This is a genomic window from Cupriavidus sp. 22TCCZM04-2 (assembly GCF_057798895.1).
On the sequence record NZ_JBYOJS010000003.1, the window covers coordinates 1 to 112,131 of the forward strand.

General features: G+C 65.8%; 103 protein-coding genes, 4 tRNA genes, 1 pseudogene and 1 riboswitch. Of the genes and pseudogenes, 51 read left to right on the forward strand and 57 right to left on the reverse strand.

What is annotated here, in order from left to right; all coding sequences use genetic code 11:
• From AC3FKG_RS05830 to AC3FKG_RS05845, 4 genes and pseudogenes are all read left to right on the forward strand, one after another.
• A partial coding sequence (locus tag AC3FKG_RS05830; protein WP_488742659.1) for a maleate cis-trans isomerase family protein occupies positions 1–735 on the forward strand: 735 nt, incomplete at its 5' end.
• Positions 736–745: 10 nt separating this feature from the next.
• Positions 746–1,581: pseudogene (locus AC3FKG_RS05835) on the forward strand (alpha/beta fold hydrolase).
• A 24-nt stretch (positions 1,582–1,605) separates the two neighbouring features.
• Entirely contained in the window at positions 1,606–2,685 is a 1,080-nt protein-coding gene (locus AC3FKG_RS05840; RefSeq protein ID WP_488742660.1) for a 2,5-dihydroxypyridine 5,6-dioxygenase NicX family protein, read from the forward strand.
• Complete coding sequence (locus AC3FKG_RS05845) at positions 2,678–3,316, forward strand: N-carbamoylsarcosine amidohydrolase (RefSeq protein WP_483710786.1); 639 nt, start codon at positions 2,678–2,680, stop codon at positions 3,314–3,316. The genes AC3FKG_RS05840 and AC3FKG_RS05845 overlap by 8 nt, the downstream gene beginning before the upstream one ends.
• Positions 3,317–3,343: 27 nt before the next feature.
• On the opposite strand, the gene AC3FKG_RS05850 is transcribed toward AC3FKG_RS05845, so the two are convergent.
• Complete coding sequence (locus AC3FKG_RS05850; protein ID WP_483710787.1) at positions 3,344–4,087, reverse strand: TetR/AcrR family transcriptional regulator; 744 nt, start codon at positions 4,085–4,087, stop codon at positions 3,344–3,346.
• 94 nt (positions 4,088–4,181) lie between these two features.
• Between AC3FKG_RS05850 and AC3FKG_RS05855 the strand changes: the two genes are divergently transcribed.
• The gene (locus AC3FKG_RS05855; protein ID WP_488742661.1) at positions 4,182–6,461 is read left to right on the forward strand and encodes a xanthine dehydrogenase family protein molybdopterin-binding subunit; all 2,280 of its coding nucleotides are present in this window, start codon (positions 4,182–4,184) and stop codon (positions 6,459–6,461) included.
• 73 nt (positions 6,462–6,534) lie between these two features.
• Here the strand turns inward: AC3FKG_RS05855 and AC3FKG_RS05860 are convergent, their stop codons facing one another.
• Both AC3FKG_RS05860 and AC3FKG_RS05865 read right to left on the reverse strand, forming a co-directional pair.
• The gene (locus AC3FKG_RS05860; protein WP_488675893.1) at positions 6,535–7,014 is read right to left on the reverse strand and encodes a MarR family winged helix-turn-helix transcriptional regulator; all 480 of its coding nucleotides are present in this window, start codon (positions 7,012–7,014) and stop codon (positions 6,535–6,537) included.
• Between the two features lie 74 nt (positions 7,015–7,088).
• Entirely contained in the window at positions 7,089–8,087 is a 999-nt protein-coding gene (locus AC3FKG_RS05865) for a Bug family tripartite tricarboxylate transporter substrate binding protein (RefSeq protein ID WP_488742662.1), read from the reverse strand.
• A 239-nt stretch (positions 8,088–8,326) separates the two neighbouring features.
• Here AC3FKG_RS05865 and AC3FKG_RS05870 point away from each other — a divergent pair, with 239 nt between their 5' ends.
• The 4 genes from AC3FKG_RS05870 (at position 8,327) to AC3FKG_RS05885 (ending at position 11,556) form a co-directional block, all read left to right on the forward strand.
• Entirely contained in the window at positions 8,327–9,226 is a 900-nt protein-coding gene (locus AC3FKG_RS05870) for a DMT family transporter (protein ID WP_488742663.1), read from the forward strand.
• 66 nt (positions 9,227–9,292) lie between these two features.
• Positions 9,293–10,081, forward strand: coding sequence for an SDR family oxidoreductase (locus AC3FKG_RS05875; RefSeq protein WP_483710792.1), 789 nt, complete (start codon positions 9,293–9,295; stop codon positions 10,079–10,081).
• A 67-nt stretch (positions 10,082–10,148) separates the two neighbouring features.
• A complete protein-coding gene (locus AC3FKG_RS05880) occupies positions 10,149–10,538 on the forward strand; it encodes a methylglyoxal synthase (protein WP_483710793.1) in 390 nt (129 codons plus the stop codon).
• A 40-nt stretch (positions 10,539–10,578) separates the two neighbouring features.
• Positions 10,579–11,556 (forward strand): quinone oxidoreductase family protein, encoded by a 978-nt coding sequence (locus AC3FKG_RS05885; protein WP_483710794.1) that lies wholly within the window; start codon positions 10,579–10,581, stop codon positions 11,554–11,556.
• A gap of 72 nt (positions 11,557–11,628) precedes the next feature.
• Here AC3FKG_RS05885 and AC3FKG_RS05890 read toward each other — a convergent pair whose 3' ends face one another.
• From AC3FKG_RS05890 to AC3FKG_RS05915, 6 genes are all read right to left on the reverse strand, one after another.
• The gene (locus AC3FKG_RS05890) at positions 11,629–11,922 is read right to left on the reverse strand and encodes a YkvA family protein (protein ID WP_483710795.1); all 294 of its coding nucleotides are present in this window, start codon (positions 11,920–11,922) and stop codon (positions 11,629–11,631) included.
• A 172-nt stretch (positions 11,923–12,094) separates the two neighbouring features.
• Positions 12,095–13,240: a BMP family ABC transporter substrate-binding protein gene (locus tag AC3FKG_RS05895; RefSeq protein WP_483710796.1), complete on the reverse strand. Its 1,146-nt coding sequence runs from the start codon at positions 13,238–13,240 to the stop codon at positions 12,095–12,097.
• A 67-nt stretch (positions 13,241–13,307) separates the two neighbouring features.
• Positions 13,308–14,228 carry an ABC transporter permease gene (locus tag AC3FKG_RS05900; RefSeq protein WP_483710797.1) on the reverse strand — a complete coding sequence of 307 codons (921 nt, stop codon included), beginning with the start codon at positions 14,226–14,228 and terminating at the stop codon, positions 13,308–13,310.
• Between the two features lie 17 nt (positions 14,229–14,245).
• Positions 14,246–15,355, reverse strand: a complete 1,110-nt coding sequence (locus AC3FKG_RS05905; protein ID WP_483710798.1) for an ABC transporter permease — start codon at positions 15,353–15,355, stop codon at positions 14,246–14,248.
• Positions 15,348–16,925, reverse strand: a complete 1,578-nt coding sequence (locus AC3FKG_RS05910) for an ABC transporter ATP-binding protein (RefSeq protein WP_488742664.1) — start codon at positions 16,923–16,925, stop codon at positions 15,348–15,350. The genes AC3FKG_RS05905 and AC3FKG_RS05910 overlap by 8 nt, the downstream gene beginning before the upstream one ends.
• A 356-nt stretch (positions 16,926–17,281) precedes the next feature.
• On the reverse strand, positions 17,282–18,211 hold the full coding sequence (locus AC3FKG_RS05915; RefSeq protein WP_483710800.1) for a pirin family protein: 930 nt from the start codon (positions 18,209–18,211) through the stop codon (positions 17,282–17,284).
• Between the two features lie 704 nt (positions 18,212–18,915).
• On the opposite strand from AC3FKG_RS05915, the gene AC3FKG_RS05920 reads away from it, so the two are divergent.
• From AC3FKG_RS05920 to AC3FKG_RS05940, 5 genes are read left to right on the forward strand one after another with little or no spacing between them, the layout of a single operon-like run.
• The gene (locus AC3FKG_RS05920) at positions 18,916–19,632 is read left to right on the forward strand and encodes an ABC transporter permease (protein WP_483710801.1); all 717 of its coding nucleotides are present in this window, start codon (positions 18,916–18,918) and stop codon (positions 19,630–19,632) included.
• Between the two features lie 29 nt (positions 19,633–19,661).
• Complete coding sequence (locus AC3FKG_RS05925; protein WP_488742665.1) at positions 19,662–20,621, forward strand: glycine betaine ABC transporter substrate-binding protein; 960 nt, start codon at positions 19,662–19,664, stop codon at positions 20,619–20,621.
• A gap of 10 nt (positions 20,622–20,631) precedes the next feature.
• Positions 20,632–21,282 carry an ABC transporter permease gene (locus tag AC3FKG_RS05930; RefSeq protein ID WP_488742666.1) on the forward strand — a complete coding sequence of 217 codons (651 nt, stop codon included), beginning with the start codon at positions 20,632–20,634 and terminating at the stop codon, positions 21,280–21,282.
• Positions 21,279–22,445, forward strand: a complete 1,167-nt coding sequence (locus AC3FKG_RS05935; protein WP_483729918.1) for an osmoprotectant ABC transporter ATP-binding protein OsmV — start codon at positions 21,279–21,281, stop codon at positions 22,443–22,445. The genes AC3FKG_RS05930 and AC3FKG_RS05935 overlap by 4 nt, the downstream gene beginning before the upstream one ends.
• A gap of 31 nt (positions 22,446–22,476) precedes the next feature.
• Positions 22,477–22,836, forward strand: a complete 360-nt coding sequence (locus tag AC3FKG_RS05940; protein ID WP_488742667.1) for a hypothetical protein — start codon at positions 22,477–22,479, stop codon at positions 22,834–22,836.
• A 3-nt stretch (positions 22,837–22,839) separates the two neighbouring features.
• Here the strand turns inward: AC3FKG_RS05940 and AC3FKG_RS05945 are convergent, their stop codons facing one another.
• Entirely contained in the window at positions 22,840–24,240 is a 1,401-nt protein-coding gene (locus AC3FKG_RS05945) for a heavy metal sensor histidine kinase (protein WP_488742668.1), read from the reverse strand.
• Positions 24,237–24,923 (reverse strand): heavy metal response regulator transcription factor, encoded by a 687-nt coding sequence (locus AC3FKG_RS05950; protein ID WP_483710807.1) that lies wholly within the window; start codon positions 24,921–24,923, stop codon positions 24,237–24,239. Before AC3FKG_RS05950 ends, AC3FKG_RS05945 begins: the two co-directional genes overlap by 4 nt.
• A 196-nt stretch (positions 24,924–25,119) precedes the next feature.
• On the opposite strand from AC3FKG_RS05950, the gene AC3FKG_RS05955 reads away from it, so the two are divergent.
• Genes AC3FKG_RS05955 through AC3FKG_RS05975 form a run of 5 tightly spaced genes read left to right on the forward strand, consistent with a single transcriptional unit; the run spans position 25,120 to position 29,800 of the window.
• Positions 25,120–26,904: a copper resistance system multicopper oxidase gene (locus AC3FKG_RS05955; RefSeq protein WP_483710808.1), complete on the forward strand. Its 1,785-nt coding sequence runs from the start codon at positions 25,120–25,122 to the stop codon at positions 26,902–26,904.
• Positions 26,904–27,920 (forward strand): copper resistance protein B, encoded by a 1,017-nt coding sequence (locus AC3FKG_RS05960; RefSeq protein ID WP_488742669.1) that lies wholly within the window; start codon positions 26,904–26,906, stop codon positions 27,918–27,920. The genes AC3FKG_RS05955 and AC3FKG_RS05960 overlap by 1 nt, the downstream gene beginning before the upstream one ends.
• 49 nt (positions 27,921–27,969) lie before the next feature.
• A complete protein-coding gene (gene copC / locus AC3FKG_RS05965) occupies positions 27,970–28,356 on the forward strand; it encodes a copper homeostasis periplasmic binding protein CopC (RefSeq protein ID WP_483710810.1) in 387 nt (128 codons plus the stop codon).
• 3 nt (positions 28,357–28,359) lie between these two features.
• On the forward strand, positions 28,360–29,274 hold the full coding sequence (copD, locus tag AC3FKG_RS05970) for a copper homeostasis membrane protein CopD (RefSeq protein WP_488742670.1): 915 nt from the start codon (positions 28,360–28,362) through the stop codon (positions 29,272–29,274).
• 43 nt (positions 29,275–29,317) lie between these two features.
• Entirely contained in the window at positions 29,318–29,800 is a 483-nt protein-coding gene (locus AC3FKG_RS05975; protein ID WP_488742671.1) for a DUF411 domain-containing protein, read from the forward strand.
• 30 nt (positions 29,801–29,830) lie between these two features.
• Here AC3FKG_RS05975 and AC3FKG_RS05980 read toward each other — a convergent pair whose 3' ends face one another.
• Both AC3FKG_RS05980 and AC3FKG_RS05985 read right to left on the reverse strand, forming a co-directional pair.
• Positions 29,831–30,850 (reverse strand): ATP-grasp domain-containing protein, encoded by a 1,020-nt coding sequence (locus tag AC3FKG_RS05980; RefSeq protein ID WP_488742798.1) that lies wholly within the window; start codon positions 30,848–30,850, stop codon positions 29,831–29,833.
• A gap of 319 nt (positions 30,851–31,169) precedes the next feature.
• Positions 31,170–31,829, reverse strand: a complete 660-nt coding sequence (locus AC3FKG_RS05985) for a sugar transferase (protein ID WP_488742672.1) — start codon at positions 31,827–31,829, stop codon at positions 31,170–31,172.
• 274 nt (positions 31,830–32,103) lie between these two features.
• Here AC3FKG_RS05985 and AC3FKG_RS05990 point away from each other — a divergent pair, with 274 nt between their 5' ends.
• On the forward strand, positions 32,104–33,549 hold the full coding sequence (locus AC3FKG_RS05990) for an NAD(P)-binding domain-containing protein (protein WP_488742673.1): 1,446 nt from the start codon (positions 32,104–32,106) through the stop codon (positions 33,547–33,549).
• A 117-nt stretch (positions 33,550–33,666) separates the two neighbouring features.
• Here AC3FKG_RS05990 and AC3FKG_RS05995 read toward each other — a convergent pair.
• Positions 33,667–33,756, reverse strand: a tRNA-Ser gene (locus AC3FKG_RS05995).
• A 235-nt stretch (positions 33,757–33,991) separates the two neighbouring features.
• On the opposite strand from AC3FKG_RS05995, the gene AC3FKG_RS06000 reads away from it, so the two are divergent.
• A complete protein-coding gene (locus AC3FKG_RS06000; RefSeq protein ID WP_483710843.1) occupies positions 33,992–34,501 on the forward strand; it encodes an outer membrane lipoprotein in 510 nt (169 codons plus the stop codon).
• Positions 34,502–34,579: 78 nt separating this feature from the next.
• Here AC3FKG_RS06000 and hemW read toward each other — a convergent pair whose 3' ends face one another.
• The 5 genes from hemW to AC3FKG_RS06025 all read right to left on the reverse strand — a co-directional run bounded on the left by hemW (position 34,580) and on the right by AC3FKG_RS06025 (position 39,290).
• A complete protein-coding gene (gene hemW / locus AC3FKG_RS06005; protein ID WP_483710844.1) occupies positions 34,580–35,821 on the reverse strand; it encodes a radical SAM family heme chaperone HemW in 1,242 nt (413 codons plus the stop codon).
• On the reverse strand, positions 35,818–36,435 hold the full coding sequence (rdgB, locus tag AC3FKG_RS06010; RefSeq protein WP_483710845.1) for an RdgB/HAM1 family non-canonical purine NTP pyrophosphatase: 618 nt from the start codon (positions 36,433–36,435) through the stop codon (positions 35,818–35,820). Before rdgB ends, hemW begins: the two co-directional genes overlap by 4 nt.
• A 15-nt stretch (positions 36,436–36,450) precedes the next feature.
• On the reverse strand, positions 36,451–37,170 hold the full coding sequence (gene rph / locus AC3FKG_RS06015) for a ribonuclease PH (protein WP_483710846.1): 720 nt from the start codon (positions 37,168–37,170) through the stop codon (positions 36,451–36,453).
• Positions 37,171–37,260: 90 nt separating this feature from the next.
• The gene (locus AC3FKG_RS06020; protein WP_483710847.1) at positions 37,261–38,175 is read right to left on the reverse strand and encodes a PP2C family protein-serine/threonine phosphatase; all 915 of its coding nucleotides are present in this window, start codon (positions 38,173–38,175) and stop codon (positions 37,261–37,263) included.
• 50 nt (positions 38,176–38,225) lie between these two features.
• The gene (locus tag AC3FKG_RS06025; RefSeq protein ID WP_483710848.1) at positions 38,226–39,290 is read right to left on the reverse strand and encodes a serine/threonine protein kinase; all 1,065 of its coding nucleotides are present in this window, start codon (positions 39,288–39,290) and stop codon (positions 38,226–38,228) included.
• Between the two features lie 158 nt (positions 39,291–39,448).
• On the opposite strand from AC3FKG_RS06025, the gene AC3FKG_RS06030 reads away from it, so the two are divergent.
• From AC3FKG_RS06030 to AC3FKG_RS06045, 4 genes are all read left to right on the forward strand, one after another.
• Entirely contained in the window at positions 39,449–40,384 is a 936-nt protein-coding gene (locus AC3FKG_RS06030) for a YicC/YloC family endoribonuclease (RefSeq protein WP_483729901.1), read from the forward strand.
• Between the two features lie 64 nt (positions 40,385–40,448).
• The gene (gene gmk, locus AC3FKG_RS06035) at positions 40,449–41,099 is read left to right on the forward strand and encodes a guanylate kinase (RefSeq protein ID WP_483710850.1); all 651 of its coding nucleotides are present in this window, start codon (positions 40,449–40,451) and stop codon (positions 41,097–41,099) included.
• 88 nt (positions 41,100–41,187) lie between these two features.
• Positions 41,188–41,391 carry a DNA-directed RNA polymerase subunit omega gene (rpoZ, locus tag AC3FKG_RS06040; protein WP_006578656.1) on the forward strand — a complete coding sequence of 68 codons (204 nt, stop codon included), beginning with the start codon at positions 41,188–41,190 and terminating at the stop codon, positions 41,389–41,391.
• A 211-nt stretch (positions 41,392–41,602) separates the two neighbouring features.
• On the forward strand, positions 41,603–44,029 hold the full coding sequence (locus tag AC3FKG_RS06045) for a RelA/SpoT family protein (RefSeq protein ID WP_488742799.1): 2,427 nt from the start codon (positions 41,603–41,605) through the stop codon (positions 44,027–44,029).
• A gap of 17 nt (positions 44,030–44,046) precedes the next feature.
• Here the strand turns inward: AC3FKG_RS06045 and greB are convergent, their stop codons facing one another.
• Entirely contained in the window at positions 44,047–44,613 is a 567-nt protein-coding gene (gene greB, locus AC3FKG_RS06050) for a transcription elongation factor GreB (protein WP_483710851.1), read from the reverse strand.
• A 132-nt stretch (positions 44,614–44,745) separates the two neighbouring features.
• Here greB and AC3FKG_RS06055 point away from each other — a divergent pair.
• The 4 genes from AC3FKG_RS06055 to AC3FKG_RS06070 all read left to right on the forward strand — a co-directional run bounded on the left by AC3FKG_RS06055 (position 44,746) and on the right by AC3FKG_RS06070 (position 46,008).
• Positions 44,746–44,822 (forward strand) — tRNA-Arg (locus tag AC3FKG_RS06055).
• Between the two features lie 281 nt (positions 44,823–45,103).
• Positions 45,104–45,388 (forward strand): hypothetical protein, encoded by a 285-nt coding sequence (locus AC3FKG_RS06060; RefSeq protein WP_483710852.1) that lies wholly within the window; start codon positions 45,104–45,106, stop codon positions 45,386–45,388.
• A gap of 213 nt (positions 45,389–45,601) precedes the next feature.
• Positions 45,602–45,841: a hypothetical protein gene (locus AC3FKG_RS06065; protein WP_488742674.1), complete on the forward strand. Its 240-nt coding sequence runs from the start codon at positions 45,602–45,604 to the stop codon at positions 45,839–45,841.
• 91 nt (positions 45,842–45,932) lie between these two features.
• Positions 45,933–46,008: transfer RNA gene (locus AC3FKG_RS06070), tRNA-Met, on the forward strand.
• Between the two features lie 147 nt (positions 46,009–46,155).
• Here AC3FKG_RS06070 and AC3FKG_RS06075 read toward each other — a convergent pair.
• Positions 46,156–46,425, reverse strand: a complete 270-nt coding sequence (locus tag AC3FKG_RS06075) for a hypothetical protein (RefSeq protein WP_488742675.1) — start codon at positions 46,423–46,425, stop codon at positions 46,156–46,158.
• Positions 46,426–46,490: 65 nt separating this feature from the next.
• Positions 46,491–46,793, reverse strand: a complete 303-nt coding sequence (locus AC3FKG_RS06080; RefSeq protein WP_488742676.1) for a hypothetical protein — start codon at positions 46,791–46,793, stop codon at positions 46,491–46,493.
• A gap of 359 nt (positions 46,794–47,152) precedes the next feature.
• Here AC3FKG_RS06080 and AC3FKG_RS06085 point away from each other — a divergent pair, with 359 nt between their 5' ends.
• From AC3FKG_RS06085 to lpxO, 3 genes are all read left to right on the forward strand, one after another.
• Positions 47,153–48,565 carry a DUF2252 domain-containing protein gene (locus AC3FKG_RS06085; RefSeq protein WP_488742677.1) on the forward strand — a complete coding sequence of 471 codons (1,413 nt, stop codon included), beginning with the start codon at positions 47,153–47,155 and terminating at the stop codon, positions 48,563–48,565.
• A 36-nt stretch (positions 48,566–48,601) separates the two neighbouring features.
• Complete coding sequence (locus AC3FKG_RS06090) at positions 48,602–48,907, forward strand: hypothetical protein (protein WP_488675818.1); 306 nt, start codon at positions 48,602–48,604, stop codon at positions 48,905–48,907.
• Between the two features lie 147 nt (positions 48,908–49,054).
• Positions 49,055–49,957 (forward strand): lipid A hydroxylase LpxO, encoded by a 903-nt coding sequence (gene lpxO, locus AC3FKG_RS06095; RefSeq protein WP_483710858.1) that lies wholly within the window; start codon positions 49,055–49,057, stop codon positions 49,955–49,957.
• 46 nt (positions 49,958–50,003) lie between these two features.
• Here lpxO and AC3FKG_RS06100 read toward each other — a convergent pair whose 3' ends face one another.
• The gene (locus AC3FKG_RS06100) at positions 50,004–51,473 is read right to left on the reverse strand and encodes a sensor domain-containing diguanylate cyclase (RefSeq protein ID WP_488742678.1); all 1,470 of its coding nucleotides are present in this window, start codon (positions 51,471–51,473) and stop codon (positions 50,004–50,006) included.
• A 180-nt stretch (positions 51,474–51,653) separates the two neighbouring features.
• Positions 51,654–53,090, reverse strand: coding sequence for an aminotransferase-like domain-containing protein (locus AC3FKG_RS06105; RefSeq protein ID WP_488742679.1), 1,437 nt, complete (start codon positions 53,088–53,090; stop codon positions 51,654–51,656).
• A gap of 177 nt (positions 53,091–53,267) precedes the next feature.
• Between AC3FKG_RS06105 and AC3FKG_RS06110 the strand changes: the two genes are divergently transcribed.
• Together AC3FKG_RS06110 and AC3FKG_RS06115 are read left to right on the forward strand one after the other, a co-directional pair.
• On the forward strand, positions 53,268–53,633 hold the full coding sequence (locus tag AC3FKG_RS06110; RefSeq protein ID WP_483710861.1) for a hypothetical protein: 366 nt from the start codon (positions 53,268–53,270) through the stop codon (positions 53,631–53,633).
• Positions 53,634–53,755: 122 nt separating this feature from the next.
• Positions 53,756–55,381, forward strand: coding sequence for an NAD(P)/FAD-dependent oxidoreductase (locus AC3FKG_RS06115; protein ID WP_488742680.1), 1,626 nt, complete (start codon positions 53,756–53,758; stop codon positions 55,379–55,381).
• On the opposite strand, the gene AC3FKG_RS06120 is transcribed toward AC3FKG_RS06115, so the two are convergent.
• Positions 55,382–56,653, reverse strand: coding sequence for a TIGR03862 family flavoprotein (locus AC3FKG_RS06120; RefSeq protein WP_488742681.1), 1,272 nt, complete (start codon positions 56,651–56,653; stop codon positions 55,382–55,384).
• A gap of 94 nt (positions 56,654–56,747) precedes the next feature.
• Between AC3FKG_RS06120 and AC3FKG_RS06125 the strand changes: the two genes are divergently transcribed.
• A complete protein-coding gene (locus AC3FKG_RS06125) occupies positions 56,748–57,347 on the forward strand; it encodes a DUF1415 domain-containing protein (RefSeq protein WP_488742682.1) in 600 nt (199 codons plus the stop codon).
• Here AC3FKG_RS06125 and AC3FKG_RS06130 read toward each other — a convergent pair.
• The gene (locus AC3FKG_RS06130; RefSeq protein ID WP_483710865.1) at positions 57,344–58,189 is read right to left on the reverse strand and encodes a class I SAM-dependent methyltransferase; all 846 of its coding nucleotides are present in this window, start codon (positions 58,187–58,189) and stop codon (positions 57,344–57,346) included. The two genes, AC3FKG_RS06125 and AC3FKG_RS06130, sit on opposite strands and share 4 nt — an antisense overlap.
• A 254-nt stretch (positions 58,190–58,443) precedes the next feature.
• Between AC3FKG_RS06130 and AC3FKG_RS06135 the strand changes: the two genes are divergently transcribed.
• The 3 genes from AC3FKG_RS06135 to AC3FKG_RS06145 all read left to right on the forward strand — a co-directional run bounded on the left by AC3FKG_RS06135 (position 58,444) and on the right by AC3FKG_RS06145 (position 62,654).
• Positions 58,444–60,066: a DUF342 domain-containing protein gene (locus AC3FKG_RS06135; RefSeq protein WP_483710866.1), complete on the forward strand. Its 1,623-nt coding sequence runs from the start codon at positions 58,444–58,446 to the stop codon at positions 60,064–60,066.
• Positions 60,067–60,304: 238 nt separating this feature from the next.
• Positions 60,305–60,778 (forward strand): SRPBCC family protein, encoded by a 474-nt coding sequence (locus AC3FKG_RS06140; RefSeq protein WP_488742683.1) that lies wholly within the window; start codon positions 60,305–60,307, stop codon positions 60,776–60,778.
• Positions 60,779–61,097: 319 nt separating this feature from the next.
• Positions 61,098–62,654, forward strand: coding sequence for a methyl-accepting chemotaxis protein (locus AC3FKG_RS06145; RefSeq protein ID WP_488742684.1), 1,557 nt, complete (start codon positions 61,098–61,100; stop codon positions 62,652–62,654).
• A gap of 55 nt (positions 62,655–62,709) precedes the next feature.
• Here the strand turns inward: AC3FKG_RS06145 and AC3FKG_RS06150 are convergent, their stop codons facing one another.
• From AC3FKG_RS06150 to pepN, 4 genes are all read right to left on the reverse strand, one after another.
• Positions 62,710–64,917 (reverse strand): OsmC domain/YcaO domain-containing protein, encoded by a 2,208-nt coding sequence (locus AC3FKG_RS06150; protein WP_488742685.1) that lies wholly within the window; start codon positions 64,915–64,917, stop codon positions 62,710–62,712.
• Positions 64,918–65,148: 231 nt separating this feature from the next.
• A tRNA-Thr gene (locus AC3FKG_RS06155) sits at positions 65,149–65,224 on the reverse strand.
• 168 nt (positions 65,225–65,392) lie between these two features.
• Entirely contained in the window at positions 65,393–66,418 is a 1,026-nt protein-coding gene (locus tag AC3FKG_RS06160) for a class 1 fructose-bisphosphatase (RefSeq protein ID WP_483710870.1), read from the reverse strand.
• A gap of 77 nt (positions 66,419–66,495) precedes the next feature.
• Positions 66,496–69,195 carry an aminopeptidase N gene (gene pepN, locus AC3FKG_RS06165; protein WP_483710871.1) on the reverse strand — a complete coding sequence of 900 codons (2,700 nt, stop codon included), beginning with the start codon at positions 69,193–69,195 and terminating at the stop codon, positions 66,496–66,498.
• 226 nt (positions 69,196–69,421) lie between these two features.
• Here pepN and AC3FKG_RS06170 point away from each other — a divergent pair, with 226 nt between their 5' ends.
• On the forward strand, positions 69,422–70,096 hold the full coding sequence (locus AC3FKG_RS06170; RefSeq protein WP_483710872.1) for a DUF4136 domain-containing protein: 675 nt from the start codon (positions 69,422–69,424) through the stop codon (positions 70,094–70,096).
• 267 nt (positions 70,097–70,363) lie between these two features.
• Positions 70,364–72,691 carry an NADP-dependent malic enzyme gene (locus AC3FKG_RS06175; RefSeq protein ID WP_483710873.1) on the forward strand — a complete coding sequence of 776 codons (2,328 nt, stop codon included), beginning with the start codon at positions 70,364–70,366 and terminating at the stop codon, positions 72,689–72,691.
• A 99-nt stretch (positions 72,692–72,790) separates the two neighbouring features.
• Here AC3FKG_RS06175 and AC3FKG_RS06180 read toward each other — a convergent pair whose 3' ends face one another.
• From AC3FKG_RS06180 to AC3FKG_RS06205, 6 genes are all read right to left on the reverse strand, one after another.
• Positions 72,791–73,036 carry a hypothetical protein gene (locus AC3FKG_RS06180; RefSeq protein ID WP_483710874.1) on the reverse strand — a complete coding sequence of 82 codons (246 nt, stop codon included), beginning with the start codon at positions 73,034–73,036 and terminating at the stop codon, positions 72,791–72,793.
• Between the two features lie 235 nt (positions 73,037–73,271).
• Positions 73,272–74,339 (reverse strand): porin, encoded by a 1,068-nt coding sequence (locus AC3FKG_RS06185; RefSeq protein WP_483710875.1) that lies wholly within the window; start codon positions 74,337–74,339, stop codon positions 73,272–73,274.
• Between the two features lie 200 nt (positions 74,340–74,539).
• Positions 74,540–75,058, reverse strand: coding sequence for a 2-oxo-4-hydroxy-4-carboxy-5-ureidoimidazoline decarboxylase (gene uraD, locus AC3FKG_RS06190; RefSeq protein ID WP_488742686.1), 519 nt, complete (start codon positions 75,056–75,058; stop codon positions 74,540–74,542).
• On the reverse strand, positions 75,055–76,005 hold the full coding sequence (gene puuE, locus AC3FKG_RS06195) for an allantoinase PuuE (RefSeq protein ID WP_488675782.1): 951 nt from the start codon (positions 76,003–76,005) through the stop codon (positions 75,055–75,057). Before puuE ends, uraD begins: the two co-directional genes overlap by 4 nt.
• Positions 76,006–76,083: 78 nt before the next feature.
• Positions 76,084–77,490, reverse strand: coding sequence for a nucleobase:cation symporter-2 family protein (locus AC3FKG_RS06200; RefSeq protein ID WP_488742687.1), 1,407 nt, complete (start codon positions 77,488–77,490; stop codon positions 76,084–76,086).
• A gap of 146 nt (positions 77,491–77,636) precedes the next feature.
• On the reverse strand, positions 77,637–78,386 hold the full coding sequence (locus tag AC3FKG_RS06205) for a GntR family transcriptional regulator (protein WP_483710879.1): 750 nt from the start codon (positions 78,384–78,386) through the stop codon (positions 77,637–77,639).
• Positions 78,387–78,726: 340 nt separating this feature from the next.
• On the opposite strand from AC3FKG_RS06205, the gene uraH reads away from it, so the two are divergent.
• The gene (gene uraH / locus AC3FKG_RS06210) at positions 78,727–79,080 is read left to right on the forward strand and encodes a hydroxyisourate hydrolase (RefSeq protein ID WP_483710880.1); all 354 of its coding nucleotides are present in this window, start codon (positions 78,727–78,729) and stop codon (positions 79,078–79,080) included.
• A gap of 30 nt (positions 79,081–79,110) precedes the next feature.
• Positions 79,111–80,322: a urate hydroxylase PuuD gene (locus AC3FKG_RS06215; RefSeq protein ID WP_483710881.1), complete on the forward strand. Its 1,212-nt coding sequence runs from the start codon at positions 79,111–79,113 to the stop codon at positions 80,320–80,322.
• A 165-nt stretch (positions 80,323–80,487) separates the two neighbouring features.
• Here AC3FKG_RS06215 and AC3FKG_RS06220 read toward each other — a convergent pair whose 3' ends face one another.
• From AC3FKG_RS06220 to xdhA, 10 genes are all read right to left on the reverse strand, one after another.
• The gene (locus AC3FKG_RS06220; RefSeq protein WP_483710882.1) at positions 80,488–80,619 is read right to left on the reverse strand and encodes a hypothetical protein; all 132 of its coding nucleotides are present in this window, start codon (positions 80,617–80,619) and stop codon (positions 80,488–80,490) included.
• 179 nt (positions 80,620–80,798) lie between these two features.
• Positions 80,799–81,101, reverse strand: a complete 303-nt coding sequence (locus AC3FKG_RS06225) for a Bug family tripartite tricarboxylate transporter substrate binding protein (RefSeq protein WP_488742688.1) — start codon at positions 81,099–81,101, stop codon at positions 80,799–80,801.
• Between the two features lie 185 nt (positions 81,102–81,286).
• Positions 81,287–83,146, reverse strand: coding sequence for a dihydroxy-acid dehydratase (gene ilvD / locus AC3FKG_RS06230; protein WP_483710884.1), 1,860 nt, complete (start codon positions 83,144–83,146; stop codon positions 81,287–81,289).
• Between the two features lie 223 nt (positions 83,147–83,369).
• Positions 83,370–83,945, reverse strand: a complete 576-nt coding sequence (locus AC3FKG_RS06235) for a TMEM165/GDT1 family protein (RefSeq protein WP_483710885.1) — start codon at positions 83,943–83,945, stop codon at positions 83,370–83,372.
• 30 nt (positions 83,946–83,975) lie between these two features.
• Positions 83,976–84,198, reverse strand: a riboswitch (yybP-ykoY riboswitch).
• A gap of 51 nt (positions 84,199–84,249) precedes the next feature.
• The gene (locus AC3FKG_RS06240; protein WP_483710886.1) at positions 84,250–85,392 is read right to left on the reverse strand and encodes a fatty acid desaturase; all 1,143 of its coding nucleotides are present in this window, start codon (positions 85,390–85,392) and stop codon (positions 84,250–84,252) included.
• Positions 85,393–85,563: 171 nt separating this feature from the next.
• Entirely contained in the window at positions 85,564–86,886 is a 1,323-nt protein-coding gene (gene guaD, locus AC3FKG_RS06245) for a guanine deaminase (RefSeq protein WP_483710887.1), read from the reverse strand.
• 63 nt (positions 86,887–86,949) lie between these two features.
• Positions 86,950–88,005 carry an adenosine deaminase gene (locus AC3FKG_RS06250; protein WP_483710888.1) on the reverse strand — a complete coding sequence of 352 codons (1,056 nt, stop codon included), beginning with the start codon at positions 88,003–88,005 and terminating at the stop codon, positions 86,950–86,952.
• Positions 88,006–88,025: 20 nt separating this feature from the next.
• Complete coding sequence (xdhC, locus tag AC3FKG_RS06255; protein ID WP_483710889.1) at positions 88,026–89,018, reverse strand: xanthine dehydrogenase accessory protein XdhC; 993 nt, start codon at positions 89,016–89,018, stop codon at positions 88,026–88,028.
• 167 nt (positions 89,019–89,185) lie between these two features.
• On the reverse strand, positions 89,186–91,549 hold the full coding sequence (gene xdhB / locus AC3FKG_RS06260; RefSeq protein ID WP_488742689.1) for a xanthine dehydrogenase molybdopterin binding subunit: 2,364 nt from the start codon (positions 91,547–91,549) through the stop codon (positions 89,186–89,188).
• 12 nt (positions 91,550–91,561) lie between these two features.
• The gene (gene xdhA, locus AC3FKG_RS06265; protein ID WP_488742690.1) at positions 91,562–93,064 is read right to left on the reverse strand and encodes a xanthine dehydrogenase small subunit; all 1,503 of its coding nucleotides are present in this window, start codon (positions 93,062–93,064) and stop codon (positions 91,562–91,564) included.
• A gap of 210 nt (positions 93,065–93,274) precedes the next feature.
• Between xdhA and AC3FKG_RS06270 the strand changes: the two genes are divergently transcribed.
• Positions 93,275–94,222, forward strand: a complete 948-nt coding sequence (locus AC3FKG_RS06270; protein ID WP_483710892.1) for a LysR substrate-binding domain-containing protein — start codon at positions 93,275–93,277, stop codon at positions 94,220–94,222.
• Between the two features lie 58 nt (positions 94,223–94,280).
• On the opposite strand, the gene AC3FKG_RS06275 is transcribed toward AC3FKG_RS06270, so the two are convergent.
• A complete protein-coding gene (locus AC3FKG_RS06275) occupies positions 94,281–95,114 on the reverse strand; it encodes an ABC transporter substrate-binding protein (protein WP_488742691.1) in 834 nt (277 codons plus the stop codon).
• Positions 95,115–95,256: 142 nt separating this feature from the next.
• Here AC3FKG_RS06275 and AC3FKG_RS06280 point away from each other — a divergent pair, with 142 nt between their 5' ends.
• The 5 genes from AC3FKG_RS06280 to AC3FKG_RS06300 all read left to right on the forward strand — a co-directional run bounded on the left by AC3FKG_RS06280 (position 95,257) and on the right by AC3FKG_RS06300 (position 100,850).
• On the forward strand, positions 95,257–96,354 hold the full coding sequence (locus AC3FKG_RS06280; RefSeq protein WP_483710894.1) for a substrate-binding domain-containing protein: 1,098 nt from the start codon (positions 95,257–95,259) through the stop codon (positions 96,352–96,354).
• 93 nt (positions 96,355–96,447) lie between these two features.
• On the forward strand, positions 96,448–97,059 hold the full coding sequence (locus AC3FKG_RS06285; RefSeq protein WP_488742692.1) for a DUF4126 domain-containing protein: 612 nt from the start codon (positions 96,448–96,450) through the stop codon (positions 97,057–97,059).
• 176 nt (positions 97,060–97,235) lie between these two features.
• Entirely contained in the window at positions 97,236–99,740 is a 2,505-nt protein-coding gene (locus AC3FKG_RS06290; RefSeq protein ID WP_488742800.1) for an ABC transporter permease, read from the forward strand.
• Between the two features lie 37 nt (positions 99,741–99,777).
• Positions 99,778–100,197 carry a group II truncated hemoglobin gene (locus AC3FKG_RS06295; protein ID WP_483710896.1) on the forward strand — a complete coding sequence of 140 codons (420 nt, stop codon included), beginning with the start codon at positions 99,778–99,780 and terminating at the stop codon, positions 100,195–100,197.
• Between the two features lie 47 nt (positions 100,198–100,244).
• The gene (locus tag AC3FKG_RS06300; RefSeq protein WP_488742693.1) at positions 100,245–100,850 is read left to right on the forward strand and encodes a DUF924 family protein; all 606 of its coding nucleotides are present in this window, start codon (positions 100,245–100,247) and stop codon (positions 100,848–100,850) included.
• A 31-nt stretch (positions 100,851–100,881) separates the two neighbouring features.
• On the opposite strand, the gene AC3FKG_RS06305 is transcribed toward AC3FKG_RS06300, so the two are convergent.
• From AC3FKG_RS06305 to AC3FKG_RS06350, 10 genes are all read right to left on the reverse strand, one after another.
• Entirely contained in the window at positions 100,882–101,466 is a 585-nt protein-coding gene (locus tag AC3FKG_RS06305; RefSeq protein ID WP_488742694.1) for an LOG family protein, read from the reverse strand.
• Entirely contained in the window at positions 101,463–102,170 is a 708-nt protein-coding gene (locus AC3FKG_RS06310; RefSeq protein WP_483710899.1) for a TetR/AcrR family transcriptional regulator, read from the reverse strand. Before AC3FKG_RS06310 ends, AC3FKG_RS06305 begins: the two co-directional genes overlap by 4 nt.
• Positions 102,171–102,263: 93 nt before the next feature.
• Positions 102,264–102,749 carry a diacylglycerol kinase gene (locus tag AC3FKG_RS06315; RefSeq protein WP_483710900.1) on the reverse strand — a complete coding sequence of 162 codons (486 nt, stop codon included), beginning with the start codon at positions 102,747–102,749 and terminating at the stop codon, positions 102,264–102,266.
• Positions 102,676–103,803, reverse strand: coding sequence for a glycosyltransferase family 4 protein (locus AC3FKG_RS06320; protein WP_488742695.1), 1,128 nt, complete (start codon positions 103,801–103,803; stop codon positions 102,676–102,678). The genes AC3FKG_RS06315 and AC3FKG_RS06320 overlap by 74 nt, the downstream gene beginning before the upstream one ends.
• 58 nt (positions 103,804–103,861) lie before the next feature.
• Positions 103,862–104,860 carry a UDP-2,3-diacylglucosamine diphosphatase gene (locus tag AC3FKG_RS06325; protein WP_483710902.1) on the reverse strand — a complete coding sequence of 333 codons (999 nt, stop codon included), beginning with the start codon at positions 104,858–104,860 and terminating at the stop codon, positions 103,862–103,864.
• Between the two features lie 116 nt (positions 104,861–104,976).
• Positions 104,977–105,960: an esterase/lipase family protein gene (locus AC3FKG_RS06330; RefSeq protein WP_483710903.1), complete on the reverse strand. Its 984-nt coding sequence runs from the start codon at positions 105,958–105,960 to the stop codon at positions 104,977–104,979.
• Positions 105,957–106,493, reverse strand: a complete 537-nt coding sequence (locus AC3FKG_RS06335; protein WP_488742696.1) for an RDD family protein — start codon at positions 106,491–106,493, stop codon at positions 105,957–105,959. The genes AC3FKG_RS06330 and AC3FKG_RS06335 overlap by 4 nt, the downstream gene beginning before the upstream one ends.
• 105 nt (positions 106,494–106,598) lie before the next feature.
• Positions 106,599–107,351, reverse strand: coding sequence for a DUF3106 domain-containing protein (locus tag AC3FKG_RS06340; protein WP_483710905.1), 753 nt, complete (start codon positions 107,349–107,351; stop codon positions 106,599–106,601).
• A 2-nt stretch (positions 107,352–107,353) separates the two neighbouring features.
• A complete protein-coding gene (locus AC3FKG_RS06345; RefSeq protein WP_488742697.1) occupies positions 107,354–107,791 on the reverse strand; it encodes a DUF3619 family protein in 438 nt (145 codons plus the stop codon).
• Positions 107,788–108,354, reverse strand: coding sequence for an RNA polymerase sigma factor (locus tag AC3FKG_RS06350; protein WP_483710907.1), 567 nt, complete (start codon positions 108,352–108,354; stop codon positions 107,788–107,790). Before AC3FKG_RS06350 ends, AC3FKG_RS06345 begins: the two co-directional genes overlap by 4 nt.
• A 345-nt stretch (positions 108,355–108,699) precedes the next feature.
• Here AC3FKG_RS06350 and AC3FKG_RS06355 point away from each other — a divergent pair, with 345 nt between their 5' ends.
• The 3 genes from AC3FKG_RS06355 (at position 108,700) to ilvC (ending at position 112,095) form a co-directional block, all read left to right on the forward strand.
• Positions 108,700–110,463 carry an acetolactate synthase 3 catalytic subunit gene (locus AC3FKG_RS06355; protein WP_483710908.1) on the forward strand — a complete coding sequence of 588 codons (1,764 nt, stop codon included), beginning with the start codon at positions 108,700–108,702 and terminating at the stop codon, positions 110,461–110,463.
• Entirely contained in the window at positions 110,463–110,954 is a 492-nt protein-coding gene (ilvN, locus tag AC3FKG_RS06360) for an acetolactate synthase small subunit (RefSeq protein WP_483710909.1), read from the forward strand. The genes AC3FKG_RS06355 and ilvN overlap by 1 nt, the downstream gene beginning before the upstream one ends.
• 124 nt (positions 110,955–111,078) lie before the next feature.
• The gene (gene ilvC / locus AC3FKG_RS06365; RefSeq protein ID WP_483710910.1) at positions 111,079–112,095 is read left to right on the forward strand and encodes a ketol-acid reductoisomerase; all 1,017 of its coding nucleotides are present in this window, start codon (positions 111,079–111,081) and stop codon (positions 112,093–112,095) included.
• The last annotated feature ends 36 nt before the right edge of the window (positions 112,096–112,131 follow it).

Here is a 112,131-nt window from a genome sequence, read left to right on the forward strand (position 1 = left end):
ATCGGCCAGATCGTGCCGAGCTCCAACACCACGATGGAAACCGAGATCCCCGCCATGCTGAGCGCACGGCAGCAGATCCGCCCCGAACGTTTCACCTTCCATTCGAGCCGCATGCGCATGAAGAAGGTGGTCAAGGAAGAACTGGCGGCGATGGATGCCGAGTCTGACCGCTGCGCCGTCGAGCTATCCGACGCGCGCGTGGATGTGCTCGGCTACGCCTGCCTGGTCGCGATCATGGCGATGGGCCATGGTTATCACCGCAAGTCGGAACAGCGCCTGAAAGCCCACACCGTTGAGAACGGTGGCGATGCGCCGGTAATCACGAGTGCCGGCGCGCTGGTCGATGCACTCAAGGTGATCGGCGCGAAGCGCATCGCCGTGGTTGCCCCGTACATGAAGCCGCTGACGGAATTGGTGGTGGATTACATCCGCAACGAAGGCTACGAAGTCGTCGACTACCGCGCGCTGGAGATTCCCGACAACCTCGAAGTGGGCCGCCACGATCCGGCGAAGCTTCCGGCCATCGTCGCGCAGATGAACATTGCCGACGTCGATGCCATCGTGCTGTCCGCCTGCGTGCAGATGCCGTCGCTGCCGGCGGTAGCGAAGGTCGAGGCGATGACCGGCAAGCCGGTGATCACGGCGGCTATCGCCACCACCTATGCGATGCTGCGCGCGCTGGACCTGGAGCCGGTCGTGCCGGGCGCGGGCGCGCTGCTGTCCGGCGCCTACTGAGGGCCGCGCCATGAGCACCTTCCTCTACGGCGGCAACGTCCAGGCCAACGGCATCCGCCAGCACTACCTGCGCTACGGCGGCAACGATGGCGAACGCGCGTCGCGCGACGCCGTGATCATCGTGCCGGGCATCACGAGCCCGGCCATCACGTGGGGCTTCGTCGGCGAGCAGTTCGGCCAGCGCTTCGATACCTATGTGCTGGATGTGCGCGGCCGTGGCTTGTCGGAAGCGAGCGACACGCTGGACTACAGCCTCGATGCGCAAGCTGCCGACGTGATCGCGTTCGCGCAGGCGCTCGGCCTGCAGCGCTATGCCATCGTCGGCCATTCGATGGGCGGGCGCATTGGCGTTCGTGCCGCGCGCCAGCGCCCCGCAGGCATGACGCGGCTGGTGATGGTGGATCCGCCGGTCTCCGGCCCCGGCCGCCGCGCTTATCCCGCGCAGCTGCCGTGGTACATCGATTCCATCCGCCTCGCGCGCGCTGGTGTCGACGCGGAAGGCATGCGCCGCTTCTGTCCGACATGGACGGACGAGCAACTGCGCTTGCGCGCCGAGTGGCTGCACACCTGCGACGAGCGCGCAATCCTAGCGAGCTTCAACGGCTTCCATGAAGACGACATCCACGCCGACCTGCCGCACGTGTCCGTGCCGACGCTGCTGATGCGCGCGCCGGCCGTGGCGACGTGGTGCGCGACGAAGACGAGCAGGAAATCCGCACGCTGCTGGCGGGCGTGCTGGTGAGCCACGTCGCCGATGCCGGCCACATGATCCCGTGGGACGACGAGGCCGGCTTCTATCGTGCCTTCGGCGATTTCCTTGGTGCCGCGCTGCCCGCGCTGGCCTGATATCCGCGAATCGGAGGAGCGAACATGCCCGTAAGCGATTACGACCTGACCCAGGCGTGGAAGCAGGTGCTCACGCTGTCGAAACTGGAAGCCGGCCAGACCGTCACCGTGCTGACCGGCGCCGCCACGCATCCGCAGACGCTGCGTACGGCCATGGTGGCAGCGGCGTCGATGGGCGCCATCGTCAACCGGCTCGACCTGCCGCCAGTCAATGGCGAGAAGGCGTTGAGCCGCGATGCGCTGGCGTATCTCGGCACTACGCCGCTGACCGGCAATCCGGCCGCCATCGCCGCGCTGAAGGCGAGCGATCTCGTGCTCGACCTGATGACGCTGCTGTTCTCGCCCGAGCAGCATGACATCCTGAGCGGTGGCACGAAGATCCTGCTCGCTGTGGAGCCACCCGAAGTGCTCGCGCGCATGGTCCCCACCGAAGCAGACCGCAAGCGCGTGAAGGCCGCCACGGCCCGGCTGTCGCGCGCGCGGGAAATGCACATCGTCTCCGATGCCGGCATGGACCTGCGCTGCAAACTCGGCGAGTTCCCCGCGATCAGCGAATACGGCTTCGTCGACGAGCCCGGCCGCTGGGACCACTGGCCGAGCGGCTTCGTGCTGACCTGGCCGGATGAAGGCGGCACCCACGGCACCATCGTGCTGGACCGCGGCGACATCCTGCTGCCGATGAAGTCGTATATCCAGGAGCCGATCCGGATCACGGTGGAGTCCGGCTATGTGAAGGCGATCGAAGGCGGCCTCGATGCGGAATTGCTGGCCGACTACATGGCATCGTTCAACGATCCCGAAGCGTATGCGATGTCGCATATCGGCTGGGGCCTGCAGCCGCGCGCGAGCTGGTCGGCGCTGGCCATGTACGACCGCGAAGCGACCATCGGCATGGATGCGCGCGCGTACGAAGGCAACTTCCTGTGCTCGTTCGGCCCCAACAACGAAGCGGGCGGCAGCCGGACCACCGCCTGCCATATCGATATCCCGGTGCGCCACTGCACGGTCAACCTCGATGGCGAACCCGTAGTGGTGCGTGGCAAGGTGACGGACGGCCACCACGCGCCCGTCAACACACTGTTCAAGGAAGCCCGCCATGCATGAAGAAGTCCAGACCTACCAGCGGCAAGGCTTCGGCACCGCCATGGAGATCCGGCCGCCATACGGGCTGCTGATCATCGATTTCGTCAACGGCTTCGCCGATCCGGCGGTCTTTGGCGGCGGCAATATCCCGGAGGCCATCCGCAATACGCAGCCGCTGCTGCGCGCGGCGCGCGAGCAGGGCTGGCCGGTGGCGCACAGCCGCATCGTGTTTGCCGATGACGACGCCGACCACAACATCTTCACGCTGAAGGTGCCCGGCATGCTCACGCTTAAGGAAGACAGCCACAACAGCGCCATCGTGCCGGAGCTTGCGCCCGCCGCGGGCGAGTATGTGGTGCGCAAGACGGTGCCGTCGGCGTTCTTCGGCACGTCTCTGGCGGCATGGCTGACGCAGCGCGGCGTGCAGACGCTGCTGGTGGCGGGCTGCGTCACCAGCGGCTGCGTGCGCGCTAGCGTGGTCGATGCGATGTCGCTCGGCTTCCGTCCGCTGGTGCTGTCGGACTGCGTCGGTGACCGCGCGCTCGGCCCGCACGCGGCCAACCTGTTCGACATGGAGCAGAAGTACGCCACCGTGCTGACCCGCGACGAAGCGCTCGCGCAAATTGCGCCGGGCGTGCGAGCAGCGGCCTGAGCCGCGCCGGTGCGACCGATGCGTCGCTCAGACGGCCGCCACGCGGCGCTTGCGGGCCGGCTTGCCGGAAGGCTGCGCCGGCGCGGGCGGAGCATCGGGGATGACGCCCGGCATTGCCACGGCGCGCAGCACGGTCTGCTGCATCACATCGCGCCAGTGCGATACCGCGGCCGGGCTCATCATGGGTTCGCCAAGGAAGGCGCTGAGCGTATGATGGTTCGAGTTGTAGAAGTAGCCGAGCGAGGCGATGACCATGTAGACGTCGCGCGCGCCGGCGTCTGGCCGGAACAGGCCCACCGCCTTGCCGCGCGACAGGATGCCGTCGAGCACGGACAGCGCGTAGCTGGAAATATCGCGCAGCCGCACCGACTTGCGCGCGTGCTTGCCCTGGCTCATGTTCTCGCTGGTCAGGATCGCGACGAACTCCGGGTGCTCCAGGTAGTAGTGCCAGACGAAGTCAGTCAGTTGCGAGAGCGCGCGCACCGGATCGGCGGCGTCGAGTTCGCCTTCGAGTTTCTGCTCGGCTTCATTGAGCTGCAGGTAGATGGTCTCCAGCACTTCGACGAACAGCTTTTCCTTGCTGCCGAAGTAGTAGTAGATCATCCGGTCGTAGGTCTTCGCGAGCGTCGAAATCCGTTCGATGCGTCCGCCGTCGTAGCCGCGCTGCGCGAAGACCTTGATGGCCGCTTTCAGGATCCGGTCGCGGCTGTCCTGGGCCTGCCGGGCGCGCGTCCCGACTGCCGCGCGCTGGGTTGCGGTCTTGATGGTCATGTTGGATGGCTCGGCATGAGGTCTGTGTCTGGCAGGCAGTATAACGGTGGCATCGACGGTGTCGCCTGATGCAAGGCGGCAAAATTCAAGAGCTATGACAGCGACAATCCTCGATACCGTTCCCGAGGCTGAGGCCTCCACCCCGCGCGCGCAGCGCCTGGCGCTGCTGCAGGCCAGCGGCGTGCTGCTGGTGACGCGCGCCCCGCAGGCGGCGGCGCGTCCCGCGCCCGGCCAGCCGGGGGCCGCCTCGGACTATGTGCCGGCGCTGCCGGACATCTTCGTCGCCGTGCGCGATACCGGTGAGGTGCTGGCCTTCAACGGCCACGTCGACCTGGGCACCGGCATCCGCACGGCGCTGGCGCAGATCGTGGCGGAAGAACTCGATGTGCCGCTCGCGCGCGTGCGCATGGTGCTCGGCCATACGGAGGCCACGCCCAACCAGGGGCCGACCATTGCGAGCGCGTCGATCCAGATCTCCGCCATGCCGCTGCGGCGCGCGGCGGCACAGGCCCGTGCGTGGCTGCAGGCGCGCGCTGCGCAGCATTTGGGCGTGGCGCCGGAAATGCTGGAGGCCGACGATGGTGTGTTGCGCGTGAAAGGCGCGCCCGACGGCATCGGCTACGGGGCGCTGGTGGCCGGCGGACATGTCGAGTTGCCGCTGGCCGACGACGTGCAGACCAAGCCGGTCGAGGCTTACCGCATCGTCGGGCGTGGCGCGGGCCGCGTGGATATCCCCGACAAGGCGCGCGGCGTGCTGACGTTCGTGCATGACGTGCGCGTGCCCGGCATGCTTCATGGACGCGTTGTACGACCGCCGTACTCCGGCCGGGATGCAGGCGATTTTGTCGGAACCAGCTTGCTGGAAGTCGATCGCGATTCCGTGCGTGATGTGCCGGGGCTGGTCGATATCATCGTGCAGGGCGATTTCGTCGGCGTGGTGGCCGAACGCGAGGAGTACGCGATGTTGGCCGCGCGCCGCCTGCGCGTGCGCTGGAAGCCGGTGCCGCCGCTGCCGGCGCTTGATGATCCGGAGCCTGCGTTGCGCGCGAATCCGGCCAGGCGCCGTGATCTGCTGGACGATGGCGAGATGCCGGCACCGGGAACCGGTACCACGCTCGAGCGCCATTTTGTCTGGCCCTATCAAATGCACGGCTCCGTCGGTCCGTCATGCGCCGTCGCGGACTGGCGCGAAGATGGGCTGACCGTATGGTCTGGTACGCAGAACCCGCATGTCTTGCGCATCGACCTGGCGCGGTTGTCAGGGCTTGGCGAGGACGGCATCGAGATCGTGCGCATGGAGGCCGCCGGTTGCTACGGCCGCAATTGTGCCGATGATGTCTGCGCCGACGCCGTGCTGCTGTCGCGCGCGGTGGGGCGTCCGGTGCGCGTGCAACTTTCGCGCGAACAGGAGCACCTGTGGGAGCCCAAGGGCGCGGCGCAACTGATGGACGTCAGCGCGACGCTGGGCGCCGGCGGCGAGTTGCTCGGCTATGACTTTGTCAGCCGCTATCCGTCCAACGATGCGCCGACGCTGGCACTGCTGCTGACTGGGCAGGTATCCAATGGGCCGCGCATGCTTGAGATGGGCGACCGCACCGCCGTGCCGCCCTACGCGTATGCGGGCCGCCGCATCGGCTGCGACGACACGCCTGCCATCGTGCGCGCGTCGTGGTTGCGCGGGGTTTCGGCATTGCCGAATACGTTCGCGCATGAGTGCATGATCGATGAACTGGCGGTGGAGGCTGACGCTGATCCGATCGACTTCCGGCTGCGGCATCTTCCGGATGATCGCGCGGCCGATCTGCTGCGCGCCGTGGCGCATGCGGCTGGCTGGCAGAGCGGCGCACGGGGCTCACGTGGCGTACCCGATGCGGACGGCAAGCTGCGCGGCCGTGGCGTGGCCTATGCGCGCTATATTCACAGCCGCTTTCCTGGCTTCGGCGCGGCGTGGTCCGCGTGGATACTTGATGTTTCGGTTGACGTGGCAAATGGGCAGATCGTCGTCGAGAAGATCGTCGTGGGCCAGGACACCGGCATGATGGTCAACCCGGACGGCGTGCGCCACCAGCTCCACGGCAACGTGGTGCAGACGCTGAGCCGCGTGCTGAAGGAGCAAGTGCGCTTTGATGGCGCGGGTGTAGCCAGCCGCGAGTGGGGCGGTTATCCGCTGCTGACGTTCCCGGAGATTCCGCCGATCGAAGTGGTGCTGATGCCGAGGCAGTCGGAGCCGCCGTTGGGCGCGGGTGAGTCCGCGTCGCTGCCGGGGGCGCCTGCGATGGCCAATGCGTTGTTCGATGCGATGGGCGTTCGGTTGCGGCGGCCGCCGTTTGTGCCGGAGACGGTGCTGGCGGCGTTGGGCAACCGGCAGGGTTAGCAGACCGCTTGTCTGCCCCCTCGCCCGCAAGCGGGAGAGGGGAGCAAACCGGCGGCAGTACAAAGGCCTCCCCTCAACCCGCCCCGTTCCCCTCGTCGATCTCGCTCATCTTGCGCAGCAGGTAAGTCACCGCCACGCGCTCGGCCGGATTCAGGTTGCCAAACGTCTGTTCGGAAATCTGCTTCGCAAACGGCACCGTCTCGTCGATCAATGCCAGCCCGCCATCCGTCACCGTCACCACCACCTTGCGCCGGTCATTGGGGTCGTGGGATACCGCGACCAACTGGCGCGACTTCAATCGTTCGATGATGCCGCGCACCGTGGCCTGGTCGATCGCCGTGGCCCGCACCACTTCATTGAGCGAGCACGGTTGCCGGTCACGGACCGCGCAAAGCACGACAAACTGCGCGGCCGTGAGCTGCGAATCCGGAATGGTCTGCTGGAAGATGGCCACGTGGCGCTGGTATGCGCGGCGCAGCAAGTGGCCCACCTGTTCGGTGAAGTCGTAGCCGGGGTCGATGTTGCCGGCGGGCTGGTCGGAAGAGGAGGGCACGTCGATCGTGGTGCGATGGAAGGTGTGCCCCGAGTATACCGACGAAGGCAGCGCAGGTGCGCCGGTGCCGGACCTTAATCGACGGTAATGGCCGCGCTCTTCGCCACCTTGCCGAAACGCTCGTATTCCTGCAGCGTCAGCGTCTGCAAGTCCGGCGCGCTGGAACCCTTCGGGTTGAAGCCGGCCTGCGTCAGCTTCTCGCGCACGTCCGCGCGCCCCAGCGCTTCGACGAAGGCCGCATTGAGTGCCTGCACCACGGGCGCGGGCAGGTTGGCCGGGCCATAGACGCCGAACCATGGTTCCACGGCATAGCCCGTCAGGCCGGCCTCGGCCAGCGTGGGCACGTCAGGCAGCGACGGCGAACGGCTCTTGCCAGCCACGGCCAGGGCGCGCAGCTTGCCCGACTGGATGTGCGGCAGCGAGGCCGGCAGGTTGTCGAACATCACGCCGATATGGCCGCCGAGCATGTCGTTGATGGCCGGGCTGCTGCCTTTATAGGGCACGTGAGTCAGTCCCGTATGCGTGGTCTGCGAGAACATCGCGCCGGCCAGGTGCATCGACGTGCCGGTGCCCGCGGTCGCGTATGTCAGGCCGGGGTGCGCCTTGGCATAGGCGATCAGTTCCGGCACGGTCTTGACGGGCAGCGACGGGCCGACTTCCAGCACGATGGTCGAAGTGCCGAGCAGGCTGATGGCGGTGAAGTCCTTGCGCGGGTCGAACGGCACCTGCTTGTAGATATGCGGATTCAGCGCATTGGTCGAGATCGCGCCGAAGCCGATGGTGTAGCCATTGGGCGCGGCCTTGGCCACGGCGTCCATGCCGATGTTGCCGCCCGCGCCGGGACGGTTCTCGATGACCACGGGCTGTCCCAGCTTCTCCGCGACGCGCTGGCCGACCGTGCGCGCGACGAGATCCGTCGTGCCGCCGGCAGCGTACGGGACGACAAAGCGGATCGGCTTGGCCGGGAAGGTATCGGCCGCGGCGGCGGCCAGCGGCAGGGTGCCCAGCGTGGCGGCCCCGAACGTCAGGGCGATCAGCGTGGCGCGGGGGCGAAGTGCAAGGCGTTGCGGCATGGTGCGGGAATCTCCTCTACGGGTTGTGTTGTTCTATGGCACCGGCACGGGAGGTCCGCGCGGAAGCGCCCATTGTAGGCAAATGCGGACTAGCAGAGGCATACCGGGCGGTAGGCCGATGCCCATGCTTCTTTTCGAATACAATCGTCCGGTTGTCTTTGCCGACCCAGCCGGCCAGGTTGCGGCGGCCGCCTCTCCGCGTGAATTCCCCCGTGCCAGTTTCACCAAAATCTCTTGCCATGCCCGCTGCGCTGCCGTCGCCGCAGCGATCGGGGCTGGCCATCGCGGCCGTCGGCGCCGTGCTGTTTTCCGCCAAGGCCATCGTGGCCAAACTGATGTACCGCTACAGCGTGGATGCCGTCATGGTCATCACGCTGCGCATGCTGTTCGCCGTGCCGTTGTTCATGGCGATCGGCTGGTGGCAGTCGCGGCGCCTGCCGGCGCTGTCGTGGGCCGACCGTGGCCGCGTGGTGTTCCTCGGCTTCATCGGCTACTACCTGTCGAGCTTCATGGATTTCCTGGGGCTGCAATACATCACGGCAGGACTGGAACGGCTGATCCTGTTCCTGACGCCGTCGTTCGTGCTGCTGGCCACGGCGCTGATATTCCGCCGCCAGATCGCCGCGCGGCAATGGGTGTCGCTGCTGCTGGCCTATCTCGGCATCGTGCTGGTGTTCGCCCATGACCTGGATGTCAGCGGCCCCACGGTATGGCTGGGCGGGGCGCTGGTGCTGGGCAGTGCCTTGACGTATGGTATCTACCTGATTCTCAGCGGCGAGCTGGTGCAGCGCATCGGCTCGCTGCGGCTGGTGGCCTATGCGATGTGCGTGTCCACGGCCTGCTGCGTGCTGCAGTACCTGGCGCTGGGCCGGCCCGTGGCCGAACTCGCGCAGCCGGCGCCGGTGATGTGGCTGTCACTCGTCAACGCGGTGTTCTGCACGGTGTTGCCCGTTTCGATGACGATGGTGGCCGTGGCCCGCATCGGCGCGCCGATGGCCTCGCAGGCCGGCATGATCGGACCGGTATCGACGCTGTTCCTGGCCTTCTGGCTGCTCGACGAACCCGTCAGCGGCGTGCAGCTGGGGGGCAGCGCACTGGTGCTGGGCGGAATGTACCTGTTGTCGGCGCGCAAGGCATGACCAGCGCGGCGACGCCGAACCTGAACGACAAACGACACAAGCAATAAGCGACAAGGAGAACGAGCGATGGATCTTGGACTGCGTGGCAAGCATGCACTGGTGTGCGGCGCGAGCAAGGGCCTGGGCTTTGCCTGCGCGGACGCGCTGGCGGCCGAAGGCGTCGATGTGGTAATCGTGGCGCGCGGCGCGGAGGCGCTGGAGAAGGCCGCGGCCGACCTGCGCGCGCGCCATGGGCGCCGCGTGGTCGCGGTGGCCACCGACATCACGAAGCCGGAAGGCCGCAAGGCCGCGCTCGATGCCGTGGCCAAGCTTGGCGATCTCGACATCCTCGTCAACAACGCGGGCGGCCCGCCCCCGGGCAATTTCCGCGACTGGGACCGCGACGCGTGGCTGGCCGCGCTCGACGCCAATATGCTCACGCCGATCGAGCTGATCAAGTCCACGGTCGACGGCATGATCGCGCGCAAGTGGGGCCGCATCATCAACATCACGAGCGGCGCGGTGAAGGCGCCGATCGACATACTGGGCTTGTCCAACGGCGCGCGCTCGGGCCTGACCGGCTTTATCGCCGGCCTGGCGCGCGAAGTCGCGCAGCATGGCGTGACCGTCAATAACCTGCTGCCGGGACCGTTCAATACCGATCGCCTGGCCAAGACCATGGAAGGCGCGGCGCAGAAGGCCAACCTGAGCATTGAGGAAATCGCGCAACGCCGCGCCGCGCAGAACCCGTCGCGCCGCTTCGGCGACCCCGCCGAGTTCGGCGCCACCTGTGCGTTCCTGTGCAGCCGCCAGGCCGCGTACATCACGGCACAGAACATCCTGCTCGACGGCGGCGCCTACCCCGGCACGTTCTGAACCCGGCGCGGCCCCGGCAATGGCCGCACTACTTACCCGCAGTCGCTTACCGCAACAAGGACCCTTGATGACCCGCCCACGTATCGCCCTGATTGCACACGACCACAAGAAAGACGACATCGTTGCGTTTGCCACGCGGCACCGCGAATTCCTTTCGCAGTGCGAACTGCTTGCGACCGGCACCACCGGTGGCCGCCTGATCGATGAAGTCGGGCTGGACGTGACGCGGATGCTGTCCGGGCCGTGGGGCGGTGACCTGCAGATCGGCGCGCAGCTGGCGGAAGGGCGCGTGCGCGCCGTGATCTTCCTGCGCGACCCGATGACGCCGCAGCCGCACGAACCCGATATCAACGCCCTGGTACGCGCCTGCGATGTGCATAACGTGCCGTGCGCGACCAACGTCGCCACGGCGGACCTGGTGATCGCCGAGCTGTGCCGCGTCGAGGCAAAGGCCTGATCCCCAACCCCATCCAGCCTGACTGACAGGAGAATTGCAGATGACCAAAGCCATCCGGATCGAACAGACCGGCGGACCGGAAGTGATGCAGTGGGTCGACGTGGAGGTCGGCGAGCCAGGGCCCGGTGAAGTCCGTGTCCGCCATGAAGCGGTAGGGCTCAACTATATCGACGTCTACTTCCGCACCGGCCTCTACAAGCAGCCGCTGCCCGCCGGCCTGGGCATGGAAGGCGCCGGCGTGGTGGAGGCGGTGGGCGCGGGCGTGACCCACCTGAGCGCGGGGGATCGCGTGGCCTACGCGGGCCGTCCGACCGGCGCCTATGCGCAGGTGCGCGTGATGCCGGCCGATATCGTGGTGCGCCTGCCCGAGTCGATTTCCTTCGAGCAGGGCGCGGCGATGATGCTGCAGGGCCTGACGGTGCAGTACCTGATCCGCGACAGCTATCGCGTGCAGGCCGGCGACACCGTGCTGCTGCATGCCGCCGCCGGCGGCGTCGGGCTGATCGCGTGCCAGTGGCTCAAGGCGCTCGGCGTCACGGTGATCGGCACGGTGGGCAGCGACGAGAAGGCGGAACTGGCGCGCGCGCATGGCTGCACCCATACCGTGGTCTATACGCGCGAATCGTTCGTCGACAAGGTGAAGGAAGTCACCGGCGGCAAGGGCGTGCCGGCCGTGTATGACTCCATCGGCGCGGACACCTTCCGTGATTCGCTCGACTGCCTGGCGCCGCGCGGCACCATGGTGAGCTTCGGCAATGCTTCGGGGCCGGTGCCGCCGTTCGATATCTCGGTGCTTGGCAACAAGGGATCGCTGCGGCTGACGCGGCCCACCTTGATGACCTACGTGGTGCATCGCGAACTGCTGGAGCCGATGGTGGCGGACCTGTTCGATGCGGTCACCAGCGGCAAGGTGAAGATCGATATCCGCCAGCGCTATGCACTGGCTGATGTGGCGCAGGCGCACCGCGACCTGGAGTCGCGCAAGACGACGGGATCTACCATCCTGCTGCCGTACTGAGGCCGCCGCGGTTCCCGATGAAGAAAGCCCCGGGCGGCGGGCTGCCGTCCGGGGCTTATTTTCTCGCCGCGCTCAGTGCGTCCGTACCGTGGTGGCGGTCGCCCGCGCTTCGGCCTGCCGCAGGATGTGCGGCGGCAGCCGCTTGAGCATCAAGTGCACCGCCAGCGGAATCAGCACAACGTCATCGACGATCCCCAGTCCGGCGATGAAATCAGGAATCAGATCGATCGGCGAGATCGCATAGAGAAACAGCCCAAAGGCCGCGGGCTTGAGCCATGGCGGCGCATCCGGATGCCGCAGCGCATACCAGAACAGCCGGCCGTCGCGGCGCACCAGCGTCCACAGGGCCGAAAAACGCTTCCACATGAGAGGCCTCCTTCACATTGCGCACGCCAGCGAATGACGCGTGCACAGATAGCTTGGGCCGATCAAAGCGGCTTCAAGTTCCGAAGTAGACCGGGCTGAGGAAAGTGAGGAGGGGAGCGCCCCGGCAGCGCCGGGGCGGGCCCGCATGCCGTCATGGCATGCGGGCTGGCGATCAGCCCGGGATCTTGCCTTCGACGCCTTCGACGTAGAACTTCACGTTGTGCAGGAAGTTGTCGTCGGCGGTCTGGTCCTTGGCGACCTGTTCCTTGCCGGTGTTGTCCTTGATCGGACCCTTCCAGATCGGCGCGGAACCGTCGACGATGCCCTTCTTGCGCTCGGCAACGAGCGCCTTCACGTCCTCGGGCACGATCGTGTTGAAGTCCTTCAAGTCGATCATGCCTTCCTTCAGGCCCCACCACGTGGTGTCGCTCTTCCAGCGGTTGTTCAGCACGTCGTCCACCACCTTGTTGTAGTAGACGCCCCACTGGATTTCCGACGCGGCCAGGTGAGCCTTCTCGCCGAACTTGCTCATGTTGCTGTCCCAGCCAAACGCATACACGCCTTTCTCCTGCGCGGTCTGCACCACGGCGGCGGAGTCGGTGTTCTGCATCAGCATGTCCACGCCCTGGCCGATCAGCGTGGTGGCGGCTTCACGCTCCTTGCCCGGATCGAACCACTTGTTCACCCAGACCACCTTGACGGTCGCGTTCGGGTTGACGCTGCGCGCGCCCAGCGTGAACGAGTCGATATTGCGGATCACCTCGGGGATGGGAACCGAACCGACCACGCCCATCTTGCCCGACTTGCTCATCTTGCCGGCCACCACGCCTGCCAGGTAGGCGCCCTCATAGGTGCGCACGTCGTACTGGCCCAGGTTTTCGGCGGTCTTGAAGCCGGTGGCGTGCTCGAACTTCACGTCCGGGAATTCCTTGGCGACCTTGAGCATCGACTCCATGTAGCCGAAGGTCGTGCCGAAGATCAGCTTGTTCCCCTGGCTGGCCAGGTCGCGGAACACGCGCTCGGCGTCGGCGGCGGATTCGGGCACGTTCTCGACGAAGGTGGTCTTGACCTTGTCGCCGAACTTCTCCTCCACGGCCTTGCGGCCGGCGTCGTGCGCGTACGTCCAGCCAGCGTCGCCCACCGGGCCGATGTAGACAAAGGCGACCTTGAGCGGCTCGGCCTTCTGTTCCGCAGCAGGCGCGGAGGCCGGCGCGGCGGTCTCGGCCGGCTTTTCGGCTTCTTTCTTGCCGCAGCCGGCTAGCGCCAGCAGGGCGGTGGCAGCCAGTGCCGCCAGGGTTTTCCTGCGCGTGACCATCATGATTTCTCCTTGTGATGAATTGTGTTGGCTTTCGAAGGCTCGTTGAATCAGGACTTGCGTTGCGGCATCAGGCACTGCCCGGACGGAATGGCTTGCCGAGCGAGGCGGGCATGTTCAGGCGGATCCAGGCCGGGTTGCGCGAGATCAGCGCCAGCACGACGATGGTGGCCGCGTACGGCAGCATCGACAGGAACTGCGACGGCACCGAGACGCCGATGCCCTGCAGGTAGAACTGCAGGATGGTTACGCCGCCAAACAGCCACGCGCCGACCAGCACGCGGCCCGGGCGCCAGGTGGCAAACGTGGTCAGCGCCAGCGCGATCCAGCCGCGGCCGGCCACCAGGTTCTCGACCCACATCGGCGTGTACACCAGCGACAGGTAAGCCCCGGCCAGGCCGCAGCAGGCGCCGCCGAACAGCAGCGCGCCGAAGCGGATGGTGCGCACCGGATAACCGAGCGCGTGCGCCGATTCCGGCGATTCGCCGATCGCGCGCAGCGTGAGCCCCGCGCGCGTGCGGAACAGGAACCACATGATCGCGAAGCACAGCAGCAGGCTGAAATACACCATCCAGTGTTGCTGGAAGAACGCGGGACCGATGAATGGAATATCGGCCAGCCCGGGGATCGACCTGGCCTGCGCGGGCATGGCGTGGCCCACGAAGCGCTGGCCCATGAAGGCCGACAGGCCGGTGCCGAAGATCGACAGCGCCAGACCCGTGGCGACCTGATTGGTGGCCAGCACCAGCGCCAGCCACGAGAACAGCGCGGCCATCAGCATGCCGGCGACAGCGCCGGCGAGAAAGCCGAGCAGCGGCTGCTGCGTCTGGTAGCCGACCATGAAGCCGGCCACGGCTGCGACCAGCATCATGCCTTCGGCGCCGAGGTTCAGCACGCCGGAGCGTTCGTTGATGAGCAGGCCCAGCGCGGCCAGCAGCAGCGGCGTGCCGGCGTTGATCGCGGTGGCGATGAGGGGAGCGAGTTGTTCCATGTTCTTGTCTGCTCCGCTCAGGCTGCCGTGGCGCGCCAGCGCAGGCGGTTTTCGATAAGGGTGTCGCAGGCCAGCAGGAAGAACAGCAGCATGCCCTGGAACACCCAGCCGATCGCCGACGGCAGGCCCAGACGCGACTGCGCCATCTCGCCGCCGATGTAGAACAGCGACATCATGATGCCGCCGAACACGGTGCCGACCGGATGCAGGCGGCCAACGAACGCGACGATGATGGCCGTGAAGCCGTAGCCCGGCGAGATTGACGGCAGCAGCTGGCCGATCGGGCCCGTCACTTCGAACGCCCCGGCCAGGCCCGCGGTAGCGCCCGAGATCAGCAGCGCGTTCCACAGCGCGCTGCGCGACGAGAAGCCGGCATAGCGCGCCGCAGCCGGCGCGGTGCCGCCCACTTGAAGGCGGTAGCCGGCGAAGCTGCGGAACACGAACACCGTCATCACCGCGACCAGCACCAGCATCACGACGAAGCCCGCATGCAGGCGCGAGCCGGACATCAGGTTAGGCAGCAGGTATTCGGACGAGAATACCTTCGACTGCGGGAAGTTCATGCCGTTGGGGTCCTTCAACGGCCCGTTGACTACCCACAGCATCAACTGTTGCGCGATGTATGTGAGCATCAGCGAGACCAGGATCTCGTTGGCGTTGAAGCGGTCCTTGAGCAGCGCCGTGATCGACGCCCACGCCATGCCGCCGATCACGCCGGCTAGCGACGCCAGGATCAGCACCACGGTACCGTTGAGCGTCTGGCCCGGTACGTCGAAGAACAGCACCGTGGCGCCAGCGAAGATGCCGCCGGCAATGAGCTGCCCGTCCGCGCCGATATTCCACACGTTGGCGCGATAGCAGACCGAAAGGCCCAGCGCGCACAGCACCAGCGGCACGGTCTTGAGCAGGACTTCGCCAATCGCGCGCTTGTCGCGCAGCGGGTCGGCCAGGAACACCTTGAGCGCGGCCATCGGGTCCTTGCCGAGCGCCACGAACAGCAGCGCGCCGAACAGCAGCGTGAGCGCGAGGGCGATCACCGGCGAGGCATAGGCCATGTTCCGCGACGGCAGTCCGCGCGGCGCCAGCGTGAAGGGGGAGCGGGGCAGCAGCGAGCGCATTTCAGCCATGGCTGGTCACCTCCGCTACCTGGGTGTCGCGCGCTTGCGCGGGGCCGCCTTCCCACAGGCCGCTCATCCACAGGCCGACCTGTTCGCGCGTCGCGGTCTCGGTCGGGATGGATGGCGACAGTTGGCCCTTGGCGATGACATGCAGCCGATCGCAGATGGCGAACAACTCATCAAGTTCTTCCGACACCACGAGGATGGCGCAGCCTGTGGCCTTGAGCGCCAGGATCTCGTTGTGGATCTGCGCGGCGGCGCCAACATCCACGCCCCAGGTCGGTTGCGCGACGATCAGCACCTTGGGGCCGCTTTCGATCTCGCGGCCGACGATGAACTTCTGCAGGTTGCCGCCGGACAGGCTGCGGGCCAGCGCGTCGGGCCCGCTTGCCTTCACACGGAAGCGGCTGATGATGGAAGCGGCCAGGCCGGTCGCGGCCTTTGGCGAGATCATGCCGCTGCGCACGTAAGGAGGCGTCTGGTGCGACAGCAGCGTATTCGCGGCCAGGCTCATGCCGGGCACCGCGCCGCGCCCGAGGCGCTCCTCCGGCACGAAGGCGAGCCCCGCGCGCCGGCGCTGGCGCGCATCGAGCCGGCCGGCCGGCTTGCCTGCCAGCTGCACCGACGCGGCATCCGCGCGCGTGTCTTCACCGGACAGCGCGGCCAGCAGTTCCTGCTGTCCGTTGCCCGATACGCCGGCAATGCCGACGATCTCGCCGGCATGCACATCGAGCGAGATCCGCTGCAGTTCGGTGGCGAACGCATGTGCGCGCGGCAGCGACAGTTGCTGCACGCTCAGGCGCACATCGCCGCGCTGCGCGGCCACCCGAGCTTCGCGCGGCGGCTCGCCGCCGATCATCAGGCGCGACAGCGACGCCGCGCTTTCCTGGCGCGGATCGCACACGCCCGTGACCTTGCCCATGCGCATCACGGTGGCGTGATGGCAGAGCGCGCGGATCTCGTCGAGCTTGTGGCTGATGTAGAGGATGCTCGTGCCCTCGGCCGCGAGCTGGCGCAGCGTGACGAACAGCGTTTCCACGGCCTGCGGCGTCAGCACCGAAGTTGGCTCGTCCAGGATCAGCAACTGCGGGTTGGCCAGCAGCGCGCGCACGATCTCGACGCGCTGCCGTTCGCCGACCGACAGCGTATGGACATGGCGGTTCGGTTCCAGCGGCAGCCCGTAGCGCTCGGCGGTGGCGCGGATGCGCTCGGCCAGCTGCTTCATGCTGCTGCCCGCGCCGTGCTGGCCGCCGGGCAGGCCCAGCGCGATGTTCTCGGTGACAGTCAGGGTGTCGAACAGCGAGAAGTGCTGGAACACCATGGCAATGCCCAGGTGGCGGGCATCGTGCGGACTGTTGATCGTGACCGGGGCCCCGTTGAAGCGGATCTCGCCGGCGTCCGGGCGGACCGCGCCGAAGATGATCTTCATCAGGGTGGATTTGCCGGCGCCGTTCTCGCCAAGGACGGCGTGGATTTCGCCGGGGGCGACGCTGAGGCTGATGTCATCGTTCGCGATGACGCCGGGATAGCGCTTGCTGATATGGGCTAGCGCCAGCCTGGGTGGGTTTTGTGGTGTCACTGAGGCGGCTCGGGTTGTTGTGGCAGCAACGTGGAAGGCAGTCAGTCAGCGGCAGTGCGTGGCGCAGGATCGCCGCGACGCAATGCAACATTCATCATGATTTCGTGATGCATGATATTGGGTACGAATTATATAAGTTCGCGGCACCGTGGCGACCGGCTTCCGGCGTTTGTCCAAGCGCCGCAACGGTTTGCGGTGGGTTGCAAGGTGCGTGCCGGGACGGGAAAGAAAAACCGCCGCGCTCCGGGTGGAGGGCGGCGGTTCGGGTTACCTGCAAGGCGGAAATGCTGGCGGCTTGCTCCCCCTCTCCCGCAAGTGAGAGAGGGGAGACAACCGTTGCGTCGGTCAGGCCAGCATCACCCCCCCGAAGCCGCGGCGGTCGTCGCAAAACGCCCGTCGCGGAAATCCGCCAGCGTCTGGTAGATCTGCTCCTGCGTGTTCATTACGAACGGGCCGTACTGGGCGATCGGCTCGCCCAGCGGCTGGCCGGCGATCAGCAGGAAGTGCGCATCGGACTGCGCGTTGACGATGACGCCGTCGGCGTTGGCAGCGTTGTCCAGCACGCCCATGCGCTGCGACTCGAGTTCCGCCTTTTCGCTGCCTTCACCGATCGACACCTCGCCGCGGTACACATAGACGAAAGCGTTGTGCCCGGCCGGCAGCGCCTGCCGAAACTGCTGGCCGGCGGGCAGGTGCACGTCAAGGTAGAGCGGCTGCGTCACCGGCCGCGTCACCGCGCCGGCCACGCCGTGCGAGGCGCCTGCCAGTACGCGCACCGTGCCGCCGTTGTCCAGCGCCACCGTCGGAATGGCGTCAGCGGGCATGTCGCGATACCACGGCGCGGTCATCTTGTCGGCAGCCGGCAGGTTCAGCCAGAGCTGGAAGCCTTCCATGCGGCCGTCTTCCTGCTCGGGCATTTCCGAGTGCACCACGCCGGCACCGGCCACCATCCACTGGGCGCCGCCGTTCTGCAGCAGGCCCTCGTTCCCGGCGCTGTCGCGGTGACGCATGCGGCCGGCCAGCATATAGGTGATGGTCTCGAAGCCGCGGTGCGGGTGGTCGGGGAAGCCGCCGATGTAGTCATCCTTGCTATCGGTGCCGAAGGCGTCGAGCATCAGGAACGGGTCCAGCCGGCGCTGCAGGTTCTGCGTCAGCACGCGCGTCAGCTTGACGCCGGCGCCGTCCGAGGTGGCAATGCCGCGCACGACACGATCGACGGCGCGCGAACGCTGCACGGATTCCTGTGCGGTGGCCGGAACGGTGGGGATAGGGGTGCGGGTTTCCATGATTCTTTCTCCAGTTGGCGGGCGGCGGGCGGGGCGTTGCTGTTGCCGTCATCCGGGCCGCATCGTGTTCAGCTACCCCACCAATGTAGAGGTTTGGTCGCGAAAGAGTAGAGGGCGGATAGGCAACAGATTGTTCTATCCGGATGCCCAATCCGCATAGATTCGAGCCGCTGGTATTAACGATCGCAACCGCGTTTTCGCCAAATACCCGAGGTCCTCGGGCAGCCTTGCGAAATGCTTGAAAAGCCGCTGCGAAAGGCTGCGAGACAGGCCGAAATGACAAGATCGATGAAGATGTGTATAATAGCGCTCTCTTTGTCTTCCGTTGCGGTGGATTGACTCGTCTGGCGCCCCCGCCAGGCCTTGTCTGGCAACGGCCAATGCATTCGGCGGCGCGTCGACTACCTCACTTTTTGCGCCGCCTTGGCCACCCGGCTTCTGGTCCTGCTTCTGGTCCATAACCACCCCGGGTGCGCCGCTTCAGGGACCCGCTGGCCCAAGGCCCGCGGCATCCCGTCAATCGGACTTCGCGCCCATGGTGTGGAAGCCCAAAAGCCCGTCCGCTGGCAATCGTGCCGGTCATGGCGGCAATGCAATCTGAACCGGGACGGCGGCGCCCCACTGTCACGACCGCCTTGCCCATTTTGTTTTCCGCGTGCGGAAAGTGGTGCTTTATCCGCTTTCGATTCGCGGGTAGGGGAACTATGCCAAAGCAATCCGTGCGGGTGTTCGCGTGGGGATGCCTGACCGTGCTGGCGCTGGGCGGAGTCGTTGCCTGGATCGGCCCCGAGGTCATCCGCCAGCATCAGGATCGCCTGCTTTACGACTTGGCCGACCACCTGCGGCTGGTCGCATTTTCGATGGCGCTCGCGCTGGCCACCGGCATTCCTGCCGGCATCGCGCTGAGCCGCCCGTGCATGCGCCGATGGGCGGACCGGCTGATGCAGGTCTTCAACGTTGGCAACACGGTGCCGTCGCTTGCGGTGCTTGCGCTCGCGCTCGCCGTGCTGGGCATCGGCGAGCGGCCCGCCATCCTCGCGCTATGGCTCGCGTCGCTGCTGCCCGTCGTGCGCAACACCTACGAAGGCCTGCGCACAGTTTCGCCGACGCTACTCGAAGCCGCGCGTGGCATCGGCATGACGCCGGGCCAGCGGCTGATGCGCGTGGAACTGCCGAACGCGCTGCCGGTGATGCTGGCGGGCATCCGCATCAGCCTGGTGATCAACGTGGGCACCGTGCCACTGTCGTTCCTGATCGGCGCCAACAGCCTGGGCGATCTGATCTTCCCGGGCATCTACCTGAACAACCAGTCGCTGCTGCTGCTGGGAGCCGCCGCCACCGCGCTGCTGGCGCTGGCGCTCGACGCGCTCTTTGCCGGCGCCGGCAATCTGTATCTGCGCCGGCGCGGCCTGGCGCGATGAACGGCGGCCGAAAGGAGAAACAAGAACCGATGGAACCGAAACGAGACCGCGAACGCCGCGCTTTCTGGGCCTTCATGGTGGTGGGCACCGTGCTAGCCGCCGTGCTGCTGGGCTCCGCGCCGGCCCGCGCGCAAGCGCCCGCCGCCGCGCCGGCAACCGATGCCGCGCCGGTGCGCGTGGGCGGCAAGAATTTCACCGAGCAACTGATCCTGTCGTCGATGACGTCGCAGTACCTGCGCGCCAAGGGCATCGGCACCGAACTGACCGCGGGCCTGGGCAGCACGCTGATGCGCCAGGCGCTGGAGAGCGGCCAGCTCGACGTGGTGTGGGACTACACCGGCACCGCCCTGATCGTCTTCAACAAGGTCGAGGAAAATCTCGACGCCAAAGAGAGCTATGCCCGCGTGAAGAAGCTGGATGCAGCGCGCGGCCTGGTGTGGCTGGAGCCGTCGGGCATCAACAATACCTATGCGCTGGCCATGCCGAAGGCCCGTGCGCAGGCGGCTGGCGTCACCACGCTGTCGGCCTATGCGGAGATGATGCGCAAGGGCGGCCAGGATGCACAGCATCCTTTTGCGGTCGACATGGAATTCGCAGCGCGCCCGGACGGCCTGGAACCGCTGAAAGCCAAGTACAAGCTGCCGTTCACGCGCCGTGACGTGATCCAGCTCGACCCGGGCCTGGTTTACACGGCGCTCAAGAACAACCAGGTCGACCTCGGCCTGGTGTACACGACCGACGGCCGCGTGAAGGGCTTCGAACTCGTGCTGCTCGAAGACGATCTGCATTTCTTCCCGGACTACAGCGCGGTGCCCGTGGTGCGGCAGGCCGCGCTGGACAAGCACCCCGAACTCGCCACGCTGCTCGACGCACTGGCGGCAAAGCTCGACAACGCGTCGATGACCGACATGAACTACCGGGTGGACATCGGCCAGCAGCCGGTGGACAAGGTGGCGGCAGAATTCCTGCGCAGCCATGGCCTGATCTGAGGAGGCGCGCATGGACTTGCTGCCCTACCTTCACCATAGCTGGCCGACGCTGCTGAAGCTCACCGCCGAACACCTGGCGCTGGTCGGCACGGCCGTGGGCATGGCGATCCTGATCGGCGTGCCGCTGGGCATCGCCATCACGCGTTTCCGCTGGCTGGCCACGCCGCTGCTGACGCTGGCGACGATCGTGCTGACGCTGCCGTCGATCGCGCTGTTCGGCCTGATGATCCCGATCTTCGCGCGCTTCGGGCACGCGCTCGGCTACGTGCCCGCCGTGACCGCGGTGTTCCTGTACTCGCTGCTGCCGATCATGCGCAACACCTATACCGCGCTGGCCAATATCGACCCCGGCATCCAGGAAGCCGGGCGCGGCATCGGCATGACGACGTGGCAGCGCATGCGCCGCGTCGACCTGCCGCTGGCCGTGCCGGTGATCCTGGGCGGCGTGCGCACGGCCGTGGTGATGAATATTGGCGTAGCGACCATTGCGGCCATCATCGGCGCGGGTGGCCTTGGGGTGCTGATCCTGCAGGCGATCAGCCAGAGCAATATGAGCAAGCTGGCCGTGGGCGCGGTCCTGGTCAGCGTGCTCGCCATCGTGGCGGATGCCTTCCTGCAATGGCTGCAGAAGGTGCTGACGCCGAAAGGAATCCGACTATGATCGAACTCGACCGACTGACCAAGGCCTTCCCGCAAAAAGACGGCACCGAAGTGCGGGCAGTGGATGCTGTCTCGCTGACGGTGCCGCGCGGGGAAATCTGCGTGTTCCTGGGGCCGTCCGGCTGCGGCAAGACCACCACGCTGAAGATGATCAACCGGCTGATCGAGCCGACCTCCGGCACCGTGCGCATCGATGGCGAGGACACCGTCGGCATCGACGGCGTGGCGCTGCGCCGCAAGATCGGCTACGTGATCCAGCAGATCGGCCTGTTCCCGAACATGACGATCGAAGAGAACATCATGGTGGTGCCGCGCATGCTGGGCTGGGACAAGCGCCGCTGCCACGAGCGCGCGCGCGAGCTGATGTCGATGGTGCAGCTCGATCCAAACCGCATGCTGTCGCGCTATCCGCGCGAACTGTCGGGCGGGCAGCAGCAGCGCATCGGCGTGATCCGCGCGCTCGCGGCCGACGCGCCGGTGCTGCTGATGGACGAGCCCTTCGGCGCGGTCGACCCGATCAACCGCGAAAGCATCCAGAACGAATTCCTGCAGATGCAGCGCCAGCTCGGCAAGACCGTGATCATGGTCTCGCACGATATCGACGAGGCCATCAAGCTGGCCAGCAAGGTGGCGGTGTTCCGGCGCGGCAAGCTGGTGCAGTTCGACCATCCGGATGCGCTGCTGGCGCACCCGGCGGATGAGTTCGTGCAGGCCTTTGTCGGCCATGACAACACGCTCAAGCGCCTGCTGCTCGTGAGCGCCGGCGATGCGGCGACGATGCCGCCGACCTGCCGGCCGGACATGGCGCTATCCGAAGCGTTTGGCGTGATGGACGACGCCGACGTGCGCCACTTGCCGGTGGTCGACGACGCGCAGCGCGCGCTGGGCTACGTCACGCGCCGCGATGCCCGCGCGGGCAACGGCCGCTGCAGCGACGCGATGCGTGCGTTCCCCGCCACGGCGACGTCCGACGAGCACCTTCGCATCCTGCTGTCGCGCATGTACCAGCACAACACGAGCTGGCTGCCGGTGGTGGATGCCGACGGCGCCTACCTTGGCGAAGTGACGCAGGATTCGATCGCGGGCTACCTCAGCTCGGGACGTTCGCGCGGGAGCGCGCCGGTCATCCAGTTGCCGACGGAACCGCTGCGCGCCGCGGCGTGAGGACAGCCGCGGTTAGCGCTATGCTGGCGCCATGGTCCGTTACTGCCGCTCCCCGCTCTGCCTGATGATCGAAACCCGCTGGCTGGTGCCGCGCGGGTTTGACGGCTTTACGCCGGGGCCGCTGATCCTGCTGCGGCCCGGCGCCAGCCACGCGCTGATCGAGCATGAGAAGGTGCATGTGCGCCAGTTCTGGCGCAGCTGGGGTTTGATGGGCGTGCTCTATCTGCTGAGCCGGCGCTGGCGGCTGCGCTACGAGGTCGAGGCCTATCGCGAGCAGTTGCGGCACAGCCCGCCGGGCGCAGCACGTGCGCTGGCGCGCGTGCTGGCCACCAAGTATCGGCTCAAGATCACGGAAGACGACGCGTACTGGCTGCTGACGGCGAGCGGATGAAGCTCAGGCTGCCACCGTAGCGGGTGCAGCCTGCCGCCGGAAGCTGAGCGTAAAGCGCGTCTTGCCACCCGCGGACTGCACGGCGATGGTGCCTCCATGCGCGGCCATGATCGCGCGCGTGATCGACAACCCCAGCCCCACGCTGTCCGAGTCCGGACGGACCCTTGATTTGTCGCCGCGCGAGAAGCGGTCGAAGATTACGGGCAGCAAGTCCGGGCGGATCTCCTGGCCGTCGTTCTCAACCGCAATCGTCACCCCGCCGGCATCGTTATCGATTTCCACCGCGATGCCGCCACCCGGCGGCGTATAGCGCAGGGCATTGGACAGCAGGTTGCTGAGCGCGCGGCGCAGCATCAGCCGGTCGCCGACGAAGTGCCCGTCGCCGCGCGTCGACAGGCGCACGCGCTTGTCTTCGGCCAGTGCGTCATAGAACTCGAACAAGGCATGGACTTCGACCGCCGCGTCGATCGGCTCGGCGCAGGGCAGGGTGAGGCCGTGTTCCATCTGGGCCAGGTACAGCATGTCCGACACCATGCGCGTCAGGCGCTGGAATTCTTCGGCATTCGATGCCAGCACATCGCGGTACTTCTCCACCGTGCGCGGTTGCGAGAGCACGACGTGCGTCTGCGTCATCAGGTTGGTCAGCGGCGTGCGCAGTTCATGCGCAAGGTCGGACGAGAATTCGGAGAGTCGCCCGAAGTCGCGCTGCAAGCGCTCCAGCATGGCGTTCAGCGTCGCCGCAAGATCAGCCATTTCCACTGGGACGGCTTCCACCGGCATGCGCGCGTCGAGCTTGTGCGCGGTCACGGCGCGTGCGCGCGTGGCCATGGTGCGCAGCGGCGCCAGCCCGCGCCGGGCGGCCCACCAGCCGAGCAGGCCGCTGGCCAGCGCGGCCAGCGCGATGTAGAAGACCAGCGAACGACGGAACGCGCGCATGAAGTGCGCATGGATTTCGGTGTCCATGCCGACCACGATGGTCAGCGGCGCCGGCCATCCGCCCGCAGCCGGCACGGTGGTGCGCAGGCCGCGGTAGTGCTTGCCATCCTGTTCCCAGGCAAAGCTGTCGCGCCCGGCCGGCAGGACCGAGGCGGTCCCAAGGGCGGCCTGGAAATCGAAGCCATGGCTCGTGTACAAGGTCTGGCCATCGGCCGCAGTGACGTGGGCGATGAACCCGGGATGGTGTTCCAGCGCCACGGCCAGCCGTTCGGGCACCGATGCGGAGGCATTCTCGGCGGCGATCCGCTCGATCAGCCGGACGTTGTCGCCGAGGCTCGCAAAATCCTCTTCCGCGAAATGCCGGTCCATGGCCGTCGCGATCAGGATGCCCAGGCCCAGCAGCACGCTGGCCGACGACAGGCAGAACAGCGCGGTCAGGCGCGTCGTCAGCGAGAAGCGCCGCGTCACGCCATGTCCTCCGGGTCTTCGAGCACGTAGCCCATGCCGCGCACGGTCTGGATCAGCTTGGTGCCGAAATCGTCGTCGATCTTGGCGCGCAGGCGGCGGATGGCCACGTCGATGACATTGCTGTCGCTGTCGAAGTTCATGTCCCACACCTGCGACGCGATCAGCGAGCGCGGCAGCACCTCGCCGCGCCGGCGCACCAGCAGTTCGAGCAGCGAGAACTCCTTGCTGGTCAGCACGATGCGGCGCCCGCCGCGCGATGCGCGCCGGCGCGCCAGGTCCAGCACCAGGTCGCCGACCTGCACGCGGTCCACGCTGACCTGCGCGCTGCCACGCCGCAGCAGCGTGCGCACGCGTGCCAGCAGCTCGGCAAAGGCAAACGGCTTGACCAGGTAGTCGTCCGCACCAAGCTCCAGCCCCTTGACGCGGTCGGCCACGCTGTCGCGGGCGGTCAGGAACAGCACCGGCACGTGGTTGTCGGCCGCGCGAAGTGTCTGCAGGATGCGCCAGCCATCCACGTCGGGCAGCATCACGTCGAGGATGATGAGGTCGTAGGCTTCGCTCATGGCCAGGTGGTGTCCGTCCAGCCCGTTGGCGGCCAGATCCACCACGAAGCCCGCCTCGGTCAGGCCTTGCCGGAGGTATTCACCGGTCTTGGCCTCGTCTTCCACTACCAGCAGTTTCATCAGCGCTTTCCTTGTTGCCCGCCGCGCACCGCACGCCGCTGGCGAACGGCGACTGTAGCCGAGGGCAATGAACATCAAGATGACGCCAAGATTACCGGATTGTAATTTCGGGGTCATGTGCACGTTCCCTGGCCTTGCGTATGCTTTGCCTGCCGCTGACAAGTGCGGCTATCGACTCTCCAAGGACTGATTTTCCATGCGACGCGATCCTTCCACTGGCCTGCTGCTGCCCAACCTGTCTCGCCGACGCTTTGTGCAGGGGCTCGCGGCCGGCGGCGTGGTGGCGGGCCTGCCCGTCTGGCAGGGGACGGCATCGGCGCAGCCGGCCGCGACGGCATTCGGCACGGCGCCGGTGTTGCGCGGCACCGAGTTCGATCTCGTCGTCGGCGAATCGGTGGTCAACTTTACCGGCAAGCCCGCCGTGGCCACCACCATCAACGGCATGCTGCCCGGCCCGACGCTGCGCTGGCGCGAGGGCGACACGGTCACCATCCGCGTGACCAACCGCCTGCGCGAAGCGACTTCGATCCACTGGCACGGCATCATCCTGCCGTACCAGATGGATGGCGTACCCGGCATCAGCTTCGACGGCATCGCCCCGGGCGAAACCTTCACCTACCGCTTCAAGGTGGCGCAAAGCGGCAGCTACTGGTACCACTCGCATTCGGGCTTCCAGGAAATGATCGGGCTGTATGGCGGCATCATCGTCGACCCGGCCGGCGAAGACCCGGTGCGCGCCGACCGCGATTACACGGTGCTGCTGTCGGACTGGACCGACGAGGATCCGATGCGCGTGCTGTCGAAGCTGAAGGTCCAGAGCGACTACTACAACTACAACCAGCCAACGGTGGTCGATTTTTTCCGCGACGTGTCGAACGATGGCCTCAAGGCCGCACTCGACAAGCGCCGCATGTGGAACCAGATGCGCATGAGCCCGACCGACCTCGCGGATCTGTCAGGCGCCACGCTGACCTACCTGACCAATGGCCTGACGCCAGCCGGTAACTGGACGGCGCAGTTCCGGCCCGGGGAGAAGGTGAGGCTGCGGTTGATCAACGGCGCGGGCAATACTTTCTTCGACGTGCGCATCCCCGGGCTGAAGCTGAAGGTAGTGCAGGTCGACGGCATCAACATCGAACCTGTGACGGTCGACGAATTCCGCTTCGGGCCCGGCGAAACGTGCGACGTCGTGGTCGAGCCGCGCGACGATGCCTACACCATCTTCGCCCAGTCGATGGACCGCACCGGCTATGCCAGGGGCACGCTGAGCGTGCGCGACGGCCTGCAGGCACCTGTGCCTGCGCCGGACAAGGCCGAGTGGCTGGCCATGGGCGACATGATGGGTGACATGGGCGGCATGCATGGCGGCGCGGAGCATGCCGGCATGCAACATGGCATGGACCACGGCCAGCACGCGATGCACGGCGCCGTTGCAGGCAATCCGCTCAAGGTCCCCGGCAAGACCGTGCACCACGCGCGCACCGAGTACGGCGCAGGCACCGACATGCGCGTCGACACGCCGCGCACGAATCTCGACGACCCCGGCATCGGCCTGCGCAATAACGGACGGCGGGTGCTGACGCTGGCCGATATGCACACGCTGGGCGGCCCGCCGGACCCGCGCGGGCCTGGGCGCGAGATCGAACTGCACCTGACCGGCAACATGGAGCGCTACACGTGGTCGTTCGACGGCGTCGAGTTCGGCAAATCGACACCGGTGCATTTCCGCCATGGCGAGCGCCTGCGCGTCATCCTCCACAACGACACCATGATGACCCACCCGATGCACATGCACGGCATGTGGAGTGACCTGGAGGCGCCGGACGGCACGTTCCAGGCGCGCCGTCACACGATCCCGGTGCAGCCGGCGCAGCGCATCAGCTTCCTGGTCACGGCGGACGCGCCTGGCCGCTGGGCATGGCATTGCCACCTGATGCTGCATATGGATGCGGGCATGTTCCGCGAAGTGGTGGTGTCGTGATGGAACGCTTCGCACGCAAGGCTGCCAGGTGCGCGCACGCCAGGAACATGCTTGCCGCGATCGTCGCGGCCGCGGGAATCGCGTCGGCGTGGGCACAGGACCCGCATGCCGGACATGCGCAACATCATTCGTCCAGCGATTCGGGGGGGGGCGCGCCCGCCGTGGAAGACGACGGCATGGAAGGCATGCAGGGCATGGATGAAGGCCCCGCGTCCGCGGCGCCGATGCCTCAGAACGCGCCTGCGATGGACCATGGCGACTTGAACATGCAGGGCGGAAGCGCGCCGCCCGACGCGCGCGACCCGCATGCATACTCGGGCGGCTATCAGCTTGGCGCGGGCCAGTACGCGCTGGGCAACACACGCCACCTTCACATGGCCGACGAGCACAGCTTTGGCTCGGTACTCGTCGACAGGCTGGAATGGGCGCATGCCAATGGTGCCAACGCCGCAAACTGGGAAGCGCAGGCGTGGTTCGGCGGCACGTATAACCGGCTTGTCATCAAGACAGAAGGCGAAGCCGCGGGTGGCAAGGTGCACGATGCGCGCACCGAACTGCTGTGGGGCCACGCCATCGCGCCCTACTGGGACACGCAGCTTGGCTGGCGCAATGACGTGGGCAGCGGACGTCCGGGGCGCAACTGGATGGCGTTCGGCGTGCAGGGCCTGGCACCGTACTGGTTCGAAGTCGATGCCACGGCCTACGTCGGCGACAGCGGGCGCACCGCGCTGCGCCTGGCGGCCGAGTACGAACTGCTGATCACGCAACGCCTGATCCTGCAGCCGCGCATCGAAGCCAGCCTGTACGGCAGGAACGATCCGGAAACCGGCACCGGCAGCGGCCTGTCGAACGGTACAGTGGGGCTGCGCCTGCGCTATGAGATCAACCGCCAGTTTGCGCCCTATATCGGCGTCGAGCGGTACCAGGCCTTCGGCAATACGTCGGACATGGTCCGGACCACCGGCGGCCGCAGCGGCGAGACCCGCTTCGTGGCTGGCGTGCGGGCCTGGTTCTGAGGCATGCTTGTGCAAGCCAGCCATCAAACCATCACACGAAGGTGCCCCCATGTTCGACATCCGTAGCCTTGCAAAGTCCTTGCTGGCCGTATCGGCGCTGCTCGCCGGCGGCCACGCTTTCGCGCATCCGCAACTGCTCGCGACCACGCCGGCCGACAATGCCGAGATCGCGGCGCCCGCGCGGATCGAACTGCGGTTCTCCGAGAGCCTGGTCGCGCGCGTGTCCGGCGCCAAGCTGCTCATGACCGGCATGCCCGGCATGGCGGACCATGCGCCGATGAGCGTGGCCACGCGCGTATCGGCCGGCGAGGATCCGAAGACGATGGTGATCACGCCCGCGAGCCCGCTTGTGCCCGGCACCTATCGCCTGGACTGGCGCGCCGTGGCGGCCGACACGCATCCGGTCAGCGGCAAGCTCACGTTCACCGTGAAATAGCCGATGGATGCTGACCGGGCCAACATCGTCCTGCGTTTTGTCCAGTATGCCGATCTGGCGCTGTTGTTCGGCGTGCCGCTTGCGTCGATGTGGCTGCTGCGTGGTGATGCGCAACCTGCCACTTGCCGGTGCCGCTTCACGACATTCTTGGCGGCGGCCGGCATCGTGTTTTCCGCCGCGGCCCTGCTGGTGACAGCCAGGATCATGATGGGCGCGGCGTCCTACCTTGCCATCGATGCCGGGACGCTGCGCATGATCGTGACCGAGACCGGCCTGGGCATGGCGTGGCAGGTGCGGATGCTGGCGCTGCTCGTCTGCGTGCTGGCAAGCATGGCGCCGTGTCATTGGCGGGCAACACGCATCCTCCTGCCAGTGGCCGCGGCGATCGCCCTGGCCACGCTCGCCTGGGGCGGGCATGGGGTGATGAGCGAAGGCCTGCGGGGCGGCATCCATCTGGCCGCCGATATCGTGCATCTGCTGGCCGCCGGCGCCTGGGTGGGCGCACTGGCGGTGTTTGTGTCGATGTCGTCGCCGAAGCGCACCGCCACGGCAGGCAGCGTGGCAGAACTGAGCCGCGCGGCAAGTGGATTTGCCCACGTCGGAGCCGGCATCGTCGCCTTGCTGGTGGTGACCGGCGTCGCCAACTACATCCTGATCGCCGGGCCTGGCCTGTCCGGCTTGCTATCCACCCGCTACGGCGGGCTCTTGCTGGCCAAGCTCGCGTTGTTCTGTGCCATGCTCGGGCTGGCGGCCGCCAATCGCTACCGCCTGGCGCCGCGGCTGGCGTACGACGTGCATCAGCGCGACGACCGCGCCGCCGTGCTTGCGCTGCGCCGCAGTTTGCGATGCGAGGCGGCGTGTGCCATGGCCGTGCTGGGTCTCGTGGCATGGTTTGGCACGCTGTCTCCCGGGCATTGATTTCGCTGCCCGTTCCCTGAACCTGTGTAACCCATTCCGCTCGATGAAAGCCGAACCTGTTATCACCAATCCCCTCCGCCGGAGCGTTCTCGCCGCGCTGGCGCTGTTGCCCGCGGCAGCCTGGGCTGGAGCTTCGCAGACCGCGACGGCCGTCAAGGTCTGGAAATCTCCCACGTGCGGCTGCTGCAAGGACTGGGTCTCGCATCTGCAGGCCAACGGTTTCCAGGTCACGACATACGAGGTGGAGGATCTCCCTGCCGCGCGCAGCAAGGCGGGCATGCCAGAGCGCTATGGTTCCTGCCATACCGCGGTGGTGGAAGGCTACGCGCTCGAAGGACATGTGCCGGCGCGCGAGATCCGCCGGCTGTTGCGCGAGCGCCCGGTCGCCGTGGGACTTGCCGTGCCGGGCATGCCGCAGGGGTCGCCGGGCATGGACGGGCCCGAGTATGGCGGGCGCAAGACGCCTTATGATGTGCTGCTGGTGTTGCGGGACGGCAAGGCCAAGGTGTTCCAGGCGTATTCCTGAACGCGCCGATGAAAGCCGCTGCGGCGGCTTTCAGTCTTGTCCTGCCGGCGCTTCGACGCAGGCCAGGAAGTCGCACTTGGCGAGCTCCAGCCCCGCCTGGTAGCGGATTTCCTCGCCCTGGTGCGTGCCTCTCAGGCAGTTCAGCAGCACCCGGATCAGGTTCGCGCCGGCGAGGTGAGTAAAGGGATAGCCGCCGCCGAACCGCGGGTTCATTTCCAGCAGGTACTGGCGCCCGTCGCGGACGATGACATCGCAGTCCAGGTTGCCGATATGCCGCAGGCCGCGGCTGATGCGCGTAGCCAGGTCGCTGAACGGTTCGCTTTCGACGGTAATCGCGCGGTCGGTCTCGCCGGCACGCATCGACAGTTTCTTGCGCACGGCCACGCCGACCGGCGCGGCCTCCAGGTCGTTGAAGACATCGAGGCCATATTCCTGCCCGCAGACCATTTCCTGGATGAGGACCAGCGCATCAGGTTCCCCGACGCGGGCAAACTTCGATTGCAGCCAGATACGCGCGCAGTACGCATGGGCGAAACGCAGCTCCTGCAGGCTCTCGACATAGAAAATGCCGAAGCTTGCACTGCCCCAGCGCGGCTTGACCACCAGCGGAAAGGTGATTTCGGCCGCCGACAGCGCGTCCTCGGCGCTTTGCAGGGTTGCATAGCTGCGCGGAACCGGCACGCCGATCGACTCGGCGAAGCGGACTGTCATGAGCTTGTCCGCGCAAAGACGGACGACCTCCCCCGACGAAACCACCGGTACGGTCCCGACATCGCGAAAGCGATGCGCGTGTTCCGCGATCAGGGGAAGCTCAAGATCGTTCAGCGAAAGCAGGGCCGCAACCTGGCGCGTACGGCACACGTCCACCAGGTAGTCGATGTAGCTTTCCGCATAGACGTCCGGCGCGAGCAGGAACATGTCGCAAATACTGGCAGCGGGTGCACTGCGCTGGTTGTCCACGCCGAGCACCATGCCAGTTCCGTTGAGTTCGGACTTCAGGTACTCCACGAGGTAGCGTCTTCTACCTACACACGTCAGAAGCACATTCATGATCACCCCAACGCCATGCCCAGCCCAATGGTCCGGCCTTCGTTGAGGCCGGTTCGTCTTGTGTGGATTCCGGTGCCCGGCGTCGAGACAGCGGCCACCCGGAGTCCGGACGCGAGGGGCATGCTTCTCCATCTACGGAGCGCTCGACCGGAGCCGGGACGCCCATCCCGATGCCATTGCATCTTTTACACGTCCGCTGCATCACAGGCCTCATCTAACCAGAACGGCCGGACATAAAGTAGCGCGCTATGTGGGGTGGTCCACCGAGTGCCGCAGCTTGTACTGACGTCCTGACATTGGTGCATGCGCCTGTCACTGCTCACAATGCCGGTTGGGCTGGAATGTCTTCGCTGGGCGCGCGTGCGCCCTGGCTGCCTCCGGACTGCGCGACCGGGCTGCCGGTGAAGTCCGGAACCTCCACGTCGCCCGTGGCGTTGATGCCCTGCCGCCGTATGACGATGCCGATCGTCAGCCAGACAATTTTCAGGTCCAGCCAGAACGTGCGGTGATCGACGTACCAGGTGTCCAGGCGGAATTTTTCCTCCCAGGACAGGGAGTTCCGCCCGTTGACCTGGGCCCAGCCGGAGATGCCCGGCCGCACCAGGTGCCGGCGCGCTTGCGCCGGCGAATAGAACGGCAGGTACTTCGGCGGCAATGGCCGCGGACCGATCACGCTCATGGTTCCGACCAGGACGCACCAGAACTGCGGCAGTTCATCGAGGCTGGAGCGGCGCAGGAACCTGCCGAACGGCGTGAGCCGCTCTTGGTCGGGCAGCAACTGGCCGTCCGGGCCGCGCGCGTCGGTCATGGTGCGGAATTTCACCGCCGTGAACAGCCGGTTGCCGAGGCCCACGCGCGTGGGCCGGAACAGCACGGGCGCTCCGAGCTTCCAGCGCACGGCGGCAGCCAGGATCAGCAACGGGATCGCCAGCATCAGCAGGGCGACCGCGGAGAAAGCCACGTCGAACAAGCGCTTCATGATCGAGCCGTCAGGAGCGTGAGAGTGCGGGATCTGCGGGTGTGCGCCACCTGTCGGCGCGTCTTGCCGGCATCCATCTAATCAGGGCGCGGCCCTCATGGGAAGCGCCTAGTGTGGCCGGCCCCACGTTTGGTGGTGCTCACGCATCGGAGCCACCAGCCAGCAAGGCGCGCGACGAAGGGTGAGTGTGCGGGCCCGAACGGACGGCGCGGGGGGCCGGTCCCAGACTGCGGCAATCCAGGTTGAGCGACGTGACCGAGGGGCGCAGCGGGGCTTGCGCGAGGCCATGCCGGCATTGGTCCTGGACTTATCCACTGTCCAGGCAGTGGGCCGCCCGGCGCGGTGGTGCGAGAGTCGGGAAAACCTATCGGGAAGAGCAATAATGATCTCGTCCACGGATACCGTCATTGTCGGGGCCGGCCCCTATGGCTTGTCGACCTCCGCCTATCTGTCAGAGGCTGGCGTGCCCCATCAGGTTCTCGGGATCCCGATGCACGCCTGGAAGAATTTCACGCCACCGGGAATGCTTTTGCGCTCCGAGGCATTCGCCTCGAGCCTCTATTCGCCATGCGGCGGCTATACGGTCGAAGCGTATTGCCGACGCCACCACATGGAATACAAGTCGGTGGGCCTTCATCTGCCGGTGGAAATGTTCGTCGACTATGGACAGTGGTTCCAGTCGGAGCTGGTCGGGCATATCCGGCCGGTGGAAGTGCAGGACATGTGCCGCAAGGATGGGTATTTCCGGCTTGGCCTGAGTGATGGAAGTTCGCTGGTGGCCAGGCGCGTCGTCCTGTCGCTGGGTCTGAAGTCGTTCGGGCAGGCCCCTTCGGCGCTGCGGGGGGTGCCGCGGCCCTACGTGCTGCATTCCGGAGATTTCGGTCATTCGGCGTGGGCGAAGGACAAGGATGTCGTGATCGTTGGCGGCGGGCAGTCGGCAATCGGGCTGGCGGCATCGATGAGCGCGGCGGGGGCGCGGGTGCGCCTGCTGGTGCGTGGCGATGCCGTGAACTGGAGCCGCGAACCGCGGACGTCGAGCGGGCTCGTATCCCGGCTGCTGCGGGCACGTGTGGGCCTGGGGCGCGGATGGGATTCCAACAAGCCGTGGTTGCTGGCGATGTCCTACCTGTTGTCCGAGTATCCCGCCTCGTTCCACACGTTGAGCCTTCCGCAGCGCCAGAAGATCCTGGACACATCATGGGGGCCATCCGGGGCGTGGTGGCTGCGCAATCATGTCGAGGGCAAGATCGAGATATCGACGCGGACGGAGGTGAGCCGCGCGGAAATCAGGAATGGCCGGATCGTGCTGGAGGTCGATTCAGGAAGCGAAACATCGGCTATCAGTGCTGACCATGTTGTACTCGCGACGGGCTTCAAGGTGGATATGGCGCGCCACGCTTTCCTTTCGTCGGAGATCCTGAGCGCCCTTTCGATGGTTGACGGCTCGCCGGACCTGACATCGAACTTCGAAACCAGCGTGCGCGACCTGTATGTGCTCGGCCCCGCCGCGGCCATGAGCTTTGGCCCCGCACTGCGCTTCATCTATGGGGCGCGCTACGCTGCGCCGCGTGTGGCGGGCCATATCGGCGGTCGCTTCAAGCGCGAGGCGGGAAGCTTCGCTGCGCCATCGCATGGCGTCACGCCGGAACTGGCCAATGGGCACGGCAGTGGTGCGCATGCCAGGAGCGTGCTTCAGGCTGCGGAGCGCAATGCGGAGTAACGGTCGCGGTATCTGGGCGCGGAGCGGCGATCCGTCCCGCTGATCCGTGGGCCACGGCGCTGTCTGGGGGCGAGGACATTGCGCAGGCGCACGGCCGGCCGCGCGTGCAGGGGGAACTGGCGGAAGCGGTGAGATTCGAACTCACGGATGGGTCACCCCATCGGCAGTTTTCAAGACTGCTGCCTTAAACCACTCGGCCACGCTTCCGTAAAGTGCCGGCATTGTAGCGCGATTGCGCGACATGCCGCTGGCGCAAGGGCCAGTGTACAGGCCGCGCATTATACAAGGCCCGGGCGCTTCCTTGGTGAATCCTGTGATCCTGTTGTCGGAGCCTGTCTGACATGGCGGAACCTTCACGCTGTCATGCGGCTCATATCGGTGTGTCGGGCACTGCGCAAGTGCCGCGTTCCCGGCTTCACCTGGCAACAGAGGAGAATTTCAGATGCAAAGCAAATCGAAAAATCGAATGGCGCTTGGGGCCGTGCTGGCTGCAATCGGACTGGCCGGTTGCGCGGCGCCTTACAACAACGGGTACAACAACACCGGCTACAACGCGCCACCTCCGCCGCAGACCAGCAACGGTGGCTATGCCTCGCAGGCGCCGGCAGGCTCGGTGTACTACGGGCGCGTGGAATCCATCGAACCGATTACCAACACGCAGAGCAGTTCCGGCCTGTTGGGCACCGTGATCGGCGGCGCCGCGGGCGGCCTGCTGGGTCACCAGGTGGGCGGTGGCCGCGGGCAGACCGCGGCGACGATCGGGGGAGCGGTGGTCGGCGCGGTAGCCGGCAACCAGGTTGAAAAACGCGCCGGCAGCAGCACGCAGACCGCCTATCGCGTGAACGTCCGGCTCGATGATGGCCGCGTCGCCACGGTGACGCAGAGCAACCTGGGCAACCTGCAGGTCGGCATGCGCGCCCGCGTGGCCAATGACATGGCCGTGCCGTACTGAACGGGTATCGCTCGCAAGGCAAGAAGGCCACGGCATTGCCGTGGCCTTCTCGCTTTCGGGTCAGATGCGCCGCGTTCCTCAGTCCTTCAGGAACATCTCCTGCAGGTCGTTGAGGAAGCGTCTGCCGAGTTCGGTCGGACGAATCACCGTGGGGTCGGCATCGAGCAATCCCTTCTTCTCCGCCGCCGCGAGCTGCCGGCTGATGGTATGCAGCGGCAGCCCCGTCATGTCGTGGAAGCTGGAGGCCGGCACGCCGTCGGTCAGGCGCAACGCATTGAGCATGAATTCGAACGGCAGTTCGTCCGCGCCGACTTCGCGCGCTTCCTGCACGGCGTTGCCGGCCATGGCCTGCGCCATGTAGGTGGCCGGGTGCTTGTGGCGCATCTGGCGCAGGATGCGGTTGGGAAACGACAGCTTGCCATGCGCGCCCGCGCCAATGCCAAGGTAGTCGCCAAAGCGCCAGTAGTTCAGGTTGTGCCGCGCTTCGCGATGCGGGCGTGAGTAGGCCGAGGTCTCATAGTGCCGGTAGCCGGCCTCTGATGTGCGCGCCTCGATCAGGTCCTGCATCTCGTAGGCCAGGTCATCGTCCGGCAGCGCGGGCGGGTACTTGGCGAACAGCGTGTTCGGCTCCAGCGTGAGGTGGTAGAGCGACAGGTGCGTGGTGCCGTACGACAGCGCCACCTCCAGGTCGCTGCGGCACTGCTCCATGGTCTGGCCGGGCAGCGCGTACATCAGGTCCAGGTTGATGTTGTCGAAGCTGCGCTGCGCGATGTCGATGGCCGCGCGTGCCTCGCGCTCGCCATGGATGCGGCCGAGCGACTGCAGGTGGCTGTCGTTGAAGCTCTGGATGCCGATCGACAGCCGGTTCACGCCGCTCGCGCGGTAGCTGGCGAAGCGTTCGGCCTCGAAGGTGCCCGGGTTGGCCTCCATCGTGATCTCGGCATCGGCGTCGAGCGGCAGCAGCGCGCGGATATCGGACAGCAGCCGGTCCATGCCGGCCGCGGACAGCAGGCTCGGCGTACCGCCGCCGATGAACACGGTATGGACCGCGCGGCCCCATACCAGAGGCAGCGATTGCTCCAGGTCGGCGCGCAAGGCGTCCAGGTAGGCGTCTTCCGGAATGTCGTGGCTGCCGTCCTTGCCGGGCACCGCGTGCGAGTTGAAATCGCAATAGGGGCATTTGCGCACGCACCACGGCACATGCACGTAGAGCGATAGCGGCGGCGAGCCGGGCAGCGCGATCTGGCCCGGCTTGAGCCAGAGCTGCGTGTTGTCGGCAGGCGCGGCGGGCGGTGTGCCCGCCGGTACGATCGGGATCATCGCGCAGCCTGCCCGCGGCCTTCGGTTTGCAGGCGCGCCGCCAGCGAACGCAGTGCCAGCGCACGATGGCTGACGGCGTTCTTTTCGTCGGCGGGCAGCTCGGCGGCGGTCTTGCCCAGATCGGGCAGCAGGAAGTGCGCGTCGTAGCCGAAGCCGCCGGCACCACGCGGGGCGTCGACGACTTCGCCATGCCACACGCCTTCGGCGATGATCGGGCACGGATCCGCGGCATGCCGGACGAAGACGAGCACGCAGTAATAATGCGCGCGGCGGTTGGGCTTGCCGGCGAGCTGCGAGATCAGGTGCGCATTGTTGGCGGCATCGGACTTGGCCTGGCCGGCCATCTGCGCGTAGCGCGCCGAGTAGACGCCGGGGGCGCCGTCCAGTGCCTGCACGCAGATGCCCGAATCGTCCGCCAGCGCGGGCATCCCGGCCAGCCGGCTTGCATGCCTGGCCTTGGCCAGGGCGTTCTCGACGAAGGTGCAGAACGGCTCTTCGGCTTCAGGCACGCCCAGTTGGCCTTGCGGCACTACGTCAAAACCGAGCGGGGCCAGCAGCGCGCCGAATTCGCGCAGCTTGCCGGGGTTGTTGGAGGCCAGTACCAGGCGTTGCATGGCGTGCGGCGTCCTTCAGGCCAGGCCCAGCGCCTGGCGCTGGTGCTGCACCAGTTGCGCGATGCCGGCCTCGGCCAGGCGCGTCATGGCGTCGAGCTCGGTGCGGCTGAACGGGGCGCCCTCGGCCGTGCCCTGTACCTCGACAAAGCCGCCGCTGCCGGTCATGACCACGTTCATGTCGGTATCGCAGTTGCTGTCCTCGGCATAGTCCAGGTCCAGCACCGGCACGCCGTCGACCATGCCGACCGAGACGGCCGCGACGAAGTCGCGGATCGGGCTGGCGCTGATCTGGCCGTTGCGCAGCATGGACGAGACCGCGTCATGCGCGGCCACGAACGCGCCGGTAATCGCGGCGGTACGGGTGCCGCCGTCGGCCTGCAGCACGTCGCAGTCGAGGTGCAGCGTGTATTCGCCCAGCGCCGCCAGGTCGAACACCGTACGCATGGCGCGGCCGATCAGCCGCTGGATTTCCTGGGTGCGCCCGGTCTGCTTGCCGCGCGCGGCTTCGCGGTCCGAGCGCGTATGCGTGGCGCGGGGCAGCATGCCGTATTCGGCCGTGACCCAGCCCTCGCCGCTGCCTTTCTTGTGCGGCGGCACCTTGGACAGCACGCTGGCGGTGCACAGCACCTTGGTGTCGCCGAACGCACACAGCACGGAGCCCTCGGCATGGCGGGTGTAGTGACGGGTCAGGCTGATAGAACGCAGCGCATCGGCTGCGCGTCCGCTGGGTCGCATGGAATGGTTCGCTCGAATCGGTGGAGACCGCGATTCTAACGCCGGCGGGCCTGGCGTGCCCGCCTTCCCGCCGTTGCCGGTTGGCTGCGCTCAGCGCATCAGGTTGCTGGTCTTGTCGATGGCCGCGCGGATTTCGGCGATGGAGCGCTCGATTTCCTCTTCTGACAGGAGATCTGCCTCGTTGCCGGGACGCTCCAGGATGGAGGTCGTGAAGGCGTTCAGCGGCAGGGTGTCCGTCATGACGGATTCGTCACCCGTGGCGCTGGCATCCAGCTCCCACATCATGGCGATGCCGGTGGTGTTATCGGCACCTTCGCCGGCTTTTTCGAGCGCGCGTGAAATCAGTTCGGGGACCGCCTGAACCACCGATAGCCGGGTCAGGCGGTCGACGATCTCCGGCTCTTCGAGCGGTCCCCAGAGGCCGTCGGATCCCAGCAGCGCAACATCGCCCGGATCGAGCCGCAGCGGGCCGCCGATGTCGATCAGCGGCAGGTTGGGCGAGCCCAGGCAGTTGTAGAGCTTGTTGCGCTCGGGATGGTTGGCGACTTCCATGGGCAGCACGCGTTCCTGCTGCAGCAGGTTCTCGATTTTCGAGTGATCGCGCGTGCGCGTCAGCAGCCGGCCCTTGCGGACCAGGTAGAAGCGCGAATCGCCGGCGTGCGCCCAATGGATCTGGCCCTGCTGCACCAGGCAGCAGACCACCGTCGTGCGCGGCACGTCGGACAGCCGGTGAGCCTCCGCGTAGCGGTGGATCTCGCGGTGGGCCAGCATGATGGTGTCCTGCAGGAAATCCGCCGGGTTGCGGATCGTCGGCCGGGCCTGCGTCTGGAACTGGCGCGCCAGCGTCTGCAGCGCCTGCTGCGCGGCGACTTCGCCCAATGCATGGCCGCCCAGGCCGTCGGCCAGCACCATCAGCAGGGCATCGCGCGTGAAGCAGTAGCCCATGCGGTCCTGGTTGATGCGGCGGCCGCCTTTCCTGCTTTCCTGATAGACGGAGAATCGCATGTTGGCTGTTTGGGGAGAATTCGGTTCGGAAATGCGCGACCGGGGGTGATTCAGTCGCCGCTTGTGTCCGCGGGTTGGCGCGTGGTCGCGGCCACCGTGTCGTCGCGGCGGCGCAGCAAGGTCAGGAAGCGGCTGGACGGGCCGGTTCGCTCGGAACGTTCGGCGGGGGCGGGCGGCGGCGCCTGAGCGGCCTGCTCGCCGAGCGCGTTGGTCTGCTCGCGCAACTCCTTCTGCAGGCGGAAGACGCTCTGCGGGCGTTCTGCCGGAGGCAGCCGCAGGCACCATTCGACCAGGTCGACGAGGCCATTGGTGTAGCTGCTGCGCAGGCGCGCGATGGCATCGCCCATGCGGTCGTCCTTTTCGCGCTGGTTGGCTTCCTGCGGCGGCATGCCGGCCATGCAAGCGTAGAGCGTCGCGCCCAGGCTGTAGACGTCGGTCCAGGGGCCCAGTTCGTTGTGCTTGCCGTAGAGCTCGGGCGCGGCGAAGCCGGGCGTGTACATCGGCTGGAAGCGCTTGGCTTCCATGGTGAGCGTCTGCCGCGCGGCGCCGAAATCGAGCAGGATCGGCGATTCGTCCTCGCGCAGGTAGATGTTGCCGGGTTTGATATCCAGGTGCAGCAGCTTGTGGATATGGACTTCGCGCAGCCCGCTCATCAGGTCATGGAAGACCTTGCGGATGAAATGCTCGCGCAGCACCTTGGCGCGGCCCTGCTGGCGCGCGGCCAGGATATGCTCCTGCAGCGTCTTGCCCATCTCATAGTTCATGACCATGTAGACGGTAGAGTTCTCGCGGAAGAAGTTCACCACGCGCACGACGCTGTGGTGCGAGATGCGGGCCAGCGAACGCCCTTCCTCGAAGAAGTACTTCAGGCCCAGGCGGAACGATGCCGCGTTTTCCTCGGGCACCATCGGGATCAGTTCGCCGGGGTTGCGGCGCGCCAGCGATGAGGGCAGGTATTCCTTGATGGCAACCGGCGCCCCGGTCTCGTCCGTGGCCAGGTATACGAAACTGAACCCCCCGCTGGCCAACTTCTTTACAATACGATAGTTGGACAGCAGCGTGCCGACGGGCAGCGGTGCACTCTTGGGTTGTGTAGCGCCCTTGGGCTCTGTCATAGGAATCGGACCGGATTTGCCTCGGGATTGTCACGGCTAATCGGTCACTTGTAAAGAACACAATAGCGGGCATTGTTGCCCCATTTCGGCGGATACAAGACGCCTTTGCTGCGGCCCCAGCCTACCCCCGGGGCAGCGCCATTTCGCGAGAACACTCAATGATCCACAGCATGACAGGTTATGGCCTGGCAACCCGCCAGGCACCGCTGACAAACGCGCAGGGTGAGCCCAGCGGCAGGACGGCCTCCGTTTCGGTGGAATTCCGGACTGTCAATTCGCGTTTTCTCGACCTGTTGTTCCGCGCCCCCGAAGAGTGCCGCGCGTTCGAGCCGGCGCTGCGCGAGATGCTGATGGCCGAGCTGTCGCGCGGCAAGCTGGAATGCCGCATCAACCTGCAGCGCACCGATACCGGTGGCGCCACGCTGGCGCTCAATGAAGGCCTGCTGGGCCAGATCCGCGCGCTGGAGTCGACGGTCGCGAACACCTTCCCGACGGCGGGCACGCTGCGCATGGGCGAGATTCTGCGCTGGCCTGGCGTGCTGGTCGAGCCCGAGTTGTCGCAGGACGCGCTGCGCGAGGCTGTGATGGGCGCCGCGCGCGAAGCGCTGGACCAGTTGCGCGAGGCGCGCCGCCGCGAGGGCGAGGCGCTCAAGGCCACGCTGATGGAGCGCATCGACACGATGCTGGCCATCGTCGAACGCCTCACGCCCACCATTCCGCAGCTGATCGCCCATCATCAGGAAAAGCTGACCGAACGCCTGCGGGAAGCGTTCAACCTGGCGGCGCCGGCAGGCATGCCGTCGATGAGCCGCGACGAGGTCGCCGAGCGCATCCGCCAGGAGGCCACGGTCTACGGCATCCGCATCGATATCGCGGAAGAGCTGTCGCGCCTGCAGGCACACCTGAACGAAACCCGTCATATCCTGAAGAAGGGCGGGCAGGCCGGCAAACGGCTCGATTTCATGATGCAGGAACTCAACCGCGAGGCCAACACGCTCGGCTCCAAGGCGGCCGCCAAGGAACTGGCCGATGCGTCGATGGAGCTCAAGCTGCTGATCGAGCAGATGCGCGAGCAAATCCAGAACCTCGAATAACGCGCCAGCCCGACGCATTCCGTTTCACCCGGCGCCACGACGCCAGAAGATCCAAAACAATCACATGAGCGATACGCCTCACACTGCCATCGATACCGTCTACCCCGGCAACCTGTTCATGGTGGTGGCACCTTCCGGAGCCGGCAAGTCGACGCTGGTCAACGCGCTGCTTGCGCAGGACCCGGCGATCCGGTTGTCGATTTCCCACACCACGCGTGCGCCGCGTCCTGGCGAGCAGGACGGGCGCGAGTACCACTTCTGTTCCGTGGATCAGTTCCGTGCCGCGCGTGACCGTGGTGAATTCCTCGAGTGGGCAGAGGTCCACGGCAACTACTATGCGACCTCGCGCGTGTGGATCGAGGAGCAGATGGCGCAGGGCAACGACGTGCTGCTCGAAATCGACTGGCAGGGCGCGCAGCAGGTGCACAAGCGCTTCTCCAACGCGATGGAGATTTTCATCCTGCCGCCGTCGCTGACGGCTCTGGAAGATCGCCTGAAAAAACGCGGACAGGACGAGCCGAACGTGATCGTGCGGCGCCTGCTGGCAGCGGGCAGCGAAATGTCGCATGCGTCGGAGTCGGACTACGTCATCATCAACGAGGTATTCGACAACGCGCTCGAAGAACTGCGCAACGTGGTGCGTGCCACACGCCTGCGCTTTTCCTCGCAAAAGGCGCGCCACAGCGAGCTCTTCATCGAGCTTGGCATTCACTGAGCATGCGCGCGCGGGTCGTCGCCGGGCGATTCGCGCGCGGTGCTGTAAAATAGCAACCCAACAGGTTTTGTCCCAAGGTGGATTTGATATGGCGCGTATTACCGTCGAAGATTGTCTGAAACACATCCCGAACCGCTTCGAGCTCGCCCTGGCAGCCACGTACCGTGCGCGCCAGCTGGTGCAGGGCCATACTCCGAAGGTGGAAGCGAAGGACAAGCCCACTGTGGTTGCCCTGCGCGAAATCGCCTCGGGCCAGGTCGGCATCGAAATGCTCAAGAAGGTACCGACCTGATTCCCCGGGCGGCCAGTGGTTCATCCTTGCATCGTATGCGCGCGCATCCAGCAACCGGATTCCAGGGGCCGCCCCCATGCCTTCGTCACACCCCTCCTCGTCAACCGTCTCTCCCGGCCAGCCGGCCGGCGCCGCGCCCGCGCGCGGCGAGACGGGCAGCGATGCCGGAGCGGCGTCCGCGCGTAAGCGCTCTTCGTCCGGCCAGGCATCCGTGACCGCGCGCACCGGCGCTCCCAATCTTCCTGACCCGCTTGGCAACGATGTTGTCGGCGAGCGTGCCGCCGTGCCGCCGATGGCACAGGGCAAGGCGCGCCTGGCGCCCACGTCGGATTCGCACGATGACGTGATGGCCATGGAAGAGGCGCCCGCGGCACTGGCGGGCGACAGCCTGTTCATCGATGCCGTGCTGGCGCAGTCCTACCGGCACTTCTTCGGGCCGACGTCGCAACCAGCGGTCCCGCCGCGCCAGCAGGTCATTTCCATCACGCGGCTGATGGAGAAGCTGGCCTACCTGAAGGCGCCGGACCAGGCACGCGTACGCGAAGCCTTCCAGTTCTCCGACGAGGCCCACCTCGGCCAGTACCGCCAGAGCGGCGAACCGTACATCACCCACCCGGTGGCGGTGGCGGAGCTGTGCGCGGACTGGCGGCTCGATGTGCAGTCCATCATGGCGGCGCTGCTGCACGACGTGATGGAAGACCAGGGCATCACCAAGAGCGAACTGGCCGAGCGATTCGGTCCCAAGGTCGCCGAACTGGTCGATGGCCTGACCAAGCTGGACAAGCTCGAATTCCAGAGCCGCGAGCAGGCGCAGGCGGAAAGCTTCCGCAAGATGCTGCTGGCGATGGCGCGCGACGTGCGCGTGATCCTGGTGAAGCTGGCCGACCGTACGCACAATATGCGCACGCTCGACTTCGTGCCGCCGGAGAAGCGCCGCCGCATCGCGCTGGAGACCATGGAGATCTATGCGCCGATCGCGCACAGGCTCGGTCTCAATACCATCTACCGCGAGCTGCAGGAACTGTCGTTCAAGGTCGGCTCGCCGTTCCGCTATGCCACGCTCGAAAAGGCGGTGAAGGCCGCGCGCGGCAACCGGCGCGAAGTGGTCAAGCGCATCCTGGAGGCCGCGCAGAAAGGGCTGGCCGATGCTGGCATCGTCGCGGAACTGTCCGGCCGCGAAAAGACGCTTTACAGCATCTACCGCAAGATGCACGACAAGCAGTTGTCGTTCTCGCAGGTGCTGGATGTCTACGGTTTCCGCGTGGTCGTGGAAACGCAGATGCACTGCTACATGGCGATGGGTGCGCTGCACGGCCTGTACAAGCCGATGCCGGGCAAGTTCAAGGACTACATCGCGATCCCGAAGATCAACGGCTACCAGTCGCTGCATACGACGCTGGTCGGTCCGTTCGGCACGCCGGTGGAATTCCAGATCCGCACGCGCGAGATGCACCAGATTGCCGAGGCCGGCGTGGCCGCGCACTGGATGTACAAGACGCAGGCGGACCATGCCAACGATATCCAGCAGCAGGCGCACCAGTGGCTGCAGTCGCTGCTCGATATCCAGAGCCAGACCGGCGATTCGCAGGAGTTCCTGGAACACGTCAAGATCGACCTGTTCCCCGACGCGGTCTACGTGTTCACGCCCAAGGGCCATATCCGCGCGCTGCCGCGCGGCGCCACCGCACTGGACTTTGCCTATGCAGTGCACAGCGACCTGGGCAACCAGTGCGTCGCCGTGAAGATCAACAACGAACTGCTGCCGCTGCGCACGGAGCTCAAGAGCGGCGATATCGTCGAAGTGGTGACGGCCCCGTATTCCAAGCCGAACCCTGCATGGCTGTCGTTCGTGCGCACCGGCAAGGCGCGCGCGGCCATCCGCCACTTCCTGAAGACCACCAAGCTCGACGAGGCGATCCAGCTCGGCGAGCGACTGCTCGAACAGTCGGCGCGCCAGCTCGGCATCGAGCTGAAAGCCGTGCCGCAGTCGGTCTGGGACCGCATGATCCAGTGGACCGGCAACAAGCACCGCGAGGACATTTTCGCCGACCTGGCGCTGGGCCGGCGCGTGCCCGCCGTGGTGGCCAAGCGCATGGAGATTCTGCTGCAGGAACTGTCCGGCGATGTCGACAGCGCGCTGCTGGCGGCCGTGCAGACCTTCTCCGGAGAAGAAGCGCCGGCCGTGCCGATCACGGGCGACGAAGGCATGTCGATCCTGTTCCCGGCATGCTGCCGCGCAATCCCGGGCGACCCGATCGTCGGCTACCTGGGCAAGGGTGAAGGCCTGCAAATCCACGTGCAGGATTGCAAGGTGGCCAAGCGCTTGCACAGCAAGGATCCGGAACACTGGATCGACGTCATGTGGGCGAAGAAGACCACGCGCGCATTCGACGTGTCGATCAAGGTGATGGTGCGCAACGTCAAGGGCATCGTCGCCCGTGTGGCCGCGGACCTGACTTCGGCCGACGCCAACGTGGCGCACGTGTCGATGGAGCAGCAGGACGCTGGCCACCAGGAAGCCACGTATATGCAGTTCATCATCCAGGTACAGAATCGCCTGCACCTGGCCAATGTGATGCGGGCCCTGCGGCGCAACCCGGACGTGATCCGCATCTTCCGCGATCGCAACGATGGCTGAGCGCCGCCGGCCAGCGATCAACCCGCCTTGCGCGGCGGGTAGCTGACTTCCAGGATATCGATCTGTTCCACGCCGGCCGGCGTGCGCAGCGCCACGGTGTCGCCCTCGCGCGCCTTGATCAGCGCCTTGGCGATCGGCGAGATCCAGCTCACGTGGTTCATGTCGAGATCCACCTCGTCCATGCCGACGATGGTGATGGTCGTTTCCTCGCCGGACTGGGTGGCGTAGGTGACCGTCGCGCCGAAGAAGATCTGGTCGTTATCACCCTGCAGGGATGCGTCGACCACCTCGGCTTTGTCCAGTCGGCGGGTCAGGAAGCGGATGCGGCGATCGATCTCGCGCAGGCGCTTCTTGCCATAGAGGTAATCGCCGTTCTCGGAGCGGTCGCCATTGGAGGCGGCCCACGACACGATCTGCACGACATCGGGACGCTCGACGTCGATCAGCTGCATCAGCTCGTTGCGCAGGCGGTTGTAGCCTTCCTCGGTGATGTAGTTCTTGGCGCCGGCAGGCAGCGGGGTAGCGCCTTCGGGGAGATCGTCCTCGTCGTCATCCGACGATTCTTTGACAAATGCTTTGTTCATGGTCGGGATCACATCTTCGGTCTGCCATTATAGAAAACCACTCAGGCAACCCGTGCTTGAAAGAAAAACGAAAAAAAGTGCAGGAGGGGGTTCCCAAAAAAGAATATTCAGATATAATCTCTTTTCTCGAGTGCGGCTGTAGCTCAGTTGGATAGAGTACTTGGCTACGAACCAAGGGGTCGTGGGTTCGAATCCTGCCAGCCGCGCCACCTATGTAGTACGAAAAGGGCTTCCGGAAACGGAAGCCCTTTTCCATTTCCGCCGTTCCACGTTTCCCTCATTGCGCTATTTTCGCGCGTCTTTGATTTTCGCGCTGTCGCGGCCTGTCTTATCCGCGCGCGCCTCTCGCGCGCGACAAATCCCTTTCATCCAGATTTCCTTCCATGCAACCGGCATGGCTGCATGCTGATCGCCGCGCCCGCCTTGCGATCGCTCGATCGCGCACCTAGGCTCGACACAAGGTGCGATGGTTTCGCGCAAGGAGATCGGCATGGCACAACCGGAATGGCGTGTGGAGGCGTATCGCGGCATGGATGTTTATGTGCTCGTGACGCCGCAGCATGAAGGGGGTGAAGGCGTGGTCAGCATGGGGCCATCGCCGCGCTGGGCCTACGAGGTCCGTGTCTGCCAGGAGGGCATGGACCCGGCCGATGCGGGCGACACGGAGCTGCTCTCTAGCGGCGCGCAGCCTTTCGTCACCCGGCACGCGGCGGAAGTCGCGGCATTCAGTGCCGGTTACTCGCTGGTGGATAGGATTGTCGGACCGGCCAAATAGCGGCGCGACACATGTGGGCTGAATAAGCAGCCGCAGGCGTCGGGCGCGACACCTATTCAAATTATTCCGATGCGCGCAATGGCATATAACCGGTGCCTATCTTCGTGGATTGGCGGCCATTGACGCAGATCATTTTTGACCTGGCAGTGCACTCCTACTCTGGACGTGGAGGCGGCGATATCCCGTCCGCCACGCAGTAAAGGAGTACATGCCATGCCGGAATTTGAAGGCTACAAGATCGTCTACGAAGTGACGGGCCTGCCCAAGGGCAAGTGGTCGATCGTGGTGGAGATCATCCGGAGAGAGGACGGCGAGATCCTGGCGCCACGGCACAATCCGTTTCCCAATCATCCGTTTGATACGAAACTTGAAGCGCTGGACCAGGTAAATCAATACATCGAAGCCGTGCTTGCCGAAGCAGAACCCGCAGGCAAGCTGCGCCGCAGCGCATGATGATGCACGCTGTAGAGAGCGGCAATTCGCGCGTGAGCAGAAATAAAGCTTGCCAATCACGCGCGGGTCTTGCATAATCTTTCCTCTCAGACGCGGGGTGGAGCAGTTGGCAGCTCGTCGGGCTCATAACCCGAAGGTCGCAGGTTCAAGTCCTGCCCCCGCAACCAACACCCTTCAGGTTCCTGGTTTCTTAGGCCGCTCGGCCAAATTTCCCAAAGCAATTCAAAAGCTTCGACCGTCAAGCACGGCGCGGTCAATTTGCGTTCGCGTTCGCGCTTAATCGGTCGTACCTCGTGAATGCCTGAGGCATCGTCCTATTTCGATGCAACCAGGCTGGCGGCGCGCGCAAAGGTATCCCGCACCAGCGGCTGACCTTCGCGATCGGCGGCCTCCGCGCGCTCGCGCAGGCGACTCGCCAGCACGCTCAGCGTGCCGTTGTCCGCGCCGCTGCGCGATGCGGCTTCGCGCAGGACTTCATCGAGTTCGCCGCTGACATCGGCGCCGTCGAATGCGCTGACTGAAAGCGCCGAAATGCGTTCGAGATAAACGTTGACCAGCGCTTCGTCATGTTTCGGTTCGGGCATGTCTGCTCCTTGTCGACGACGGGGACACAAAGTCATTGTAGTGAAGGGGCAAGCCCCTTCCAGTACTAGTCGTCGCGCCTGCGCCGCATAGATTCGAGCGGAATGGGCTGGACGCGACGGCGCGCGGGACGCAAGGCCCGGGCGGGCCAGAGGACATAGTTCGTATGCGGGTCCAGCGGCTTGCCGAAGTACGACACCCAGACCTGAACGCCATGTTCGGTCTCGGCAATGACGGCAGCTACCGCGCGGGCCGCCGCGGAAGGGGATTTGAGCAGTTCGGCCAAGGCTTCGACGCCCTGGACCACATGGTGTTTGACACCGGCAAACCATACGTACTGACGCATGGCGGACAACAAACGCTTGGTCATGAACGCGACTCTTCGTTGGATTGCGAGTGAGTGAGACTGCATGTCACTCGCTTTGTTCAGTGCATCTTGCGATGCGCTCGCGAAAGGCGCGAAAACTCATGATAGGCAACACCGCGATCGAGATCGTGCGGGCTGCATCACCTGCTAGCCTGGCGGTTCCAGGAGCAGCGGGGAGCGTAGCATCTGTTGCCGCTCGGGGAAGAGAGTGATATCCCTGAGACGCTCTGCATAAACTGCCCGTACCCGTAGCGCTGTGCGTTCCACGTCTCCTGAAATTGACAAGCACCTGACCGTGCACTAGTTTGTGTTGCAGATGCTGCACAAATTGCAATCGCCGGTGCTGCCGGCATGGAGGCATCGTGGCGACAACGGAAGAGTTGGGCGATCGGCGCGGGAGCGGCAAGTCCGTGCGCAGCAAGGTGCCGCGCGGCGCGCATTTGTCGATCGGCAATGTGGACCGGGATCCGGTCGCGTTGCTGAAGATCAGCAGCGAAGGCCGCGTGCGGCAACTGGTGCCCTTGCGCTACGGCCGCATGATGGAATCCCCGTTTGCGTTCTACCGCGGCAGCGCGATCGTGCAGGCCCATGATCTCGCGGGGACGCCCAATTCCGGCTTGCACATGCAGATCTGCGGCGACTGCCACGTCGCCAACTTCGGCGGCTTTGCCACGCCCGAACGCGCGCTGCTGTTCGATGTGAACGATTTCGACGAAACCAGCATCGGTCCATGGGAATGGGATCTCAAGCGCCTGGCCGCCAGCTTTGTCGTGGCTGCCCGGCATCTTCGGCACAAGCCGGGTGTGGCCGACGATCTGGTCTACCAGCTCGTGCGCAGCTACCAGGACCGCATGCAGGCCTATTCCGAAATGGGCATCCTCGAGACCTGGTACGACCGCATTACCTTTGATCGCCTGCTGGAACAGGAGACGTCGCCCGACATCCAGAAGCGTATCCGGCGCGGCATCGAACGCGCGGCCGACCGCACCAGCGAGGCGCTGCTGCCCAAGCTGGCCGAACTGGTCGGGGACAAGTGGACGATCCTCGATGCCCCGCCGGCGGTTTTCCACGTGCGCGGCCAGCAGACGCTGTTCGACCCCGACGACGACTGGATGACGGCAACGAATGTCGATGACGTCGCCGTGAAGGTCTACCAGGAATACCTGAGCACGCTCGCCCCAGACCGGCGGCGGCTGCTAAGCCATTTCACGCTCCACGACCGTGCGTTCAAGGTGGTTGGCGTGGGCAGCGTCGGCACGCGGTGCCTGATCCAGCTGATGATCGACAGCCATGGCAAGCCGATCTTCCTGCAAGTGAAAGAAGCCACGCGCTCGGTTGTGGCGCGCTATTTCAAGTGTCCGGCGGCGTCGCATGAAGGCCGGCGTGTCGTGGAGGGGCAGCGGCTGATGCAGGCCGCCAGCGACCTCTTCCTGGGGTGGACCAAGGGACCCTACGGGCGCCACTTTTATGTCCGGCAACTGCGCGACATGAAACTGGCACCGCAGTTCGAGTTGATGGATGTCGAGACCCTCGGCCGATACGCCGCACTCTGCGGCTGGGTGCTGGCGCGGGCCCATGCCAAGTCCGGGGGACTTGCCGCGGAGATCAGCGGCTATCTCGGCACCGGCGACCGCATGGCCGAAGTGATGGTAGGCTATTCGAACAGCTATGCCGACCAGGTCGAAAAGGATTACGAGTGCTTCGCGGCCGCCTGCCGTTCGGGCCGGCTCGAAGCGCGCACCGAAGTCGACATGGCTGCGGATTTCCGCGTCTGACGCGGATGTGAAGCGGATTGCCAGGAGCGCTTGCCGATGACCGAAGACATCCTGATGCAACTCATGGTCGAGGTGGAGAAGGAAGACCCGATCGACTACGCCAACCTGCCGTTCGACGATGCGGCGCTGCGCCAGCTTGCGTGCAGGCTCATCGCCGAGCGCTCGAACGAACTCGAAGCCTCCGGCATGCCCGCTGAAGCCCAGCTGGCGACGTTGTGGGCGTCCACCGCCAAGCTGGTGCTGGAGAACATCGTCCTCAACGCCAGGCTGCTAACTCTGCAGGGCATGCCCGACGATGCGCGCGCGCTGATCGAGCGCATTTCGCGCCAGTCGCGCGGCTAGTCCGCGCCTAGTCCGGGACGGCCATGTGCCGCCGCCTTATCACGGTGCGGCAAGCCCCGCATTTCGCTTAAAATACGCGCTTTGGCTCCGGCCCCGGCTGCGCACGTTCCGTGCGCGCGGGCCCATAGCCGCCTGGGAGAAATTCGGGTGATCAAGTGGATTATCGTCGCCGCGTATCTCGGCGCCATCCTGTATGTGCACTTTCGCGGCAAGGCGAGATTGCGCATCTGGCGACAGCTGCTCGACCATTCGGCGCTGGTCGCGCCGGTCAATTGCTTCATGTACGCGTTCTCGGGGGTGCCGCGCACGCCCTACATCCCGGTCGACAACTTCCCGGACCTGGAACGCATCCGCGCCGCGTGGCCGGAGATCCGTGACGAGGGCCTGGCCCTGGCCGCGATGCGCAAGATCAAGGCCGCGGAGAAGAACGACGACGCTGGCTTCAATTCGTTCTTCAAGAACGGCTGGAAGCGCTTCTACCTGAAGTGGTATGAAGCCCAGCATCCGTCGGCCGAGGCGCTGTGCCCGAAGACGGTGGCGTTGCTGCAAGGCATTCCGAGCGTGAAGGCCGCGATGTTCGCGGAACTGCCGCCGGGCGGCAAGCTCAATCCGCACCGCGACCCGTTCGCCGGTTCGTTGCGCTACCACCTGGGCCTGGCCACGCCGAACGACGACCGCTGCTTCATCGAGGTCGACGGCGAGCGCCACAGCTGGCGCGACGGGCAGGGCGTGGTGTTCGACGAAACCTACCTGCACTGGGCCGAGAACAAGAGCGACGCCAACCGGCTGATCCTGTTCTGCGACATCGAGCGCCCGATGCGCTTTGGCTGGGCCAGCAAGATCAATCACTGGCTGGGCCGCAAGGTCATGACCGCGGCAAGCTCGCCCAATGACGAGAACGACCAGACCGGCACGATCAACAAGCTGTTTCGCTTTGTCTGGCTGGCCGGGCAATATCGCCGCCGCTACAAGGCGTGGAACCGCAAGCTGTACTACGTGACGAAGTTCGGCCTGATCATCGCGGGCATCGCGCTGATCATCTACCTGTAAGCAAAGAGCCGGCAAAACGCCGGCTCTTTTGTCATGGTGAACCAGCCTAGTCCTGCCGGCGGTCCCCCCGGCCTTCGTAGTAGGCGCGCTTGGCGTCATACATGCGGCTGTCGGCAACCTTCACGACGTCGCTCAGGCGCTCGCCCTGCAGGCAGGTGGCCGCGCCAATCGAGAAGCTCAGTCCGGTGCCCGGATAGAACTGGTTGTTCAGCTCCACGACCTGTTCGATCTGCTCGACCACGGTGGCCGCGCCGCGCTCGTCGCGGCCGGGCAGCAGCACCATGAATTCATCTCCGCCGGTGCGGGCCACGCAGGCCTGTTCGCCCACGGCCTTCTTCAGGACTTCGCCGGTGCGCCGCAGCAGCGCGTCGCCGTCGCCATGCCCGAACTGGTCGTTGACCGTTTTCAGCCCGTTCAGATCGACGGCGATGACGCTGACCGGCCACGGGCCCTTGCGGCCCAGGCGTGCGAGTTCGTCTTCGTAGAAGGCGCGGTTGTAGAGCTTGGTCAGCACGTCGTGCTTGCCCAGGAACTCCACATAGGCTTCGGCCTTCTTGCGGGCCGTGATGTCGGTGAGCGACACCAGCACCTGGTCCCAGTCCTGTTCGCAGCCCGGGAACACCGACCATTGCATGAAGACGTCGACGGAGCGGCCGTCCAGCGCGTAGTTGATGACCTCGCGCTGTTGCCAGAGCTTTTCGTGCCACAGGTCGACCAGCTGCTCGGCAAAGTGAATGCGCATGTCGTCGCGGAACACATCGCCCAGGCGCGAGAGCAGGATTTCCTTGGAGGCCGCGCCGAACATCTGCAACGTCTGCTGGTTGACGTCCAGCACGCGGATTTCCTGCATGCAGCGCGACACGAAATCCGGATGCACGTTGAGGAAGGTGCGGAAATCCGTGATGCCAGCCGCGCGGACTTCGTCGAGCAGCATCTTCACGGCGCTGAAATCTTCGACCCAGAGCGACACCGGCGAATGCTCGAACAGGCCCAGCGCGTATTGCTCGCTGCGGCGCAGGTTGCGCTCGGTACGCACGCGCGCGGTGATGTCCTCGATCGACAGCAGCACGCGTTCCCAGTCGGCCTCATGGCCGGGCATGACGGTGGCTTCCAGGCGGATATCGAGGCGCTCGCCGTCGAGGGTGTAGTTCACGGTCTGGCTGGCGAAACGGTTCCCGCCATCCCAGAGCTGGCCGAGTTCTTCGACATGCTGGTCGAACATGTCGTCGCGGAAGACGGTGTCGAGATTGCCGACGAGGTCGGCGAGATCGGCGGCGCGAAACAGCTCCAGCGTGCGCCGGTTCACCGCGATCACGCGGATCCGCGACGAGCATTGCGCCACTTCGTCCGGGTTGGCCCGCAGGTAGGCCCGCAAGTCCGTCACCCCTTCGGCGCGCAGCCGCTCGAAGTGCTCGCGCACGGCGCTGAAGTCTTCCAGCCAGAGCGAGACCGGCGCCAGTTGAAACAGGTTCTGGTAGTCGTCGTCGACGCGCGACACCGCGGATGCACTGCGCAAGGCCATTCTCCCTTCTTCTTGTTGTCCCGATGATCGGCAGGGTGCAGCGGCAATGGCCAACGGTCCCGGACTCGCCAGGGACCGGTCGGCCAAGCCAGCGGCAAGGATAGGCCAGCGCAAACGAAAAAGGGGAACGGTGTTGCAAAAAGGGGAGTACCGCACGCGGTGGCGCGGCGATGGCTATGCCGCGAGCCGGTGAACGACCGACGCCACGGTGCCGAGCGCGCGCTCCAGTTGCGCCGAGCGGGGCGTGCCACAGTTGATGCGCACAAAGCCATCGCAGCGCGGGGAGTTGGAGAACATCAGGCCCGGTGCCACGTAGACGCCTTCGCGCAAGGCCTGCTGGAACACGGCTTCGGATGACACGCCTTCCGGCAGTTCGACCCACAGATGGAAGCCGCCGCGCGGCAGCGTCAACCGTGTGCCGGCAGGGAAGGTCGCGGCGATTACCTGCGCCGTCCACTCGCGCTGCTGGCGCAGCGCCAGGCGCAGCCGGCGCAGGTGGCGCTCATACGCGCCCGTCGCCATGAATTCGGCCACGACCGCCTGAGACAGCATTTCGTTGGGGCGCGACAGCGCGAACTTCAGCATTTCCACGCGTGCATGCCATTTGCCTCCGGCGATCCAGCCGAGCCGTACGCCGGGCGCCAGCGTCTTGTGTACCGACGAGCAGTAGATCACGTTGCCGGTGCGATCCCATGCCTTCGCGGCGGCCAGCGGCGTGTCGAGGTCGGCGGTTGCGGACAGGCAGTCGTCCTCGATCAGCGGCACGCCGTGGTTCTCGCACCATTGCACCAGCCGGATCTTGTGGGCGTTGGGCATGACCGAACCGAGCGGGTTCTGCAGGTTGGGCATGGCGACCACGGCGCGGATGTTGTCGTAGGTGCGCACGGCCAGTTCCAGTGCTTCCATCGAGAGGCCGGTCTGCGCGCTGCAGGGGATCTCCAGCGCGCGCATGCCCAGGCTTTCCAGGATCTGCAGCAGGCCGTAGTAGGTGGGCGATTCCACCGCAATCACGTCGCCCGGTCCGGCCACGGCGCGCAGCGCCAGTTGCAGCGCTTCGGTGCAGCCGTGGGTGATGAGTACCTCGTCCGGCGATAGCGTGAAGCGGCTGCGCAGTGCCAGCCGGGCCAGCGCCGCGCGCAAGGCCGGGTGGCCGCGCGGCACGGCAGCTTCGCCAAAGAGCGTGGCGTCGCGCCGCAGGATACGCCCGGCCGCCTGCTGGAGCGCTGCGAGCGGGTACAGCGACGGCGCGCCGCGGGCGCCGCCCAGGCTGAAGGTGGACGGGTCCTGCTGGCTGCGCGCGAGCACGGACGAGATGCGCTGGTGCATGCCGATGTACTGGGCCGGATCGGGCAGCGTCGCCGCCGGCTCGGTGATCGGCGCAAGGCGCAGGGGCGTGGTTGCTCGCACGAAGTAGCCCGAGCGCGGGCGCGCTTCCACCAGGCCGTCGCTCTCGAGCTGCCGGCATGCCTGCAGCGCGGTCGACAGGCTCACGTCATGAGCGGTCATCAACGCCCGCACCGACGGCATGCGGCGCCCCGGCGCCAGCGAGCCCGCATGGATGGCGTGGCGGTAGTGATCTGCGAGCTGCTGGTAGAGCGGGGCGGATTCCATACGGCATGATCGCCCCGCTGGCGGGGGCGCGAACAGATACAGAAGGTGGGGTTCTGCATCGTAACAGAGCAAGAAAAACTGCACTGTTGTGGTACCGGGCCGGTATCGCTGTGGCTGTGTGGGATGAACGGGCGCCGATACGCTGGGTGCCTGTCCGAATCACGCCAGGAGCCGCTCATGCCAGCCTCGATCCCCACACCGATTTCTCCGATCCGCTATGCGCTCGGGCCCGGTCAGGCCCTCAGGCGTCACGCCTCGCGCGGCACTGTCATCCACGTGGCGGAGGGCCATGTCGAGGTGGCGCTGCCGCCGCAATGGGCTGCTGTCGGCACACTGGGCCTGCGTCACCGGCTCAGTCCCGGAGGAGTGCTTGTGCTCGGCGAGCGCGGCTGGCTGACGGTATCGGCCACCGGCGCGGCCGAGGTGATGTGGCGGGAGCCCGCGCCGGGACGCTGGCAACGCGCCTGTCGTGGATTGGCCGGATGGCTGCGCCGGCGCGCCTGGGCGGCCACCACCGGCCCCTTCAAGGCGGAAACCCGATAGAATGGCGCACCCGGCCGGCCTTGCCCGGCCGGTTGCCCTTTTCTGGTCCGCTCCTGATGCCCCGTGGCACGGATAGCGCGGCCGTTCCGGCTACGACTGTGGCCGCATCCTCGCAGGTTTCCATGCTCCGCCTTTCCGAACTCAAGCTCTCCCTCGAACACACCGAAGACGATCTCGACCACGCCGTGCGCGGGGCGCTGGCGCAGATCGGCGTGAAGGGCGACGGGCTTGTGCAATACACCGTGTTCCGCCGCGCGCACGACGCGCGCAAGCGCTCCGACATCAAGCTCACCTACATCATCGACATCGAGGTGAAGGACGAGCCCGCCGCCATCAAGCGCATGGCCGGCAAGCCCAACTGGAGCGTGACGCCCGACATGGCGTACCACTTCGTTGCGCAGGCGCCGCAGGGCGGCAATGCCGGCAATACGCCGCGTCCGGTAGTGATCGGCATGGGGCCGTGCGGCCTGCTGGCCGGTCTGCTCCTGGCGCAGATGGGCTTCCGCCCGATCATCCTGGAACGTGGCAAGGAAGTGCGCGAGCGCACCCGCGACACCTTCGGCCTGTGGCGCAAGAGCGTGCTTAACCCGGAGTCGAACGTGCAGTTCGGCGAAGGCGGTGCGGGCACGTTCTCGGATGGCAAGCTGTACAGCCAGATCAAGGATCCGAAGCATTACGGCCGCAAGGTGCTCAACGAGTTCGTGCGTGCCGGCGCGCCGGAAGACATCCTGTACAAGGCGCGTCCGCACATCGGCACGTTCCGGCTGGTGAGCATGGTCGAGAAGATGCGCGCCGAGATCCGCGAGCTGGGCGGCGAGGTCCGCTTCGAGACCCGCGTCGATGATCTCGATATCGATCAGGGCAAGCTGCGTGGCCTGAAACTGTCCACGGGCGAGTACCTGGCCGCAGAGCACGTCATCCTCGCGGTGGGGCACAGCGCGCGCGACACCTTCGAGGTGCTGCACAAGCGTGGCGTGTTCATGGAGGCCAAGCCGTTCTCGCTCGGCTTCCGCATCGAGCATCCGCAGGGACTGATCAACCGCAGCCGCTTCGGCAAGTTCGCCGGCAACAAGCTGCTCGGCGCGGCCGACTACAAGGTGGTGCACCACTGCAGCAACGGCCGTTCGGTGTACAGCTTCTGCATGTGCCCGGGCGGCACCGTGGTGGCCGCCGCCTCGGAGCCGGGCCGCGTGGTGACCAATGGCATGAGCCAGTACAAGCGCGCGGAGCGCAACGCGAACGCGGGCATCGTGGTGGGCATCACGCCGCAGGATTACCCCGGCGGTCCGCTGGCCGGCGTCGAGTTCCAGCGCAAGTGGGAAGAGCGCGCCTTTGAACTGGGCGGACGCAACTACAACGCGCCGGGCCAGCTGGTGGGCGACTTCATCGCGCGCCGGGCATCGACTTCGCTCGGTTCGGTCGAGCCGTCCTACAAGCCGGGTGTGACCCCGACCGACCTCAGCACCGCGCTGCCCGACTACGTTATCGACGCCATTCGCGAAGCGCTGCCGGAACTCGACAAGAAGATTGCCGGCTTTGCCATGCACGATGCGGTGCTGACGGGCGTGGAAACGCGCACGTCGTCGCCGCTGCGCATTGAGCGCAAGGCGGACTATCAGAGCGTGAATGTGGAAGGCCTGTATCCGGCCGGCGAGGGCGCCGGCTATGCGGGCGGGATCTACTCGGCCGCGATCGACGGCATCGAAGTGGCCGAGGCCGTGGCGCTGGCCATCGTCAACGGGCGCTGATCAGCGCGCGGCGAGCCACTGCGCCGCGCCCTGGCCAGCGGTGCGGCCGCTCGCGAAGCACGCTGTCAGCAGGTAGCCGCCGGTCGGGGCTTCCCAATCCAGCATCTCGCCCGCGCAGAACACGCCGGGCAGCGCGTCCAGCATCAGGCTGGCGTTCATCGCTTCAAAACGCACGCCGCCCGCGCAGCTGATGACCTCGTCGATCGGCCGTGCGCGCAACAGGCGCAGCGGCAGTGCCTTGATCGATGCCGCCAGCGTCGCGGTGTCCTGCATGGCTTCCTTCGACAGGCACTCGCGCAGCAGGCTGGCTTTCACACCGGTAATGCCAAGCCGGCTCTGCAGGTGGCTTGACAGCGAGCGCGAGCCACGCGGGTGCGATACCTCGGCCAGCACGCGCTGCGCATCATGATCGGGCAGCAGGTCCAGGTAGACGATGGCTTCGCCGTCGCGCTCGATCCGGTCGCGGATGGGCGCGGACAGCGCGTACACCAGGCTGCCTTCGATGCCGGCCGCGCTGATCACGAACTCGCCCTGGCGATAGTGCGCGTTGCCCTGCGTATCGGTCACCGCCAGCGCAACGGGCTTGACCGGATGGCCGGCATGGCGCTCGGAAAACATCGTGCTCCAGCTGGCATCGAAACCGCAGTTCGCCGGCCGCAGCGCGGCGATATCCACGCCATGGCGGGCGAGCAACGGCACCCACGCGCCATCGGAGCCAAGCCGTGCCCAGCTGGCGCCGCCCAGCGCCAGGAGCACGGCATCGGCGCGCACTTGCTGCTCGCCTTGCGGCGTGGCAAAGCGCAGCGCGCGCGCCGCATCGTCAGTCCAGCCGAGCCAGCGGTGTCGCATATGGAAGTGCACGCCGGCTTCACGCAGCCGGTGCAGCCACGCGCGCAGCAGCGGGGCAGCCTTCATGTCGGTGGGAAAGACGCGGCCGGAGCTGCCGACGAAGGTCTCGATACCCAGTTCGTGTACCCAGTCGCACAAGGCTTGCGCGCCAAAGTCCGCCAGCATCGGCGTGATTTGCGCGGTGCGTTCGCCGTAGCGCGACAGGAATGCCGGTTCCGGTTCGGCATGCGTGAGGTTCATGCCGCTCTTGCCAGCCATCAGGAATTTGCGTCCCACCGATGCCATGGCATCAAATACGTGTACCTGGACGCCACGTGCAGCCAGTACCTCGGCCGCCATCAGCCCCGCGGGACCGCCGCCAATCACCGCGGCTTCAACCGGCAGGATGGTGGGCGTGGCGGCAAGCGTATCGGTGGGCGGCATGGCAAGGCGGGAATGAATGGCAGGGGCGTGCTACGCCGCGGATTATAGAGCCTGCGGCAGCGCTAAAATGGTGCTTTGTCCCGGTCTTGCCGCCATGCCGTCTTCCGTCACCGATCAAGATGCCGTCATTGCCGCCACGCGCCACTGGCTGGCGCGCGCGGTCATCGGGCTCAATCTCTGCCCGTTTGCCAAGAGCGTGTATGTGAAGGAGCAGGTCCGCTACGTGGTCTGCGAAGCTACCGAAGCCCCCGACGTGCTCGACGTGCTGGAGCGCGAGCTGACGCTCCTGGCGGAGACCGACCCCGCACAGGTCGACACCACGCTGCTGATCATGCCCCGTGCGGTGCCCGACTTTCTCGACTTCAACGACCTGCTGTTCTTCGCCGAGCGCCTGCTCAAAAGCCTGCGCCTGGAAGGCATGCTGCAGATCGCGAGCTTCCACCCGCAGTACCAGTTCGAAGGGACGGAGCCGGACGATATCGAGAACTACACCAACCGCGCGCCGTATCCGATCCTGCATCTGCTGCGCGAGGACAGCATTGCCCGCGCCGCCGCGGCGTTTCCCGACGCGGCCGATATCTACGAGCGCAACATGGAGACCATGCGCCGCCTGGGCCATGAAGGTTGGCAGCGCTGGATGGACGGTGACGACGCCGGCGACGATGGCGCGGCGCCGCGCCAGGCGGACGCTTAGTTCGTCGCCGGCTCGGGTGCGGCGAAGAACCGCTCGCGCATTTCTTCAAGCCCCAGCGTGGCGAGCACGTTGTCCAGCCGCTCGGCGGGACGGCGGCGCGGCAAGTCCTTGAACTGGGCGATGATCAGCTCGTTCTTCATTGAGTGTTCCCAGCCGACCAGTTCGGTCACGCTGACCTGGTAGCCGTGCGCCTCCAGCTGCAGGCAGCGCAGCACATTGGTCACCTGGCTGCCGAATTCACGCGTGTGCAGCGGATGGCGCCAGATCTCGGTCAGCGGGTTGCCGGCCAGCAGGCGTCCCTTGTTCTTGCGCAGCACGCTCGCGACCTCGGCCTGGCAGCACGGCACCAGCACGATGTGCCGGGCACGCTTGGCCAGCGCGAAGCGAATGGCGTCGTCGGTGGCCGTGTTGCAGGCGTGCAGCGCCGTGACCACGTCGACCGTCTCTGGCAGCGCCGGCGAGGTGATGGAGTCGGCCACCGACAGGTTCAGGAACGACATGCCTGGAAATCCAAGGCGCGTGGCCAGTGCCTGCGAGTTCTGCACCAGTTCTTCACGCGTTTCGATGCCGAAAATGTGCGACTGGTCGTGCAGGCTCTTGAAGAACAGGTCGTACAGGATAAAGCCCAGGTACGACTTGCCGGCGCCGTGGTCGACCAGCGTGACGGCATCGCGCTCGGACTTGACCTCCTGCAGCAGCGGTTCGATGAACTGGAACAGGTGGTAGACCTGCTTGAGCTTGCGCCGGCTGTCCTGGTTCATCTTGCCGTCGCGCGTCAGGATATGGAGCTCCTTGAGCAGCTCGATCGACTGGCCGGGACGGATTTCGTGGGTATTTGCCATGACTGCGGGGATTCGGGAGGCGGCGGACGCCTCGGAAGCCAACAGTTTACCGAAAACGCAGCGCCCGTCTGCCATACCATCCGGGACGTCAATGGAAGCCCCGATTTGCCCTGCCTCAAGTTTTGTCTCCAGATGCCGTAGGTATTCGATTGACAACAAGCGGACGTGCGCTCGAGCGCACCGGCCCGGACTGACTGTGCCTGGATCAGGTGCAGCGCGTGGGCGCCGCTGTACAAAGCGAATTTGGGGGACTCATGAGTCACGAGTCGGGTTTGCGCCTGGAGCTCAGTGAGCCGGGCGAGCAGGTGCGCGCACGCTACGTACCCGAGACGGGCCGGTTGCCTCCGGACCACACCGCGTTCCGGGAATGCCTGGCCAGCCATGGCTGGGAGCAGGCGCGGCTGGACCCGCGCGCCATTGCGAAATTCCTCGGCCAGTGCCAGCAAGCCGATCGCGAGATCGATGCCACGGTCGGCGCGCTGATCGACGGTGCGTTCGAACTCGACATCAGCGACGATCGCCTGTCCGTGCGCCTGACGCTGATGCGGCCCGAAGGCGGCCGCGCCGTGACCGGGGTGGAAATCCGGCGTGCCGTCGCCGAACGGGGCGTGACGGCCCAGGTCCAGTCGCTGGTCCTGGAAGCCACCCTTGCGGAGGGTGCCTGCGAACTGCGCGAGATCGCGGCGGGCATCGCCCCGCGGCAAGGCCAGCCGGCGCGCTTCGTTAACTTGCTGCAACCCCGCAAGCCCGCGCAGGCCGACGACGACGCCCCCATGGACCTGCGCGAACTCGGCAACCTGATGCTGGTCAGCCCCGGCACGCCGCTGATGCGCCGCGTTCCGGCCGAGCCCGGCAGCGACGGCGTTGATGTTTTTGGCAAGGCGCTGGCCGCCGACCCCGTCGAAGACACGCCGTTTGCCGAAGGACTGACCGGTGCCGCGGCCGATCCCAACGATCCCGACCTGCTGATCGCCGTCCTCGCTGGCTCGCCGGTGGTGGGCATGCACGGCATCGCGGTCAGCCCGGTGGTGCAGGTGGAATCCGTCGACCTGCACTCGGGCAATGTGGCGTTCGATGGCACGCTGCGGGTGTCGGGCGACATCCGCACCGGCATGTCGGTGAAGGTTACCGGCGACGTGGTCGTGGACGGCGTCATCGAAGCCGCGACGATCGAGGCGGGCGGCAGCATCGTGGTCAAGGGCGGCATCATCGGCAAGGCCGAGACCGGACACGGACATGCGGACCCGGGCGGCACCATCAGCCGCGCCAGCGTGCGCTGCCAGGGTGCGGTGCAGGCGCGTTTCATCGAAAACGCGGTGGTCGAGGCAGGCACGGAGGTCAACGTCGAAAGCGGCATCCGCCAGAGCGATGTGGCTGCGGGCGAGCGCATCGTCGTGGGCGGGACCAGCGGCACAGGCAGCATCAGCGGCGGCCGCAGCCGTGCGCTGCTGGCGGTGCGTGCGGCGGTGTTCGGCGCGCCCGCGGGCACCGCCACAATCGTGCAGGTCGGCGTGAACCCGTACGCGGATGCCCAGCGCGCGGCGCTCGAGGCTGGGCGCCGGCGTCTGCTCGAGGAGCAGAACAAGGTCAAGCAACTCGTGGCCTTCTTTGCCAAGAACCCGGAACGCGCGGTGGACGACGTGCGCGAAAAGGCGCGGGCCACGCTGTTCAAATCGTCGCGCGACCTGTTCGAGCTCGAGGAGAAGATCGCCAGGCTGGGCGAGCAGATGCAACCCGCGGCGGGGGCGGTGATCGACGCCGCCCGCCGCATTCATGGCGGCGTGACGCTGCAGGTGGGCAACCGCGTGCTCAAGGTGATGGAAGACAAGCCTGGCGCACAGATCCGCCTGATCGATGACCGCATTGCGGTGACCTGAGCGGCATGGCCGCGGCCTGCGGCTGGCGTCCGGCGGAATTTGTACTAAGCTGCAGAGGTGTCCTGGGGTGCCGCAGGATAGGCGATGGCTAGTGTTGGGCAGTGAATGCAGAAGCGGATCAGCAATCCGTGGAAGCGTTACACGGAACCGACTCACGTGGCACTGAATCCCCGAAGGCCAGCGCGCGCGCTGGCCTTTCTGTTACTGCACGCCGCCCGTGCATGCCAAGGAGAACCAGATGAGCAGTAAGCAGGACCTCGACCTGGCGATTTCCCGCGTGCTGAAGGCGCCGCGCGATCTCGTCTGGAAAGCCTGGATCGACCCGAACCACCTGAAGGAATGGTGGTGCCCGAAGCCGTGGACCACCGAAGTCCTCGCTTTCGATTTCGTGCCCGGGGGGGCCTTCCACACGCTGATGCACGGCCCTGGCGGCGAAACCAGCGACAATCCTGGCGTCTTCCTCGACATGGTGCCGCGCTCGCGCATCGTCTGGACCACCGGGCTAGTGGCGCAATGGCGCCCGGCCAACAACCCGTGGCTGCCGATGACCGCCTATATCACCATGGACGACGAGGGCGACGGCACGCGCTACGTGGCCACCGTCCTGCACAAGGACAAGGCGACGCGCGACCAGCATGAGGAGATGGGATTCTTCGAAGGCTGGGGGACTTGCATCGCGCAGCTCGAGGCGTATGCGCAGTCACTGAAATAAGGTTCATCGCGGCGCCGGTGTTGGTTGGCGCAGACAGCAAAAGGCCCCGGAAGCACCGCGCTTCCGGGGCCTTCTTCTTTTCCGCGTGCCGGCGCCCCAGGCGGGGTATTGGCTGCGCGATTGCAATCCACCGGAAGGGGTAGGCATGGCCCGCGCTTGCGCGCCGTCAAGCCGGAGCGATGTTGGGCATGCGCCGCATCGTGCTGTCACGGCCGATCGTGAATACTCGTCGCGGCCCCGCCACCGGGGGTAGGCGGGATGGATCGACTTCGCGCGAGAAGTCGAGGGCAAGGTTGCAACGACACAGACAACCAGCATCATGAGATTGAATCTACCGGTCACCGATCACGAATACCAATTGCCATCGGACGAGGTCATCATCACGAGGACCGATGCGCAGGGCAATATCCAATACGCCAACCAGGCGTTCTTTCGCAGCAGCGGGTATGGGCGTGACGAGGTCATGGGCCAGCCGCAGAACCTCATCCGCCACCCCGATATGCCGGCCGCCGCCTTCGCCGACCTCTGGGCGACGGTCCGTGCCGGTACGCCCTGGACGGGCGTGGTCAAGAACCGGCGCAAGGACGGCGGCTTCTACTGGGTGCTTGCCAACGTCACGCCAGTGTTCAGTGATGGCGAACTTGCCGGCTACCTGTCGGTGAGAACCGCGCCGACGGCGGCGCAGATCGCCGCGGCAACCAGGCTCTATGCCGACCTCAAGCGCGGGGTCCGGTCACGCTGGCGACTCTCCGGTGGCGAGGCATTTCGCAAGGGCGCGGCCGTTGTGGTGCAGCGCCTGTTGCGGCTGCCGGTGGTGGCGCGGCTGCTTGTCGTCCAGTCCGTGCAGGTCGTGCTGATCGCGCTGGCGGCGGCGAGCGCGACGGTGTGGGCGGCACCCCCGGCCATCATCTGGGCGCTGGCTGGCGCGGCGGTGGCCATGTGCGGAGCCGCAGCCTGCTACCTGGCGCTCAATATCCTGCGGCCCGTGATGCGCCTGAACCGCAGCGCGCTGGCGGTGCTGTCCGGCCAGTTGCGGCATCGTTTTCCCGAGTGCGGCGACGCGCAGACGCGCCTGCTCGGCCGTTTCCTGAACCAGATGAATGCGCGGCTGGTGGGCGTGCTGCTCGATACGCGCAACTCGATCGAGAGCGTGTGGCAGTCGTCGGCAGGCCTGGCCAGCGGCAACGCCGACCTGTCGGAGCGCACCGAGCAACAGGCCAGCGCCATCGAGGAAACCACGGCCACGCTGGCGCAGATCACGGAAACCGCGCGGCAGAACGCCAGCGACGCCGAACAGGCCCATCAGCAAGGGCGCCGCACGGCCGAGGCGGCCTCCGCGGCAGCGGGCGGCGTGCGCCGCTCGGCTTCGCTGATGGAGCGGCTGACGACGCAATCGCGCAAGATCGCCGAGATCACGTCCGTGATCGATGACATCGCCATCCAGACCAACCTGCTCGCCCTGAACGCCGCGGTCGAGGCCGCGCGCGCCGGCCAGCATGGTCGCGGCTTTGCCGTGGTGGCGGGAGAGGTGCGGTCTCTGGCCCAGCGCGCCGAAGCGGCCGCGAAGCAGATCAAGGCACTGATCGAAAACTCGCTCGAAGTCGTGCAGGCGAGCAGCGAGGCGGCCATCAGCGCCGGCGGCGAGATGGACCGCGTCGAGCAATCGGTATCGGCGCTGACGCGGACGATTTCGGCCATTGCCAGTGCCAGCCGCGGGCAGAGCGTGGAGATCGAGCAGACCAGCGCGGCGGTCGAGCAGATGACGCAGATCACGCAGATGAACGCGGCACTGGTCGAGGAATCGGCCGCGGCGGCGATGGGGCTGAAGCAGCAGGCGCAGGCGCTGGAGGATGCGGTGAATGTGCTGGCGAGCTAGGTGCTGAGTGCGCACGGAGAAAGCAAGGGGGAACGCCTCCCCCCGCCATGCCTCTTCAACCCTTGGCTGAAGCCGCTGCCTTGGCCCGCGCCGTATGCAATTTGTTGTAGCTGTCGATCACGCGCTGGTGCCTGTCGAGGCCCTCCAGTTTCATGCTGGTGGGTGTCAGGCCAAAGAAGCGCACGCTGCCGTCCACCGAGCCCAGCGCCGCGTCCATCCGCGCGTTGCCATACATCCGGCGGAAATTGACCACGTAGTCGTCCAGTTCCAGGTCGTCGTCGAGCAGCACTTCCAGCACGACATTCAAGGCCTGGTAAAACAATCCGCGCTCGACCGAGTTGTCGTTGTACTGCAGGAAGGCGCCCACCAGCTCGTGCGCCTCTTCGAGTTGATGCAGGGCGAGATGAATGAGCAGCTTCAGCTCGATCACTGTCAGCTGGCCCCAGTCCGTGTTCTCGTCAAATTCGATGCCGATCAACGTGGCGATGTCGGAGTATTCATCGAGCTCATTGCTATCCAGGCGCTCGAGCAGCGCTTCCAGGCTGGCGTCGTCCAGCCGATGCAGGTTCAGGATATCCGCGCGGAACAACAGCGCCTTGTTGGTGTTATCCCAGACCAGGTCATCGACGGGATAAATCTCCGAATAGCCCGGCACCAGGATCCGGCAAGCCACGGCGCCGAGCTGGTCATACACCGCCATGTACACCTCCTTGCCCATGTCTCCGAGAATGCCGAGCAAGGTCGCGGCTTCCTCGGCGTTGGAGTTCTCGCCCTGGCCGGAAAAATCCCATTCGACGAAATCGAAATTCGCTCTGGCGCTGAAGAAGCGCCAAGACACCACACCGCTGGAATCAATGAAATGTTCGACGAAGTTATTTGGCTCGGTCACGGCGTTGCTGACAAAGCTGGGCTGAGGCAAATCGTTCAGGCCTTCAAAACTGCGCCCCTGCAGCAATTCCGTCAGACTCCGTTCCAGCGCCACTTCGAAGCTCGGATGCGCACCGAAGGAAGCAAAGACACCGCCGGTTCGCGGGTTCATCAAGGTGACGCACATCACCGGGTAGGTTCCGCCGAGCGACGCATCCTTCACCAGCACGGGAAAGCCTTGCTCTTCCAGCGCCTGGATGCCAGCCAGAATGCCTGGATATTTCGCCAGCACTTCTTGCGGCACATCCGGCAGTGCCATTTCACCTTCCAGAATTTCGCGCTTTACCGCGCGTTCGAAAATTTCGGACAGGCATTGGACTTGCGCTTCAGCCAGGGTATTGCCAGCGCTCATGCCATTGCTGACGTACAGGTTTTCGACCAGGTTCGACGGGAAATACACCACTTCGCCATCAGACTGCCGCACAAACGGCAGTGAACAAATGCCGCGCTGCGTATTGCCCGAATTGGTGTCGTACAGATGCGATCCACGCAACTCGCCATCGGGGTTGTAGATGGACCGGCAGTATTCATCGAGAATTTCGGCCGGCAACGCATCTTTGCGTCCGGGCTTGAACCAGCGCTCGTTCGGATAATGCACAAACGCCGCATTGGCGATGTCTTCGCCCCAGAACGTGCCGCCATAGAAATGGTTGCAATTGAGGCGTTCGATAAATTCTCCCAGCGCCGATGCCAACGCGCTTTCCTTGGTTGCTCCCTTGCCATTGGTAAAGCACATCGGCGAGTGCGCATCGCGGATATGCAGCGACCACACATTGGGAACGATATTGCGCCACGAAGCGATTTCAATCTTCATGCCCAGGCCCGCCAAAATACCCGACATATTGGCGATGGTTTGCTCCAGTGGCAGATCCTTGCCCGCAATATAGGTGCTGGCGTCAGCAGCCGGCTTCAACGTCAGCAGCGACTGGGCATCGGCATCCAGGTTCTCGACCTCTTCAATCACGAACTCGGGCCCAGCCTGCACCACCTTCTTCACCGTGCAACGATCGATGGAGCGCAAAATGCCCTGGCGGTCTTTCTCGGAAATATCGGTCGGCAACTCGACCTGGATCTTGAAAATCTGCTGGTAACGATTTTCCGGGTCAACAATATTATTCTGCGACAGGCGGATATTATCGGTCGGAATGTTGCGGGTCGCGCAGTACAACTTGACAAAATAAGCCGCGCACAAGGCCGATGAAGCCAGGAAATAATCGAACGGACCAGGTGCCGAGCCGTCTCCTTTATAGCGGATAGGCTGGTCGGCGATTACCGTGAAGTCATCGAACTTGGCTTCAAGACGGAGCTTGTCGAGAAAGTTGACCTTGATTTCCATGGGGTACTCCAAAAACGGTGCTCAATATGATGCGGCCGCTCGCATTCTACCCAGACGGCAACCCGGCCGAAGCAGGCTGCACGCCCGGAGCGCCGGGGGACTGATTTGTCCGGGAGCGTTGGGGGTAAGGATCGCGCGAGGAGGGCGCCTGTGGAGCGGATGAAGCCCCTACACAATGTCCAGAAACAACAAAGCCCAACCGGTGTGGCTGGGCTAAGTGCTTGTTTTGAATGGTGCCGAAGAGAGGAATCGAACCCCCGACCTTCTCATTACGAATGAGCTGCTCTACCGACTGAGCTACTTCGGCAACACGTTCCGTTGAACTGGAACAGCCCGCAATCATAGCAGCGCTCTTACCGCACTGCAAATATTTTTTGTGTCGTGCTGGCTATCCATGACGGGGTGGGGCGGCGCCGGAAAGCAGACAGGGCGCCCGAAGGCGCCCTGTCAGGGGAAGGGTGTGGACGCCCCAGCGTCAGCCTTGCTGCTGGGCCGCCGCTGCTTCGTGGTGATAGCGCGTGACGCGCTCCACTTCGTTCTTCGACCCGAGGATCACCGACACGCGCTGGTGCAGTTTTTCGGGCTGCACGTCCAGGATGCGGATGTCGCCATTGGTGGCGGCGCCACCGGCCTGCTCGACCAGCATTGCCATCGGGTTGGCTTCATACATCAGGCGCAGCTTGCCGGCCTTCTGCGGCTCGCGCTTGTCCCACGGGTACATGAAGACGCCGCCGCGCGTGAGGATGCGGTGCACGTCCGCGACCATCGAGGCGATCCAGCGCATGTTGAAGTTCTTGCCGCGCGGGCCTTCCTCGCCGGCCAGGCATTCGTCGATGTACTTGCGCACCGGCGGGGCCCAGTGGCGCATATTGGACATGTTGATGGCGAATTCCTTGGTGTCCTCGGGAATCTGCACATCGGACTGCGTCAGGATGAAGCTGCCGGCTTCGCGGTCCAGCGTGAATACATGCACGCCGTTGCCGACGGTCAGCACCAGCGTGGTCTGCGGGCCGTACACGGCGTAGCCGGCGGCCACCTGGTGCGTGCCTGGCTGCAGGAAGTCGGCCTCGGTCACGGTCTGGCCCGGCTTGGGCATGTGCAGCACCGAGAAAATGGTGCCGATCGACACGTTGACGTCAATATTGGACGAGCCGTCGAGCGGGTCGAACATCAGCAGGTATTCGCCCTTCGGATAGCGGTTGGGAATCTCGTAGAACGATTCCATTTCTTCCGAGGCCATGGCGGCGAGATGGCCGCCCCATTCGTTGGCGTCGAGTAGCACTTCGTTGGCGATCACGTCCAGCTTCTGCTGGGTTTCGCCCTGCACGTTGCCGGTGCCGGCGGAGCCGAGCACGCCGGCCAGCGCGCCCTTGTTGACGGCGTTGGAAATGGCCTTGCAGGCGCGCGCCACCACTTCGATCAGCAGCCGCAGTTCGGGCTGGATCGTGTTGTGCTTGCGCTGCTCTTCGACCAGGTAGCGGGTCAGGCTGATGCGAGTCATGATGGTTCTCCTTGGATGGCCGCAATTCTACATGTGCCGCGAGGGCCGGCGCCGCGCCGGCGCTGGCCCCGCGAGCGTCAGGCGGCCAGCGACTTGCCGACGATCTCGCGCACGTCGCGCGACAGCGAGGCCGATGCCGACACGCGCTCCAGCTCGGCGCGCATGCGCTCGCGCAAGGCCGGCTCGTACTTCTGCCAGCGGTCCATGACACGCGCCAGGCGCGCCGCGACCTGCGGGTTGATGGTATCGAGCGCCAGCACCTGGTCGGCCCAGAAGCGGTAGCCGGAGCCATCCGCCGCGTGGAACTGCGCGGGGTTGCCCGAGCAGAAGCTGAAGATCAGCGAGCGGGCGCGGTTCGGGTTGCGCAGGTTGAAGGCCGGGTGCTCCATCAGCGCGCGAACCGTGTCGATGGTGCGCTTGCCGGCGTGCGGGCCGACCTCGCCGCGCTGCATGCCCTGCAGCGAGAACCACTTGTCGATGACCAGCGCATCGTCCTCGAAGCGTTCGTAGAAGTCGGCGAGCGCCGCCTCGCGGCCCGGGGCGAAGCTGTTGACCAGCGCCGCCAGCGCGGCAAAGCGGTCGGTCATGTTGTCCGCTTTCAGGTACTGCTCGCCGGCAAGCTGGAGCATGGCGTCGCTGCCGCTCTCGACCAGGTAGCCCAGCGCCAGGTTGCGCAGCGCGCGGCGCGAGGCCGATTCGGCGTCCGGGCTGTACGCGCCGGGCGTGGCGTTGGATTCGTAGGCCGCCAGCCAGTCGGCCTGCAGCGCATGAGCCAGGCCCGCGCGCATGAACTGGCGCGCCTGGTGGATGGCGGCCGGATCGGCCACGCCCATGCGCTCGGCCAGGTAAGCCTCGGCCGGCAGCACCAGCGCCTGCTCGCGGAACGCGGGGCTCAGGCGGTCGTCATTGAGCACGGTGCGCATGGCACTGACCAGCGCCGGGTCGAGCTTCAGGTCGCGGCCGGCCTGCACGTCGGCCACGAGCTGCAGCAGCGCGCGCGTGGCCAGGCGCTGGCCGGCTTCCCAGCGGTTGAACGCATCGCTGTCGTGGGCCAGCAGGAACGTGAGCTGGGCGTCGGAGTATTCGGCATCGACGATCACCGGCGCCGAGAAGTTGCGCAGCAGGGAGGGCAGCGGTGCCGCGGCGCCGCGCGGCAGGTTGATGAAGCGGAAGGTCTGTTCGGCCTGCGTGAAATCCAGCACGCGCGTGGTGCCGCCGGCCGTGGCTTCGCCTTCGAGCTGCAGCGGCAGGTCGTGGCCGTCGGCGCCGAGCAGGCCGATCGCGAACGGAATATGGAAGGGCTGCTTCTCGGGCGAGCCGGCGCGCGTTTCGATGCCGACCTTCGGGCAGCGTTGCGACAGGGTCAGCGTCAGGCTGCCATCGGCGGCGTCCCAGGCCGTGCGCGCGGTGACTACCGGCGTGCCGGCCTGGCTGTACCAGAGGCCAAACTGCGTGAGGTCGCGCCCGTTGGCATCCGCCATCGCGGCGCGGAAATCGTCGCAGGCAACGGCCTGGCCATCGTGGCGCTGGAAGTACAGGTCCATGCCCTGGCGGAAGCCGTCGCGGCCCAGCAGGGTCTGGTACATGCGCACGACCTCGGCGCCTTTTTCGTACACCGTGACGGTGTAGAAGTTGTTGATTTCCTCGTAGCTGTCCGGGCGTACCGGATGCGCCATGGGGCCGGCATCTTCCGGGAATTGCACCTGGCGCAGCACGCGCACGTCTTCGATGCGCTTGACCGCGCGGCCCGATTCCGAGCCCATCATGTCGGCCGAGAACTCCTGGTCGCGGAACACCGTCAGGCCTTCCTTGAGCGAGAGCTGGAACCAGTCGCGGCAGGTCACGCGGTTGCCGGTCCAGTTGTGGAAGTACTCGTGGCCGACCACGGCTTCGATGTTGGCGAAGTCGACATCGGTGGCGGTCTGCGCGTTGGCCAGCACGTACTTCGTGTTGAAGATGTTCAGGCCCTTGTTTTCCATCGCGCCCATGTTGAAGTCGCCGACGGCGACGATCATGAAGCGGTCCAGGTCCAGTTCCAGCCCGAAGCGCCGCTCGTCCCAGCGGATCGCGTGGATCAGCGAATCCATCGCGTGGCGGGTCTTGTCGAGGTCGCGCGCTTCGACCCACACCTGCAGCAGCTTGTCCTTGCCGGATGCCGACTGGATGGTTTCCTCGATGCATTCGAGCTTGCCCGCCACCAGCGCGAACAGGTACGAAGGCTTGCGGAACGGGTCTTCCCACACCGCCTCATGACGGCCGCCCGGCAGTTCGCGTTCGCTGACGAGGTTGCCGTTGGACAGCAGCACCGGACAGGCCGCGCGGTCGGCGCGCAGCGTCACGCGGTAGGTGGCCATCACGTCGGGCCGGTCGAGGAAATACGTGATGCGGCGGAAGCCCTCGGCCTCGCACTGCGTGAAGAAGTTGCCGTTCGAGACATAGAGCCCCGACAGCGAGGTATTGGCCGCCGGCTGGCAGGCCGCGGTGATTTCAAGCGTGCCCTGCGCGGGCAGCCCGGGCAGCGTCAGCGTGCCCGCCTGCTGGGTGGCGTTGGCCACGGGTTTGCCATCCACGCTCACGCCGATCAGTTCGAGGTCTTCGCCGGCCAGCACCAGCGGCGCGTCGGCGGCCGCGCCTGCATGGCGCGTGAAGCGCAGCGTGCTGGTCACGACGGTGCGTTGCGGGTCCAGGTCCAGCACCAGTTCGACGTGGTCGATGGTGAAGGCCGGCGGCGTATAGTCCTTGCGATAGACGGTAACGGGCGTATCGGTGCGCAACATGGGGAATCCTGTCTTCGGAAGACCGTGAAAGCGGGGCGTGCCGGCCTGCGGGGCGCAGCACGGCTCTGAAGTAACCATTGTAGCCAAGGGGTAGGCCGCACTGCTGACGGGAATTCCGGCTCGGCGGCGTGGTCTCAGAGACACGTCAGTCAACAACAAGAGAGGCATCGACATGTGGCAATGGGCAGGCCGTGGCACGGGCGGCCACTGTATTCACGGAAGCGGGATGTGGCGCAGGCTTGCCGTATGGCTCGCGCTGGCAGCCGCCATGGTGGTGACAGGATGTGCTAGCACGGTGGTGACTGATGTCACGGCGTTCCGGCAGCCGGGCTGGCAGAACGATGCGCCGCGCACCTACAGCTTCGAGCACACGGCTGAGCAGGCGGCGCAGCTGGAGCGTCAGACCTACGAGCAGTGGCTGGCCAGTGCGCTGGCCGGGGTCGGCTTCGAGCAGGTGCCCCAGAAGCAGGCGCGCTACCGGGTCAGCATGGAATACAACGCGGCGCCTGGCATGGTGCGCGTGGCGGAAACGGTCTACCCGGACCCTTGGTATGGTCCGTGGGGACCGTACTGGGGGCCGTACGGTGCCTACCGGCCCTGGGGTCCGTGGGGCTGGCCCGGCTACTGGCCGCCGCCCCAGACCGTCGTCCGCGACGTACCGGTGACCTTCGCCACCCTGAGCGTCTATTTCAAGGATGCGGCCACCGGGCAGCGCGTCTATCAGGTAAGCGCCCAGAACCAGACCGAGAACGGCAACCCGGCGGCGATGATGCCGTACCTGATCCGCAGCGCGTTCACCGAGTTTCCGGCCGAGAGCGGCAGGCCCCGGCGCGTAACGTTGCCGGTGGATGAGGGTCCGGCCCAGCCGGCGCCTGCCGACGCAAAAACGGCCCCCAAGTAATGTCGGCGAATCATATACATTGGCGTGCCATTGCATACGGCTGGGTAAAAGCTGTTTTGCTGCGATATTCGGCCGAAAACCCATTTCGCCCCTTGAAAGAGGTGAGTTAACGGCTGCCACCGTGGGCTAGAATAAGCGCTCGATTTTTCCGGCCCACACAACCGAAGCCCGTCAGGATGCTGCCCCTCGCTGCCGGCCATCGTGCCTGCTGCCTAAAGGGTGGAATGCGCACGGGCGCCGGCAGAAGGCCATTTTCCGGACGAGCCAATGAGCAGCAAGACCAGCGGTGACGCACCGCAACATGCCCCGAACAGTCCTGAAGCGCAATTGCGCCTGGCTGCGCTGGAATACCACCGCAGCCCGACCAAGGGCAAGATCCAGGTAACCGCCACCAAGGCGCTGTCCAACCAGCGCGACCTGTCGCTGGCGTACTCGCCGGGCGTGGCCTACGCCTGCGAGGAAATTGCCAAGGATCCGTCGACTGCTGCCGAATACACCTCGCGCGCCAACCTGGTGGCCGTGGTCACCAACGGTACCGCCGTGCTGGGCCTGGGCGACATCGGTCCGCTGGCCGGCAAGCCGGTGATGGAAGGCAAGGGCTGCCTGTTCAAGAAGTTCGCCGGCATCGACGTGTTCGACATCGAGCTCGACGCGCGCGACCCGGACAAGATCGTCGAGATCGTCGCCGCGCTGGAACCCACGCTGGGCGGCGTGAACCTCGAAGACATCAAGGCGCCGGAATGCTTCTACATCGAGCAGAAGCTGCGCGAGCGCATGAACATTCCCGTCTTCCATGATGACCAGCACGGCACGGCCATCATCTCGACCGCGGCGCTGCTCAATGGCCTGAAGGTGGTCGGCAAGGACGTCGCCAAGGTGAAGCTGGCCGTGTCGGGCGCCGGCGCGGCAGCCATCGCCTGCCTGGACACCATGGTGAGCCTGGGCGTGAAGCGCGAGAACATTTCGGTGGTGGACTCGAAGGGCGTGATCTATGTCGGCCGCGACGCCAACATGGAAGCCAACAAGGCCCGCTACGCCCAGGACACCTCGTCCCGCACGCTGGCCGACATCGTCAAGGACGCGGACGTGTTCCTGGGCTGCTCCACCGCCGGCGTGCTGACCGCCGAGATGGTGAAGACCATGGCGGACAAGCCGATCATCCTGGCGCTGGCCAACCCCGAGCCGGAAATCCGCCCGGAAGTGGCCAAGGCCGCGCGCCCGGACTGCATCATCGCCACGGGCCGTTCGGACTATCCGAACCAGGTCAACAACGTGCTGTGCTTCCCGTACATCTTCCGCGGCGCGCTCGATTGCGGCGCGACCAAGATCACGGAAGCGATGAAGCTGGCATGCGTGAAGGCCATCGCCGAGCTGGCCGAAGCGGAACTGAACGACGCGGTTGCCGCGGCCTACGGTGGCCGCGAACTGAAGTTCGGCCCCGACTACATCATCCCGACGCCGTTCGACCAGCGCCTGATCGAGAAGATCGCGCCGGCCGTGGCCAAGGCCGCGGAAGAGTCCGGCGTGGCCACGCGCCCGATCCAGGACCTGGATGCCTATCGCCAGCAGCTGTCGACCTACGTCTACCACACCGGCATGATCATGAAGCCGGTGTTCTCGGCCGCCAAGGCGTCGCCCAAGCGCGTCGCCTATGCCGAGGGCGAGGAAGAGCGCGTGCTGCGCGCGGTGCAGGGCGTGGTCGATGAAGGCCTGGCGCGACCGATCCTGATCGGCCGCCCGCACGTGATCCAGATGCGCATCGAGAAGGCCGGCCTGCGCCTGCGCGCCGGTGTCGACTTCGAGCTGATCAACCCGGAAGACGATCCGCGCTACCGCGCCTACCACGAGGCCTACCACGCGCTGCGCGGCCGTGACGGCGTCACGCCCGACATGGCCAAGGTGGCGCTGCGCCGCTCGAACACGCTGATCGGCACGATGCTGATGCACATGGGCGACGCCGATGCGCTGCTGTGCGGCACGGTGGGCCGTTTCGAGGCACACCTGGAACACGTGCGCGACGTGATCGGCCTGGCCCCGGGCGCCAAGGTGTTTGCCGCGCTGAACGCGCTGATGCTCGAGAAACACACGCTGTTCATCACCGACGCCTTCGTCAATGACGACCCGACCGCTGAGGAACTGGCCGCGATCACGCAACTGGCAGCGGAAGAGATCCGCCGCTTCGGGCTGCATCCGAAGGTGGCGCTGATGTCGCATTCGATGTTCGGTTCGTCGACGCGTCCGTCCGCGCGCAAGATGCGCGAAGCGGCAGAGATCCTGGCGCGTGTGGCGCCTGAACTGGAAGTCGAAGGCGAGATGCAGGGCGACGCCGCGCTGGACGAGGACGTGCGCCGCCACTTCCTGCCGTCGACCAAGCTGGCCGGCAGCGCCAACCTGCTGGTGATGCCGACGCTGGACGCGGCCAATATCGCGTTCAACCTGCTCAAGATGACAGGCGGGCAGGGTGTCACGGTCGGCCCGATCCTGCTGGGCGCGGCCAAGCCAGTGCACATCCTGAACCCGCAGGCGACCACGCGCCGCATCGTCAACATGACCGCCGTCGCTGTCGCCGAGGCTAACGCCAACGCCGTGCGCTAAGCGCTGTCGTCATACAGCCATCCATGCATGAAAAAGGCCGGGTCAACGACCCGGCCTTACTTTTTTGCTGTGGCGCGCCAAAATCGCGCCGCACCGGTTTTATTGCAGCACGTTGTACTGCTCGCGCATGACCACGATGATCGACCTGGCGGCTGCAAGCTGGTTATCCAGGTTCTCGACATACTCCTGCGGAAAATTCACTTCCGCGCTCCAGTTGCAGCCAGTATGGTCCGGCTGGTGCATTCGCACCGCGTGAAGCTCACATTCACCGCATTCGGGGTTGTTATCCAGGCACTGGTTCAGGATGGTCATCAGTTCGGAACGGGTCTTCGCATATCGCCGCATGAGTCACCTGTCTCGCTGTGGTTTTCGTAGTCCGGACAACCAATCTAGGCAGCGTGCCCCCCCGCTTCCAATTGAATCGGCCTATGGAGCAGTGGCTGCCGATCCGCGGGTGCTTGGCAGATAATGCTGCGCCGCAGCATGGCGGCGCTGGCCGAATGTAGGATGTGATGCTGGCGCGGCAACAAAAAAGCCCGCCGGATGGCGGGCTCAGTGCTGCTTTCAGAACGCGCGGGCGTCAGAACTTGTGACGCACACCCACGCCAAACGTATCGCCGTGCTCGATGCCGGTGATCTTGTCGTAGTAATAGGCCGCGTACACGTCAGTGCGCTTGGACAAGTTGTAATCGTAGGCGACCGCAAAGGTATTGCGCTTGAAATCGCCGATCGAGTTATCGGTCTTGTCGTAGGCGTACGAAGCCAGCAGGCTGCCGGCGCCGATGGGCACCGATGCGCCGAACTGGCCGTTGACGTGCTTGATGTCGCCGGACGGCGCCGTGGTGGCGCGGGTCTTGATGTACTGGCCCTGGGCAAACAGCTTGACCACCTTGAAGTCATACGACAGGCCCAGCTGGGCCGCGTCCTGGCGCGAAAGGCCGGCGTTGGCCAGGTCAGTCGCCACGTTGTCGAACCGGACTTGCTGGTAGGCAACGGTGGCGGCGAACGGGCCATTGAAGTACATCAGGTTGCCGCCCCACTTGTTCTTGCCGCCTGCGCCCGGCTGCTCGCCCATGGCGTAGATGAAGTTCGCGGTCAGGCCACCGAAGTTCGGTGTGGAGTACAGAATCGAGTTGTTCCAGCCCGAATCGCCGATGATGCCCGGGTCGACCACGCCCCCGCTGGCAGCGCCGAAGTAGGTATGGAAGATTGCCGGCGAGAACACGTACGAGTCGACCAGCGGATTGAACAGGATGGTCGAGATAAAGTACGGCGTGGTGTTGCGGCCCAGCTTGACGGCGCCGGCCTTGTCGTTCTGCAGGCCGACATAGGCATTGCGGCTGAACATCGAGTCGCCGTTGAAGCGGCCCATGCTGCCGCTGTCGGTGCGGAAGAAGCCGTTCAGGTCGAATACGGCCTTGGTGCCACCGCCCAGGTCTTCAGTGCCCTTGATGCCCCAGTAGGACGTCTGCATCCCGCCCGAGTTGGCGACCCAGGCGCGCTCGCCGACGCCCGGGCTCTTCACGCCGCCGACAAACATGTCGGCCTGGCCGTACAGCGTCACGCTGGACTGGGCCATGGCCGTGCCGGAAAGAAGGGTAGCTGCTACGGCCGCCAGCTTCATTGCCGGCTTGTACTGCTTCTGCATGTTTAAGACCTCCGTGGTTTTATCCTGCTTGGAACGTTGTGTACTGGGTCCCTGTCGGGTTCTTGTTCTGGTCTTTACGCTTCTGTTCGTGCCGCCTGGTCTGGGCTCGGTTGACGGGCCCGCATTCATCGAGATCGCGGGCCGGGGTGCCGGCGGCATCGGGTACAGCGTTTTTGTTATACAGGTGTTGCTTTTTTTGCTCAGCCGGATACTAAGTCGTCAAGGCGGAACTGCGCAATGCGATGGATCTGGTTGATGCAAGTTTGCAACTCCACGTCGGGCGTGTTGTCGATGCGGCGGGCAAACTCGTCGATGATGCCGGCGCGGTCATAGCCGCGCACGGCCAGGATGAACGGGAAGCCGAACTTCTGGTTGTAGTTGGCGTTGAGCGACTGCAGGCGCTCGAATTCCTCGGGTGTGCACAGGTTCAGGCCCGCGCCGCTCTGCTCGCGCGTGGACTCGGCCGTCAGCTCGCCACGCACTGCGGCCTTGCCGGCCAGCTCCGGGTGGGCACGCACCAGCTTGACCTGCGCCTCGGTGCCGGCGTCGTCCACGGCCTTGCGCAGGGCGCCGGCAAGCTCGGCCACGTTCGCGAACGGGCGCTGCGCCGCGGCGGTTTCCGCGAACCACGGCGAGTGTTCATACAGGCCACCCAGCACCGTCACGAATTGGGCGGTGGGCATGGCGTTGAGTTGGGCGATGGAGTATGTCTGGCTCATGCTTGATTGCGGGGAGTGTAGGGGTGGGTCTCGACCCAGTGGCGGGCGATATCGACGCGCCGGCAGATCCACACCTTGTCGTGGCCCTGCACATAGTCGAGAAAGCGCTGCAGCGCGCGGAAGCGGCCCGGCCGGCCGAGCAGGCGGCAATGCATGCCGATCGACAGCATCTTCGGCTGGTCCAGCCCGCTTGGGTCGCCTTCGTCGTACAGCACGTCGAACGAATCCTTCAGGTACTGGAAGAACTGTTCGCCGGTATTGAAGCCTTGCGGCGTGGCGAAGCGCATGTCGTTGGAGTCGAGCGTGTACGGCACCACCAGGTGGGGCTTTTTCTCGCCGCCGGTGACTTCCACTTCGGTCCAGAACGGCAGGTCGTCGCCGTAGTAGTCCGAGTCGTAAAGCAGCCCGCCGTGCTCCACCACCAGGCGGCGCGTATTGGGGCTGTCGCGGCCGGTGTACCAGCCAAGCGGCATCGAGCCCGTCATTTCCCTGATGATCTCCATGCCGATGCGCATATGCTCGCGCTCGGTGGCTTCATCGATGTTCTGGTAGTGGATCCAGCGCCAGCCGTGGCAGGCGATCTCATGGCCCAGCTCGACAAACGCGCGCGTGAGTTCCGGATGGCGCTGCAGCGCCATCGACACGCCGAAGACGGTCAGCGGCAGGCCGCGGCGCTCGAACTCGCGCAGGATGCGCCAGGCACCCGCGCGCGAGCCGTATTCGTAGATGCCCTCCATGCTCATATGGCGGTCGGGGTAGGCCGCGGCGCCGACGATTTCGGAGAGGAACTGCTCCGATGCGGCATCGCCGTGCAGGACGCAGTTCTCGCCGCCCTCTTCGTAGTTGAGGACGAACTGCAGGGCGACGCGCGCGCCGCCGGGCCAGCGGGCGTGCGGCGGCCGGGCGCCGTAGCCGATGAGATCGCGAGGATAGTTCTGCTTGGTCATGGTTTGTTTCTGCTTCAGGGAACCGGCCGGCCTTCCTTGCGGAGGGTCGGCCCGGGACCGCGGTCCCGGTTACTGCGATTACTCCGTGCCGTGCGAGTTCGCGGCGGCGCTGCGCATCGCCTCTTCGCGCGACTGGATGCCGTTGTAGAAGAGGTTCAGCGCCACGGCCACGATGGTGCCGAGCACGATCCCGCTGTGGGTGAACGGCACCGTCCACTTCGGCAGGTACTGGAAGAACGTCGGCGCCAGGGTCGGGATCATGCCGAAGCCGATCGCGATGGCGACGATGAACAGGTTGTGGCGGTTGCGGTTGAAATCGCAGCTGCCCAGGATGCGGATGCCGGTGGCGGCCACCATGCCGAACATCACGATGCCGGCACCGCCGAGCACGAACTGCGGCACCGATGCCACCACGTGCGCCATCTTGGGGAACAGGCCGAACGCGATCAGGATGATGCCGCCGGCCGCCGCCACGTAGCGCGAGCGCACCCCGGTCACGGTTACCAGGCCCACGTTCTGCGAGAACGAGGTGTACGGGAAGGTGTTGAAGACGCCGCCGATCACCGTGCCCAGGCCGTCGGCGCGCAGGCCGCGGGTCAGCTCTTCGTTGCTGAGCTTCTTGCCGGTGATGTCCGACAGCGCCAGGAACATGCCGGTCGATTCCACCAGCGTGATCAGCATGACGATGCACATCGACAGGATCGCGCTCACTTCGAAGGTCGGGATGCCGAAGTGCAGCGGCGTGATGACGGCAACGAAACTCGCTTCATCCAGGCCCTCGAACGAGACCTTGCCCATGGACATTGCCACCAGCGTGCCGGCGATGATGCCGAGCAGCACCGCGCAGTTGGCCACCAGGCCGCGGCCGTACTTGGTCAGCAGCAGGATGACGGCCAGCGTGAGCGCGGCGATGCCGAGGCTGGACAGGTCACCGTAGGCAAGGTTGGGGACTTCCTTGGCCACGCCGTCGATCACCGCACGCGTGGTCGGCTGGCCGCCGGCCGCCCAGTTGATGCCCACGCGCATCAGCGACACGCCGATCAGCGTGATCACGGTGCCAGTGACCACGGGCGGAAACAAGCCAAGCATGCGGCCCATCAACGGTGCGACCAGAATGCCGAACACGCCCGAGGCGATCACCGCGCCATAGATGCCAAGCAGGCCGATGTTCGGGTCTGAGCCGATGGCGATCATCGGTGCCACCGAGGCAAAGGTCACGCCCATCATCACGGGCATGCGGATGCCGAACTTCCAGAAGCCGAAGGCCTGGATCAGCGTGGCCAGGCCAGCGGCGAACAGGTCCGCGTTGATCAGGAAAGCCAGCTGGTCCTTGGGCAGCTTCAGCGCGCCACCGATGATCAGGGGGACGGCGACGGTGCCGGCATACATCACCAGCACATGCTGCAGCCCGAGTGCGAGCAGGCGCCCGGAGGGCAAACGCTCGTTGGTCAGGTCCGCGGGGACCGTGGTGCTTGCGGAAGTCATTGGGTGTGTCTCCTCTCCTTTGGTTTGATGGGAACACCGGCGTCCGTGGCCTCCTTTTGGGACAGCGCGGCCGCCGCGTCCTTCAGGACGCTGTCATGGCAGCGCAGCCAGGCCTCGTGCTCAGTGATGCCGGCGGGAACACCGTGCTAGGTGGAGCGGCCCAGCACGCTGCGAAGATCGAAGGCGCCCGGATCGTCGGGCTGTACGCGGTCGGCGCAGGCGCCGAGGTGGTGCGCCATGCGCGACTGGGCCAGCGCGGCATCGCCCTGTTCCAGTGCGTCGAGGATTTCCTCGTGCTCGTCGAACGAGCACGCGTTGTTGCCCGGCGCTTCCACGCTGGCGATCATCAGCGTGGTGCGCGAGACCAGCCGGCGCATCATGTTGACCAGCAACGCGTTGCCGGACAACTCGGCCAGCGCGGTATGGAACTCGGCCGACAGGCGGATCCAGGTAGGGCGGTCGTGCGTGAGGAAGGCCTGGCGCTCGCTGGCCACCATCTTGCGCAGCGGCGCGATCACGGTCTTCACGTCGGGCATGGCGGCGAGCTTGTCTAGCACGGCGCGTTCCATCATCTGGCGCAGCTCGAACATATCGTGCGCCTCGTCGGTGGACGGGCTGGCAATAAAGGCACCGCGGTTGGGTTCCAGGTCCACCATGCCGTCAGTGGCCAGGTGCGACAGCACCTTGCGGACCGTGTGGCGTGCCGTGGCATAGATCTCGCAAAGCGAATGCTCGGTCAGCTTGGTGCGCGGCGGCAGCCGGTGCTCCATGATCGCGTCGTAGATCTCGTGGTACATGCGCTCCTCGACCGAACCCTTGCGTGCGGGTTTCTCGGATTTCTGTTCGGTCAGGGTGGCGTCGGCGACACCGGCAATCAGCTTCAGGCTCTTGGACATCTTGGCACCAAGCGGTAGGACGGAAACAGCGGGCCGGGACCCACTGCGGGACCACCGTCTGCGGTGCCGGAAATCCCGGCTGTCAGTAAGCGGCGATCCGAAAATTGTTGACAATTATTTGGTTAAGCATTCAATATTGTCAACAAAACCGAATCAGGTTTTCGACAACTAAGGGTTAGTCCCCAGTTGTCAACCGGGTGGGGGCAGGCGCATTGTCGCCACGCACCAACCCAGCGCCGGGATGCGTTACATGACGTACCGAGCGGGCACCATACCCCACATATGGTGCTAGTGAAGGCAGCGGCGCCCCTCACAACCCAATCGCACAAGGACCAATACGATGGGACGCTTGACCACCCATGTACTCGACACCGCCGCCGGCACCCCGGGGCAAGGCATGTCGATTACTCTCCATAAAATTGTCGACAATCGCCGCGAAACGCTGAAAACCGTGGTGACCAACCACGACGGCCGTTGCGACCAGCCGCTGCTGGAAGGCGCCGACCTGGCCGTTGGCGAGTACGAGCTGGAATTCGCCGCCGGCGACTACTTCCGCGCGCAAGGCGTGAAGCTGCCCGAGCCCGCGTTCCTGAACGTGGTGCCGCTGCGTTTCGGCATTGCCGACACCAACGCGCATTACCATGTGCCGCTCCTGGTTTCGCCGTGGTCGTACTCGACCTACCGTGGCAGCTGATCGGTGGTCTAGGGAAACAGGAGACAAGACATGGAAGGCTATATCCTCGACTGGGCCAATATGCTGCTGCGGTGGGTGCACGTCATCACCGCCATTGCATGGATCGGTTCCTCGTTCTATTTCGTCTGGCTGGACAACAGCCTGACCAAGCCGCTCGCCACCGACCTGAAGGACAAAGGCGTGGACGGCGAACTGTGGGCCGTGCACGGCGGCGGCTTCTACAACCCGCAGAAATACCTGACCGCACCCAAGTCACTGCCCGAGAACCTGCACTGGTTCTACTGGGAGTCGTATTCGACCTGGATGAGCGGCTTCGCGCTGCTGGTGGTGCTGTACTTGTTCAACGCCAGCACGTTCCTGATCGACAAGAACGTATTCGACATGTCGCCTGGCGCGGCGGTGGGCTTTGCGGTGTCGTACCTGCTGATCGGCTGGATCGTCTATGACAGCATCTGCCGCCTGTTCGGCAAGAACGACCGTCTCGTCGGCATCCTGGTGGCGGTCTACATCATGGCCGCGGCCTTCGTCGCCTGCCACATCTTCTCGGGCCGCGCGGCGTTCCTGCTGACCGGCGCGATGGTGGCGACGATCATGAGCGCCAACGTGCTGGTGTGGATCATCCCGGGCCAGCGCAAGGTGGTGGCGGCACTCAAGGCCGGCCAGCCGGTGGACCCGATCCACGGCAAGCGCGGCAAGCAGCGCAGCGTGCACAACACCTACTTCACGCTGCCGGTGCTGTTCGCCATGCTGTCGAACCACTACAGCATGACCTACGCCGCCAAGAACAACTGGCTGGTGCTGATCCTGATCATGCTGGCCGGCGTGCTGATCCGCCAGTTCTTCATCCTGAAGCACAAGGGCAAGATCAATGTGCTGTGGCCTGCGGCCGGCGTGGCCGCGCTCGGCTTGGTGGCCGTGCTGATCGCGCCGCAACCGCGTCCGGTGGTGGCGAGCAATGGCGGTGCGGAAGCGGCAGCCACTGCGGTGAGCTTCACGAAGGTCCAGGAAGTCATCAATACGCGTTGCGTGCAGTGCCACGCCGAAGCGCCGAAGATGATGCCGACCGCGGCCAAGGGCATCAAGCTCGACTCCGCCGACGAGATCAAGGCGCACGCCCAGCTGATCTACCAGCAGGCGGTCCAGCAGAAGGCCATGCCGCTGGGCAATGTGACGCAGATTACGGACGACGAACGCGCGCTGCTGGGACAGTGGTTTGAAGGCGGCGCCAAGACGACCAACTGATTGTTTTCCAGCATGAGGGCTCGCCGGCGAGCGGCCCATGAACACTGAGCATCGGTGATCGACGGTTCGGAGGCCGCGCAGTCTGGCGGCCGTCAGTACCGGACCGGCGAGGGTTTAGACGGAGCTTCGGCTCCGTTTTTTTTTGTGCTTTGAGCGGGATGCTCTCTAGGGAATAAAGAGATCCAGACCTGCCAGTGCCACCGCGCCGCTCAAGGCGATTGCGGCCGTGGAATCCGTCAGAAGGAGGATTGCACCCGACAACCAGCAGGCAATGGCGAAGCCGATGGCATTTTTCATGATGGCCCCTCGCCGCAGCCGACATGGGGCCGGCATGCCGGATGCGGCCCGTCGTGGAACCCCTGGTTGTTTCGTGTTGCCCGTCAAGGGTACAAGCTGGTTCGATGCGCCGCGTCATCGGAACCAATGAGGGGGCTGGCACCGGCAAATCAGCCCATGCGGAAGCCGGAATCCAGCGGCTACTCCGGCTGGATCCCCGCCGCCTCGATCACCGGCTTCCACTTGGCCCGGTCCCGCTGAATCCTCTGCGCAAACGCCTCGCGCGCCTCGTTCAACGGAACAATCCCCGCCTTCTCGAGCCGCGCCCGGAAATCCGGATCGGCGATGATCTTCTTCCCTTCGGTGGCGATGCGCTCGACGATTTCCGGCGGCATCCGCGCGGGCCCGACCAGTCCGTTCCAGGTATCCACCTCGTGTCCCGGAAACGTCTCGGCAATCGCCGGCACGCTGGGCAGCGTCGGCATGCGTTTTTCGCTCGACACCGCGGTCGACCACGAAAACGCGTTTTTGGTTACTTTTGTCGCGAGACAAGAGTGACTCGCCGGCTACGCCGGCGAAACAGCAGCGCCTGCCAAGAACAACGTCCCCGCAATTCATCGTTGAACCAAAAAAAAGCCGCTCCGAAGAGCGGCTCGCGTTTCAGGCGGGCGTCAGGCCCATGGCAAGGTCAGTCATCCAGCAACGACAGATCCCGCACCGCGCCCTTGTCCGCCGACATGACCAGCTTGGCATACGCCTTGAGCGCCGCCGACACCTTGCGCGGACGCGCCTTGGCGGGCTTCCAGCCCTTGGCGTTCTGCTCTTCGCGGCGGCGTGCGAGCTCTTCGTCGGAGACCAGCACGTCGATGGTGCGGTTAGGGATGTCGATGCGGATCCTGTCGCCGTCGCGCACCAGGCCGATCGCGCCGCCGGCTGCAGCTTCCGGCGAGCAGTGGCCGATCGACAGGCCCGAGGTGCCACCCGAGAAGCGGCCATCGGTCAGCAGCGCGCAGGCCTTGCCCAGGCCCTTGGACTTGATGTAGCTGGTCGGGTAAAGCATTTCCTGCATGCCGGGGCCGCCCTTCGGGCCTTCGTAGCGCACGATCACCACGTCGCCGGCCTTGACCTTGTCATTGAGGACGTTCTCGACGGCCTCGTCCTGCGATTCCGTGACGTGGGCATTGCCTTCGAACACCAGGATGCTCTCGTCCACACCAGCGGTCTTCACCACGCAGCCGTCCACCGCGATATTGCCGCGCAGCACGGCCAGGCCGCCTTCCTTCGAGAACGCATGCTCGTACGAGCGGATGCAACCCTCGGCGCGATCCAGGTCCAGGCTCGGCCAGCGCGTATTCTGGCTGAACGCGACCTGCGTCGGGATGCCGGCCGGGCCGGCCATGTAGAAGTTGCGGACGGCGTCGTCCTGCGTGCGGACGATGTCCCACTGGTTCAGCGCATCGCCGAGCGTCGGGGCATGCACGGTCGGCACATCGGTGTGCAGCTTGCCGGCACGCTCGAGTTCGCCCAGGATGGCCATGATGCCGCCCGCGCGGTGCACGTCTTCGATGTGGTACTTGTTGGTGTTCGGTGCGACCTTGCACAGCTGAGGCACGACGCGCGACAGGCGGTCGATGTCGTCCATCGAGAAATCGATGCCGGCTTCCTGCGCAATCGCCAGCAGGTGCAGGATGGTGTTGGTCGAGCCGCCCATGGCGATGTCCAGCGTCATCGCATTCTCGAAGGCCTTGAAGCCGACCGAGCGCGGCAGCACGCGCGCGTCTTCCTGCTCGTAGTACTGGCGGGCCAGTTCGACGATGCGGCTGCCGGCGCGCTTGAACAGCTGCTCGCGGTCGGCGTGCGTGGCAACCACCGTGCCGTTGCCGGGCAGCGACAGGCCCAGCGCCTCGGTCAGGCAGTTCATCGAGTTGGCCGTGAACATGCCCGAGCACGAACCGCAGGTCGGGCAGGCGGAACGCTCCACCTCGGCCACGTCGGCGTCGGAATAGGCCGGATCGGCCGCGATCACCATGGCGTCGACGAGGTCGAGCTTCTTGAATTCGACGGCCTTGGTGACAGGGTTGGCCAGGCGCGTCTTGCCGGCTTCCATGGGGCCGCCGGAAACGAAGATCACCGGAATGTTCAGGCGCATCGCGGCCATCAGCATGCCCGGGGTGATCTTGTCGCAGTTCGAGATGCAGACCATGGCGTCGGCGCAGTGCGCGTTGACCATGTACTCGACGGAGTCGGCGATGATGTCGCGGCTCGGCAGCGAATACAGCATGCCGTCGTGGCCCATGGCGATGCCGTCATCGACGGCAATCGTGTTGAATTCCTTGGCCACGCCACCGGCAGCCTCGATTTCGCGCGCGACCAGCTGGCCCAGGTCCTTCAGGTGGACGTGGCCGGGTACGAACTGGGTGAACGAGTTCACCACCGCGATGATCGGCTTGTTGAAGTCGTCGTCTTTCATGCCGGTGGCGCGCCACAGGGAGCGGGCCCCAGCCATGTTGCGGCCGGCGGTGGAAGTCTTGGAACGGTATGCGGGCATTGTGGGGTTGTGGAATCTAAATCGCAGAAAGGATGCGGGGCCACGGGAATAGGAGCCCCTCGCGCGCCCGTGCGTACAACCTCTTGAGCTGCGCCCTGGGCAGAACCCGTGATTATCCCACACCGCCGGCAGCGCGTAGCCGGCACGGCCGGTGATCGCGCGCGCCGCAGGCAGGGCATCCAGGCTTCGCGGCCCGGATGCTCTGACGCGTCTCTTGCGGTGGTCAGCCGCCGATATTCAGCAGCGCAAGCACGCCCAGCACCAGGAAGATGCATGCGGCGATCTTGTGCACCAGGCCGATCGGCATCTTGTTGGCGAACTTGTCGCCGAGCAGCACGGCCGGCGCATTGGCCAGCATCATGCCGAACGTGGTGCCGGCCACCACGGCGAGCACCGCGCCGTTGAAGCGGGCGGCCAGCGCGATCGTGGCGATCTGGGTCTTGTCGCCCATCTCGGCAAAGAAGAACGCGACGATGGTGGCGAGCAGGATGCCGACCGTGCCTTTCACCGGCTTGGCGTTTTCCTCGTCGTCGAACTTGTCGGGGATCAGCATCCAGCCGGCCATGGCGATGAAGCCCAGGCCCAGGATCCAGCGCAGCAGCGTTTCGCCGAGCACGTGCGTGATCCAGCCGCCCAGCGCCCCGGCAAAGCCGTGGTTGACCAGCGTGGCAATCAGGATGCCAAGGATGATGGGGAGCGGCTTGCGGTAGCGCGCGGCCAGGACAAGCGAGAGCAGCTGCGTCTTGTCGCCCATTTCAGCGAGCGCGACGATGCCTGTGGAGACGAGGAAGGCTTCCATGTTGTTATGTGAGTAACCGGGCCGCAATGCATCGCGAGATGCCAATGACGCACACCTTTCCCGGCCCGGCCAGAAAGGTATGGTCATCGGTCTCGCCAGGCCTTGGATCGGGCTGGGCCTGTGGCCAGCCAGTCCGGAGCTGCGCACGCCATAACCGCAAGCGGTCAAGTCTGTTGACGTACGCCCCTGTCTGCCGGGTTCCGCATTGCGCGGAGCGGTGAGAGCAGGGCGGCTACTCCCCAATGGAAGCCGCGATTATAGCGGCGCCGGCGGGGATCGTCTACCGCCGGGAAAATGTGCCCTGTCAGGCGGGAACCGGCGACTGCTCGCTGGTGCGGCGGCCGCGGAAATCGGTCCAGCACAGGGCCTTGAAGTCGTACAGCTTGCAACGGCGCGCGGTCCGGAAGTACCAGCGCCACGAGAAATTCTCGATGATGATGCGGCCCGGCAGCGCATGTTCGAGCAGCGCCTGCGCTCGCTTCAGGCGGTACAGCGGCACGCTCATGTCCACGTGGTGCGCGGTGTGTTCCATGATGTGGTGCAGCGCCGCGCCGATGCCGTGGCGGAATCGCAAGTGCACGGTGGTCGAGACAAAGGGCTGGGCCTTGGCCCACATGGCCTTGGTGTCGTACCACGCCACGCTGGTGTGGGTGTGGTGGACGTACAGCACGAAGCCGACCGTCAGGTTCCAGACCAGGAAAGGCAGCACGAAACCAGCGCCGACCATCATCCAGGCCGATTGATCCGTGGCCAGTGCGGCCCACACCAGCGCGCCGATCCACGCGGCGCCGAAGGCAGCCACGAGCGTGCAGTCGGCCATGAAGATGGGCCGGCGCGTCGCCATCTGGCGCTTGCTCGGGAAGAACAGCTTGAACCACCAGATCTCGATCAGGTAGTACAGCCCGGCGCCGAAGCCATTGCGGTAGATGCGCTCCATCATGCGGCGCCAGCGCGGCAGCGCCTGGAATTCTTCGAGCGAATAGGGCGCCCAGACGAAGTCGAAGCCCTTCAGGTTGGTGTAGCCGTGGTGCACGACGTTGTGGCCGACTTCCCACAGGCTGTAAGGCGTGAGCGACGGCAGGAAGGTCAGTCGGCCCAGCCACTTGTTCAGGCCGCGGCGCGGCGTCAGGCTCTGGTGGCAGGCGTCATGGCCGATGATGAACAGCCGCGCGATGATCAGCCCGGCCAGTGCGCCCAGGCCCAGCTTGGCGGCCCAGTGCGGCGCCAGCACGATGCCGGCCAGCGTGGCCGCGAACAGCAGATAATCAAAGGCGAACAGCATCAGCGCGCGCGGTGTGCTGCGCTGGCCCAGCGGAATCAGCCAGCCGCGGATGATCTTGCGCGACGGCAGCGGCTGGTCGGGGGCAATCGGATCGGGGAACGGTCGGTCTTTGGCGGCCGGTGCTTCAAACGTTACCTCGGGATGCGTGGCAGCGGTGGGGGTCATGTAAACCTTCAGGTTGCTGGCGTTGCTGAAGGCCTGGTATGGCCGGCAACGGAACCATAAAGGTTAGAGGGGTTCGACGGTCCGAGTCTTGATCACCGTCAATTCGTGCCGGAGCGGTCCCGGGTAATAGCGACCTTCGGCCGCGCATTGCGGCCGAAGGTCGGTCAGTCATCACACGACGGGCGTCTGTACTGCCTCGCCCATCACATAGACGCTGTCGATCACACGGTCGTCGCCGAGCATGGCAAAGGCGAACAGCTGCTCTTCCAGCGTCCCGGAACGGCCGCTGCGGCGGGCGATCAGCGGCGTCGCTTGCGGATCCAGCACGATGAAGTCGGCTTCGCAGCCCTCGCTGAAGCTGCCGATGCGGTCGGACCAGCCCAGCGCCTCGGCCGCGGCGCGCGTGGCCAGGTAGAACATGCGCAGCGCCGTCAGGTGGTAGCCGCCCATGCGCGCGACCTTGTGCGCGGCGTTCATGGTGCGGAACATCGAGAACGAGGTGCCGCCGCCGACATCGGTGGCCAGCGTCACGTTCAGGCGGTTGGCGTCGGACTGGTGGAAGTCGTAGAAGCCGCTGCCCAGGAACAGGTTCGACGTCGGGCAGTGGGCGACCGCGGCGCCGCTGTCGGCCAGGCGCCGGCGGTCATCCTGGTCCAGGTAGATCGCGTGGCCGTAGAACGCGCCCGGGCGCAGCAGGCCATAGCGGTCGTAGACGTCCAGGTAGCTGCGCGCGTCCGGGAACAGCTCGGCAACCCATTTCACCTCGTCGCGGTTCTCGGCGACGTGGGTCTGGATGAACGCGTCAGGGTAGGCCTTTGCCAGTTCGCCGCAGGCGGCCAGCTGCGCTTCGGTCGAGGTCGGGGCGAAACGCGGCGTGATGGCGTAGGCCAGGCGGCCCTTGTTATGCCAGCGCGACATCAGGTCGGCCGAATCGCGCGCGCCGGTTTCGGCGGTGTCGCGCAGGAAATCGGGGCAGTTGCGGTCCATCATCACCTTGCCGGTGATCATGCGCAGGTTGCGCTGCTCGCTCTCGGCAAACAGTGCCTCGGCCGAAGCCTTGTGCACGGTGCTCCAGACCACGGCGCTGGTGGTGCCGTTGCGCAGCAGTTCGTCGGTGAAGAAGCCGGCCACCGCGCGCGCGTATTCGGGCTCGGCAAAGCGGCGTTCCTCGGGGAAGGTGTAGGTGTCCAGCCAGTGCAGCAGCCCGGGCGACGGCGACGCGATGATGTCGGTCTGCGGGTAGTGCACGTGCGTGTCGATAAAGCCCGGCACGATCAGCTTGCCGCGGTGGTCCACCACCTCGGCGCCGGCCGGGATGCGCGCGGCCAGCCCCTTGTAGTCGCCCGCTGCGACGATGCGCCCGGCGGTGACGATCAGCAGACCATCTTCCCAATACTGATAGGCGTCCTCGTGGAATTGCGGATCGTGCAGGAAATGCAGCACGCGGCCGCGGATCGCGCGGGTAATGGACGGGGTCGGCGGAGTGGTCGTCATGGTCTGTCTCTCGGGACCGGCCTGCGCGCACGCGCAGGGCCGGGCTATTGCTATGCGCCGCGCTCAGGCCGCTGGGACCGTGGCGGGCGGGGACGTCGGCGTGGCCGACCAGAAGTGGTCGACCTCCGCCAGGAACTCGGCCTTCTGCATCGGAGGCAGGAAAGCCGCTTCAAAACTATTGCGCGCGAGCTGGTGCGCATCCGCGGCATCGAGCGGCAGCGCTTCGAACGTGGCTTCCCAGTTGGCGTTCATGTAGCCGCCAAAGTAGGCCGGATCGTCCGAATGCAGCGTGACCATGACGCCGGCATCGAGCATGCGCTTGAGCGGGTGTTCGCGCAGGTCCGGATGCACCTTGAGCTTCTGGTTCGACAGCGGGCACACCGTCAGCGCCACGCGTTCGCGCGCCAGGCGCTCGATCAGCGCGGCATCGTCGATCGACCGCACGCCGTGGTCGATGCGCTCGACCTTGAGGATGTCCAGCGCGTCGATGACATATTGCGCGGGGCCTTCCTCGCCGGCGTGGGCCACCAGTCGCAGGCCGAGTTCGCGGGCACGCGCGAACACGCGCGCGAACTTCTCGGGCGGGTTGCCCTGCTCGGACGAATCCAGCCCGACGCCGACAAAGCGGTCGCGGTAGGGCATCGCGGCTTCCAGCGTGGCGAATGCGTCTTCCTCGGACAGGTGCCGCAGGAAGCAGAGAATCAGGCTGCTCGAGAAATCGTATTCGGTACGCGCCTGGGCCAGTGCGTCGGCGATGCCGTCGATTACGGTGCCGATCGGCACGCCGCGCGCGGTGTGGGTCTGCGGATCGAAGAAGATCTCGGCGTGGCGGACGTTGTCGGCGACGGCGCGCTTGACGTAGTCCATCGTCATGTCGAAGAAATCCTCTTCCGTCAGCAGCACGCTGGCGCCGGCGTAGTAGATGTCCAGGAACGATTGCAGGTCGGTGAACGCGTACGCCGCGCGCAGGGCTTCGACGCTAGGGTAGGGCAGGCTCACCTGGTTGCGCTGGGCCAGCCGGAAGATCAGCTCGGGTTCGAGCGTGCCTTCGATATGCACGTGCAGTTCAGCCTTGGGAGTACGGCGGATCTTGTCCGCCAGCGCGGCATCGATGGTCATGTGGGGCCTCGGTCTTATGGTTACGGATGCACCGTCTCCCCGTGGCTCGCGTGCAGCGCGGCGAGACGCTGGTCGCGGACCTGCAGCAACTGGGCGACGATGGCTACCGCAATCATAGCCGGTGCCTTGTCGGTGATCCCCGATACGCCCATCGGGCATGTCATCTCGGGGAAGCGGGCCGGGTCGACACCGTAGTCCGCCAGCCGGTGCTCGAAGCGCGCGCGCTTGGTCTTGGAGCCGATCAGCCCGAAATACGCGAAGTCGGTGCGCCGGAAGATCTCCTCGCACAAGGTCTGGTCCAGCGCGTGGCTGTGCGTCATGACCAGGAAGTAGCTGCCCGCGGGCGCCTGCGCGACCACGGCTTCAGGCGTGTCGCTGGCCTCGGCCTCGACGTTGTCGGGCAGGCCGGCCGGGAACAGCGTGTCGCGTTCATCGACCCAGTGCACGCGGCACGGCAGGTTGGCCAGCACCTTGACCAGCGCATGACCGACGTGGCCGGCGCCGAACAGGACGACGTGCATCTCATCGGGGACGAGCGTGTCGATCCAGGAGCCGCCCGCTTCGAGCGTGACCGACGGCACCGCCGCGCGGCATTCTGCGGCGGTTACTGCACCTGATGCCGGAACCGTGCGTTGCAGTGATCTGCCCGCGGCGAAAGCGGCTTCCACTGCGTCCAGCCAGCGCAAGTCATCCTGGCCGAGGACTTCGAAGCCCAGCTGGACCACGCCGCCGCAGCACTGGCCCAGTGCCGGGCCCAGCGGAATGCGCTCGATGCGGCGCTGCTCCTTGCCGTCCGCCAGCATGGCACGCGCGATATCCATGCCGCGCCATTCCAGGTGTCCGCCGCCGATGGTGCCGACCAGGTCGTTGGCGCTGACCAGCATCCGTATGCCCGGCTCGCGCGGCGCCGAGCCCTTGACTTCGACGATGGTGACCATCGCCACCGGCACGCCGGTGCGCACCATGCGCGCGGCGTCGGCGAAGCGGAAGGGTTTGAGCGGTGCGTCCTGCATGTCGGGGCCTTGGTCGTGACTGCCGGCTGGTGCCGGTCTGTGGTCAATGCTGTGGTCGATGGTTTGCGTGCCAGCGCAGTGGCGCGTGCCTGCGCGGGCGGCCGGCCCCTTGCCTACCCGAAAGCAGGCAAGGGGGGAAAGTCCGGCGGGCCCGGCAGGCGCGCGCGTCAGGCCGGCTGTGCGGCGCTTTCGCGCACGGCGCGCACCGCTTCCACGGCGTCCAGGATGGCTTCGCTGGTGGCCGGCGCGCGCAGCGGCGGGTTGGCTTCATAGTCACCCACGGCCGCGATGGCATCGCGGATTGCGAAGAACACCGAGAACGGCAGCAGCAGCGGCGGCTCGCCCACAGCCTTGGAGCGATGGATGCTGTCTTCCACGTTGCGGTTCTGGAACAGGCGCACGTTGAAATCTTCGGGGCAGTCGTTGATCGTCGGGATCTTGTAGGTGGACGGGGCGTGCGTCATCAGCTTGCCATCCTTGTTCCACCACAGTTCCTCGGTCGTCAGCCAGCCCATGCCCTGGATGAAGGCGCCTTCCACCTGGCCGATGTCGATGGCGGGGTTCAGCGACTGGCCCGCATCGTGCAGCGCGTCGGCGCGCAGCAGCTTCCATTCGCCGGTCAGCGTGTCCACCAGCACCTCGGAGCAGGCCGCGCCATAGGCAAAATAATAGAACGGCCGGCCATTCAGCTTCTTCTGGTCCCAATGCAGCTTGGGCGTGGTGTAGAAACCGTCCGACCACAGCTGCACGCGCGCCACGTAGGCTTCGCGGGCCAGGTCGCCGAATGACAGGCGCAACTCGCCCGCCACGATCAGGTCATCGTTGAAGCGCACGCTCTCCGGCGTTACGCCAGCCTTGCGGGCGGCGAACTCGGCCAGGCGCTCGCGGATCTGGCGCGCGGCGTCCTGCGCGGCCTTGCCGTTCAGGTCGGCGCCGGTCGATGCCGCGGTGGCCGAGGTATTGGCCACCTTGCTGGTGTCGGTCGCGGTCACGCGCACGCGTTCCAGGCGGATGCCCAGTTCATGCGCCACCACCATCGCCACCTTGGTGTTCAGGCCCTGGCCCATCTCGGTGCCGCCGTGATTCACCAGCACCGAGCCGTCGTTGTAAACGTGCACGAGCGCGCCAGCCTGGTTGTAGTGCGCCACGTTGAACGAGATGCCGAACTTCACCGGCGTGATCGCAATGCCCTTCTTCAGGATCGGGCTGGTTGCGTTGAACGCTCGCGTAGCCTCGCGGCGCGCGCGATATTCGCTGGTGGCCACCAGTTCGTCGATCAGTTCGTGGATGACGTTGTCTTCGACCGTCTGGCCATACGGCGTGACATTGCGCTCGGTCTTGCCGTAGAAGTTGGCGCGGCGCACGTCCAGCGAATCCTTGCCGACATTGCGCGCCACGTTGTCGAGGATGTACTCGATCGCGAACGCGCCCTGCGGGCCGCCGAAGCCGCGGAACGCGGTATTGCTCTGCGTGTTGGTCTTGCCGCAGTAGCCGTCGATCTGCACGTTCGGCAGCCAGTAGGCGTTGTCGAAGTGGCAGATCGCGCGCGTCATCACCGGGCCGGACAGGTCGGCCGAGAAACCGGCGCGCGACACCATGTCGATCTTCACGCCCTCGATGCGGCCTTCCGTGTCGTGGCCGACTTCGTAGTCGAACACGAAGTCATGGCGCTTGCCGGTGATCATCATGTCGTCGTCGCGGTCCGGGCGCAGCTTGACCGGGCACAACAGCTTCCAGGCCGCCAGCGCGGCGCAGCACGCGAACATCGCCGACTGCGATTCCTTGCCGCCAAAGCCGCCGCCCATGCGCCGGCATTCCACCAGCACCTGATGCGCGTGCCAGCCCAGCATGTGGGCCACGGCGTGCTGCATTTCGGTCGGGTGCTGGGTCGAGCACCACACATGCATGCCGTCGTTCTCGCGCGGCGCGGCGTAGGCAATCTGGCCTTCAAGGTAGAACTGTTCCTGCCCGCCCAGGCGGATATTGCCAGCGTCGCGCTGCGCGGCGGCGGCGATATGCTGCTGCGGCTCGCCGCGCGTCAGGTGCATCGGCGGCAGCACGTAGCTGCCTGCCGCGTGCGCGGCCTCGGGCGACAGCACTGGCGGCAGGTCTTCGTATTCGATCACGCCCAGACGTGCGGCGCGGCGCGCCGCATCGTGCGACGTGGCCACCACCACGAAGATCGGCTGGCCGATGAACTGCACCACGTCGCGCACCAGGATGGGGTCATCGTGGATGATCGGGCCGCAGTCGTTGACGCCCGGAATGTCGTCCACGGTCAGCACATCGATCACCCCCGGCGCGGCGCGCACCTTGTCGAGCGAAATCGACTTGATGCGGGCATGGGCGCGGCTGCTCATGCCGAGCGCCGCATGCAGCGTGCCGGCCAGCTCGGGAATGTCGTCGGTATAGGTGGCGGTGCCCGCCACGTGCAGGTGCGCCGATTCATGCGGGCGCGAGATGCCGACCTGCGGCACGGTCTCGTCGGCCACGCTGGCGTCGAGCAGGAAGGGTTCGGTTTGCTTGTTCATGCCGATCTCTCCTCAGGCCGTGACGGTTGCGGTGGTGCCGGCGCCGAGCGCGCGGACGTTGACGGCGGCTGCGGGCAGCGCATCGGCGCGCGTCTCCAGCCAGAAGCGGTACAGCAGGTTGGCGGCACCGCGTGTGCGGTACGAGGCAGTCGAACGCATGTCGGACAGCGGTGTGTAGTCCTGCGACAGGGCCGCCATGCCGGCGCGCACGGTAGCCTCGTTCCAGGGCTGGCCCATCAGTGCGGCTTCAGTCGCCGCGCCGCGCTTGGGCGTGGCGGCCATGCCGCCAAACGCGATGCGCGCCTGCGTCACCACACCTTGCTCGACCGTGATGCCGAAGGCAGCGCACACGGCGGAAATATCCTCGTCAAAGCGTTTGGACAACTTGTAGGTCCTGAAGTGCTGCGGTCCCTTGACCGGCACGCGCAGCGCGGCGACGAACTCGCCCTCGGTCATGGCCGTCTTCTGGTAGGCCAGGTAGAGGTCTTCGAGCGGCAGCGTGCGGCGGGTCTCGCCGTGTTGCAGGACCACTTCTGTGCCGAGCGCGATCAGCGCCGGCATCGAGTCGCCGATCGGCGAGCCGTTGGCGATGTTGCCGCCGAGCGTGCCGGCATTGCGGATCGGCAGCGAGGCGAAGCGCTTCCACATCTCTTCGAGTTCCGGGTGCGCGGCGGTCAGTGCGGCGTAGGCCTTCTCGAGCGTCACGCCTGCGCCGATCTCGATCGCGCCGTCGCTCTCGGTGAGCGACTGCAGGTCTTCCACCTGGCCGATATAGAGCAGGTTGCCCAGTTCGCGGAACTGCTTGGTGACCCACAGGCCCACGTCGGTGCTGCCCGCCAGGATGCGGATGTCCGGTTCGGCGGCCTTGATCGCGCCGAATTCCGCCGCCGTGCGAGGGGCGTAGAAATTCTGGCCCTTGGCGCTGTAGCGGAAGGTTTCGCCGCGCTTGAGCTTGCGCAGATTCTCGGCGATCTGCTTCGGATCGAGCTTGCTGGCGTGCGGGGCGGGCATGGCCATCATGCGTTCGCCGGCGTCGATGATCGGGCGGTAGCCGGTGCAGCGGCACAGGTTGCCGGTCAGCGCGTCGCAGATGGTCTGGCGCGCCGGCGCTTCGCCGCCCGGGGTGTGCTGCTGGTACAGCGCCCACAGCGACATGACGAAACCGGGCGTGCAGAAGCCGCATTGCGAACCGTGGCATTCGACCATGGCTTCCTGCACCGGGTGCAGGGTGCCGTCGGCCTGGCGCAGGTCCTCGACGGTGATCAGCGCCTTGCCGTCGAGCGTCGGCAGGAACTGGATGCAGGCGTTGACGGCCTTGAATTCGACATCGCCGCCGTCCTGCAGCTCGCCGATCACGACGGTGCAGGCGCCGCAGTCGCCTTCGGCGCAGCCTTCCTTGGTGCCGGTGCAGCGCACGTCCTCGCGCAGGTACTGCAGCACGGTGCGGGTAACGGGGGCGTCGGATACTTCCCTGACCTGACCGCGATGGAAAAAGCGGATGGTTTGCGTCTCCATGGTCTTTATCTCGTTCTGTGATGGCGGAAACATAGCATTGGCTTAATTCATGCAATATTCCGTCCAGGTGATATGCCCCATCAGAATGCCCGCCCATCGGCTCGCCCGCCACGCGAATTGACCGATGGCGGGTTGCGTGACATACACTATGCGCCGTTCCCTTACCCCACGCCAGCCTGCCGGCCAGCCCCCGGCACGCCCCTTATCGCCATGCACGGACGCGACCATCTCGATACCTATTTGCTGCGGGTGCTCCACACCCTGCTGACCGAGCAGAGCGTGACCCGCACGGCCGTGCGCCTGGGCCAGTCGCAGCCGGCCATCAGCAATACGCTCAAGCGGCTGCGCGACATCACCGGCGACGCTATTTTGGTGCGCGGCAAAAACGGCATGGTGGCGACCGAGCGCGGGCGCGAACTGCTCGAGCTGGCCGAGCAGAGCCTGGCGGCGATGGACCGCATCGCCCGGCCGCCGCAGCAGTTCGACCCGGCCACCACCACGCGCACGTTCCACCTTGGTGCGCCGGATTACCTGGATGCGTTCTTCCTGCCCAATATCGTCGAGCGCATGCGCCGCCTGGCCCCGGGAGCCAAGCTGTTCGTGCATCCGATGACCTCGTCGGGCGACTTTCTCGAAGACCTGGAGCAGGGGCAACTGGACATTGTCGTGGGCAACTGGCTGTCGCCGCCCGAACACCTGCATATCTCGCCGCTGTTCGACGACGAGGTGGTCTGCATGCTGGGCGGCCAGCACCCGCTCGCGCGCAAGGGGCTGACGCTGAAGCACTACCTGGAGATGCCCCATCTGGCGCCGGCGCCCTACGCATCGATGCAGCGCAGCATGATCGACCAGGCGCTCGCCGAACAGGGCTACAAGCGCAATATCCAGGTGACGCTGCCGTATTTCGGGCTGGTGCCGTATGTGCTGATGAAGACCGATATGGTGTTCACCACCGGGCGCCAGTTTGCCGCGCACTATGCGCAGTACCTGCCGATCCGGATGGTGCCTTCGCCGGTGACATTTCCACGCATGCGCTTCTACCAGCTCTGGCACGAGCGCTGCCATGCCGCGCCGGATGTGATGTGGATGCGTCGGATGATTGCCGAGGTGGCCGCCGACCTGCCGCAATTGCCGCGGCTGGAGGCGGAGGCGGGCTGAAACGAAAAGGGCAGCGCGCCAGGCTGCCCTGTCTTCGCGATAAAACGGCGTGGCCGGCTTAGTTGCTGGCTTGCGTAGCCTTGTAGTCCGGGAAGAACAGCTGCTCGCCATCCACCTTGTAGCCCGCAATGGCCTGCTGTCCTTCGGGCGAGGTAATCCATTCCACCAGTTTCATCGCGTCGGTGTAGTTGGTGCCCGCGTGCCTGGCCGGGTTGACCGCGATGATCCCGTACGGGTTGAACATCTTCGGGTCGCCCTGCACGGCGATGGCCAGCCCCGTCTTGGCGCGGTAGGCGCCGTAGGTGGCGCGGTCCGACAGCGTATAGGCGGGCATCTGGGCGGCCATGGTCAGGACCTCGCCCATGCCGAGGCCTGCATTGACGTACCAGGGCTGTCCCTTCGGCTCAACGCCGATCTGCTTCCAGTAGTCCTTTTCCATCACGTCGGTGCCGGAATTGTCGCCGCGCGAGATGAACTTGCTGCCGCTGCCCGCCAGCTTGCGGAAGCCCGCGAGCACATCCTTGCCGCCCTTGATGCCCGCCGGATCGCTGGCCGGACCTACCACGATGAAGTCGTTGTACATGACGTCGCGGCGGTTGACGCCGTAGCCGGCCGCCACGAATTCATCTTCCATCTTGCGCGCGTGCACGAGCAGCACGTCCACGTCGCCCATTTCGCCCATCTTCATGGCCTTGCCGGAGCCCACGGCGATGACCTTGATGTTCACACCTGACTTCTGCTCGAACTTCGGCAGCAGGTACTTGAGCAGGCCCGAGTTCTCCGTGCTGGTGGTCGTGGCCAGTTTGAGCTCTCCGGCCTGCGCCGCGGAAAAGGCGACCAGGAAAAGGACGCAGACTACGACGGGATGCTTCCGGAATGCAGTCCGTGACATATAGGGTTCCTTGGGTTATGTCATTAAAAACATAATTGCCATGCCTTGGCAGGTCATGGAGAATTCACAAAACTACATGAAAAACGGGGTGATTCATTGTGGTCGACGCCCATCCACGATGTAAATATGCAAGGCGGAACATATGACATTCCGTTTTGAGCTATTTCCAGTGATTGCGGAAGATGACAATCCGCGCGCCAATGCCAAGGTCTTCCAGTTGCTCAAGGCCGTGCGCGAGACCGGTTCGCTGCATCGCGCCGCGCGTGAGATCGGCCTGTCCTATCGCCACGCCTGGGGCGTGATGCGGACGTGGGAGGACATGTTCGGACGCCCCGTGCTTGACATGGAACGTGGCCGCGGCGCGTCGCTGACACGTTTCGGCGAACGCCTGCTGCGCGCCGAATTGCGTCTGCGAGAAACCATCGACCCGGCCGTGCAACGCGCCATGGCCGAGTTTTCCGCTGAACTTGAAGAGGCGTCCCAGCCCCAGACTTGCGTGCATTTTTCCGGCAGCCACGATCCCGCCATCGAGGTGCTATCCGGCGCCATCCGGGAACAGACGGCCGGACTCCAGATCGACACGGTGTTCTGCGGCAGTGTCGAGGGACTGATCTGTCTGCAGGAACGGCAATCGGAACTGGCCGGTTTCTATGTGTCGCCCGTGCAGACCGCGGGGTCCGTCGCGCACCTGACCCTGCGCAAGTGGCTGCGGCCCGCCTCGGTGCGCCTGCTGCGCCTGGCGTGGCGTGAACAGGGCCTGATCGTGGCGCCCGACATGGTTGGCCAGATCCATGGGTTGCGTGACCTGGTCAACACCCGGGCGCGCTTCATCAACCGGCAGCGCAGTTCCGGCACGCGCATGCTGTTTGACCAGCTCCTGGCCGCCGACGGGCTCTATCCTGATCAGATCACCGGCTACGACGAGCCGGAATTCAGCAACGAAAAGGTGGCGGAAGCCGTGCATGCCGGGCGCGCGCAGGTCGGCTTCGGGTTGCGCATGAATGCCGAGGCGCTGGGCCTGGGTTTTGTGCCGCTCACGCGCGAGGCGTACTACCTGGCGCTGCGCAAGAACGACCAGACCGCGGGCTGGATGCCAGGCCTGCTGGGTTTGCTCGCCGATCCCGCGTTCGCGCGGCGCATCGAGGCATTGCCGGGCTACGCGATGGCAGAGCCCGCCGGCATCCTCACGCCGCAGGAAGCGTTGCCGTGGTTCGGCCCCGACGGCAAGGAGGGCGGCTGATCCGCTGGCGGCCGGGCCTGATTGCAGGCGCGGGGTTCGCGCTACACTCCTTGCAGTGGCCTGAGCCATCGTTCCGCCATTGCAAGGAGCCCCATGCTGGAAACCGCCGCGCTGGCCGCAGGCATGTCCTGGGCCAGCGGCTTCCGACTCTATCTCGCAATCCTGACCGCAGGCGCGTTGTCGCGGCTGGGCTGGCTGCACCTGCCGCCGGGGTTGCACGCGCTGGAGTCATGGTGGGTGATCGGCGTGGCGGCGGTGCTCGCGCTGGCGGAGTTCATCGCCGACAAGGTCCCCGGCTTTGATTCGGTCTGGGACAGCATCCATACCTTCATCCGCATTCCTGCCGGTGCCATCCTTGCGGCGGCGGCATTCGGCCAGTTGGACCCGCAGTGGATGGTCGCGGCCGGGCTGGTCGGCGGAACCCTTGCCGGCACGGCCCACGTCGCCAAGGCCGGCACGCGCGCGCTGATCAATGTCTCGCCGGAGCCTTTCTCGAACTGGGCGGCCTCATTTACCGAGGATGTCACGGCAACCGGCAGCCTGCTGCTGGCCTTTTTCCTGCCGGTGCTGTTCCTGGTCCTGCTGGTAGTTTTCCTGGTGATTGCCGTCTGGCTGCTGCCCAAGCTCTGGCGCGGCGTGCGCCGCCTGCATGCCACCTTGCGCAACCGCACGGATAGCCCGCGACCGCCCGCAAGACGAACCTGACCGCCTGTCCGGCCCCGCGCCGCTTGATTGCCCGTCTGGCGGCGCCGTCAAAATGACTTGATCCAACATTGATGCCAACCGAACCCGCTTCCGTGCCCGACACCTCCGTTTCCGCTTCCGTTCCTCCTGAAGTGCTGCGGGGGCATCGATTCTCCGCGTGGCGACAGGCCCTGCGCATGGCGCGGCGCGACTGGCTGGCCGGCGAGCTTTACCTGCTGTTGTTTGCGCTGGTGCTGGCGGTCGCCGCGCTGACCAGCGTCGGCTTCCTGGCCGACCGCATGCGCCTGGGCCTGGAGCGCGACGCGCGGCAGATGATTGCGGCGGATGTGCTGCTGGTGTCCGACCACCCGTTCGATGCAGCGTTCGCCAACCATGCTGCCGAGACGGGGATGACGGTGGCACACACGGTAACCTTTCCGAGCATGGCGACGGCACGCCGCGCCGATGCCCCGGCCGGCGCGGAAGCGCCGAGCCAGCTCGCCGCGCTCAAGGCGGTCAGCCCTGCCTATCCGTTGCGGGGCAAGCTGAAGGTGGCCGCCGTGCCCGGCGGTCCGGAGCAGGCCGTTGAAGGCATTCCGGCGCCCGGCACGGTGTGGGTGGACGAGGCGCTGCTGGGTGCGCTGGGCGTGCGCGTGGGCGACGCGCTGCAGCTGGGAAGCCGCACGTTCCGCATCGAACGTATCGTCACGCAGGAACTCGATCGCGGCGCGGGCTTCATGAACTTCGCGCCGCGCGTGCTGATGCCGCTGTCCGATCTCGACAGCACCGGCCTGATCGGCTGGGGCAGCCGCGTGAGCTACCGCCTGCTGGTGGCGGGGCCCGACGCCGCGGGCCGTGCCTACCAGCGCTGGGCCGCGGGGGAGATCGACCGCCTCAAGCTGCGCAACACGCGCGTGGAATCGCTCGAATCGGGGCAGCCGCAGATGCGCGCGACGCTGGACCGCGCCGAGCGCTTCCTGTCGCTGGTCGCGGTGCTCTCGTCGATGATCGCCGCGGTGGCGATCGCGATGTCGGCGCGTCGTTATATGCAGCGGCATACCGACGCGTGCGCGGTCTACAAGTGCATGGGGCTGTCGCGCCGCCAGATCCTGGCGGCCTTCGGCCTGGAGTTCCTGTTGCTTGGCGCGGCCGGGGCCACGGTGGGCGTGGTGCTGGGCTATCTGGCCCACTACGGGTTGCTGATGTCGCTGGGGGGGCTGCTGCAGGTCTCGCTGCCGCAGCCGTCGTTGTTGCCGGCGATCGTGGGTGTGCTGGCCGGGCTCGTGCTGCTAGCGGGCTTTGCGCTGCCACCGTTGCTCGCGCTGACGCGCATCGCGCCGTTGCGCGTGCTGCGCCGTGACATCGGGCCGCCGCCCGTGTCGGCGTGGGCGGCTTATGCGCTGGGGCTTGGCGCCTTCGTCGCGTTGTTGCTGGTGGCGGCGCGCGACCTGCGGCTCGGGCTGACCACTGCTGGCGGGTTTGCCGCGGCTGGTGCCGTATTCGCGCTGCTGGCGCTCGGGCTGCTGATGCTGCTGTCGCGCGCGCTGCGCGGCCGGCTGTCGGGCCGGACTGCCGTGGGCTGGCGCTTTGCGCTGGCCGTGCTGGAGCGGCGCCGCGCCGTGACCGTGCTGCAGACCGTGGCGCTTGCGGTGGGCCTGATGGCGCTGCTTCTGCTCGGCATGACGCGCAACGACCTGGTCGATTCATGGCGCAACGCGACACCCGCCGACGCGCCCAACCGCTTCATCATCAACATCCAGCCGGACCAGCGCGAGCCGTTGCGCGGCATGCTGGCCACGGCCGGCATCCACGACCTGCTGTATCCCATGGTGCGCGGACGCCTGACGCAAATCGGCGCGCGCCCGATCCGTGCGGACAGCTACGCCGAAGGCCGCGCGCGCAACCTGGTGGAGCGCGAATTCAACCTGTCCTATACCGACGCGCTGCCGGAAGGCAATCAGGTGGTTGCCGGGCACTGGCTCCATGGTACCGGCGCGGGGGCATCGGTCGAGGAAGGGATCGCCAAGACCCTTGGCATCCGCCTCGGCGATACCTTGCACTTCGACGTCGCGGGCCAGAACGTACAGGCAACTGTGACCTCGCTGCGCAAGCTCGACTGGGGATCGATGCGGGTCAATTTCTTCGTGATCCTTTCGCCTTCCGCCATGCACGGGCTGCCCGAGACCTATATCACCGCCTTCCACCTGCCGGCCGCGAGCGCGGCGCTTGGCAACCGGCTGGTCGCAGCGTTTCCCAACATCACCATGGTCAACACCGACCTGATCCTGCGGCAGATCCAGGCAGTGGTGGACCAGGTCATTGCCGCCGTGGAATTCCTCTTCGTCTTCACGCTGGCGGCGGGCATCACGGTGCTGTACGCGGCACTGTCGGGCGCGCGCGACGAACGCATGCGCGATGCCGGCCTGCTCAAGGCACTGGGCGCTTCGGCCGCGCAGGTCAGGCAAACGCAGTACGCGGAATTCCTGGTGGTCGGCGGGCTGGCCGGCCTGCTGGCCAGTCTCGGTGCGATTGCGGTCGGCTGGGGGTTGTCCCAGTATGTCTTCGATTTCCCCTATCGCTTCAATCCGTGGATCGTGCCGACCGGCGTGGTTTCTGGCATGCTGTGCGCTTTTGCGGGCGGTTGGCTGGGCCTGCGCGATGTGCTGCGCCAGCCGGCGCTGGCGACATTGCGTGATGCATGATGCCCCGGCTCGCCGTCCACAGTTTGCGAGTATCTGAATGAGTACCGAACCCGAATCCACCGGCAAGGCCGGCACCGAAGTCACGGCCTTCGACCTGGTCGGCGGCGAAGCGCGCGTGCGCGAGCTGGTGGACCGCTTCTACGACCTGATGGACCTGGAACCGGAGTTCGCCGGCCTGCGCGCGATCCATCCGCCTTCGCTCGACGGGTCGCGCGACAAGCTGTTCTGGTTCCTGTGCGGCTGGCTGGGCGGCCCAAATCATTTCATCGAGCGCTTCGGCCATCCGCGCCTGCGCGCGCGCCATATGCCGTTTGAAATCGGCGTCAGCGAGCGTGACCAGTGGATGCGTTGCATGGCGCTGGCGATGCAGGACATCGGACTGTCCGAGGACCTGCAACTGCGCCTGATGCAGGCCTTCTTCCAGACCGCTGACTGGATGCGCAACGTGGCCCGCTGAAGCGGCCCGGATCGCTTCGAGAATCTTTTCTAGAAAGGGGTAGGGCGATGCAAGACAAGTTGCCTGAAGCCGCCCACGAACTGCTGGAGTTCTGGTTCGGCCACCACGGCTCGCCGGTCTGGAACACCGAGCGGCGGGAATGGTTCACCAAGTCCGCCGCGTTCGACGACGTGATCCGCTCACGCTTCCTGACGTTGTGGGAGACGGCGCACTCCGGCGACCCCGACGACGGCGAGGACTGGTGCGCCACGCATGAAGGCGCCTGCGCCCGCGTGGTGTTGCTCGACCAGTTCCCGCGCAACCTGTTCCGCAACGACCCGCGCAGCTTTGCGACCGATGCCCAGGCACTGGCGCTGGCGCGGCGCATGGTCGAGGGCGGGATGGACCGTGAATTGCCGACCGGCTTTCACCGCATGTTCTGCTACCTGCCGTTCGAGCACTCGGAGTCGCTGCAGGACCAGGACGAAAGCGTCCGGCTGACGACGCAGCTGCGTGAAGAGACTGCCGGGAAGGTGGATGTGGTGGAGTGGGCGGAAAAGCATCGCGTGGTCATCGCGCGCTTCGGGCGTTTTCCGCACCGCAATGCCATCCTGGGCCGGCAGAGCACGCCGGAGGAACTGGCTTTCCTCAAGGAGCCGGGCTCGCGGTTCTGATGTCGCGGCCTGCCCGGCACCGGGCCCTGCGTCAGGTTTCGTCGCGGCGTTCCTGCCACTTGTCGACGATCTCGCGCGGGGCGTTGCCCAGCTTGCCCAGCAGCGCTGCCGGCGTGTCGGCTACATGCAGCAGGTCGGCATGAACCTGCTTGAGGAATCCTTCCTGCACCGCGTGCGACAGGAAGCCCAGCATGCCGTCATAGAAGCCCGCCACGTTGAGCAGCCCGACCGGCTTGGCATGGTAGCCGAGCTGTAGCCACGTGAAGGTCTCGAACAGCTCCTCGAACGTGCCCACGCCGCCGGGCATGGCGATAAAGGCATCGGCGCGGTCGGCCATCATCTGCTTGCGTTCGTGCATATTGCGCACCACGTGCAGTTCGGTCAGGCCGCGGTGGCCCACTTCCTTCTGCATCAGCGCGTCGGGGATGATGCCGATCGCGGTGCCGCCGTGATCCAGTACGGCATCGGCAACGATGCCCATCAGTCCGACCTTGCCGCCGCCATAGACCAGCGACATGTCGTTTTCCACCAGCGCCTTGCCGAGCGCTCGGGCGGCCTGGGCATACTCGGGGCGAGTGCCGGGGCTGGAGCCGCAATACACGCAAACGGATTTCACTTCTTGTCCTTGTCTGACGGGTTTTCCTGGGGCGCGCCGGACGCGGCGTATTCGCGCGCGCGCTGCTCGAACGCCTCGCGCGCGCGGCCGCGCAGGTACGGCGCCAGGATCGAAAAAATGTGATAGCTGGAGCCGTGCAGGTAGCCGCGGATCTGCGCGGGGTCGTTGTACTGGCGCGGATGCTGCACGAACTGGAACGACAGCCAGTAAGTGGCGAGCACGACCATGTTGGTGCAGATCGCTTCGACCTGCTCCGGGGTCGCTTCCATCTCGCCATCTTCGATGAACTGGGTGCAGATCTCCAGCGCAAAGCGTTTCTTCTGCCCGACGATGCGCTTGAAGTTGGTCTCCAGCATGCGGTTGCGAGCCAGCAGGTCGTTGATGTCCCGGTACAGGAAACGGTAGTTCCACAGGAACTCCGACATGTACTGCAGGTAGCCCCAACTCTCGTCAAGCGTGGCCTTGTGGTCCTCGGGCAGCTTCAGGCGCCGTTCCATCTCCTGCTCGAAGCGCACGAAGATGGAATTGATGATGTCGTCCTTGTTGCGGAAGTGGTAGTAGAGATTGCCGGGGCTGATCTCCATGGCGTCCGCAATGGTGGTGGTGGTGACGTTGGGTTCGCCGACTTCGTTGAACAGGCGCAGCGAGACGTCGAGGATGCGGTCCCTGGTGCGGCGGGGACCGGTTTGCGGTTTGGGTTCCATGGGCGTCCGGGCGATCGGTGAATCGGGGCAGGGTAGCGATTATAAGCAATCGGCCCGGCCTGCCTTCGCCCTTGCGGCATCCCGCGCGGCGGCTCAGCCTGCCAGCTGTCGCAACCAGTGCACGACGTGCGGCCCGGCGATCGCGATCCACGTGCCGCCGCAGAGAATCAGCGCCAGCATGACCGCGGCGCTGCCGAAATCCTTGGCGCGCTTGGACAGGCTGTGGCGCTCCAGCGAGATGCGGTCGATCGCCGCCTCGACGCTCGAGTTCAGCAGTTCCACCATCAGCACCACCAGCAACGTGCCCAGCAGCATGATGCGCTCGACCGTGCCGACCGGCAGCACGAAAGCGCACGGCGCCAGGATCGCCACCAGCGTCAGCTCCTGGCGGAACGCGCTTTCCTCGAGTACGGCGTAGCGCAGCCCGGAAAAGGAATTGATCGCGGCATGCCAGGCTCGGGCCAGGCCGCGGTTGCCCTTGTGCGGGTTCTGCTCGATCGAGTAATCACTGCTTGGCGGGCGAGGTGCCTGCCCCCGCAGCGACGGGTCGGACGGCAGCGGCTGAGGTGGTTTCGGCATGGGTCTGTGGGGCGGGTTGGACAGGCACGTCGTCCGCGCTGCCGGTACTGCCGCCGGCCGAAAGCGGACGCAGGTGCGCCAGGAACTGCTCGGACGCGGCACGCCACGAGAACCGCTCGGCATGCGCGCGGGCGGACGCGCGGTCGATGCGCAGCGCTTCCAGGCAGGCTTCGCGCAAGTCTTCGTGCATCACGCCGGCCGGGCTCTCGCCAAGCACGTCGATCGGGCCGGTCACGGGATAGGCCGCCACCGGCAGGCCGCTGGCCAGCGCTTCGAGCAGCACCAGTCCGAAGGTATCGGTGCGGCTGGGAAACACGAACACGTCAGCCGAAGCATACACCCTGGCCAATTCTGGCTGGCTCAGCACGCCGAGGTAGTTGGCTCCCGGATACCGCGCGCGCAGCGAGCCCAGCGCGGGCCCGTCGCCCACCACCCATTTGGAGCCCGGCAGGTCCAGCGCCAGGAAGGCCTCCACGTTCTTTTCCACGGCCACGCGGCCGACATAGAGGAAGATCGGATGCGCGGTGTTGAGCACGTTGACACGCTGCGTCTTGAACACCTCCAGGTCCACGCCGCGGGTCCACAGCACGCAGTGTCCGATGCCGTAGCGCCGCAGATCGTCCAGCACCACGGGCGTCGGCGCCATCACGGCCTGCGCGGGGCCGTGGAACCAGCGCAGGAAGCGGTACGTCCACGACAGCGGAATGCCGAAGCGGGCCTGCACGTACTCCGGGAAGCGCGTGTGGTAGGCCGTCGTGTACGGCATTTCGCGGCGCAGCGCGTAGCGGCGCGCGGCCATGCCGAGCGGGCCCTCGGTGGCGATATGCAGGGCGTCCGGCGCAAAGTCGCGGATGCGCTGCGCCACGCGCGCCGACGGCAGCAGCGACAGGCGGATCTCGGGATAAGTCGGACACGGCACTGTGCGGAATTCCAGTGGCGTGATCATGTCCACCGTGTGGCCCATGGCCTCCAGCTCGCGGCGGGTCGACTTGAGCGTGCGCACCACGCCATTGACCTGCGGTTCCCAGGCATCGGTGACGATCAGGATCTTCATGCGGACTCCTCGATGGTGTGGCCGCGTTCTTGAAAAATCGGGGGATCGGGCCGGCGGTTTAGCCCGTGATGGCGGCCGCGCGACGGCGCTTGCGCGGCATGGCTTGCGGCGCGTCGAGCAGCGTGGTCCAGTAGACGATCTTGAGCTCGCCTTCCATGGTTTCGACCAGCGCCGACAGGCTTTCGACCCAGTCGCCGTCGTTGCAGTAGAGCTGGCCGTTCACGTCGCGGATCTCGGCCTTGTGGATATGGCCGCAGACCACGCCGTCGCAGCCGCGCCGGCGCGCCTCGTCGACCATCGCGTGTTCGAACGAGCTGATGTAGTTCACCGCGTTCTTGACCTGGTGCTTCAGGTACTGCGACAGCGACCAGTACGGGAAGCCGAGCCGTGCGCGGATGCGGTTGAAGTGGCGGTTCATCGCCAGGATCACCGTGTACAGCGAATCGCCGAGGTACGCGAGCCAGCGCGCGTGCTGCACTACGCCGTCGAACAGGTCGCCGTGCACGACCCACAGGCGCTTGCCGGTAGCCGTCACGTGGACGGCGTCTTCGCGCACCGTGATGTCGCCGAACGCCAGGCCGTCGAACTGCCGGGCGACTTCGTCGTGATTGCCGGGGACGTAGATGACCTCGGTGCCCTTGCGCGCCTTGCGCAGCAGCTTCTGCACCACGTCGTTGTGGCTCTGCGGCCAGTACCAGCCGCGCCGGAGCTGCCACCCGTCGATGATGTCGCCGACCAGGTAGAGCCGTTCGGATTCGTTGTGCTTGAGGAAATCGAGCAGGTAGTCGGCCTGGCAGCCGGCGGTGCCCAGGTGGATGTCGGACAGCCAGATCGCGCGGTACTGCTGGATCGGGTGCGGCTCGGGCGGGAAATGCTGGCTGGCATCGGACGGCGGTGCCAGCGCCGGCAGGGCGGGGGGCTCGGCCGGCGGCGGCACGAAGGCCGCGAGCGCGGCGATGCGCGACAGGACCTGCGAGAGTTCGGGATCAGGGCTGCCACGCAGCCTGTGCGAGACTCCCGACAGAATTCCGAGTGCAGACCGGATTGCTTGAACCATGGCGGCCCCGATGACGGCGATGGCTGCATTCAGCCAGTACGCCGTGACGGAGCGGTGACGGAAACATGAATGACATATGAAACGTTGCCGCCATCCGACAGCGCCGCGCGGAGGCGTCAGGGTGCTGCCGTGCGCAACGAGGCCAGTGCGTCGAGCACCGCCGTGATGGCGCGCGGGTCGCGCAGCAGCGATACATGGCCGATGCCCGTCAGCGTCTTGTTCTGCGCGCCGTCCAGCCAGCTGGTGCAAGGCGGGCCGGCGATGGAATCGTGCCAGCTGAAGATCGACACGAGGCGCGCGCGCAAGCCGGGTGCCTGGGCTTCGATCCGGGCCAGCGCCCTCAGCCAGGGGCTGCCGCAGCGCATCTGCCAACTGTTGCGGCCGGCGCCGAAGCGGGCCAGCGCGCAGCCGTGGTGCGGGGTGCCAAGCGTGACGACCCCGGCGCAGAGGTTCTCGCCGGAGCGCGCCAGTGCCGCCCGCGCGACCAGCCCGCCCATGCTATGGCAGACCAGCAGCGGGGGCTGGCCCGTACGCGCATTGACCTGGCCGACATGCCGGCGCAGGGCGTCGGCATAGTCGTCGAGATCGCCCAGAACTGGCTCGAGGTCGATGGCTTCGCAGGGATAGCCGGATGCCGCCAGCGCGGGTTGCAGATCCAGCCAGACGGCATGATTGCATGCGTAGCCATGCACCAGCAGCACGGTAGGCATCGGGCGTGTGGCAAACGTTTCCGCGGGCTGCGCGTATCGGCGGTGAGAGCAGAACGGCTGCAGCCAGTTGAACATGCGGAAGACCGCAATGTACTCATTGGCGAAGCACCGGACAGCCTCGAGGGGCCGCAGCGGAAACCTGCCGCTGGCAAGCCCGGCCGGCGCGGCAGGAGGGCGCTGGTGGCGCGCCACGCCGGTGCCGCGCAGCGTCATGGCGAAGGCCAGTCCGATGCCCAAGGCCAGTCCGGCCAGTACTGCCGCGATACCGGCGAGCAGTGCCGCCGGCCAGTTCCAGCCAGCGTATTGCGTCAGTAGCCAGCCGATTCCGGCCGCAGTGGCCGCCTGCAGCGTTACCGCCACGCGGCGCGCGCCGGCGGCGCTCAGGGTCATGGGCGCGGTGGCCGCAGGTCGGTCACGCGCGTTCGCGCCAGGCGGTCGTGCAGGAACTGGCGGCGCGGATCGAGCAAGGCCAGCAGGATCCACACGAAGAGCCCGCCGCAGAGCACGCCGACGAACGGGCCTTTCACCAGGCCGAGCCAATGCCCGAGCGCTGCCGAAGGCGGCAGCCACAGCCACGCCAGCACATAGCGCAGGGCGGCCTGCGGCCAGCGCGGCGGCTCACCCTGGGCGGTCTCGATCCGCATGCGCCAGGTCTGCATGGCCAGGGTCTGGCCGCTGCGCTGCCAGAACCAGGTGAAATAGAGTCCCATGACCACAAAGCTCCAACCCTGGATGGCATAGGGGCTGTCCAGCCCAAGCTGCTGCAGCATCGGGCGGACTAGCAGGAATAACGCCGTCGAGGCGCTCAACACGCCGAACAGCAGTACGCCCTCGTACAGCATGCAGGCGATGCGTCGACGCAGCGGCGGGGCGGACGGATGCGAGGAGACGGCGGGCGACGGAGCGAGGGTGGCGGCAGGCATGGCACGGAATCGGATGACCTTGGACAAGCGTTCCGGCGTGACCGGGCCTGGCCCGGGCATGGGCGGAATCCGGCGATTATGCCAAATGGCTGTCCGTGGGACGCTTTACTGCCGGATTGTGCTGTCGGCCTGGGTGGCGGCAGCGGCTTCGGACCCGCCTTCCGGTGCGGACGCGGGGGCTGCCGGAGCGTTTGCCGGCGGCGTTGCCGCCGCCGGGGCGGCCGGTGCGTCGGCGGTGCCGGCCCTGGCAGCCGCCGCCGAGGCCGGCTTTGCCGTCAGTGCCGCAGCCTTCTTGTCCTGGCGAATCTGGTGGCTGGTGTCGCTGGGCAGGCGTTTGCCGCTGGGCAGCGCACTGACCGCGCCGGGCCTGCGCGGCACGCGCTCGGCGGCCGCCAGCTTCTTCTTCTGCTCTTCGGGCAACTGCTGGTACTTGTCCCAGGCCTCGGCTTTCTTCTCCGCCGGCAGGGCTCGCGTGATCTGGTAGTTTTCGCGCGCCAGGCGGCGTTGCTGCGGCGTCATCTTGACCCACTCGGCCATCCGCGTCTGCAGCCGTGCCTGTTCATCCGGCGAAAATCTCGGATAGCGTTCGGCAATACGCAGCCACTTGCGCCGGTTGAGTTCGGGCAGCGTGTCCCACAGTGGCTGCAGCGGCCCCAGGATGCGCTGCTGGACCGGCGTCAGTTCCGACCAGGCCGGGCGTGCATTGACAGCCGGGGTGGCCTGCGGCGCCGACACCGGGCCCTGCGCATAGGCGGCGGGCGGTGTCAGGCACCAGACGGCGGCGGCACAGAAACCCGACAGCAGCAGGGTTTCCAGCCGGCGGCGGATTGCGTCGGGGCGGGAAGTCGCACGGGCCATGTCTATTGCCCGCGCTTCAGGAACACGTGGAAGCCCTGGTCGGCGTATGCCGTGGGGGGAAGGTCGTCGAGCAGCATGGCGGCATCGATGTCCGCCAGTTCCTCGACACGCTTCTGTTGCTGCCAGTGATAGATGCCGATCAGGCCGGCGCCGAGCGCGACCAGGGCCCAGACCAGCGCCCCCCGCTTCAGCCAGCTGCCGACCCGGTGCAAGGCAGAATCGTCTTCGTCGTCGAACGATGGCGCGTGATGGCCGGCCGGCATGGCGAATTGCGGTGCGCGCACCGGCGCCTCGGCCTTCTTGTGGGCCAGCGCCATACGGCGCGCAGCCGCCAGCCGCTCGCTCACATCGGCCGGCAAATTGTCGGCCGATGCGTCAAGTGCAGCGCGAACCTCATGCGCGAAGCGTAGTTCCTGAATTTCTCTGTCGTTTCTGCTCATAGTCGAACCCCCCGTGCGCGCAATGCTTGCGCCAGGGTATGCGTGGCACGGGAACAGTGCGTCTTGACGCTGCCTTCTGAGCACCCCATGACCGCGGCGGTTTCGGCGACGTCCATATCCTCCCAGTAACGCATCAGGAATGCCTCGCGTTGACGCGTGGGCAGACGCTGGATTTCCTGCTCGATGATATGCATCACCTGTGCCCGCTCGACCTTGTCGGCGCTGCTCTCGGCCAGCTCTGATCCGGGCTGGGCTTCGAGTGTATCGAGCAGGTCGTTGTCGTCGCCGTCGCGTTCGTCGCGCAGGCTCGAGAAGAGCGACACCCAGGTATTGCGCACCTTCTGGCGGCGGAAATGGTCGTGGATCGTGTTCTGCAGAATGCGCTGGAACAGCGGGGGCAATTCCGCGGCGCTCTTGTCGCCGTATTTTTCCGCCAGCTTGATCATGGCGTCCTGGACGATGTCCAGCGCCGCTTCGTCGTCGCGCACGGCAAAGACCGCCTGCTTGAAGGCGCGCCGCTCGACGCTGGCGAGAAAGTCGGACAGTTCCTGGTCGGTAGCCATGCAGGCGGGTGAAAACGATATCTCTGTGCTGGCGGATGTGCTGCGAACGGCTCGCGGCGTAGCCGGAGTGGTGCGATGCTAGCAAAAAACAAGTGGCCATGACCACTTCTGTATTGTCCCTAATACAAGAACCCGTCTGCAAAATGGCGGCGGGGCGACACGAAAAGATCGTAGACCGCGCTGATGCATTGCAGTATCATCGACGGTTCACACGACATCAGTGGTTGTCTCATCCGGCCGCTTATGAGGCGGTCTTCCATGCAGACGCGCACCGCTTGAACCCGTGCCACAAGCCCGGCAGAGAGCATCCAAACAATTTTTTGCCGAAAATTGCAAAGGACTGAAATGAACATGCCCAGCGCGGAATTCTCCCACGCAGACAGCAATTCATCTGCCGCACCCGAAATGATCGGTGCGGAAATTCTCGTTCACGCACTAGCCGAAGAAGGCGTTGAGTACGTCTGGGGTTATCCCGGCGGCGCAGTGCTGTATATCTACGACGAGCTTCACAAGCAAACGAAATTCGAGCACATCCTGGTGCGCCACGAGCAGGCCGCGGTCCATGCCGCAGACGGCTACGCGCGGGCAACCGGCAAGGTGGGCGTCGCCCTGGTGACCTCCGGTCCCGGCGTGACCAATGCCGTCACGGGCATTGCCACCGCGTATCTCGACTCGATCCCGATGGTGGTGATCACCGGCAACGTGCCGACCCACGCGATCGGCCAGGATGCCTTCCAGGAATGCGATACCGTCGGGATCACCCGGCCGATCGTCAAGCACAACTTCCTCGTGAAGGACGTGCGCGACCTCGCATCGACCATCAAGAAGGCGTTCTATATTGCCTCCACCGGCCGTCCGGGCCCGGTGGTCGTGGACATCCCCAAGGATGTCTCCCGGAACACCTGCAAGTACGAGTACCCCAAGTCGATCGACATGCGCTCGTACAGCCCGGTGAACAAGGGGCATTCGGGCCAGATCCGCAAGGCCGTCGCGCTGCTGCAGGGCGCAGAGCGTCCGTACATCTACGCCGGCGGCGGCGTGGTGCTGGCCAATGCCAGCGAGGAACTGCGCCAGCTGGCTGCTCTCACGGGCCACCCGGTCACCAACACGCTGATGGCCCTGGGCGCGTTCCCGGGCAGCAGCAAGCAGTTCGTCGGCATGCTGGGCATGCACGGCACGTATGAAGCCAATATGGCCATGCAGGATTGTGACGTGCTGATTGCCATTGGCGCGCGTTTCGATGACCGCGTGATCGGCAATCCGGGACACTTCGCCTCGCAGGCGCGCAAGATCATCCACATCGACATCGACCCGTCGTCGATCTCGAAGCGCGTGAAGGTGGACATCCCCATCGTTGGCAACGTCAAGGACGTGCTGCAGGAACTGATTGCCCAGCTCCAGGCCAGCGACGTCAAGCCCAAGCGCGAGGCCCTGGCCAAGTGGTGGGAGCGCATCGAGCAATGGCGTTCGGTGGACTGCCTCAAATACGACCGCAGCTCCGAGATCATCAAGCCGCAGTACGTGGTCGAGAAGATCTGGGAACTGACCAAGGGCGATGCCTTCATCTGCTCCGACGTCGGCCAGCACCAGATGTGGGCCGCGCAGTTCTACAAGTTCAACGAGCCGCGCCGCTGGATCAACTCCGGTGGCCTGGGCACGATGGGCGTGGGCTTGCCGTACGCCATGGGCATCAAGAAGGCGTTCCCGGAGAAGGAAGTCGTCACCATCACCGGTGAGGGCTCGATCCAGATGTGTATCCAGGAATTGTCGACCTGCCTGCAGTACGACACCCCGGTCAAGATCTGCTCGCTCAACAACGGCTACCTGGGCATGGTGCGCCAATGGCAGGAAATCGAGTACGACAACCGCTACTCGCATTCCTACATGGATGCACTGCCTGACTTCGTGAAACTGGCCGAGGCCTATGGCCATATCGGCATGCGCGTGGAAAAGACGTCCGACGTCGAGCCGGCGCTGCGCGAGGCCTTCCGCCTGAAGGACCGAACCGTGTTCCTGGACTTCCAGACCGATCCCACGGAAAACGTCTGGCCGATGGTCCAGGCGGGCAAGGGCATTTCCGAAATGCTGCTCGGCGCGGAGGACCTGTAATGCGACACATCATTTCGGTCCTGCTGGAAAACGAACCGGGCGCGCTGTCGCGCGTGGTCGGCCTGTTCTCGGCCCGCGGCTACAACATCGAGACGCTGACGGTGGCACCCACCGAAGACGCATCGCTGTCGCGCATGACGATCGTCACGACTGGTTCGGATGACGTGATCGAACAGATCACCAAGCACCTGAACCGCCTCGTGGAAGTGGTGAAGGTGGTCGACCTGACCGAAGGCGCGCACATCGAACGCGAGCTGATGCTCGTGAAAGTGCGCGCGGTCGGCAAGGAGCGCGAGGAAATGAAGCGCACCGCCGACATCTTCCGTGGCCGCATCATCGACGTTACCGAGAAGACCTACACCATCGAGCTGACCGGCGCCGGCGTCAAGCTCGATGCGTTTCTCGATGCCATCGACCGCACCGCCATCCTCGAGACCGTCCGTACCGGCGGCTCGGGCATTGGCCGCGGCGAGCGCATCCTGAAGGTCTGAACGGACGTCCCGCACGCACGCTGAAAGTTTTCGCAGTATCCCCCCGGGCGGCGCGATCCGGACGCACACGATGCGCCTGATGATGCCGCCTCCTCATACAAAGATAGAGACTGAAGGAATTATCATGAAAGTGTTTTACGACAAGGACGCCGACCTCTCCCTCATCAAGGGCAAGAACGTCACCATCATCGGCTACGGCTCGCAAGGCCATGCCCACGCGCTGAACCTGAAGGATTCGGGCGTGAACGTGACGGTCGGCCTGCGCAAGAGCGGCGCGTCGTGGAACAAGGCCGTCAACGCCGGCCTGCAGGTGAAGGAAGTGGCCGAGGCCGTGAAGGGCGCCGACGTGGTCATGATCCTGCTGCCGGACGAGCAGATCGCCGACGTGTACAAGAACGAAGTGCACGCCAACATCAAGGAAGGCGCCGCGCTGGCCTTCGCCCACGGCTTCAACGTGCACTACGGTGCCGTGGTGCCGCGCGCCGACCTGGACGTGATCATGATCGCGCCGAAGGCCCCGGGCCACACCGTGCGTGCCACGTACAGCCAGGGTGGCGGCGTGCCGCACCTGATCGCCGTGCACCAGGACAAGTCCGGCGCCGCCCGTGACATCGCCCTGTCATACGCCACCGCCAATGGCGGCGGCCGTGCCGGCATCATCGAGACCAACTTCCGCGAAGAAACCGAAACCGACCTGTTCGGCGAACAAGCCGTGCTGTGCGGCGGTACCGTCGAGCTGATCAAGGCAGGCTTCGAAACGCTGGTGGAAGCCGGCTACGCGCCGGAAATGGCCTACTTCGAGTGCCTGCACGAGCTGAAGCTGATCGTCGACCTGATCTACGAAGGCGGCATCGCCAACATGAACTACTCGATCTCGAACAACGCCGAATACGGCGAATACGTCACTGGCCCGCGCGTCGTGACCGAAGAGACCAAGAAGGCCATGAAGCAGTGCCTGAAGGACATCCAGACCGGCGAGTACGCCAAGAGCTTCCTGCTGGAAAACAAGGCTGGCGCCCCGACCCTGTCGTCGCGCCGCCGCCTGAACGCCGAGCACCAGATCGAAGTGGTTGGCGAAAAGCTGCGCGCAATGATGCCGTGGATCGCCAAGAACAAGATGGTCGATCAGTCGAAGAACTAAGCTGCCTGCCAGCCTGAAGACCGTGCCGCCCGATGG

Excerpts from the sequence above, each read along its gene's own strand:
- AC3FKG_RS05840 (WP_488742660.1), top strand. The coding sequence starts at position 1,606 with ATGCCCGTAAGCGATTACGACCTGACCCAGGCGTGGAAGCAGGTGCTC.
- AC3FKG_RS05845 (WP_483710786.1), top strand. The coding sequence starts at position 2,678 with ATGCATGAAGAAGTCCAGACCTACCAGCGGCAAGGCTTCGGCACCGCC.
- AC3FKG_RS05850 (WP_483710787.1), bottom strand. The coding sequence starts at position 4,087 with ATGACCATCAAGACCGCAACCCAGCGCGCGGCAGTCGGGACGCGCGCC.
- AC3FKG_RS05855 (WP_488742661.1), top strand. The coding sequence starts at position 4,182 with ATGACAGCGACAATCCTCGATACCGTTCCCGAGGCTGAGGCCTCCACC.
- AC3FKG_RS05865 (WP_488742662.1), bottom strand. The coding sequence starts at position 8,087 with ATGCCGCAACGCCTTGCACTTCGCCCCCGCGCCACGCTGATCGCCCTG.
- AC3FKG_RS05870 (WP_488742663.1), top strand. The coding sequence starts at position 8,327 with ATGCCCGCTGCGCTGCCGTCGCCGCAGCGATCGGGGCTGGCCATCGCG.
- AC3FKG_RS05875 (WP_483710792.1), top strand. The coding sequence starts at position 9,293 with ATGGATCTTGGACTGCGTGGCAAGCATGCACTGGTGTGCGGCGCGAGC.
- AC3FKG_RS05880 (WP_483710793.1), top strand. The coding sequence starts at position 10,149 with ATGACCCGCCCACGTATCGCCCTGATTGCACACGACCACAAGAAAGAC.
- AC3FKG_RS05885 (WP_483710794.1), top strand. The coding sequence starts at position 10,579 with ATGACCAAAGCCATCCGGATCGAACAGACCGGCGGACCGGAAGTGATG.
- AC3FKG_RS05890 (WP_483710795.1), bottom strand. The coding sequence starts at position 11,922 with ATGTGGAAGCGTTTTTCGGCCCTGTGGACGCTGGTGCGCCGCGACGGC.
- AC3FKG_RS05895 (WP_483710796.1), bottom strand. The coding sequence starts at position 13,240 with ATGATGGTCACGCGCAGGAAAACCCTGGCGGCACTGGCTGCCACCGCC.
- AC3FKG_RS05900 (WP_483710797.1), bottom strand. The coding sequence starts at position 14,228 with ATGGAACAACTCGCTCCCCTCATCGCCACCGCGATCAACGCCGGCACG.
- AC3FKG_RS05905 (WP_483710798.1), bottom strand. The coding sequence starts at position 15,355 with ATGGCTGAAATGCGCTCGCTGCTGCCCCGCTCCCCCTTCACGCTGGCG.
- AC3FKG_RS05915 (WP_483710800.1), bottom strand. The coding sequence starts at position 18,211 with ATGGAAACCCGCACCCCTATCCCCACCGTTCCGGCCACCGCACAGGAA.
- AC3FKG_RS05920 (WP_483710801.1), top strand. The coding sequence starts at position 18,916 with ATGCCAAAGCAATCCGTGCGGGTGTTCGCGTGGGGATGCCTGACCGTG.
- AC3FKG_RS05925 (WP_488742665.1), top strand. The coding sequence starts at position 19,662 with ATGGAACCGAAACGAGACCGCGAACGCCGCGCTTTCTGGGCCTTCATG.
- AC3FKG_RS05930 (WP_488742666.1), top strand. The coding sequence starts at position 20,632 with ATGGACTTGCTGCCCTACCTTCACCATAGCTGGCCGACGCTGCTGAAG.
- AC3FKG_RS05935 (WP_483729918.1), top strand. The coding sequence starts at position 21,279 with ATGATCGAACTCGACCGACTGACCAAGGCCTTCCCGCAAAAAGACGGC.
- AC3FKG_RS05940 (WP_488742667.1), top strand. The coding sequence starts at position 22,477 with ATGGTCCGTTACTGCCGCTCCCCGCTCTGCCTGATGATCGAAACCCGC.
- AC3FKG_RS05950 (WP_483710807.1), bottom strand. The coding sequence starts at position 24,923 with ATGAAACTGCTGGTAGTGGAAGACGAGGCCAAGACCGGTGAATACCTC.
- AC3FKG_RS05955 (WP_483710808.1), top strand. The coding sequence starts at position 25,120 with ATGCGACGCGATCCTTCCACTGGCCTGCTGCTGCCCAACCTGTCTCGC.
- AC3FKG_RS05960 (WP_488742669.1), top strand. The coding sequence starts at position 26,904 with ATGGAACGCTTCGCACGCAAGGCTGCCAGGTGCGCGCACGCCAGGAAC.
- copC (WP_483710810.1), top strand. The coding sequence starts at position 27,970 with ATGTTCGACATCCGTAGCCTTGCAAAGTCCTTGCTGGCCGTATCGGCG.
- copD (WP_488742670.1), top strand. The coding sequence starts at position 28,360 with ATGGATGCTGACCGGGCCAACATCGTCCTGCGTTTTGTCCAGTATGCC.
- AC3FKG_RS05975 (WP_488742671.1), top strand. The coding sequence starts at position 29,318 with ATGAAAGCCGAACCTGTTATCACCAATCCCCTCCGCCGGAGCGTTCTC.
- AC3FKG_RS05980 (WP_488742798.1), bottom strand. The coding sequence starts at position 30,850 with ATGAATGTGCTTCTGACGTGTGTAGGTAGAAGACGCTACCTCGTGGAG.
- AC3FKG_RS05985 (WP_488742672.1), bottom strand. The coding sequence starts at position 31,829 with ATGAAGCGCTTGTTCGACGTGGCTTTCTCCGCGGTCGCCCTGCTGATG.
- AC3FKG_RS06000 (WP_483710843.1), top strand. The coding sequence starts at position 33,992 with ATGCAAAGCAAATCGAAAAATCGAATGGCGCTTGGGGCCGTGCTGGCT.
- hemW (WP_483710844.1), bottom strand. The coding sequence starts at position 35,821 with ATGATCCCGATCGTACCGGCGGGCACACCGCCCGCCGCGCCTGCCGAC.
- rdgB (WP_483710845.1), bottom strand. The coding sequence starts at position 36,435 with ATGCAACGCCTGGTACTGGCCTCCAACAACCCCGGCAAGCTGCGCGAA.
- rph (WP_483710846.1), bottom strand. The coding sequence starts at position 37,170 with ATGCGACCCAGCGGACGCGCAGCCGATGCGCTGCGTTCTATCAGCCTG.
- AC3FKG_RS06020 (WP_483710847.1), bottom strand. The coding sequence starts at position 38,175 with ATGCGATTCTCCGTCTATCAGGAAAGCAGGAAAGGCGGCCGCCGCATC.
- AC3FKG_RS06025 (WP_483710848.1), bottom strand. The coding sequence starts at position 39,290 with ATGACAGAGCCCAAGGGCGCTACACAACCCAAGAGTGCACCGCTGCCC.
- AC3FKG_RS06030 (WP_483729901.1), top strand. The coding sequence starts at position 39,449 with ATGATCCACAGCATGACAGGTTATGGCCTGGCAACCCGCCAGGCACCG.
- gmk (WP_483710850.1), top strand. The coding sequence starts at position 40,449 with ATGAGCGATACGCCTCACACTGCCATCGATACCGTCTACCCCGGCAAC.
- rpoZ (WP_006578656.1), top strand. The coding sequence starts at position 41,188 with ATGGCGCGTATTACCGTCGAAGATTGTCTGAAACACATCCCGAACCGC.
- greB (WP_483710851.1), bottom strand. The coding sequence starts at position 44,613 with ATGAACAAAGCATTTGTCAAAGAATCGTCGGATGACGACGAGGACGAT.
- AC3FKG_RS06060 (WP_483710852.1), top strand. The coding sequence starts at position 45,104 with ATGGCACAACCGGAATGGCGTGTGGAGGCGTATCGCGGCATGGATGTT.
- AC3FKG_RS06065 (WP_488742674.1), top strand. The coding sequence starts at position 45,602 with ATGCCGGAATTTGAAGGCTACAAGATCGTCTACGAAGTGACGGGCCTG.
- AC3FKG_RS06075 (WP_488742675.1), bottom strand. The coding sequence starts at position 46,425 with ATGCCCGAACCGAAACATGACGAAGCGCTGGTCAACGTTTATCTCGAA.
- AC3FKG_RS06080 (WP_488742676.1), bottom strand. The coding sequence starts at position 46,793 with ATGACCAAGCGTTTGTTGTCCGCCATGCGTCAGTACGTATGGTTTGCC.
- AC3FKG_RS06090 (WP_488675818.1), top strand. The coding sequence starts at position 48,602 with ATGACCGAAGACATCCTGATGCAACTCATGGTCGAGGTGGAGAAGGAA.
- AC3FKG_RS06105 (WP_488742679.1), bottom strand. The coding sequence starts at position 53,090 with ATGGAATCCGCCCCGCTCTACCAGCAGCTCGCAGATCACTACCGCCAC.
- AC3FKG_RS06110 (WP_483710861.1), top strand. The coding sequence starts at position 53,268 with ATGCCAGCCTCGATCCCCACACCGATTTCTCCGATCCGCTATGCGCTC.
- AC3FKG_RS06115 (WP_488742680.1), top strand. The coding sequence starts at position 53,756 with ATGCTCCGCCTTTCCGAACTCAAGCTCTCCCTCGAACACACCGAAGAC.
- AC3FKG_RS06120 (WP_488742681.1), bottom strand. The coding sequence starts at position 56,653 with ATGCCGCCCACCGATACGCTTGCCGCCACGCCCACCATCCTGCCGGTT.
- AC3FKG_RS06125 (WP_488742682.1), top strand. The coding sequence starts at position 56,748 with ATGCCGTCTTCCGTCACCGATCAAGATGCCGTCATTGCCGCCACGCGC.
- AC3FKG_RS06130 (WP_483710865.1), bottom strand. The coding sequence starts at position 58,189 with ATGGCAAATACCCACGAAATCCGTCCCGGCCAGTCGATCGAGCTGCTC.
- AC3FKG_RS06135 (WP_483710866.1), top strand. The coding sequence starts at position 58,444 with ATGAGTCACGAGTCGGGTTTGCGCCTGGAGCTCAGTGAGCCGGGCGAG.
- AC3FKG_RS06140 (WP_488742683.1), top strand. The coding sequence starts at position 60,305 with ATGAGCAGTAAGCAGGACCTCGACCTGGCGATTTCCCGCGTGCTGAAG.
- AC3FKG_RS06145 (WP_488742684.1), top strand. The coding sequence starts at position 61,098 with ATGAGATTGAATCTACCGGTCACCGATCACGAATACCAATTGCCATCG.
- AC3FKG_RS06150 (WP_488742685.1), bottom strand. The coding sequence starts at position 64,917 with ATGGAAATCAAGGTCAACTTTCTCGACAAGCTCCGTCTTGAAGCCAAG.
- AC3FKG_RS06160 (WP_483710870.1), bottom strand. The coding sequence starts at position 66,418 with ATGACTCGCATCAGCCTGACCCGCTACCTGGTCGAAGAGCAGCGCAAG.
- pepN (WP_483710871.1), bottom strand. The coding sequence starts at position 69,195 with ATGTTGCGCACCGATACGCCCGTTACCGTCTATCGCAAGGACTATACG.
- AC3FKG_RS06170 (WP_483710872.1), top strand. The coding sequence starts at position 69,422 with ATGTGGCGCAGGCTTGCCGTATGGCTCGCGCTGGCAGCCGCCATGGTG.
- AC3FKG_RS06175 (WP_483710873.1), top strand. The coding sequence starts at position 70,364 with ATGAGCAGCAAGACCAGCGGTGACGCACCGCAACATGCCCCGAACAGT.
- AC3FKG_RS06180 (WP_483710874.1), bottom strand. The coding sequence starts at position 73,036 with ATGCGGCGATATGCGAAGACCCGTTCCGAACTGATGACCATCCTGAAC.
- AC3FKG_RS06185 (WP_483710875.1), bottom strand. The coding sequence starts at position 74,339 with ATGCAGAAGCAGTACAAGCCGGCAATGAAGCTGGCGGCCGTAGCAGCT.
- uraD (WP_488742686.1), bottom strand. The coding sequence starts at position 75,058 with ATGAGCCAGACATACTCCATCGCCCAACTCAACGCCATGCCCACCGCC.
- puuE (WP_488675782.1), bottom strand. The coding sequence starts at position 76,005 with ATGACCAAGCAGAACTATCCTCGCGATCTCATCGGCTACGGCGCCCGG.
- AC3FKG_RS06200 (WP_488742687.1), bottom strand. The coding sequence starts at position 77,490 with ATGACTTCCGCAAGCACCACGGTCCCCGCGGACCTGACCAACGAGCGT.
- AC3FKG_RS06205 (WP_483710879.1), bottom strand. The coding sequence starts at position 78,386 with ATGTCCAAGAGCCTGAAGCTGATTGCCGGTGTCGCCGACGCCACCCTG.
- uraH (WP_483710880.1), top strand. The coding sequence starts at position 78,727 with ATGGGACGCTTGACCACCCATGTACTCGACACCGCCGCCGGCACCCCG.
- AC3FKG_RS06215 (WP_483710881.1), top strand. The coding sequence starts at position 79,111 with ATGGAAGGCTATATCCTCGACTGGGCCAATATGCTGCTGCGGTGGGTG.
- AC3FKG_RS06220 (WP_483710882.1), bottom strand. The coding sequence starts at position 80,619 with ATGAAAAATGCCATCGGCTTCGCCATTGCCTGCTGGTTGTCGGGTGCA.
- ilvD (WP_483710884.1), bottom strand. The coding sequence starts at position 83,146 with ATGCCCGCATACCGTTCCAAGACTTCCACCGCCGGCCGCAACATGGCT.
- AC3FKG_RS06235 (WP_483710885.1), bottom strand. The coding sequence starts at position 83,945 with ATGGAAGCCTTCCTCGTCTCCACAGGCATCGTCGCGCTCGCTGAAATG.
- AC3FKG_RS06240 (WP_483710886.1), bottom strand. The coding sequence starts at position 85,392 with ATGACCCCCACCGCTGCCACGCATCCCGAGGTAACGTTTGAAGCACCG.
- guaD (WP_483710887.1), bottom strand. The coding sequence starts at position 86,886 with ATGACGACCACTCCGCCGACCCCGTCCATTACCCGCGCGATCCGCGGC.
- AC3FKG_RS06250 (WP_483710888.1), bottom strand. The coding sequence starts at position 88,005 with ATGACCATCGATGCCGCGCTGGCGGACAAGATCCGCCGTACTCCCAAG.
- xdhC (WP_483710889.1), bottom strand. The coding sequence starts at position 89,018 with ATGCAGGACGCACCGCTCAAACCCTTCCGCTTCGCCGACGCCGCGCGC.
- xdhB (WP_488742689.1), bottom strand. The coding sequence starts at position 91,549 with ATGAACAAGCAAACCGAACCCTTCCTGCTCGACGCCAGCGTGGCCGAC.
- xdhA (WP_488742690.1), bottom strand. The coding sequence starts at position 93,064 with ATGGAGACGCAAACCATCCGCTTTTTCCATCGCGGTCAGGTCAGGGAA.
- AC3FKG_RS06270 (WP_483710892.1), top strand. The coding sequence starts at position 93,275 with ATGCACGGACGCGACCATCTCGATACCTATTTGCTGCGGGTGCTCCAC.
- AC3FKG_RS06275 (WP_488742691.1), bottom strand. The coding sequence starts at position 95,114 with ATGTCACGGACTGCATTCCGGAAGCATCCCGTCGTAGTCTGCGTCCTT.
- AC3FKG_RS06280 (WP_483710894.1), top strand. The coding sequence starts at position 95,257 with ATGACATTCCGTTTTGAGCTATTTCCAGTGATTGCGGAAGATGACAAT.
- AC3FKG_RS06285 (WP_488742692.1), top strand. The coding sequence starts at position 96,448 with ATGCTGGAAACCGCCGCGCTGGCCGCAGGCATGTCCTGGGCCAGCGGC.
- AC3FKG_RS06290 (WP_488742800.1), top strand. The coding sequence starts at position 97,236 with ATGGCGCGGCGCGACTGGCTGGCCGGCGAGCTTTACCTGCTGTTGTTT.
- AC3FKG_RS06295 (WP_483710896.1), top strand. The coding sequence starts at position 99,778 with ATGAGTACCGAACCCGAATCCACCGGCAAGGCCGGCACCGAAGTCACG.
- AC3FKG_RS06300 (WP_488742693.1), top strand. The coding sequence starts at position 100,245 with ATGCAAGACAAGTTGCCTGAAGCCGCCCACGAACTGCTGGAGTTCTGG.
- AC3FKG_RS06310 (WP_483710899.1), bottom strand. The coding sequence starts at position 102,170 with ATGGAACCCAAACCGCAAACCGGTCCCCGCCGCACCAGGGACCGCATC.
- AC3FKG_RS06315 (WP_483710900.1), bottom strand. The coding sequence starts at position 102,749 with ATGCCGAAACCACCTCAGCCGCTGCCGTCCGACCCGTCGCTGCGGGGG.
- AC3FKG_RS06320 (WP_488742695.1), bottom strand. The coding sequence starts at position 103,803 with ATGAAGATCCTGATCGTCACCGATGCCTGGGAACCGCAGGTCAATGGC.
- AC3FKG_RS06325 (WP_483710902.1), bottom strand. The coding sequence starts at position 104,860 with ATGGTTCAAGCAATCCGGTCTGCACTCGGAATTCTGTCGGGAGTCTCG.
- AC3FKG_RS06330 (WP_483710903.1), bottom strand. The coding sequence starts at position 105,960 with ATGACCCTGAGCGCCGCCGGCGCGCGCCGCGTGGCGGTAACGCTGCAG.
- AC3FKG_RS06335 (WP_488742696.1), bottom strand. The coding sequence starts at position 106,493 with ATGCCTGCCGCCACCCTCGCTCCGTCGCCCGCCGTCTCCTCGCATCCG.
- AC3FKG_RS06340 (WP_483710905.1), bottom strand. The coding sequence starts at position 107,351 with ATGGCCCGTGCGACTTCCCGCCCCGACGCAATCCGCCGCCGGCTGGAA.
- AC3FKG_RS06345 (WP_488742697.1), bottom strand. The coding sequence starts at position 107,791 with ATGAGCAGAAACGACAGAGAAATTCAGGAACTACGCTTCGCGCATGAG.
- AC3FKG_RS06350 (WP_483710907.1), bottom strand. The coding sequence starts at position 108,354 with ATGGCTACCGACCAGGAACTGTCCGACTTTCTCGCCAGCGTCGAGCGG.
- AC3FKG_RS06355 (WP_483710908.1), top strand. The coding sequence starts at position 108,700 with ATGAACATGCCCAGCGCGGAATTCTCCCACGCAGACAGCAATTCATCT.
- ilvN (WP_483710909.1), top strand. The coding sequence starts at position 110,463 with ATGCGACACATCATTTCGGTCCTGCTGGAAAACGAACCGGGCGCGCTG.
- ilvC (WP_483710910.1), top strand. The coding sequence starts at position 111,079 with ATGAAAGTGTTTTACGACAAGGACGCCGACCTCTCCCTCATCAAGGGC.